The sequence below is a fragment of the Mycobacterium sp. 852013-50091_SCH5140682 genome (genome assembly GCF_001665685.1).
In the GTDB taxonomy this organism is placed as follows: domain Bacteria; phylum Actinomycetota; class Actinomycetes; order Mycobacteriales; family Mycobacteriaceae; genus Mycobacterium.
In genome coordinates this window covers 1-115343 of record NZ_LZTB01000119.1, presented here as the reverse complement: position 1 = coordinate 115343, position 115343 = coordinate 1, and the positions used below count along the sequence as shown (strand labels likewise).

Genomic DNA, 115343 nt, shown 5'->3' with positions numbered 1-115343 from the left:
ACATGATTGAGCGGCATGAAGTTCACGTTGACGACCGGGGCGCCAGGATCGCTCATGGTCGGCATCGTCCACAGCGAGGTGACCATGCGTTCGGTCTGCATGGCACCCTTGGGCAGCCCGGTGCTGCCCGAGGTGTACAGGATCATGGCCAGTCGCTGGTCGTCGGCACCGTCGAAACCGGGTGGCACAGGCAGGGCACGGCCTCGCGCGATGACATCGGCGATGATCTCGATCTGCACTTGCCTGTCGGCAAGCCGAACTCGTGCCTGTGCCAAGGCTTCTCGCTGCGTGTCAACCTGGGGGTTGTAGTCGAATACCGTCATCCTGCGCACCGAGGGGCTGTTCAGCACGCACTCCACGGCCAAATTCAGGTAGGCGGCGCTGACGGCCACTACTCGCGGCGCGGTCTCGGCGAAGATCGGGACCAGTCGCGCTGCGGTCGAGTTGTGTTGCAGCGGAACGGATACCAGCCCCAGGTAGTTCGATACCAAGTCGACCGTAAGGTACTCGGCACTGGAGAACCCGATGGTTGCCATGAAGTCGCCGGCTTGCACCGGATCACGGTCGCCGCTCCATGCCGCGGCGATCGCCATCACGTTCGACCACAGCTCGCGGTAAGTGATGGTGTCGAACGCGGGCAGCCACTGCAGCTCGGCGCGGCCCGTGCCCGGATCGCGCACCACCGAGCTGGCGCGGGTACCCAGGGCCGGCCGGTCTGCGTAGCCTTCCATAAAGGTGCGAAGCACCTCGGGAAGACGCAAACCCGGTTTCCGCGCGGCGGCAATGACCGACGCCGACGGGTTCAACGCTTGGAGCTGAGGATCGACGGCATACCGTGTCAGTCGTTCGGACCCGGCATCACCGGTGAACTCTTTTGCCATGTCAGTTGCCTTTCGCTGTGAGTTTCAGTGCCCACTGCAGCCGGGCGTTCAACGCCTTCGAAGACACGGGTGTTGAGCGGCACGGGCGGTCTTTCTCGCGAGCTGGACGGGCGGGCGTTTGACGTCGATGTCGCGACACCGAGTCGGATACAGGCATCAGCGCTGCGCGGCGGTTCCAAATTTCCGCTTCGCGGGCGTCAGCCTGACCCTGTCAGTCCCAGGGTTGGCGAGGTACATCGCGATCGATGGCTTTGCGATGCCTGCGGTGCCAGGATTGTTGTAGTCGTACGAGTCGCCCAGGACGGAAACGCTCCAACCGTCCGCTCAAGCGCCTTGAGGACCACGTCATCGGAGGATCCGGCGGTGGAGCTCGCTTCATTAGCCGCAGAGGTGTCGGCAATCAATCTTGTCGACGTTCACACGAGAGGTGCCGAATGACATATATGGGACGGCCGTACTACCCGCAGTGGTTGGACAACCTGGCCGACGACGTCACGTTGGAGGCGGCCGCCATGGACGGCGCCGCGCAAGGCGCCGACGCTGTTCGTACCATCCTCGTCAAGGCGCGTGAGCAGTATGAGCAGCAAACGTTCAACTATGCGGGTCCTGCTGGAGAGGGTCGTTTCGTTGAGGACTACTCCAGTTCGGTGCGTGGCATGCCAACTGATGTCGTGGTTCTGGTGACTTTCAACGCGGCCGGGCAGACCCAGCGCGTCGTCGTCAACCACCGGCCGCGCAGCGCGGTGCTGCAGTTTGCCCGCGTGATGCTGGAGAACTTCGCCGGCACCCCGCATGCGAAGCACTGGGAGGGCACGCCATGAGTTCGCCCTTGTATTTGGTCACCGGCGCCGGTGGTGGCAACGGCGGTGTCAGCACGCAGGTTGTCGAGATACTGCGGAAACGTGGGAACCGCGTGCGCGCGTTGGTGCATCATGACAACGAACGCGCCAAGCCACTGCGCGAACTAGGCGCAGAGCTCGTTGTCGGAGATTTGACGGATCCGCGAGTGGTTGTCGATGCGATGAGCGGATCGGATCGGATGTACTTCTCGATGGGTGTCTCGCCGGCCTATCTGACCGCCACAGCCGTGATCTCTGCTGCTGCAACGGAATACGGCCAGCTGGAAGTGATCGTGAACATGTCGCAGATGACGGTATCTCAGATGACGCTGACCAGTGAGGGAGAGTCGGACCAGCATCGGTTGCACTATCTGGCCGAGCACGTCTTGAACTGGTCAGGCGTGCCGGTCGTGCACATCAGGCCCACTGCGTTTCTGGACAATCCGATATTCACCTGGATGGCGGCGCCGCTGCTGCGAACCCAAAGCCTGTTGGGACTGCCCTTCGGAACCGGGCGAACCTCGCCCATCGCGGCCAGTGATGTCGCTCGAACTGTAGCGGCCGTACTCCTCGATCCCGGCGATCGCATAGGCGACGTCTACGAGCTGACTGGTCCGGCTGCCCTCGACGTGCATGGACTGGCTGCCGAGTACTCACTTGGATTGCAGCGCCACATACGGGGCACCGACATTGCCCACGACACCTGGGTCCAGGAGGTGCTCAAGCCGCTCAGTCTTCCTGGACACCTGGAGCAGCACCTGCTCAGGATGGCGCTGTTGCACCGCGCCGGACGTTACGACCGCGCCACCGACGACGTCGAAAAGGTCACCGGGAAGCCGCCTTTGGCGGTCGGTCAATATGTCTCCGAGCACCCCAACCTGTTCAGCTGAAGCGCGAGCCGGGTCGAGAACGACTGGCCCGTCGTTACGTTGTGAATCTGGAAGGCTGGTCGGCGTTCTCATCCTTCTGAAGGAGGACGCCGTGGCAGCGGGGCTCGGCGATCTGCGTGGACCGCCGTTACCGCCCGAGGATCTCGGCTAGGAGCTCAGGAGAGTTGGTGATAATCCCGCCGACACCCATCCGGACGAGACATTCCAGTTCGTCGCGATCGTCGAGGGTCCACGTCACAAGGTTGGTGATTGGTTGCCCTGCGTTCTGTGTCGCAGGGTCTGCGTTGACCTTGTTCCAGCGTTCGATGTCGTAGCCAATCGTTCGGCGATAAGTCGCCCACGGCAAGAGAGTCGCCTGCGTGGGACGACCCACACTCGCCACCGAATCGTGCACCGCGACCGCGTGGTCGATTGCACTGTAGCGCAGGGGATTCAGGACGATTCCGGGCGGGAATTCGATATCCCAGGTGAAGGCATATGGGTAACCTCGCTGGCGCGCATGGTCTTTCATCGCGGTTAGTACCGAGAATGCGGGCACCATGAACACGATTCCGACTTCCGAGTCGAGTCGCTGGAGCGCGTCGTGGACCGCATCAACCATCGTGCTCGCGCGGTCCGCGTCGGAATCCGGCATCTTGATGTCCAGGTAGATCTCGCGCACGTCACTGTCAAAAGCATCGATGAACTCTCGGAGCGTGGGAATCGTGGTCGACCGCGGGCCGTACTCGATGTCGTGTTTTACTCGGTCCACGGGGTCTTCGTCGTTGACGTAGTCGTAATGATTGCGGAAGTCGCTCAACGTCAACGTGTCGATCGAGCGTCGCCACTGGCTACCTAGTCGCGGCGCGGTGGGACGATATGCCAGACCCGGCGCTTTGCCCAGCTGCCGGAGGATCGAGACCACGTCGTCGGGATTCCAGTCGTGCCAAAGCACGACCTGCCCGTCGGCGGTGAAACATAGATCAATCTCGATGCAGTCGGCGCCTTTTCCTACCGCGAAATCGCAGGACTGGGCGGTGTTTTCGGGAAAGATATTCGAATACCCGTGGTGCGCGATGATCTGGATACCGGAGTTGCCTGTTTTGGCTATGGTATCGCTGCGTGACTTCGGGCACCCGGTGAACAGGGCGACGATCGTCCCGACCAGCTGTAGCGGATGCATCAGCGCCCAGAGCAGACCGTCTATCAGGCCGGCGATGATACTGCCGATTCCGCGGACGATCGCGTTGACGAGGGCGGCTAGTCCATCGAGGAATCGGAACACTCCCGGTGCCAGAACGCACAGCGGATATGTGACGACGGTCCAAACTAGGCAAACCGTCGCCGTGATCCAATTCCATGCGACGCAAACGATGTCCTTGACCCAGGTCCAGGCGACGCAGACGATATGCGAAATCCAGGTCCATGCCTTACATGCCCAACTGCATGGCCACCAGTCACAGCAGTCTCGGTACCCTTCGTCGCGTTGCTGAGCGCACTCGCTGTAGCCTTCGTCACGCGATTCGGTGCATTGCTTGGTCGATGTCTTCACCTCTGCCAGGCACTGTGGAATTCGTCGACCGCACTCGGCCGTGTTGCTCACGAGACTGCGCTCCGCGACTCGTAGGTTGCGGCCTGCTGGAGTTCGATGACGTAGTCCGCTGCTATTCGGCGTGCCTTGCGACGACCCCTGCGGTGCCCGATGACTTTGCCTGTCGCGGTCCCCGCTGCTGCAGCCGCACCGATCGTGAATGCAGCCACCCGAAACAGGCTGGGCCTTAGTGAGGGTTGCGCGATCCATGTCGCGAGGACTGCTCCGGTGGTGGCTACCAGGCCAATGGCGCCTTCAGAACACCCGCAGGCACTTAACTGTTCGTTGACCTGACGCTCGATCAGCGCAGCGCGATCGACATCGACGTCCGTCATTTCCAGCCGAATTCGGTTGTGGTGGTGCTCGTCGATCGCCATCAACAGTTCGGCGGGGGTGGTCACAGTGATCATGGTCAAGATCAGCTCCCTTCGGGCGCAGCGCCGATTCGATATCCATGAATCGTGACCGACTGTCCGCCCGGTCGCGCGAGTAGTCGACTACCCGAATCGAGGGAATGCCACTATACGCAAGTATCGTGCGGTAGTAGCCGGCCACACCGGGGCGTCGTCGCCAAAAAGGCAGTCCCACAACGCGTTCGGTATTGCGACCATCACCGCCGAGGACTGCTCCCGGCGAATCGGGAGGTAGGATATGGCGGCCTTCTTGACGTGATACGAAGACACCCAGCACGCGAGTGGGCGGCTGATCCAGCGACACCTGCTCTTGTTCATGCCACCGCTCGGATGAGTGCCCGGGGGTGTCTACCGGCGGCCGCCGCCGTGAGCTCCAGCAGCAGGACGCGCGCTGCCGTGAAAACCGATGCCGCCGCCATCGATGGCGCCACCGCCGAGCAGGAAGGCTTCCCCGCCATAGGGATAGAACTGAGCCGGGCTGGCATCGTCGTCGATCTGGACATTGCCCGGTGACTGGCACACGGTTCCTCCGCCGGTGGACCCGCAGGACTCGCCGGTATCGGCCGACGCAATCGGCGCGCCGAAAATCGCCGCTGCCGCGGCACCAGCCAGCAGGGCCGGTGCGAGACGAGCTGCTACCTTCATGATCATCTCCTCATTCGTTGACCTGTTGGCACGTCGGCTATTCGCTGCCTACAACAGGAACGCTTCACCGCCGTAGGGATAGAACTGCGCGGGTGGTGGAGCGTCGTTGATCTGCACATTGCCGGGCGACTGGCAGGTCGTCCCGCCTCCACTGGCGACGCACGACGGTTGGCTGTGCGCAGAGGGCTGCACATCGGGCGCAGCAGAGGCGACAGGGGCGGCGAGGATTGCGACCGCGATCGCCGCAGCGGCACCGACCGGGCTGAGATAGCCCATCTTGATTCCCATGGTTGGCTCCTTGGCTGGCTTGACTGTCTGTGAGTGAATTGTCGCCACTCAGAACCGCTGGAATCTTCCCCGCTGTCCCCCAAACTGGTTCCGGGTAACTGGAATTGAGCTGCTTCCGGCTGACCGGTAGCGCCGTTACCCGGTGGTGCAACCAGAGATGGGTGTTAGCCGCGATGACAGCGTCCTGGGGGAAGGCTGATTCTCGTACAGCGATGTCCGTCGACGATAAGGAGCGCATCATGCGAGCCACGCTGAAGTACTTCAATCCGCTGTTTGCCGTAGGTGCCACCGCCGCGATTGTCTTGGCCGCACCCGTGGCAGCCTCAGCGCAGGCCGCCTCTACACAGCAGTCCTGCGTGACACTTGGCAGTACGCAGAATCAGTGCCAGAGTCCTGGAAACGCCCAGATCTATGATGCACCACCGCAAGTCGATTACTTTCCTTACGCTGGCGGTGCCACATAGGCACTTTGGCACGCCGACCGCATTCGGCCGCGTTGCTTCCGCGACTGCGTTCCGCAATTCGCACGGCGCGGCTTGCCTGGAGTGCGATGCCGAAGTCCTCTGCTATTAGACGGCCTGGCGATTATCCCGGGGCCGGCGCGCAATTGAGCAGACGCCGACCTGTCAGTATCGAGGTGTGACGACACCGTGCGATAAGGGGTTGCCGCGGGCCAGTGATCGGATCTCGTGGCCCGTGATGATCCCGCTGCTCGTGGGGATACTCGCGCAGAGTCTCGCCGTGAGCATGATCAACACCGCCCTGCCGAAACTCGCTCACGATGTCGGGATCGCCCCGGCGGACCAGTCGTGGGTCGTCAACATCTACCCGCTCGCCGTGGCAGCTGCGATCGTGCCTGCCGCGCGGTGGGGGGATCGCTCCGGACGCCGCCGCGCCCTGGTGGCGGGCACGACTGTCTTCGCGCTGCTCAGCGCAGTGGCCCCGGTGCTGCCCGCCCCTGGACTGCTCGCGGCGCGACTCGGCCTCGGCATCGCCGGCGCGCTCATCCTGGCGAACGTGGTGTCCACGATCGGTGCCGTATTCACCGGCCATGCCCGGACGTTGGCAAACGGCCTCTGGGTCGCCGTGTTCGGTGCCGCGAATACCGTCGGCCCGCTCGTGGGCGGCTACCTCACCGATCACTGGGGCTGGCAGTGGGTGTTCTGGATCTGCGTACCGATCGCGGCGATCGGCGCGATCCTCGCCCGGGCTACGGTGCCGAACACCCGGGCCCCGATGCCGCCGCCGTGGCATCCGGGGTGGGTGATGGTGGCGGCGCTCGGGCTCGGCGCCACGGTGTACGGCGTGCAACGTCTGCCGTTCGTACCGGTGCTCGGCGCCGTCGTCGGGCTGGCCGGCGCGGGCGTCTTGGCGGTGTTCCTGCGGGCTCAGCGGCGGCTGCGGGATCCACTGCTGCGGGTGGACCTGTTCGGAGACCGGGGGTTCTCGGCAGCGGTGGCGACGATCATCGTCTCGGCCGGAGTCACTGTCGGGGCGATCTATCTGACCAGCCTGCATCTGCAGAACGATCGCGGGTGGTCGGCGTCCGCGACGGGGCTCGTGCTGCTCTGGCAGGCGATCGCCACCACGGTCGGCGGCATCGTGGCGCCCATCCTGGCCCGGATCGACCGCCGTGGCCTGGTTCTACCGGCGGCGCTCATGCTGCAGGCGGCTGGGCTGGCTTGGGCGGCAATGGATCCGGCGGCGATCGGGCCGGCCCTGCTGCTGATCGGCGCAGGCTTCGGCGTGATCGGAACGCTCGGCACCACGGCGCTGTTTGTGGCGGCTCCCGCCGACGCGGTATCCCAGGTAGGTGTGGTGCAGGAGGTGGCATTCGCACTCGGTGCCGGGCTCGGGATCGCGGTGCTGGCGGCGCTCGCGGCACCGGCGGGCTACTCCGGTTCGTTGGCAGCCGCGGCCGTGGGGGTGACGGTGACGGCCGCGGTCGTCACGTGGATCGGCAATCCTCTGGCTCCAGCCTCCGGCACATGATCTCCCCGGGTCCCGCCGGTCTCGGCTTTCGCGGAGTTCGACGGGGCCGGCGGCACCGCGATCCCCGTCGCGCCGACCGATCGTCTGGTCGTCTCCGGATTCAATCGCTACGTCCGTAACCCGATGTATGTCGGGTTGTTGCTTGCGATCGTCGGACAGGCGCTGCTGTTCGGAAACGCCCGGCTACTGATGTATGCGGTAGCGGCGCGGGTGGCTCCTGCGGCGCTAGTTCTCTGGTATGAAGAGTCAACTCTCGCAAGGCAATTCGCAGACGAATATAAGGCGTTCGGGCTTACGGTCCTGGCCTGGCTGCCGCGGTTACGCCCGTGGGAACCGCCACGTCGATGAGCCGGCTGGGTGTGCCGCCCTCGCCAGGGCGGGGCGCTGGTACATAGCCAGCAAACGACACCAATCGCTGACGGTGCCCGCACAAGCCGCTGGACGTCGAATGTGTACCGCGGTTTTGCGAGATCCCGAACGTTCTAATACAGTGCTCGGCTGACTGCTACAACCCCGTAGTACGAGGTGACGTGGCACAGGTCACACCATGGCAACCGGAGCGACGGTTGCGGCGGGTGTGATGTGTGGGCGGCGAACTCATTCCAGCGTCGCCGCAGCCGTAATGCGCGCAGCAAATTTCATCGGCGCGTCTGGTGTGGTCGGCGTTTGGTCGCCGCCTGCCGGTGCGCAACTCGGCCCTGTCTTTCGACGCCCAGAGGGCGGTCGGGAGGGCGTGTCTGTGTCGGCCCACGGATCCACAAGTTCAGAAAAGAGAGCACGACCTTGCCGAAAGCTGACCGACTGGCTGAGGCCCTCGGAAAACACAAACAAGTGAAGAAGATCATCACCGCAGTTCTCGTTGCCACTGGCGTCGGCGGTGCGACCACCTTGGTTTCTTCTCCCCCGATGCACCGGGATACCGCGGTCGCGGTTGAGCAACGGCCTGCTGCCGGTACAGTCACCAAAGTCGCCGCAGCCATCACCCGTCGACCGGTGGTCGTGACCAAAGACTCCAGCCCGCAGGACATCGTCAGCGCCATCGTGAGCCAGGGCCAGGCCGCCAGGCTGAGCGAAGAGCAGATCAAGGCCGTCATCGCCACGGCGAAAATCGAGTCCACGTTCCGCCCGACCGCGTCCGGCGGTGTGCAGGCCTACGGGAGCCAGGGGGCGGCGGCTGACGAGGTCGTAGGCCTGTTCCAAGAGAAAGCCAGTTTCGGCACCGTCGCTGAACGCCAGGACCCCAACAAGGCGATTGCCAGGTTCATCGCCCGGTTCACGGAGGCGTTCAAGAAATACGGCGTCGGCAGCGACAGCGTGTTGGCGGCCACGCTCGCGCAGAATCCGCAGCTGCTCAGATACCGGGGCGGCGTCGGAACCGACTACTACAACACGGTCAAGGCAGCGATGAGTGCGGCCTCGGACCTGTACAGCCAGGCCGTCGGCGCCACTCTGCAACCGGTCACGTAGCGAAGTCCCCAGCCTGGTTCGCACCGCTAACCGCGGTCCATGCGGCATTCTTGGCGGGTGACGGTCGACGCGATACTGGAATCCATCCCGCCGCTGGCGGTTTACCTGGTCATCGGCGTGGTCATCGGCCTGGAGAGCCTGGGCATCCCGTTGCCGGGCGAGATCGCGCTGGTGAGCGCGGCGCTGCTGGCCTCTCGGCACAATCTCGACATCAGCCCGGTGTGGGTGGGGGCGTCCGCCACCATCGGAGCGATCGTCGGTGACTCCATCGGTTATTCGATCGGCCGGCGCTACGGCATGGGACTGTTCGAGCGACTCGGCAAGCGCTTCCCAAAGCACTTCGGTCCGGGCCATGTCGCACTGGCCAAACACCTGTTCGCGCGATGGGGGGTGTGGGCGGTGTTCTTCGGCCGCTTCATCGCCTTGCTGCGGATTCTGGCCGGCCCGCTGGCCGGCGCACTGCGTATGCGCTACGGCCACTTCCTGGCTGCCAACGCATCCGGTGCCATCTGCTGGGCGGGCGGGACCACGGCGGTGGTCTACTACCTCGGCCTGGCCGCCGAGAAATGGCTGGCGCGATTCTCATGGGTGGCACTGGTTGTCGCGATCATCGTCGGCATCGGGTTGACCCTGCTCCTCAGAGAGCGCACCCGCGACCTGATCGCCCAGCTCGAGGACGGACACGACTGGGACACCCTGCGTCGGCACGACTGAATTCGCGGCGAAATATTTGCGAGCCCAATAACTTTGGCGCTGAATCTCCGCAACAAACTCTGCCTCGTATATCTCGACGGATTCAGGCAGCGACCCGAACGGCGCCTTGGCGGCGGGCCGACTGGTTTGACATGCCCGCCGCGACACGCACGCGTGGTGACTGATGAACAGCGGATGCGGGTGAAGAATGATACGGGCCGAGAGAGCGCATCGATGCCTCGCCTTGATCGCATCAATAATCGCATCAATAAAGGAGTGCCGTTATGGCAGCAAAAGAAACCTTGACAGAGGCGGGGACGTCAAAGCCGGCCCCCCGCCGCGCGCCTTCGAAGAGGGCTGCGACGCAGGACAACAAGCCGGCGAGGGCGAAGAAGTCGACCGCAGGCAGGGCGGTGAAGGCCACGTTGCCAGCCTTCACCCACGAGATGATTGCCGAACGCGCGTACCACATCTCGCTCTCGGAATCGCGTGGGACAGATGAAGAGAATTGGCACCGAGCCGAGGCGGAGCTGCGGCAGAGCTCATAGCGCGAACGCCGATGCCTCGCGCTACACCGCTCGGCCATCGGAAACCGTTGCGCACCACTGGATCGGCGGTCTGACGGCGCGACGTTTGGTGAGTCGCGCGCCGGGCAATCCCCAGCCATGAGCAGTCATCCGACCGTCGGGGTGGAGGAGGAGTTCCTCCTCGTCGACCGGCGAGACGGCTATCCAGCCGCCCGCAATAGAGCCGTCGCTGAATATGCGGCCAAGCATGGCGCCAAGTTGCAGCTCGAACTCACCAGCTGTCAGGTTGAGACGACGACTGACGTGGTCGACACCAGCGCCGAGTTGCGTGGCCAGCTCCGCCGGCTGCGTCGCATTGCCTCGGAAGCGGCGGAGGCCAATGACACGCGGCTGTTGGCCGTCGGGCTGCCGCCGACCGTGCCGCATAAATTCCCGATCACCAGTACCCCGCGCTATCACCGGATTGCCGATCAGTTCGGCATCATCGCGCACGAGCAGGGCGTCTGCGGCTGCCACGTGCACGTCGCGGTGCCCAACCGCGCGGCCGCCATCGACGTCAGTAACCGAATCCGACCTGTCCTGCACCTATTGCTGGCCCTGACCGCCAATTCGGCGATCTACCGCAACACTGACACGGGCTACGCGAGTTTTCGCAGCATGCTGTGGACCCACTGGCCGAGCGCGGGACCACCGCCGTACTTCGAGTCGGCCGAGCAGTACGACGCGACGGTCCATGCCCTGCTCGAGTCCGGTGCAGCGCTTGATTACGGCATGGTCTATTGGGATGTACGGCCGTCGGCCCGCTTCCCAACAGTCGAGGTGCGCGTGGCTGACGTGCCTGCCACGGTGGCCGAGACCGTGTTACTCGCAACGCTCATCCGAGCCTGTGTGATGACGGCGCTGCAAGCCCGCGAGAACGGGGATCGGGTGCCGCGGCCCACAGACTCGGCCTTGCGAGCCGCGCACTGGAGAGCGGGCCGCGATGGGCTCGACGGCCAGGCGTTCGATCTGATCGCCGGTCACGCACTGGCGTCGACGCAGCTGCTGGTGGCCGGACTCATCGAACACGTGCGGCCGGCCCTCGAAGCGGTGGGCGACTATGACATGGCCCGTGAGGAGTTGGCGCGCATCGCGCAGGTAGGCAATGGTGCGATGCGACAGCGCCGCGTGTGGCGTCGATGCGAACAGGTCGACGACGTCATCACCGAATTAGCCATGGCAACAACAACATTCGAATGATCAGCCAGGATCGTCTATGGAGAGGCTGAGTCGGTGAAGCAGTATGAGTCACTGGACGCATCGCCGCCTTGGAGTCGGGTCTGGTGGATGCGGTGGCCGCGAAAGTCGTCGCCGTGCGGGAAGAACCCGGCATCGGCAACCAGACCGCCCGCGGAGACGTCGGCGTCGAGCTTGGCCATCCACGCCCCGACGCCCTCGGGATAGAAGGTGCCATCCCAGGCTCCGTAGAGCGAATTCGTGACATAGACCCGCCTGCCGTCGCGGCTGATCTCCACCATCTGCGGCCCACCGCTGAGCGGCAGGTCCGGTGCCGCGGGATGCGGCTGGTGCCGCACCATCCCGCCCAGCCGCACCGATGCCGTCTCGCGGGGATGGAACGGGTCACTGACGTCGTACTGCTTGAGTTCGCCTGTGCCGAAGCAGGATACGCACAGCCAGTGATCGTCGACCGACAGGTCGATGTCGCTGACCAGCGGCGGTGCCGCACCGAAGGGCCTCAGTGCCGGCGGCAGGTCGTCGGGGTCAGCGGGCTCGGCCGGAATGGTGATCACCTTGTCGACCGACCACCGATCACCGTCCCGATGCCACAGCCACACCGACGCCGAAAGATCCTCGACGCTGATCACCACCCCGACGAAGCCGAACGCCATGGACGGGTCATGGGCCGGGCGCAGCTCGAGAACCATCTGGTGCTCGTCGCCGAGGTCGACCCGCTGGGTCAGCTTGCGCTCGGACATACTCCAAAAGTTCACGTGGTGACCGAATTTGCGGCCGAGGAGGTCTTCGGGGTTGAGCCCGTTTTCGATGATCGAGATCGGTCCCCACTCCGATGTCACGAGCGTGTCGTGTTTGAGGTGCCACCACACGTCGTAAGCCAAGCGCTGCGAGCCGCGGTCCAGCTCCCACTGTCCGATCACCTCGAACGTGTCGTGGTCGATCAGCGCGATACCACCGGGACCGTCATCGCCATTCGCTCCACCCAATGCGGACATGAAGATGCCGCCCGGGCCGCAGTGCACGGTATGCGGGCGCGAGTATCCGGCCTTGGCTGCCAGTTCACTGGCCTCGATCGTGCGCGTCACCACGGGCAGGCGGGGATCGGGCTTGGTGTCGAGGACATAGGTGGTCGACGACCGAATGCCGGGGACGAGCAGGTAGCGTCGCTCGAGCGATGCACCGTGATCGCCGTCATGGTGATCCCCATGGCCGTCATGGCACAGCGCACTCGAGCACGCGCTCCACCCGAAGTGGTGCAGCTCGTTGCCTGCCGTGGGCAACTCCGCCCAACCGACCACGCCACCGTAGGTCGACGATCCCGGGTCGCAATCCACCACCGCAAGCGCGTCCTTGGCCTGGCCTGCCGGGTCGAAAGCAACAACGTAGGCCAACTGCTCGGGCGCGGCGGTCACAGCGGCGCCCGGACTCCGGTAAAAGGTGGGATCTGTCGCAGCCATGATTCCTCCTCGGGAGGGTGCAGGGCGGTTCTCGTTTGATCCTCCACCGCTAATGCAGAGCTGTCTATCTCTGCAAGGGCACGTGCAGTGTGCAGCAGATCGGCCCCGACATAGACGGCTTCTTTACTGCCTGGCAGCACGACGACGTGCAGCAGCTGGCCTAGGCGAACCATCCCCACGCCGATTGGCGTGTTTAAGCCTCCCCAAACCGGCAAACACGTCAGACGAAGCGTTTCTGCGACGAGGGAGGAGAAGGCTATGGCTGGTTTGCGAACCGCTGCAGCTGCGGCAAGCGCAGTCGCCGCGGTGGCACTGTGGATGGGCACGCAGGCAACGGCCTCGGCCAGTCCCATCGGTAGCGAGCAGCAGCTGGTCGACCCGAACGGGTCGGTGGCCGCCTACACCGTCACTGATCTGCAGCCAACCGACAGCACCACGTTGAATGTGCCGGGGACCGGAGGTGTCCCCTTGGCGGGCCGGCTGTGGTACGCCACAACCACCGTGTCCGCCGTGCAGGGGCAGGTCATCCCGGCGATGCGGTCATTCAATGCCCGCACCGCAGACGGTCAGAACTATCGGGTGTTGGAACAGGCACTGGCACCTGATCTTGACGTGTCGCCGATGAGTCAGGGTCGGCGCGCCACGGGGCATATCTATTTCGACGTCACCGGGCCCGCTCCGACCGTCGTGGCCTACAACGACGGCGCACAGGACCGCATGGTCTGGAGTGGCCAGTGATGAGCACGCCGACTCGTCAGGTGGTTGCGGGGCTAGCGAAGAACTGCAGCCGGAAGTTGCCAATCTGAATTTCGTCGCCATCGGTCAGCGTCGCGCTGTCCACCGGTTGCCGGTTGAGGTAGGTGCCGTTGAGGCTGTTGGTGTCTATGATCTGGAATTTGCCACTGTCGCAGCGGAATTCGGCGTGTAGCCGGCTGACGGTGATGTCATCGAGATAGATGTCGCTGCGAGGATGACGCCCCGCAGTGGTGACGGGCTGCTGCAATACGAACCGTAGTCCGATGGTGGGTCCGCGTTTGACGACCAGCACGGCGGTACCGGGTGGCAACGTGTCGAGGTGTTCCAGGGCGGCTGCGGCGACCTCGCCGGTCTCGCGAAACGGGGCGAGCAATCCTGCGGTGTCCTCGATCTGGTATTCGGATGTCGGGTGGTTCTCTGTTGTGCTCACGGGTTGTCCTCTTCGGCCACATGCGCGGGATAGTTGACCAAAGTGCCGCTATTCCGATGGTGGGGTGGCGATGGCTCTCTTACATTGGTGCCCTTGGTTTTTGAATCCGCAACGACCGAGCCGCGTTCGCTTCTGCGAACTCATAATGCGCAGCGGCGGCGATGATGGTAATCGGAGCCCCGCACGTCGGGCACCGCATCACTTAGCAATACCACTCTTGGTTGGCAGGCACAACGAGGAGCACATCCTCAGCGGTGCGCTCTGCGCAGTTGACGGCCACGTTCCAGTTCGGCGTCCAGTTCCGCGCCGAACAGCAGGGCGAGGTTTGTCAGCCACAACCACAGGAGGAATACGATCACCCCGCCCAGCGCGCCGTAGGTCTTGTTGTAACTGGCGAAGTTGCTGACGTAGAACCCGAACCCAACCGACGCCAGCACCCACACCGCGATCGCCACGGCCGACCCGATGCTGAGCCATCGGAACTTCGGCTGCCGCACGTTGGGGGCCGTGTAGTAGAGGATGGCCACCGCCACGCTGACGAATACCAGCAATACCGGCCACTTGACGACTGCCCACAAAGTCTGTGCCACATCGCCGAGACCGAGGGTGCGGCCTATGGCTGCGGCGACGGGGCCGCTGACCGCGAGCATTATCGCCACCGCTGCCGCCAGGACCAGGGCCCCCAAGGTGAGGAGCAGCTGCATGGGGCGCAGCTTCCATGCCGGCCGGCCTTCAGTGATCTCGTAGATTCGGTTCATCGAACGCCCGAAGGCGCGGATATAGCTCGAAGCCGACCACAGCGCGCCGAGCACACCGAGGATCAGGGTCAATCCGGCCGACGGACTTTCGACCACCTGCTCCACGCTGGGACGCACTATGTCGAGCGCTGATGCCGGTGCGAGGCTGCCGGCTGCGTCCATCAGAGCGTCGACGGTGCGCTGTCCCTGGCCGAACACGCCGAGCAACGACACCATCACCAGCAGGGAGGGAAACAGGGACAGCATCGCGTAGTAGGTCAGCGCCGCGGCCAGGTCAGTGCACTGGTCTTCGCTGAATTCGCGGGCTGTCTTACGGAGCACGTACCGCCACGAGGCCCGGGTGAGGTCGTCGGGGGAGTCCGGCTTACGCGGGTCGACGGGATCTGGCGCTCGGTCCTTCTCCTTGCTGTGTTCCTCTTCGTTCTCGGTCCTCGTGCGGGTCATACCCCACCGGTTCCCACATCCACAGAACGCCACACCGGCTAATCCGGTTTTCTCAACCCGCCGCGCACCGTGCGACGTAGTCTGGGTCTCCGACTCCCAAGTCGGGCTACGACGAAAGGTGTTCGCACAGTGAAGGTCACAGTAGTGGGGGCCAGTGGCCTCATCGGGAGTCTGCTTGTCGAGCTGTTGACCCGCGAGGGTGAGGACGTGGTCGCCGCGTCCCGGCGTACGGGTGTCGACGTGCTCAGTGGCCTGGGCCTCCCCAAGGCGCTCGCGGGTGCCGACACTCTGGTCGACGTCACCAACTCTCCATCCTTCGACGATGAGGAAGTGTCGGAGTTCTTCGTCAGGTCGACCACCAATCTGGTGGCCGCGGCGCGGGCGGCCGGCGTGGGACATTACGTCGCACTGTCGATAGTGGGCGTCGATGAGCTACCGGACAGTGCCTATATGCGGGCCAAGGTCGCCCAGGAGCGGCTGATCGCGTCGTCGGGGCTGCCGTACACGATCGTCCGGGCCACCCAGTTCCGGGAGTTCGCGGACGCGATCGTCGAGTCGCTGGTTGTCGAGACCGACGCGGACGAGGAGGACGAGCATGACGTCCGGGTGCCGGATGCTCTGATCCAGCCGATCGCGGGCGACGAAGTGGCGGCCTTCTTGGCCGAGGTCGCGATATCGCCACCGCGCAACCGTGTGGTCAACATCGGTGGGCCCGAGAAGATCTCGTTCGCCCGGCTGGCGCGGGAGGTGCTGGCGCTGCACCACGACGATCAGCGAGTGGTGGTCGATCGCCAGGCGACCTACTTCGGTACGACGTTGGCCAAGGACAGCCTGGTGACCCGTGACGGAGCGATGATCGCCTCAATTCCGTTCGGCTGAGCCGCAGTTCAGCGCCGTAGGCGGGCTGCCCGCTCTGACCAGATCATCGCCCGCCGGGCCGACGTGGAGCGATGCCGTCATCGAGCATCTGTTGGAAGTGGTCGGTGACGGTCTCTTCGGCGGGCCGATACGTGAGCCCGAGTTCGTCTCTGCTGCGGCTGTTGTCGAAGGCCAATGGGTAACCGACGTTGGTATCCACGTACTTTCGCGTCAGCCCGGCAAGGGGTGCGATGAGTTTCACGACGGCCTTGGGCGCTGTGGTCCTGGGGAACGGATACAACGGGCCGTAGCCGCGGCGCAGAATCTTGCCGATCTGCAGCAGGCTCAGCGAGTCGGCGTTGACGATGTAGCGGCCGTGGGCCTCCGGGGTGAAGCCCGCGAGCACGTGCGCGTCGGCGACATCGCGGACGTCCACCACGCCCATCGTCAACGCCGGAGCCCCGGTCAGCAGGGTGCCGTCGATGAACTGCTTCATGGTGCTCAGGCTGGCCGAGTCACTGGCACTGGTCAGCGAAGGTCCGAGCACCAGGCCCGGATGAATGGTGACCATGTCCCAACGGTCCTGCGCCTTCTGATAGCGCCAGGCCTCCTGCTCGGCCACGGTCTTGGAATATGAATACGGTTGGTGCTCAACGCTACTGGTGGTATTCCAGTGCTCGTCGGTGAAGACGCCGCCGGGGACATCCCGTGATTCGCGGGCATCGCCGTAGATCGCGACCACGCTGCTGGTCAGCACCACGCGCTTGACGCTTTGCGTGCGGTTGACCGAGTCCAGCACGTTGCGGGTGCCCTCCAGCGCCGGGCGCACGAGCGCCTCCTGCGCATCGCTGAATCCGGAGAGGATGAACGGAGATGCGGTGTGCATGACGAGCTCGCACCCGGCCATGGCCTCGTCGAAGCTGCCGGGGTCGAGGAGATCCGCCTTGAAGAGCTGGAGGCGGTCGGGGTGGTCCGCGGAAAGCTTGTGCAGATGTTCCAGTCCGGTGGTCTTCTGCGGGTTGCGCACCGTGCCGTGGACGTTATGCCCTGCTTCGAGGAGGCGTCGGACGATCCAGCTGCCGATGTATCCGCTGGCGCCCGTGACGAGCACCGGTGCGGTCGCGTCGATCGTGGTCATGCGCTCATCCTTACCTGCTCACGCGACGGCGTCGAGGGGACGTCACAGTCGCTCAGCCTGGCTTGCTGTCGCGCAGTCGTTTTCTTCGGCCGCGACGGTGTCTTCGCGGCGCGACCGTGGCTTGAGTTCGCTGACGATCACACCCACGACGATGAAAACGGCGCCGACGATCGCCAGTCCGGGGAGCCGGTCTCCCGCGATGCGACCGAAGATGCCGCCCCAGACAGGCTCGCCGGCATAGATGATGGTGGCGCGCGTCGGCGAAACCGAACGCTGGGCCCAGTTCATGGTCGCCTGGATCAAACAACTGGAGACGCCCATCCCGACGGCGGCTCCGAACCACCACCAGGAAAACGCCGGAACGGTCTCGCCCGTGACGGGCATCGCGAGGAAGGCGAACGCCCCGGCGGCCAGCAGCTGTATGACGGTGATCCTGCCGAGGTCCACCTTGCCCGCAAAACCGCTGATCAGGAGAATCTCGGCAGCCATGGCCACCGCGCCAAGGAGCGTCGCCAACTCACCGCGCCCGAGGCTGACTCCTGCGGCGCTCGGACCGGCCAGCAAAACCAGGCCGATGAAGGCGAGCAACACTCCGACCAGTGCCGCGCGATCGGGGCGGCGGCGCATCACCGCCCACTGCAAGAGGGGCACCAGCGGCACATAGAGCGCAGTGATGAACGCGGAGACGCTCGAGCTGACGGACTGCAGGCCGTACGTTTGCAGCCCGTATCCGCATGCGATGGCCGCGCCGATCGCCACACCGGCACCCACCTCGGCGACGCTGATGCCTCGAAGGGTCTTGTAGAAGACGGCGGCACCGAGCACGCCGGCGATCAGAAACCGCAGGCCGACGAAGAACAACGGCCCGCTGTGGTTCATCGCCTGATGCACGATCGGAAACGTCGCCCCCCAGATGGCGGTGACGCCGATCAGGGCCAGTTCGGGCCCCGACGGCAACCGATCACGCATCGAGATGTGCAACATTCTGCACACTTTAGGGCTCGGTCGGCCGATGTGCAAAATAATGCGCATCGATTACAGTGGCAGCGATGACTGAAGGAACCGATGTCCTCGCGTGCGCCGGCGCGAATGTGCGACGCCTGCGGGCGGCGTCGGGACTGAGCCAGTCCGACCTGGCCGCCGCCGCCGGGGTCAGCCGACGCACCATCGTGAATTTGGAAGCAGGCTCAGCAAACGTCAGCCTGTCATCGCTTGACGCCATCGCCGACGCCCTCGGGGTGACGTTCGTCGACCTGGTGCTCGCGCCCGCGGCCACGCCGGAACGCATCGACGCATTGTTGTGGCGGGGCAACGGGGACGACAGTCGTGCCGTACTGCTGGGCAGCGCAGCGGCCCATCGGGAAGGGCAGCTCTGGGTCTGGAGCCTCGGCGTGGACGACCGGTACGACGCCGAACCCGACCCTGCCGGATGGCACGAGATGGTGCTGGTGATCGCCGGACGGCTGTGCATTGAGCGCGAAAGCGGTGATGTGACACTCGGATTGGGTGATCACGCGATCTACAGCAGCGCGCAGCGGTACGCCTACATCAACGCCGGTTCCGAGATCACCAGGTTCGTGCGCGTCGTCTTGTCGTGACTTCGGCGTTCGGCGGTTACGTGCCGTACAGATGCAGGATCCGCGCGGTCGTGGTGGCGATGTCGCCGCTGAGCTTCACGATCGGCGGTCCGCCAGGCTGGTGGATCACGTTCGCCAGGACGATCACGTAGGTATTCGAGCCGGGGTCGATCCACAGCGACACCCCGGTGAAGCCGGTATGGCCGAAGCTGCCGATCGGGAAGAGCATGCCCCGCGGGCGGGACTGCTCGGTGTCGATATCCCAGCCGAAGCCGCGGAGGTCTTGGCCTGCGATCGCCGGATAGCTCGGCGCGAGCAGGGGATCTGTTGTGTTGGGCGTGTTTTCGACGGCTCGCCGGGTCGCGTCGTTGGCGGCCTGCAGCTGGGCGGGGTTGTGCCCGGGTTGCTGTGGCGTCGTCATCGATTCCAGCGTGGATTGCTGCAGCGGGAACGGGCTGGGGCGTCCGGCAAGTCGGTCGAGTAGGGCCTGCGCGTACCGGCCGACGTCTTGCACCGTCGAGAACACCCCGGCGCTGCCGCTCACGCCGCCCATGCGGCGGGCCGTGGGGTCATGCACCGTGCCGCGCAGCAACTGGCCGAAGTCGGGGTTGAGGCCCGGGGTATCGCCGTCGTGCGCGGTGGGCGCGATCCGCGCCAAGAGATCAGTACTCCAGGTGCCGGCCGGGCACGTGCCTTCCTTCGGCGCGGTCTTGTCGAAAACGATTGCGGTACCGCGAATCTGGTGTGGACCGCACGCCTTATCCGCGGGAAGGTAGTGGGTGTCGGCCATGCCCAGCGGTCCAAAGACGTTGCGCGGCACGTACGTATCCAGTGTTTGCCCGGTGATCCTCTCGACCAGTGTCCCGAGGATGATGAAGTTGATGTCGGAGTAGTGGAAGCGCGTTCCCGGGTCGAACACCACCCACGCGGCGAGTGCCCGGTGAATGCCTTGGGCTTTGTCGGCGCGGTCCAGCCCCCAGGGGCCGTCCAGGCTCAGATCTCCTGCGATGCCTGAGGTGTGCGTCAGCAACATGCGCAGTGTCACCTGGGCGCGTCGTGGGTCATTCGCCGGGTTGAACTCGGGTAGGTATTTCTGGACGGGGTCGTCGATCTGAATGCGGCCCTGTTCGTAGAGCTGGAGGACCGCGACGGTGGTCGCGAGGCTCTTCGTCAGCGACGCCAGATCGAACAGAGTGTCCTCGGTCATCGGCTCAGCCGGTGCCGGCGCTCCGTCGAGCCCGGGTTCGTCCGGAAGCTTGCGCGAGCCGAACGCCTGGCGGAAGACGACGTTACCGCCGTGCCCGATCTGAACCACTGCGCCGGGCAGCCGGTGCGCCGCGATCGAATCGTCTACCAGCTCGGCGACGGGCGTGAAATCCCCTTCGGGAACGACGGGCACGGGCGCCGGCGCGGTCGTGGGTGTGGTTGTGATTGGCGCGGGGTGTGTCGAGGTGGTGGTAGCCGCCGGGGGTGACGGCGGCTGTCCACACGAAGTCGCCGCGCCAAGGGCCAGCAAGGCGGCCGCCGTGGCGCATACGCGGGGGACGCGCGATCTCGACACGGGACCAACGGTAGCCGGGCCCCGCGGGGGAAGTTCGGGCTGCCGGTTCCCGTTGAACGTGAACACGTCTGCCTGCCGGAACGAAAGGCCACAGCCATGGCGACCACTCGCATTGACGACCAGTATGCGACCGGCCTGTCCCGGCGCAACATCGAGCGCGCCCTCACCAGTGCGGGGCTCGACCTCGATCACCTGCGGCCCGCGGATCTGGGAGTGCTCGAGGATTTCCACACCATGGGCCGCATCGCCACCAGTCGACTGATCGAGCTCGCCGGGATCACCAGCAGCACCGCAGTGCTCGACGCGGGCAGTGGGGTAGGCGGCACTGCGCGCTACATCGTCGACCGGTACGGCTCTGAAGTGACGGCAGTCGATCTGACCGAGGAGTACTGCGATACCGCCCGCTGGCTCAATCAGCTTGTGGGACTGGATGACCGGATAACGGTTCAGGCGGGCGACGTCACCGCTCTGCCCTTCGCCGACAACACGTTTCACGCCGTGGTGAGCCAACATGTCCAGATGAACGTGGCCGACAAGGCCGCGCTGTACCGGGAAGCCCGCCGGGTGTTGCATGACGGGGGAGTCTTGGCGTTGTGGGACATCACGCGTGGGCAGGGTGATGAGCCGGAGTTTCCGTTGCCGTGGGCCGATGAAGCCGGCGTCAGTCACTTGGCCACACCCGATGATTTGCGCGTTGCGGTCGAATCGTCAGGGTTCGCCGTCGAACAATGGAATGACCTCACCGAGCAGGCAAGCGCGGTGATGCAGACGGTGCTGTCGCAGCCCGTCACGCCGCTCGGGCTGCACGCCTTCGTCCCCGACTTCGCGCGCAAGGCCCACAACCTCACTGCCGGGCTCACCGACGGCAGGCTGCGGGCCGTGCAGGGGATCGCGCGGGCGATCAGCTAGTCACCGTGCGGCAGCGCCATTTCCGACTGCCAGCAGAGCCCGCCCGTTGACGGGAGCGGTTCGCGGTGTCGGCGTGGTGCGCTTGGCCTTCATGTCGCGGCCCGTCGCGACCGACCACTGGTTGATGACGTCGAGCATGTCGCGGCGGAGCTGGTTCGGCGGACCCGAGGACGGGTCGGCATAGAGCGCGCTGACCGCGGTGATCGAGTTGTATCGCCCCTCCTCGATGTGCCGGAACAGCGGTGACATTCTTGGCGCGAGCCGGAAGAAGCTTTCCGATTGCGCGTGCGGTGCGAGTCCGACGCGCTCGCCGATCTTCCGGAGCCGCTCTTCGGGGCTCGCAGCGGTGGCCTTGAGATCGACGACGACGGAATTGTTCGATTCGAGCGTCAGGTCGAACCAGGACAGCATGCTGACGATCACGAACTCTTCGCGCGCCAGGTTGCCGAAGCGGCGACGCGTGGTCAGCATGTCCTGCATGTCCCGGGCATGCGTCGCGATGGCGGCGTCGTCTTTGCTGTTGACGCCACTGGTATTTCGGTAGTTCTCCGATGCCGTCCACACCTCGCGAAGGAAGTCCTCGAAGGTTCGGATGAGGCCGGTGTTGGCGGCTTGGGCTCGTACGTAGCTGTAGGGGGCTCCGTTGTTGGCTCCGTGATTGAGGTCGACGCCGAACAGTCGGTAGTAGGCGTTTCGCCGGGTGGCCTCCAGATCGGGCCGGACCGAGCTGGTGATCGCTCCGATCGACCGGGACGGGAGGTCGCGCATGAACAGTGCCTCGGTGGTTCTCAGCCACTGTTGGGTGGTCGGCGACGGTACTTCGAGACGCTCGCCGTGCAGGAACTCGGTGACCACCCGGAAGAAGATCGGGAGCAGACGCGTGTTCTCGATGAGATAGGCGTAGATGAGGTGGTCCCAGCGCGCTCCCGTTCCGGAGTCGGCCGGCGGTGCCGAGCCCCAGGTGGGCAGGGTGCCGTAGATGGTGCCGTTGACCGTGCTCAGCCGTTTGTGGAGACCGGATTCGAACCCGGGCACCTGGCCGTAGAGCAGTTCCGGCGGCAGCTGAAAGCCCGGCAGTGATTGACTTCCGTACGCCCATGATTCCTCGAGGAACCGGAGGATCTGCTCTGGGTGCAGTGCGAAGACATCGTTGGCGGCCTTGGTGGCCTGGTCTATGGGATCCGTTGTGCCATTGGCACGTTCGACAGCGGCGAACCAACGGGCCAGTGCGAGCATCATTGGACTGCTCCTCTTGTGGTGGGAATGTGCACATCGAACGTGGTGGTGAAGTATTCCTCGGCAGTCGTGCGAACGGTCACGGGTCCGGTCGTTGCGCCGTCTGGTATCACAGCCTTGTACCGTTGGCACCCGCCGGGTGAACTGGCGAAGCGGTCCGTCAACAGCGTCGGCACCGCGTTGAGCACGCGGCCGTCGACGCCGGTGGGGAATGCGACATCGTCTGCGGCAGCTGCAGATTGAAGTACGAACACAACGACCGGCGGTGTCTCGCACGCGTAGACGTGCAACGAGACCAGCCGCCCGGGGCCGATCAGGTCGTCATCGTCGGGGCCTGCCAGTTGTTGTCGCAGTGACGCATACGCGTTGACGATCTGTCGTTCCTCGGCGGTGTACTCGGTGCCGGGCAGGACGAACCGGGTGTCGAGGGCACGGATCAGCTGATCCAGGAGCGTCTGATTGCCCGCGTTGAGCTGGTTTCCGAATTCGCAGAGCGCTCTTGCGAGCGCTTCATTGTCCCTGCCCTGGTGGCCGTTGCCGGCAGAAGGTTGTCCGCCGCCGGCGCCACGTCCGGTCTCCGACGTTGATATTGCCATGGCCCAATCCCTTTCACGCTACTTGTGCCGCGTCGGTGAGGGTTCCCAGCCGGCGCATCCAGGTCTCGAAATCGCGTGCCGTCGTGGCGGCACTTTCCGGTTTGGCCGCCACGTTGTAGGACGCGAGTGCCAACAGTCGCAGTCCCTCGGACTGCAGGTAATGACTCGAGATGGTCAGCGCGGTTCCGGCAGTGCGCTCCAGCTCGGCGAGTGCGGCCGGTGACACCCGACCCGGGTCGACGACATCGCACAGGGCCTTCCCGGCGAAGGCCCGCATCGGTGTCCGCAGGCCGATTTCGACGATCCGCGGCAGCGACTCGATGCTGCGTTCGATCAACGGTCGAACCGCGGCTGGTGCGGCCGCGAGCGGGTAGGCGCCCTGCCATGCCTGTGCGAGCGTGTCCCAGGGGCCCGTGCCGTAGAAGCGTCTGCACATCTCGACACCCACCAGCACCCGCAGGTATGCGATCGGATGTGGATCTCCGAGCGGCAGCGAGAACACCCGCTGCACATCGTTGACGACATCGTGCAGAGCAGCCACCGCACCGAATCCGCTGTGCGCGAACGCGAGAAGGTCCGGGCCGAGTTCCGTCGCCCAGCCTGACCACATCTCGGCCACGATCGGATCGGCGATACCCCGCCGCAAAGCGGTGGTCAGTTCGTCGTTCCATCCGGTCAGGTGTGCGACCTGGTGGCCGGCTTCGTGCAGCATCGAGGTCGGACGCATCATGTTGAACCGGGTGAGTTTGATCGCTGCGGCCGGCGACGGTGATCCGCCTTCCCACGCCCGCCAGCCTGCGCGCAGAATCGACGCGCCCAATCCATTGTCGAGATAGACGAGTACCGGCGGTGTCTCGAGGCGGAGCGGACGTAACGCGGTCCGCATGCTCTGTGCCGCGAGAAAGTCGAAGGCCCGCAAGAGCTCGCCGAGTGCCGCACTCGTTCGGGAACGGACAGCGTTGCCGTAGAAACTCAGCACGGTCTCGAGTTGCAGAAAGCGACGACGGAAGCGCGTGACTCGGGCGTGGCAGCGGCGAAGGTCGTCAACTGTGGACGCTGCGCGCAGATCGGTTTGCAGAGCGTCGAGTTCGAGCTGGGTAGCCCCGATGAGGCTGGTCAGGTGGCGGCGCAGCGCCACGCCTACGTACCGTTCCAGGGCTTGCCAAGCGCTGGTGGCGGCGAAGTTCTCCAGGTCGCTGAGGCCGACCATCGCGGTCTGCCAATGTGCGATCTCGCCTCTGAGCTCAAAGACGATGGAGTCCTGCTGGCTGATCATGACTGGAAGCCCGCTACCGAACGCACGGTGACTTCGGGTGAACCCAGGATGGCCCGTGCCACCGCCGTGATAGATCCCAGGCCCTTGCCGCGCAGTGCATCGTCGAGCAGTTTCATCGCGCCCGCGTGGCGGATGGCGACGACGATGGTGACCCCTTGGGCCGGCTTGTCCGCCGCGGTGAGGAACTCTTGTCTGCGGCGCTGAAGGTACTCGGAGACGGCCGTACCGATCCACTCGATGACCTTGTCCGCCAGCTTCTCGAGGATCTTCGCCCCGATAGCACTGAGCGCACCACCGACGAACTGCTCCTCCGAAGCCACTTCGTGGACGATCTTGACGTGGCGGGAAGCATTTCCCGAAAGAACGCTCTTGACCCCGGCCACGTAGACACGCCTGAGCAGGATCAATGCCGGTGTCACCGATTCGCCGCGGCGGATCGAGGCGGCCACCGCCTGCGCGTCGCTCTCATCGAGGTGAATGCACAGGCGCGCAGTGGATGTCGGGAAGTCCAGCGTGATGTTCACCTGGCTCGCGTGACCACGCATCTGTACCGGATGCGCCGTTGTACCCGGGCTCGTCGGATGTGCCGTGGTGGGTGTCCGCTGGGGTACGAGCACGACGAACCGCTGCCGGACTGCGATGCGGCGGTGCGAATGCAGGTAGTGGTTGGGCACATCGCGACCGAGGCCGGGCTCGCCGAACAGCGCGGTCGCATTGTGCCGCGTCAGCGGTATGAACAGGCGCCAGCCCCGCGGGTGGGTGGGGCCGAGGCCGGGTACATGGGTCTCGAGGCGTGCGATCGTGGAGAGTTTCGTCCCGACCATCGCCTCGAACAGATACGCCTTGCACGCGACGGGCCCGGTGACGCCGTACCGCGATTTCAGGAAGGTGCCCAGGTGAATTCCGCCGAAGCCCGTCACCGATTTGGCCAGCTGGTGCGTCACCGTCACGTCCAGCGGCCGTGAATAGAAGCGGTAGCGCTTACGTCCGTTGCGTGGACGCAGAATCCACGTTCCGCGATGCCGCAGCCTCGTGGATACCTCTTGGTACTGCTCACGAATCACATTGGAGGGGAACGATTCTGACGCCGCCTCGGCGAATGCTTCTTGCACCACCGCTTCCAGCAGGTGCTGGTCCTCGAAAGTGTCGGATTCGAGTTCGGTGAGCCGCTGAACAGTGCCTTCCACCGCCGACGCGACGGCTTCAGCGGCCAATTGGGTTTGGTTGCCGGGAACTTCGAGCCCGATCATGCTCATGCCGGTCGAGACGATGGCCTGTGACAATTGGGTCGCGATCGTGGGGCCGATATACGGGCGTACCAGCGTGGCAAGGTATTTGGCGAGGAATCCGACGACGCGGTCGCGCCCGATGATCGAGATGCCGAGGCGCAGCGCCGCGATGATGGCCGGAATGAAGTTCTCCATGGCCGCGTTTATGGAAGCCTCGTTGGTGGCCTGGGAGATCTCGTTGATGAACCGCTCACGGGCGGCGTCGAGCTCGGCCAGCCGGTGGTCGGTTTCGGATTCTGCGGTAGCGGACTCGCCGGACATCCAGGCTTCTGAGTTCTCGCTGGATTCGGCGAAGAGTTCGCCGACCAGCTTGGCGTCGATCTCGTGTTGGATGGAGTCGACGTCGGTGTGTGCGAGTGCTTGGAGTTCGGTGCTGACGGCTTCCTGTTCGCCGGAGCCACCGAAGTAGCTCTCGAGTTCGCCCTCGGTCTCGCCGACGCCGAACAGTTTGGTCGCGACTTTCCTCGCGGCCGGGCGCAGCGATACGGGCAGTCGGCTCAGTGCGAGATCGAGTACTCGCTTCAGCAGGGGCCGGACGATCTTCTTGAGCCCCTTGAGGATGAAGCCGAGGGGGATGACCTTTCCGACGGCGGCAATTCCCTTCTTGGCCAATCGGATTGCTCCTCCGGCGACCGCCTTTGCCTTTTTCCAGAGTCCCCCGAGGAAGTTCTCGACACCGGGTGTGAGGTGTTCGAAGCTGGGCTGGATGGTCTCGAAGAGGCGATCCAGTTCTTGCTCGGTGATCTGTGAGATGTCGTGTTGGGCATACTGTTCGGCGTAGCGCTCCAAAAAGCTCTCTGCTTCGCGTGCCACCGGTGTCATGTAGTTCTCGAGGTAGCGTTCGGCTTCGTTCGCGGAGGCCTCGCCGATCTGCTCGGACATGCTCGACGATGCTTCGGCCGCGAGCTCGTAGAGCGCCTCTGAGAATTCGCTCTCGTACAGGCTCGAGACAGCCTCGTCGTATGCCTCCCGGTGGATATCGGAGCTCTCCGAACCGACTTCGTCGTAGGCGGAGCGGAACGGGCTTTCCAATTCAGTGAAGAACTCGAACCCACCTGCACTGCTTGATGATTCCGTATTCTCTGCGGCAGCACCGAACGCTTCGCTCTGCTCGGCGAAGTCGAACATCTCGGTGAACGGGGAGAGGGGAGCGTAGGACTCGCTCTCCATGGATGAGGTAGTCACGGGTGGTCTCCTCCCACGGCGGATCTGATCTGGGTGCCAAGGTAGCCATCGGCCCGACCGGATCGAATGCGTAGTCGACTACTCCAATTTCCAAGACGCGCAGGCGGTCTCGCGTCCGATTGTCGCGAACGAAAACACTTGAGGCGCCGACGGCGGCAGAGCCAGTTACAGCGCGATGTGTTGCTGCTGCCTGCCTTGTCAAATAGTCGGCGACGTTCGGTTCGGTCGACGCGCCGTCATCCTGGCGTCCGAGCCCGCGATGTGGTGGTCATTGTCTGTCGGCTCCGGCTCCGGGTTGCACCGACGGACGGGGTGCGGCCGTCACGGTCGGATACGCTGGCGTGCGTGACGCAAACTGCTTCACGGCGCGAAGTCCTCAAACGAGCGGCGCTGCTTGCGCCGGCGCTGGCCGTTCCCGGCGCCTTGGCCGCGACACTCGAAACACCGCGAGCATCCGCCGACGGCCTGCAACTGGTCGATTTCGCCGACCGGCTGGTCCAGCCTGAGCAGATCAAGTCCGCCGGCTTCGGCGGAGCCCTGGTCTATGTATCCGAATTGCGGCCGGGAGCCACGTTTGACTTCAAGCCCGTCACCCGCGACTATGCCGACCGCCTGCGTGCGGCGGGAATGCAGGTCGTCAGCTGCTACCAGTTCGGCAAGCCCGGGTGGCCGACGCCGTCGGACTTCACCCGCGGCTACAACGGAGGTGCGGCCGATGCCCAGACGGCGGTGGGGCTGCACACCGCAGCCGGCGGCCCGGCGTCGGCGCCCATCTTCTTCAGTGTCGACGAGGACATCGACGCTGCCACATGGAAATCCACAGCAGTGCAATGGTTTCGAGGTATCAACTCGGTTCTCGGCGTGTCACGCACCGGCATCTACGGTGGACGCCGCCAATGCGGCTGGGCCATCGCCGACGGTGTCATCGGATCCTCGAGCAGCCCAGGCTATCGGTGGGCCTGGCAGACGAAGGCGTGGTCGCAGGGCGAGCGTGAACCGGCTGCCGTGCTCTTCCAGAGGGAAGTCGTTACCGCATCCGACCCGGGTTTCGTCATCGACGGCATACACGTCGACGTGGACGATGTTCTGGCGCCCGATTTCGGCCAGTGGGATCTCGCGAGATGACGATCAGCGGAAGCGCACGTCCATCGTCGCCAGACCGAAGATCTTGCGGCCACCGGATTTCGCGGCGACGATGACCACGCCGGTGCGGGTCTGCGGGTCTAGTGACTTGATGCGGCCGCTGAACTCGATCTCGGCCCCTTCTTTGGCCGAGACGATCGCCGGCTGCGACAGCCGCACCGCGTAGCGGGTCACCGCGCCGGGGTCTCCCGACCAGGCGGAGACAAATCCGGCGCCCAGGCCCATGGTCAGCATTCCGTGGGCGATCACGTCGGGCAGGCCGGCGAGCTTGGCGATCTCCTCGTCCCAGTGGATCGGGTTGGCGTCGCCGGCGACGCCCGCGTAGTTCACCAGGTCGCCGCGGGAGAGCCGGTAGTGGTGCGCGCTCAACTCGTCGCCGACGTTCAGGTCATCGAAGGAGGGCGTCCCCGGTGGACGCGCGTCGGGCTTGGCGATGCGTACCTTGCCCTCAGGACGCACGGTCTTCTGATAGTCGGCGTCGGACGCGCCGATACCGGAGAAGTCCACGTCGTGCATCATCGCGTTCTGCACGGCCGCCATCGTCCCCGGATTGATGTCGTCGGCCGTGACACCGACCACCGTGGTGTGCAGCGTGTGCACCCGCTCGCCCGCGGTGTCTGTGAAGGTGTTGGTCACGGTGATCAAGTCCCGGCCGGCGACTCGCCTCACCGATGTCAGCTCGACGTCGACTTGCAGCTCATCTCCGGCGACGATCGGGCGGTGCTGTTCGAAGACCTCTTCGGTCTGCAGGTAGGTGTCGTAACCGACGACCACCGATTCGAACATGCGGCGGTTGGCCGCCATGGCGGGGGTCGAGGTGAACGTCAGCGGTGCGACCAGCCCGGAATAGCCCAGTTCAGCGGCAGCGGAGACGTTCCAATGTGCGGGGTGGTAGTCCTGCACGGCACGGGCGTACTCGCGTACCTTTTCGCGGCCGACTCGGTACGTGTCGTCCGCCTGGTAGTAGTGGCCAACCCGTGATTCGAGTGCCGACGTCTCTGCTGCGGTCATGAATGTGCTCAACTCTTCTATCGGCTTGTTCGCTGAGGCCGACCACAGCACATTAACGTGCCGACCGGGCCGAAAACACGCTGATGCCTCCCGCCGCTAGGTGGCCACGGCAAAACCGTCCCCCTGGAGCATGCTCTTGGAATCATGGATTCGGTGACCGATCGCGTGCTTGTCCTCGGATCCGGTTTCGCAGGTTTGTGGGCGGCTCTGGGTGCCGCCCGGCGCCTCGACGAGCTGGGAGTGTCTCCTGACGCCGTCGACGTTGTGGTGATCAGCTCGCAACCGTTTCACGACATCAGGGTCCGCAACTACGAAGCCGACATCAGTGCCTGCCGCATACCGCTGGGCGACGTGCTCGACCCGGCCGGAGTCCAGCACGTCGTGGGTGATGTGACGGGCATCGACGCGGCGGCACGTATCGTGTCCCTGGCCGACGGCACGACATACGGCTTCGAGCGGTTGGTGCTCGCGGTGGGCAGCGAGGTGATCCGCCCAGATATCCCCGGCTTGTCGGAGTTCGGGTTTGACGTCGACACCTACCACGCAGCCCAGCGGCTGCAGGATCATCTCCGAACCCTGGCCGGTCGCACCGCCGACCCAACGGCAACGACGGCGGTGGTCGTCGGGGCCGGTCTGACGGGAATCGAGACCGCCTGCGAACTGCCGGACATGATGAGGGGGGTCTTCGGCGATGCCGTCAGACCGCGTGTGGTGCTGATCGACCACAACCCCTACGTCGGATCGAACATGGGTGACTCTGCGCGACCGGTCATCGAGAAAGCGTTGGCGGACAATGGGATAGAGCCGATGACGGGGGTCCGGGTGGCTTCCGTCGACGGTTCGGGCATAACCCTGTCCTCAGGACACACGCTGCCCGCGGCTACCGTCGTGTGGTGCGCGGGCATGCGGGCCAACCCGTTGACCGCGCAACTCGGCGTCGAGCGCGACCGGTTGGGTCGGGTACCGGTCGACGACTGTCTGCGGGTGATCGGCGTGCCGGGGGTGTTTGCCGCAGGCGACGTCGCTGCGGCTCGCATGGATGACGAACACCTGTCGGTGATGTCGTGCCAACACTCGCGCCCGATGGGCCGGTACGCGGGCTATAACGTGATCAGCGACCTGTGCGGTGCGCCGCTGCTGTCCCTTCGAATCCCTTGGTACGTCACGGTTCTCGATCTCGGGCCGGCCGGTGCCGTCTATACCGAAGGGTGGGATCGGCACGTGGTGGCTGACGGTGAGCAGGCCAAGGCCACCAAGCGCGTCATCAACACCCAACGCATCTACCCGCCGCTGGATCGGGACCGCGCGGCTCTGCTGGCGGCGGCCGGCCCGACGCTGCAGACGGCGCCCGCTCGCGGAGAGTAGGGCACGAGCCGCAGGTCACGCGCTGATCCCTACTATCTGGGAATGGTGTGGCTCAACGAGTGGTGGCAGCACGAGATCGTCCATGGGTACAAAGGTCCGCTGCTGCTGAGCTTCGTGGCGTTTGTGGTCACCTTCGTGGCGACCCGCACCATCACCCGGCTGATCCGTGCGGGCAAGGGCCCCTTCCACAACGTCAGCACCGGTGGCGTGCACATGCATCATTCGACGCCGGGGGTGCTGTTGCTCATTCTCGGGGCGTTCATGGGCGTCGGCTCGCCGCCGCTATCGGTGTGGACGTATGTGGCGGGTGTGCTGATCGGCGTCGGAGCGTCCCTCGTGCTCGACGAATTCGCGATGATCTTCCGGCTGCAGGACGTGTACTGGTCGCAGGAAGGCCAGCTGTCGGTGAACATCGTCACCCTGGCGGCGGCATGCATCGGTCTGGCAGCGGTCGGGGTGTCGCCGGTCAAGGTGCACGACGTTCCCGGAGCGGTCACCGCGGTGCGGATCGCCGCGGTCGTGCTGCTCGCGGTTCATTTCCTGGTGGTCGCCGTCACCGCCTTGAAGGGCAAGTACCCGACCGCCCTGGTCGGCTTGTTCGTCTCACCGGTCGCCTGGGTGGCCGCCGTGCGCCTGGCCCGACCGACCTCACCGTGGGCGCGCTGGCGCTACGACTCGAAGAAGCTGGCACATGCCCAACGCCGCGCCGCTGCCTTCGACCGGCGTTGGGCGCCGGTTCGTCGGCACTGGGACGACTTCATCGGGGGCACCCCGACGTCCGATCCGTCGCCACCTGTGCCTGCGCCGCCCAGCGGAGGTGGCGGGCCCGTAGACCACGGCAGCTAAGTGGTTGCCTCGACGACTTTTTGCAGCTCGAGGTAGGCATCCGTATATTCCGCCCATCGCTACAGACGCGGTCAAAGAGCGCGTAACGCCCCGCCGTCGACCGCGATGGTGCAACCGGTGATGTAAGACGCCGCAGGTGATGCCAGAAACGCGACCGTGCGCCCGAACTCGGCGGGGCTCCCTATACGCCTGAGCGGGATATGGTCGAACTGCCGATGTGCCGCGCCGGCTCCTCGAGCGGTATTGAACAAGCCTGGGAGCACGCTCACAACGCGGATACCGCGTGGACCGATCTCATCGGCAATGTCCTTGGCTGCCATGGCGAGTCCGGGCCGCAGCCCGTTCGAGATTCCCAGATTGGGCAGGGGGGATTTGGCGGAGGTTGATAGGACGAGTACTACCGCACCGCCATTGGACATCGCGCTTATAGCGACGCGGATCAACCGAACCGTACCGAGAAATACTGAGCGGAAGGAACTTTCCCAATCCTCATCGCTCGCACCGAGCACCGTGGCATGTGGCGGACCGCCTACGCTGATCACCAGGCCGTCGAGCCGTCCCCATCGCGCTACGGCGGTGGCGACAATGTGCTCAGCCGAGCGCGGCTCAGAGTTGTCGGCGGCCAGGCCGTCGACCGCACCGGGTGAATCGGCGTTGAGTCGGCTTACCGCGTCCTCGACTTTGGCCTCTGAGCGCGAAGAGACGGTGACGACGGCACCTTCGCGAACGAGTTCACGCGCACTCGCGAAGCCCAAGCCTTCAGTTCCACCGGTCACCACGAATGCCTTGCCGGACAGTCCGAGATCCACCAGTTCTCCTCACTGGACCGCAGTGGCGTCGGCACCCGCTCTCAACGATAGCGCCGAGGGAGTACAGGCAGGTCTGACTGCTTCCGCCAGGCCTCCACCGGAATTGTCGGCGAGTCAGTTACGGAGGTGCGGTCAGCGGCGACCCAGAGTCCGGACCATCGAGTAGGGGAGTACCCCGGGGCGGTGCCGCTCGCTGGCCCAGTACGCCGGATCTGCTGTTCTGCTGATCCCCACCACGTTGAAAGAAAGGAAGGGCTCGTCGGGCACGCCCTGCATGATCTTCGCATCATCACCGAGCGTGGCAATTCCCAGCTTGACCATCTCCCACTCGGCGGGTTGGTTCCCGAGGACAGACGCGATCTCGAAAACGGGTCGGCGAGCATCGACTGTGCGTTTGGGCGCCGCCCCAGCACGTACCGGGATGACATCGCAGGCGACTACCACCGGCAGGCCGTCGGCCGACCACACTTTCTTCGTCCGCAAGACCTCCTGTTCGGGCACCAAGCCAAACTCCTCCGCCTCGTCGAGGTCGGCGACATCCCACTTGAATTCAAGAAGATCGACGTTGGCTTCCCGGCCGGTCGAAGCGATGATGTCGGCGATGTCGACCTTCTCGTCGATTCTGCCGCCCACATCGAGCAACGCCCGGTTCACCACAGTGTCGGCGCCTTGACGGCGGGTGATGTAGCCGCGCTCTTCGAGTCGAATCAGCGCTTCGCGTAACGCGGGCCGGCTCGCGGTGAGACTCTCGGCGAGGACGGGCTCGCCGGGCCACGCAGCACCGTTCTTCGCCGCGGAGCGCCACACTTGCTCCAAGCGCTGGATCAGCGACGTCGACGACGCACGTTCTGCCACGGACAGCATTCTACCGGGAACGCGTCGTGTGCCCCGTCGGGCCGGGCGCACTTGTATGACAACCCGCAGGACGTGAGACGCGACCGCTGGATCCACGAAGGATCCGATCAATCCGACCGAGCCAGGCGCGTGCAGTCGATCTGCCATGCGCGCGGCGCATCTGAACAAAATCTCGTAAGATGTCTGACATGTTGAGTTCGCGCCACGTGTGAACGTCGACACCGTCCACCTGAAAGGGCACCCGTCCATGGCGAGCACCGGACCCGACCGCGACGACTTCGAGGAGTCGGGGTCACTGCTGGGCCGGTTGGAGCGCGTCTGGGAGGCCGCGGCGGCGACCGACGGAAAGCTGCCTGCCGAACCGGTGCTCGCCTCAGCGCTGACCGCAAGCCGACCGGCGTTGCGCGAGGCCCTGGTCAGGCTGGAAGAACGCGGGTACATTACTCGCCGCCAGGGCACTGAGACGGCCGTCAACCGCGCCCTGCTGGACATTCCGGTCCGCATCGACGAAAAGGCTTCGAACGCGACGATCATCGACGCGTTGGGCATGACGTCACGGGTCGAACTGTTGACGATGCGGTGGGGTGATGCCACCGCCGATGAGCGGAAACGCTTCCACGTCAACGACTCTCACGGAGTGCTGCGGACGACTAAGGTGTGGTATGCCGATGACACCGCGATGATCCTCGCCGAAGACGTCATCCCGGTTCGAATCGACGGCCTGTCACGGACCCTCGTGGACGCAAGGACGTCGATCTTCGAGCTCTCAGAACAGTTGGGCAACAGACGTGCAGAATGGGAGACAGTCTGGCTGGCTGCGGCATCGCTGGATGAGGTCCGCGCACCGCTACTGCACGGCACCCCGGGGGAAGCGGTACTCGAGTTCGACGTGACAGGTGTGACCCGCGACGGCGCCACCGCATACTGGGGTAGCGAACTGCACCGCCCCGCGGCCGGAAAGTACGCGATGGTGCGGTCGCTGACGTCACGCTGAATCGGTCTGCCTCAGCCGTGTGCGATCACCGCGGGTTCATCACGTCGATGACAAGTGCTCATGGACGGCGATCCAGTCCGCACCGGATCGCATCAGCACAATGGTTTCGCGTTCGGTGCTCTGCGCTGTTGTGAGCTCACCGTCCCGAGTGGATCTCACCGTGGTGAGTACGACATGCGAGAAGACCGCCGTATCTCCGTAGAGGTCGACGCGACGGTCGGTCGAAAGACAGTCGAGCACATGGAACCCATCGTCGCGTTCCCAGGCGTGCCAGAGCTGCCGGTACTCCTCTGTTGATTCCAGGCGACGATCATGGTTGTGAAACACGAAACTGGCATTCTCGCTGAATAATTCGAAGTACGTGGCAGTGTCGTTGTTGCCGAACGCCCGCACGATACGGTCGACGGCATCCAGTACCGCCTTCTCATCCGGGCTGGTCCCCGCTGAAGCCGAAGATGGATCCACCGACGAATCAGAGTGGTTGTCAATGGGTGTCATGGTGCACATGTCCCTTCGTGACGGGGGCTTCTGGGTGGAGATCCTGCACGGCAGTTCGGCTGCTGACGCATGTTTCGGAAACCATCACAAGACCCGCAGGGAGATCGATGAGGTGGCCGAGCCGGTCACGCTTGGCGGCGAGATAGCCCGCGTTCGCAGCGGTTACCGTGGGCGGTATGGGCAGACGTCCGACAACCTCGACCCCGTACTGATCCAACGCGGCGGACTTGCGCGGATTGTTGGTCATCAGCCGGATCCGCTGAACACCAAGGTCTTTGAGGATCGCCGCGGCCACACCGTAGCTGCGCGCGTCTGCGGGAAGCCCGAGTTCGAGATTTGCCTCGACCGTGTCGTAGCCGTGTTCTTGGAGTCGATACGCCTGTAGTTTGGGTCCCAGGCCGATCCCCCGCCCCTCTTGGCCGCGTAGATAGACCACCACACCGGCGCCCTCGATGCAGACAGCCTGCAAAGCGTGCTTGAGCTGCGGGCCACAGTCGCATCGTTGCGATTCGAAGATGTCACCGGTGGCACATTCGCTGTGCACCCGAGCCAACGCGCCGCCATTGCCGTGTTTTTGTGCGGCCGTGAGGTCACCGGTGGTCAACGCAATGTGCTCTCGCCCGTCCGGCGTCGCATAGCAGTGTGCGTTGAATTCACCGTATGGTGTCGGAATTTTGGCGCTGCCCGTGCACACGACCCGTGGGGTGGCGGCAGCTTTATGGGCGATGAGGTCGCTGATGCGGACGAAAGGCAGGCGGTGTTCTTTGGCGAAACCACAAGACTCATCACCTGTCAGCGGCGAGCGGTGACGAATGTCGACGAGTTCGGTGATGGCCGCGACGCCGTTCAGCCCCGCCATCTCTACCAGTTCGTGAGCTGCCTCGGTGTGCCCGGCCCGTTCCAGTACTCCGCCGGGCCGCGCCCGCAGCGGAAAGACGTGACCCGGCCGCCGCAGTTGTTCGGCCAGAGTCGCGCGGCTTCCGAGCGCCCGCACAGTGATCGTGCGGTCCATCGCCGAAATGCCCGTTCCGACGTCACGATGGTCGACGCTCAGTGTGAATGCCGTCTGATGCGCGTCGCAGTTGCGGGGCACCATCGCAGGCAGACCGAGGTCATCGGCGCGCTGCCCGCTCATCGGTGTGCAAACGATGCCGCTGCCATGGCGCAGGATGAACTCCATCTGCGGTGGTGTCATCAATTCGGCGGCGCAGACCAGGTCGCCTTCGTTTTCTCTGTGGGAATCGTCGGCCACCACGATCATGCCGCCGTGAGCGAGCCGTTCAACTGCCGAGTGAATGGTGTCGCCGGCAGCCACGAGATCGGGATAGGTCATGACGAACCTCCTCGTTCATGAGTCGCAGTCGGCTCGATTCGTTCTGGTGCTTCCCACAATTCGAAACGCACACCTGAGCCTGGTGAGGTAGCCGAGACTGCTCGTTGCATGCCGCTGCCCAGGTCGGCGCGAGCAACCGGGCCGAACTGCGCGCTCGGCAGCTTCTCGCATGCCGCATCGAGGTCACCAACGCGGAATACGCTGGCGTGCAGGCCACCTCGGAGAGGCCAGTCTGGGCGTCGTCCCACCGATTCCTCCGGATAGCTCATCATCTCGATCTTGTGCCCGCCGATGCCTTCGGTCACGTGGACGCAGCGCAGCGGCGAGTTACCGGGTGTGAACATCAATCGCTGCATCTCGTCGACCTCGGGTATCTCGTCCAGTACGCAGTGCAACCCGGCCTCTTCCACCCAGAAGGCTTTGTCGAGTTCCATATCCGTGACCACCCAGCACGCCTGAAGGAGCTCGGAATGTGTGCGTCGCCGTTCGTCGTTCAGGGCTGTCGGCCAGGGCCGACTCGTGGAGTTGACATCGGTGAGGAAAATCGCCAGCTCGTCGGGCCCGATCAACAGCAGCTCGTGAGTGACGTGGCCGGTGATCTGCGGGCCTTCCGGAGATGGTGTCCCGGTGTAGCCGACAAGCGGTGAGAAGTGTTGTGCACCGATGGACTTGAGCATGCCGGTGCTGAGCTCGATGTCCCGCGTGTAGTAGTCGATCCCGTACGGTCCGGCCTGTAGGGGGGTGAACTTCGGTGCTGGGTGTGGGGTTTCGACGATCCGTATCGCGCCGTCGAAACCGGGTTCGTCGATGATGAATTGGCGCAACGGTTGCTCGACGCCATAGAGCGCATGTGCGGTGGCCGCAGGCAGCGATGGCACCCTACGCGGCTGGCCACCGAAGACGGACAGGAATGCGACAAGCCGTTCGGGGTCAGTCGACCCGATGACTGTGCACGACGGAGCGTTGAGAATTGGTTTCAGCATTGCCTTGACCTCATTGGTTAGCGGGATTCGTTGACAGGTCTGCGCGTTGCGGCGCCTCGGCCCGAGTGACCGCGTTAGGTACGTCGTCTTCCACCCACGCGGGTCTGCTCGCCATTACGCAGAACACCAGCAGCAGTAGGGCGAGGGCCATCATCACGATCAGTGGCACCGTCCAGACTCCGGTTGCGCCGTAGAGCATTCCGATCAAGATGGGCGCAGGTGAAGCCAGTAGGTAGCCGACCGGCTGGGCGAACCCCGACAGCGCGGCAGTTCCGGCGCTGGTACGCGCGCGCAGGGCGATGAGGGTGAGAATCATGGGGAAGGTGGCTTGGCCGGTACCGATGGCGACGGCCCACAGCCATGCCCCGCTGGTCGGGGCCACGGCGAGACCGAGGAAACCAACTAAATAACAGAAGACGAGAACGCACGCCAGGACCCCGTACCCGCGCAACCGGTCGGCCAGCCATGGGATGACGAACGAGACCGGAATACCCACGGCGGTGATGGCGCCGACGAGGAAACCGGCGACGGCGGGCGAGAAACCCACGTCCTGGTACACATGGGGGAACCAACCGAAGACCGAGTACGCAATCGCCGACTGCAGCGCGAACGCCGTTGCCAGCAGCCAGCCGACACGCGTCTTCGCGACGTCGCGCAGGCTGATATGCGGATTGCGAGCCCTGGCCTCGTCGTTCGTCCTGTCGCGGCGGGCCAGAAGCGCCCACGGCACGATCGTCGCTGCCATGGTGAGCGCCCACGTCGCCAGGCCCCAGCGCCAGGAACCGAGCGCCTCGGCAACTGGTACGGTCACACTTGTCGCCAGTGTCATCCCCAGGGCGAGCGCCGTGGTGTACACGGCGGTGACCAGAGCAATGTTCTCTGGGAAATGTGTTTTCACCAGCGACGGCATCACGACATTCGCGACCGCGATACCGGCCAGGGCGAGCGCTGTCAGCGCGAAAAAGACCACTGCTTCGGTCGCCAGCGGACGGCAGGCCAGCGCCGTGGCGGAGACCAGCACCGCGGCGAGGGTGGCTCGATGTAGGCCCAACGCAGCGCAGATCCGAGGCGCCATGGCGCCGAAGGCGGAAAAGGCGATCACCGGCAGGCTCGTCAGGATGCCGGCGGCGGTCGGGGTGAAGCCCAGATCCGCGGTGATGTCACCAAGAACTGGGCCGATCGATGTCACTGCGACACGCAAATTGCACGCGAGCAAGACGATTCCGAGCAGTACCGTTACGCGCGCTGTCTGAGTTTGTCGGCCCGTTGAGGCAAACGACACCATTACCTCCGCTGATCGGCGTCACCATCGGTGCCGCCAGGAATTGACCGCGGTTGCGGCGCACCGGGCCACAGTGGCCGGGGAGCGGCGCGCCGCACCGCGTCGAACTGACTGATCTAGTCGCCGGTTCGCCGGCTTCGGATTTCGAACCGGACACCCGTCGGGGACGCCGCGGATACCGCGGTGACGGGGCCGTCGTTGGGATCGGTGAAGGTGACGACCGTCCCGAATTCGGCGCTGGGCAGACGAGCCATCGACGCGGCGATGTCGTCGACCCAGAACAGAGATGCGAACAATCCACCGCGTAGCGGCCAATTCGGCGGCGTGCTGATCGTCTCATCGGGGTAGGACATGAATTCGATCCTGGTGTGCGCTTCATCGTCGGAGACGTTGATACAGCGAAGCAGGGTCGGATGCGGGTGGCGCATCAGCTTTACCATGCCCTCGTTCTCGGCGTAGCACTCGAAGACCACGTCGACACCGACTTCCTGCTCCCAGAAGTTGCGCTCACGCTCCAAATCAGCGACCACCCAGCAGATTTCGATGAGCTCAGAGGTCATGAGTTCGGGGTCGCGATCGAGCAGGCTCGGTCGCGGGTTGTCCGTGCGGGTGACATCGGTGATGTACATGCCGAGCTCGTCAGGCCCCTGCAGCAGGTTTTCACAGCTCGTCGGGGTCGTCGCCGCCTCCGGGTGCATGGAGGGCTCAAGCCCGAAATTGACGAACTCGGTGGCGTTGTGCCCACCGGCCGCGGTCACGAGCGCCATCGTGGTGTCGACGTCGTTGGAGAAGAAATCCAGCCCGTACGGGCCCCCGGTCAACGGCGTGAAAGGCAGTGCCTGGTGCGGAGTTTCGACGATCCGCACAGTGCGGTCCGAACCGGCAGTGATCATTTCGACCTGCCGGACCGGGTGATCGAGTCCGTACAGGGCGCTCGCAACGTCCGTCCCGATCGAGCCCATCGGGCGCGGCCGCATCCCCAAGGCACCGAAGAACAGCGCCATCTTGCCGATGTCCGTGGCGCCCACCACCGCAGACGTCGGGTAACTCAACGCCTGCGCCGAGGCCTTGTCGGTTGCAGTCTGCCGCTGTGTTGTCAGGCTCACGTCACGCTCCCTGAACGGCAGCGTCGAGGGCGCCACCCGCCATAGCTGTCCCGGCTTCCGGAAGTTGCGGGGCGACATCGCTGGCGAAGAGTCGGATGGACTCGCGAACCTCGGCCGGTGTCAGCTCGGGCATGTGAACCATCATGTCGAGGCGGTCGACGGCAACCAGCCGTTGGTACGAGCGGAGCTGCGCAGCAACACTTTCCGGACTTCCCACGACAAAGCTGCGTCGATACAGCGCGTCATCGAGCGAGGTGGGGGTCTCGGTTTCGAAGATGCCCTTCTGCACCGCCTCGAAGTAGTAGCGATCCTCGCCCTCCGCGTAGACGGCATGGCTGCGCGCCGCCCGGCTGACCGCTTGCTCATTGGTCGGAGCGATGATGATGATGCGCACGGCCCGAGTCTCGCCGGTACCGCCGGCGTCGCGGTAGGTCTTGATGTACGGTCCCTGCGCGGCCGGGACTTCCGCCTGGCCCATGACGAAGTTCAGGTCGTTCTGAGCGGCGAACCGAATGGTGGCTTCGTCGCGGGCGGCGACTAGTAAACGTGGCAGGAACGACCTCGAATCCACATCGGTGGGGCCGAGTTTGTTGCTGAATGCCGACAACCCCTGTGTCTTGAGCAGGGTGATCAGTTCGGCCATGGCTTCCCGGAAGCGCGCTCGCCGCTGTTCGGAGGTATAGACGTCGGGAAGGAAGATCTCGGGTTCGTCGCCACCGGCGCCCAGCCCGAAGAATGTCCGTCCTCCGGCCAACAGGTCCAGCGTCAGCATCGATTCGACGATGCGCCAGGCCTTGTCAACGGCGATCACCTTCACCCCGGTACCTAGTTTGATCTGCGAGGTTCGTGCTGCCGCGAACGCCATGACCAACTCGGGGAAGGCGATTCGACCGGGGAAGGTCCCCTTGGGAAAGTGGTGCTCGCCCAACATGAACGAGTCGAATCCGAGGCGATCGGCCAACTCGATGTCGGCGATGGTCTGTTCCATCGACTCGGCATCCGACATCGACGACGAGGCCCACTGCTGATGCATGATGCCGAACGAACTGATACTGGCCATGACTACTTCGTGCTCCTTCACTCAGTCACCGACAGACGACTTGTCTGACATGTGATGTCGACGACGCTAGACCCCAAACGCCGTCGATACAAGCCCGGAGTTCCGTGCCTCGCATTTCTGGCAGGGCCGCCGGTGCTCCGGAGAACGCCTGGAGTAGCACCGCAATTCGAGCCGCTATCTGGGCGGACTCAGCCTTTCGTCTGCCGGTTTCGACGGCTCAAAGGCGGCGATGAATACCGCTCACGCCACCCTTCGGTCATGGGAAGTGACGCAGGGCCCGTGCGAGAACCGAATGTAAGACTTGCCACATGTCTGACTTGTCGATAACATCGGCCAGTCCCTCGGATGTGTACCACGCCGATGTCACTGCATCGGCAGCTCGAAGGCTTCGACAAGCGGGCATCGCGACGCGCCGGGCTTTGTATCACGCCCGACGTCGCTGTGATACGAACTGCCACAACGTAATTCCACCATCATCTCCACGCCTGGCCGCGGAGATTCACCAAGGAGACATGATGTCCTTGCATACCTTCGCCAGGCGTATCGGCGCCGCAGCCGCAGTGATGGCACTCGGTGCCGGCATCGCCGCTTGTTCGGGAAGTTCGGCCGAGAACCAGGGATCGCATCTGGTGGTCGGCTTGGGCTTCGTCGGCACAGTCGAGAATTACGGGCCCTACTATGCGTCGAAGGAAGGCCTGTACCGCGCTGCCGGACTTGACGTCGACGTCCAGCCCGGCGGCAACACTCCGCCGTCAACGCTGCTGACGGCCCACCAGATCGACGTCGGGGTCATGGACGCCCCCGACGTCCTCCACGCGAACGAACAGGGCGCCAACCTCGTTGCGATAGCAACTCAGTTCCAAATGGCGCCGACGGCGATGACATGCCGCAAGGACGCAAATATCAACACTGTGGCCGACCTGAAGGGCCACACGCTCGGTCTGAAGAGCCAGGAGCAGTCCTACCTGAAAATGATCATGCAGACGGGCAAGCTTGAGCCTTCCGACTTCACAGTAGTGCCCGTCGGCAATGCCGATATCTCACCGATCATTGCCGGGAAGGTCGATTGCATCTTCGCGACCTACGCCATCTATGACGGTCAGGCCATCGAAGCTGCTGGTGTCCCGGTCAGTTTCATCTCTTTGGCCGACCTCGGCCTGCCCGCTCAAGGCAATGTCTACGTCACCACCCGGCAGACTCTGGAGAAGCGCCGCTCCGACCTCATCAAGTGGGTCAAGGCGACCGCCGATGCCTGGGCCACGTTCATCCAAGACCCCACGGCCGCAGCGCATTACATGGTGGACAACGCTTTTGCCGCCGGGCTCGACCTCAACCAGCAGATCTACCAGGCCGGCAAACAGGTCCCCTACCTGCGTACGGAATGGACCAAATCGCATGGACTGCTGGCCCTGAACCCCTCGGTCTGGACGCAAACCTCCGATGACATGGCCACTTTCGGGATGACCACCACCGTCGTGGACGTCGCACCGTTACTGAATGACCTGACCACCGATGCCGGCACCCCACGAATCTGACCGATCGATGCAGTTTGTTCGAGCCCAAGTGCAAGAGGAGAGTTTGATGAGCAGTGGAACCGACTCCGGCATCGTCGTCGACGACGTGTCGGTGGTGTACCGGCGGCGTGGGCAGACCACGGTGGCGATCCAGGACTGCAGTTTCGCGCTGCCGGCAGGAGCCTGGATGTCTCTGCTCGGTCCGTCGGGGTGCGGGAAATCCACACTGCTCCGGGTGCTGGCCGACATCGTCACTCCGACGAGTGGACACGCTGAGATCGCCGGGCGTACTCCCGCGCAGGCCCGCGCCGACCGCATCTTCGCGCTGGTCTCCCAGCACGCGGCGATGCTGCCGTGGCGGCGACTGCATGACAACATCGGGCTGGGTTTAGAGGTTGCCGGTGTGCCCAAAGAAGAACGTAGACAACGCGTCGACGAGGTCATCGAGCTTGTCGGTCTGCGCGGCTTCGAACGCGCCTACCCGCATGAACTCTCCGGTGGTATGAATCAGCGCGCGGCGATCGCTCGGGCGCTGACCCTTCGGCCGCGACTACTGCTGATGGACGAGCCGTTCGGCGCTCTGGATGAACTGACCCGCGACCGGCTCAATTTTGAAGTGCTTCGTCTTCTCGAGGAGACCGGCGCCAGTCTCGTCATGGTTACCCACTCCATCTCCGAAGCGATCATCCTGTCCGACACAGTGGCCGTGATGTCGTCGCGACCGGGCACTATCAGCCACGTCGAACAAATTCCTTTCGGCCGAGGCCGTGCCACCACCATTCGCGACGAGCCGCAGTTCTCCAAGATCGAGACGTTGCTGCGTCATCGCCTGATCGAAGGAACGTTGCAGTGACCACGTCAGGAATCGCCGCCACCTCGTCGCTGTCACCGCCAGATCCGCATCGTCGAAACTGGCTGACTCCGGCGGCCCGTCGGGTCGGATTGTTCGGCGCGACTCTGTTTGTCATCGTTGCACTGTGGCAGCTCGCCACCGCCTCGGGCCTTGTCAAGACCTACATCCTGCCTTCTCCGCAGGCCGTTTTCTCCACCATCGCGCGGCAGGCCCAGCTCATCACCCACGAGGCTGCCGCGACGTTGTCGGCGTCGTTGATCGGCCTGGTCATCGGCACCGCCGTCGGCGTCGGGACCGCCGTGGTATTGGCCTATCTGCCATTCGCAGACCGCGCGATCCTGCCGTTGGCGATCGTCCTGAGCACCGCCCCTCTCATCGCCGTGATCCCGGTCCTGGTCGTCGCATTGGGCAACGGCCCCACACCGCGGATCATCATCGCCGCGCTCGCAGCTACCGTCACGACGGTCATCTACGTCCGAAAGGGACTCGGTGAATCACATGCCGAGGGCGAGGAACTTCTGACCACGCTTGACGCCAGCCGCTGGCAGCGGATTCGTATCGTGCAGATCTACGCGATGCTGCCCTACCTGTTTGCTGCCCTGCGCGTATCGGTGTCGACGTGTGTCATTCAGACCATCGTGGCCGAATGGATCACCGGGACCAGTGGCCTGGGGTACCTCGTCCAGATCGCCGGCGCGAGCAATCGGCCCGAACTGATGTGGGCCGCAATCGTCGCCGCCGTTGTGCTCACGTCGACACTGCTCGGGATCCTGGTACTGATCGAGTCGGTCGCGACCCCGTGGTCGACGGCTACCAAAGAGGGAATGCGATGAAAGGCAGCGGAATCGTGCGACGTTTCAACAAGGCACTCGCGAGGTTGTGGCCACCAGTCCTGGCCGTATGTCTACTCATCGCAGGCTGGCACATCAGCATCGGTCTGTTCGGTCTGAACCCGTTCATCATTCCGGCACCGCTGGACGTCGTGCAGGCGATCGTCGACAACGGTGAGCTGATTCTGGACAACACCAAGACCACCTTGGCCGAGGCGGGGCTAGGCATGTTTGTCGGTACCCTGCTAGCCATTCTCGCCTCCGTTGCGTTTCTGTATTCCAAACGGCTGGAGGAGGTCTCGTACCCGATTCTGCTGGGAGTGCAGGCGGTCCCGCTGATAGCCATCGCCCCCATCTTGACACTGTGGCTTGGCTTCGGCATCGCGCCCAAAGTGGTGCTGGCAGCCTTCTTGACCTATCCGCTCACCCTGGTGAGCCTGATGGAAGGTTTCGACTCATGCCCACGCAATGTGCTTGAGCTGCTGTACACGTTGAAAGCCACCAAACGGCAGGAGATCTTCGCCGCGCTTGTTCCTTCGGCAATCCCAATGTTCATGACGTCGCTGAAACTCGGCGCCGCAGTCGCCATCGTGGGTGCCATCGCCACGGAATACGTCGGTTCGCTCAGTGGACTCGGTTTCCTCTTACAACACACCCAGGCTCAACTCCAGGTTCCTTTGATGTGGGGAGTGTGCCTTATCGCGGTCGTCATCGGCAGCACGCTCTACGCCATTTTCGCCGCACTTGAGCGTCTGATTCCCGCAGAGACCACGACACACGCCGTCAGCAGCACCGCGGCGGCATGACCACGAGCAGCCCAGGAGGCGCCTTGCCATGTCCACACCCCTGACCGATATCGATGATCGCGCACTGAGAGACGTGTTCGGACGCTTCCCCAGCGGAGTGGTCAGCGTGTGCGCCGTGGTCGACGAAAAGCTGACGGGTATTGCGATGAGCACCTTCGTGCCGGTGTCCCTGCGGCCTCCCTTGGTCGCCGTGTGCGTCGCCCACTCATCCCAGACGTGGCCGACACTGCGTACCGCACCGTCCCTCGGCGTGAGTGTTCTCGGCGAGAACCAGGCCGGCGTCGCGCGGGCGCTCGCCAGTCGGTCAGGTGACCGGTTCGCCGGATTGCCCATCACGACCGCCGTGAACGGGGCAGTGTTCATCGGCGGCTCCTCCACTTGGTTGGATACCAGCGTCGACGACGAGGTACCTGCAGGCGATCACGTCATCGTTACATTGCGGGTCAACTCGGTGACGTTGCATGAATCCGACCGGCCGCTGGTCTTTCACCACAGTGAGTTTCATGGCGTGGCATACGCGAACCCCTCGCCGACTCGAGCGCCCGAGGTGCGGACCTGTGACTCGAGCTAGCGCAAGCCCGCTTGTTCCCGGACGTAATCAGCGAGCAGTTCGTGCGCGTGGGTGGTGAAGTGCTCGCTGGCCGCGAAGCCGTAGGTACGGTCGGCTGTCGGCTCTTTCCATTGGCCCACGCCCATGGCAGAACCTCGACCTGTGGAGCTCTCACGGTAGAGCTGAGCGCACCTGTCAACCCCGTCTCGCGGTGGGCATCGCCGAGGATTTTTTCTGCACATGTTGTGGGTGTGATCGACGTCGCCCACCACGTAGGCTCTTGGGCGATGAGCTGAGCGACAGCACGAAGGGTGCATACGCTCTCGGACGACGGAAGGCCTGCAAGTGCGTGATGTGTTTGTCGTGCTCTTGCTCGCGCTCGCGGCGGCCGGACTGCAGGTGAGCATCGTGCTGTTGAACCGGATACAGCGCCGGGCACGTCAGCGCCGTTAGCCTCCTACCCGCACGCCGCGGCGTGGCCGAACCGTGATGAACTCTTGACCGAATCATCAACGCGCGCCGCAGCGTTCGGCCGCTGGACGGCCCATACCATGACGGGGTTCACAACCAGGCGGTCATCATCAAGGGGTCAGGCTGATGCGGGCGGTACTTCATTGTGTTCTCGCGTCGGTCGTCATAGCCCTGATGGTTTCCGGGGGATCCGCGCGCGTCGACACCGCGGCGGTTCGCCTGCCGCTCAGCTCTGACATCGAGTCGATTCTCCCGGCCGGGACCGCCGCCGTGGGTGTGGCGCACCCGGTGATGGTGACGTTCAAGAGGCCCGTCGCCAACCGGGATGCGGCCGAGCGAGCCATCGGGCTCACATCATCACCGGCCATGACGGGCAAGTACGAATGGCTGGACGACAAGGTCGTGCAGTGGGTGCCCGACCAGTACTGGCCGGCGCACAGCACTATCAGCCTGTCCGTCGGCGGTATGCCCCTGGAGTTCAAGACCGGGCCGAAAGTCGTTGGAGTGGCCAGCATCTCGGATCACACGTTCACCGTGACCATTGACGGGGAGACGCCGCTTGACATGCCGTCTCCGCACCACCTGCCGCACCTGGGCGAACCGGGCGTCCTGCTGGCCTCGATGGGCCGGCCGGAGTACGCCACCCCCGTCGGGAACTACACGGTGCTAGGGAAAGAGCGCTCTGTGACAATGGATTCCAGCAGCGTCGGCATACCCGTGGAATCTCCTGACGGATACCTCACCGACGTGGAGTACGCCGTGCGGTTCACCCGCCGGGGCCTGTTCGTGCATTCGGCCCCGTGGGCGGTGGAGTCTATGGGGTTCGAGAACACCAGCCACGGCTGCATCAGCCTGGCCCCGGCAGCCGCCGAGTGGTACTTCAACACGGTCAACGTCGGCGACCCGGTGATCGTGCAGGAGTAGTCTTCTGCGACAGCGGGTTTCCCGAGATACGACAACGGGCGGCGATCATCTGATCGCCGCCCGTTGTCGGGTACGCCCGTGACGTGAGCTGGGATCAGCCCTGGGGACCGGGCTGCACCGGGACGCCCGGTGCCGGTCCGCCGGCATCGGCCGGCCGGCTCGTAGGTGCTTCCTTCCCGGACCCCACGCCGACCATGTCCGCAAGCGGAGCACCTGCGGGTGCGGCCGCCGCGGCGATGGGTGCGCCTGCGGCCGCGGGCACGACAGGGACCGGTGGCGCAAGGGGTACCGGCGGTGCGCCCAGCGGGGGAACCACGGGCACCGGCGGGATCCCCGCCGGGGGTACGACCGGGACCGGTGCGATGGCTGCAGGAACCACCGGCACAGCCGCTCCTGCCGCTTCCACGGCCGGCGCGGCGCACGGGGCGCCTGCGGCTGCGGGCGCGGCACCAGGTGCGGCCGTTCCAGCGGCCGCGTCAAGGCACTTGTATCCACCCTCCTTCAGCGGAGCTGCCCCGGCATTCGGGCACACCGCCGCGGCGGCCACGCAAACTCCGGCGCTGGCAACAACTTTGACTGCGACTCGAGCAAAGCTGATCATCCCCGACGACTCCCTCGATGGTGCTACGAAATGACTGTCACGAAAATTTGTGCAGCTGAAATGTAGAGCCGCCCGCGCACGGCGTCCATACATCCGTGTAATTAGTTGCGGGGTCGACACGCGGTCGCGCTACGGGCGTGACCACACCGATGCAAAACTGTCATGTCCGGTCGGCGCCGCGATATGGTAAGTCGCGCCGATAATCAACGCGGGCAACGATTTAGTCAGCATGATGCGGTCTCGTCGGAGACCGGCCAACCGGTTCAGAATTGGGCTGGATCGGGCCGCACGATCGACCGTGACGCCAGCGCCAATCCCCGAACGTGCGTCGCGATCTCGTGCAGGGGCGCGAGCCACACATCGGAACACGAAGCCACGTACTCGACGAGTTCTTCCAACGCCGCCGCGCGCGATGGCCGCCCCGACAGGAACGGGTGGTTGGTCAACACAAAGCACCCACCGGCCGAACGCAGCCCTTCGAACTCCAGGCGCCAGATCTCCGCCGCCTTGCGAGGGCTTTCGATCAATCCCGACCCGGAGAAGTCCGGGATGTAGCAGTACTGCTCCCAGTCGTCGAGGGCCCACTGGATCGGGATTTCGACGAGCTGCCCGCCGCCGGCCACGGCCAACTCATACGGGTGGTCGGCATCCATCAAACTCGTGTCGTACAGAAACCCACGCTCGGCCAACAGCTTCGGGGTGTGCCAGTTGAGTTCCCACATGGGTGCCCGGAACCCGACGGGCGCCCTGCCGGTCACCGTGGCGAGAGCCTCGATGCCGCGGTCGATCACGACGCTCTCCTGCTCGGGCGTCATGCCTGTCAGCACCTCGTGCAGGTAACCGTGATGCGCGATCTCGTGGCCTGCGTCGGCGATCGCGCGCACGACGTCGGGGTAGCGCACTGCCGTGTATCCAGGCACGAAGAACGTCGACCTCACGTCGTGGCGTGCGAGGAGGGCCAAGATGCGCGGGACCCCGACGAGCGGTCCATAGGCCTGATGGGACATCACCGACATGCGGCCGGCCAACGCGGTATCCACCCCGAGCAGAGCCGATTCGGCGTCCACATCGAAGGTGAAGCATGCGGCCGCGCGGTGGCCGCGCGGCCACGCCACCGGCTCGGCGGGCTGCATGGTCATGCCTTCCTGGCCAGCAGCGAGACGAATTCGTACGCGAGGTTGGCCGCCGCGACACCGGTGATCTCCGCGTGGTCGTAGGCGGGTGACACTTCGACGATGTCGGCCGCCACGAGATTGAGGCCGTCGAATCCCCGGACTATCTCCAGCAATTCGCGGCTCGTCATACCCCCGGCTTCAGGCGTCCCGGTGCCTGGTGCGTGCGCGGGATCGAGGACGTCGATGTCGACCGATACGTACAACGGCAGATCGCCGATGCTGCTGCGCAGCCCGTCGATGATGTCGTCGATCGACCGGCGGTGAAGATCGCGACAGTGCACCACATGGAAACCCATGTCGGCATCTTCGGTCAGATCGTTCCGTGAGTACAGCGACCCGCGGATCCCGACATGCGCGCTGTGCCCCGAGACGAACAACCCTTCTTCGGCCGCCCGCCGAAACGGCGTGCCGTGCGTCAGCGGGGTGTTGAAATAGGTATCCCACGTGTCGAGATGGGCGTCGAAGTGCACAAGTGCCACCTGACCGTGAATCCTGTTGACGGCCTTGAGGAGTGGGTAGGCGATGGTGTGATCCCCGCCGAGCGAGACGAGGGTCTCCCCGGAGCGGATGAGTTCGACGGCACCCTGCTCGATCTGCGCTACCGCGGTCTCGATGTCGAACGGATTGAACGTCAGATCACCGGCGTCGACCACCTGTCGATGGGCGAACGGCTCGACGTCCAGCGCCGGGTTGTACGGGCGCAGCAGCCGCGAGGATTGACGGATGTGCGCAGGCCCGAAGCGGGCACCGGGCCGGTAGGTGACCCCGGTGTCGAACGGGATGCCGACGACCGCGATGTCGTGCCGCTGCACGTCCTCGATGCGCGGGAGCCGGGCGAAGGTGGTGTGCCCGGCGTAGCGCGGCACCTGCAGCCCGTCGATCGGACCGGTCGGGCCTGCAGCGGGGGCGGGCTGTCCGTTGGTCAAACTCTGCATCGGGTGGTCCCTCCGTTGATCTGGAATGTCTGCCCGATGAGCGATCCCAGCTGCGGCCGCACCAGCAGCGCGACTGCGGATGCGATCTCCTCGGGGTGGCCGATCCGGCCGAGCGGTATGCCTTCGGCATACCGCTGGTGCATCTCGGTCAGGCTGATACCTGCATCCGCGGCGTCGACCTGGAGTTGCGGGGTGTCGATCACGCCGGGTGCCACGGCGTTGACGACGATGTTCTCGCGGGCCAGTTCGCGACCCAAGGTCTTGGTGAGCGCGATCAGCCCGGCCTTCGACGCGGCGTACGCGGTGGCGTTGGGCCAGCCCGTGACGCCCCATTCGGACGTCACGATCACGATGCGGCCGTGGCCAATTCGGCGCATGCCGGGCAGAACGGCCGCAATGGTGTGGAATGTGCCGCCGAGGTTGGTGTCGACAACCTTCCACCAGTCGTCTTCATCGTGGTCGGTCAACGGTGCCATCGACATGTAGGCCGCATTGCACACCAGGACATCGATGCCGTCGTGCCGCTGGTCGATCTCGGCGATGGCTTCCTCGACTGCCGCACGGTCATAGATGTCGGCAGGCACGGCGAACCCGCGGACGGTTTCGACGACTTCCTTCATCTGAGGCGTCTCGCTGCGGCCGTTGACGCCGACGTAGAAGCCGTCACCGGCCAGTTGCTCGGCGATCGCGCGCCCGATGCCCTGCGTGGCACCGGTGACGACCGCTACCGGGATGCGACGTGAACTCATCAGATCACTGCTCCGCTGTTGGGCGACACGACTTCGCCGGTGCAGAAGGAAGATTCGTCGATCAGGAACTGCACCACCTGGGCCACTTCATCGGGCCTGCACAAGCGGCCTGCCGGCAGCGTCGCCAGGTATTCGGGAGCCCGCCATGGGGAATCCGCCGCGAGCAGCGGGGTGTCCGTCGGGCCGGGTGCGACCGCGTTGACCCGAATGCCGTCGGCCGCCACTTCGGTTGCCAGGCTCCGGACGAATCCGATGATGCCGCCTTTCGCGGCCGCGTAATGAGCGTCTCCGTCGCCACCGCCGATCGCCAGTTCCGATGCGATCGCGACGATGGCGCCGCGGTGCCGCTCACGCATCTCCGGCAGGACCGCGCAGGTGGTGTTGCGCAGACCTCCGAGGTGTACGCGCAGCATGCGTGTCCATGCCTGCGCCGAGATATCCGAGATCGGCACCATCTCGTAGTAACCGGCGGCGGTTACCAACGCGTCGATGGGGCCGAGCTCGGCGCGCACGACACCGATGGCTTCGCGGACTTGATCCGCATCGGAAATGTCTGCGGTCACCGACAATTCGGGGATGTCGCCGGGCCGCAGGTCCAGCCCCGCGACCGTCCATCCGTTGTCTGCCAACTCGGCACTGATGGCGGCGCCGATGCCCGACGCTGCGCCCGTCACCACCGCGACGCGCGGGCTCACAGTTGTCCCTGCTGTTCGAGCCGCAAGCGGTCGGCGACCGGCTCGGCGATGCGGCCGCGCAGGCTCGCGTAGATCACCGCGCCGATCGCTCCGAGCACCGCCGTGGTGATGACCATGCTCCAGTTGATGTACCACGGCTGGCCCGGCTGCACCCGGGGCCACACGACGTTGATCGTCTGGACCACGATCCATACCGCGGCGAAGTAGGTGATCGGCGCACCCCAGCGGCCGAGGGTGAACACCCCCGGCGTCCACCGGCCCGTCAACCGGGCCCATGCCGCACCCAGCACCGGAATACCGAAGGCGATGTAGAAGCCGATGACCGTGAAGTTGACCAGGATGTTGTAGAAGTCGGAGCCGGCGAGCAGCACGAGCGCGATGGCCACGGCAGCGGTGAGGCCGATGGCGTTGATCGGCATGCGCTCCGGCCCGGCCAGCTTGCTGAACAGCCTGGACGCCGGCAGCCCGCGGTCGCGCGCCGCTCCCCAGATGCACCGGGATACCGCCGCCTGCACCGCCAGGAAGCTGGAGATGAAGCCGATGACGAACATGATGAGCAGCGGTTTGGCGATCCCGGATCCCAGATGTGCCGTCAGGGTCCCTGCGACCGGGTCCCCGGTCTGCTCGGTGAGCACCTTGTCGAGGTCGGGAATGGCCAAAATCAATGCGGCACTGGAGAACATGACGATCAGACCGACACCGAACAGGCTGCCGACGATGGCCTTCGGCACGTTGCGCGCGGGGTCTTCGACCTCTTCGGCGATGGAACCCGCCGATTCGAACCCTACGAATGCCCAGCCGGCATAGGCGATGGCCAGCAGCATCGGCCCCGACATCCAGCCTCCTGAGCCGGGCAGCCCGTGCAGCAGTGCGGAGAAGGGGTTCTCGCGATAGAAGATCAGCAGCACGATGCCCAGCCCGACCGATCCGAGGATTTCGCACGTGATGCTCGCGATCACCATCACCTTGAGCACCCGCCGGCCGATCATGTTGGTCGCGGTGCCGATCGCGATGATCGCGATCGCCACCAGCGTCGTGGTCCACCGGCTGCGTTCCGCGATGCCGAGCACTTCGAGCAGGAATCCGGCGGCCGCGTACGCCAGTGTCGAGAGCGCGATGGTCAAGCCCCACATGTAGGCCCATGCGGCGGTCCACCCCGCGGTCGTGCCGCGAACGTGGCGCGCCCACTGATACACACTGCCGGCGTAGGGCCATCGGGAGGACAGCTCGCCGAACACGGCCGCCACCGCCAACTGGCCGACGAGCACGATCGGGAAGGCCCAGAAGAACCGGGGTCCGGCGGTGAACAGGCCCAGCGTGAAGATCGCGTAGAGCGCCACGATCGGTGACACGTCGGCGAAGGCGAGCGAGAACGCTGAGCGGAGCGTGAACCCGCGATTGAGTTTCTCGACCTCGTGGTTTGCGGGGCCGGCCGGGGTGTTGTGACTTCGGGTGTCCGGACGCATGGGGCGCTCCTCACAGAAGGTGTTGAGGGTTGACTATGCAGCGGTCCTGCACCCGGGTGAATACTCAACCAGTACGAATTTGTAGATGTCATTCAGCTCTGAGTATGGGAGGGGCCATGGGGCCGACGGTGCTCGATCTCATCGAGATGCCGCACCTGCGGCTCAAATTGCGTGCGGGCGGCAAGGGCGTCGACCGGCACGTGACCTGGGCCCAGGCGTCTGATCTGAACACTCCGTGGGAGTGGATGACCGGCGGCGAGCTGTTGATGAAGAACGGCCGCACCCTGCCCGCTGACGTCGAGTCCCAGATCGCGCTGCTGCGCGCGCTGTCCGACACAGGTACCGCAGGCCTGGTGCTCGGCATGGATCCCGACACCCCGGAACTGCAGCAGGACGCTGTCGATGTTGCCGACCAGTTGGGCCTGCCGATCCTCATTGCGCCGTTCTCGGCGGGGTTCACCACCATCGGGCGCGCCGTGGCCGAGGCCAACATGTCCGACGAGGGTCGGCGGCTTGCCATGACCGAACGTGTCTACACGCTGATCCAGCGGTCGGTGCTCAATCCTGGCAAGGGCGGGATTCTCGACCAGTTCTCCCGGGAATTGCGTTGTCGCCTGGCCCTTCTCGACGGTGAGACCGGTACGGCGGTGCTCGACGGCAGCGTGGAGCCGCCCGAGAGGCTGCGACGCGCGGTGGTCGATCTCATCGCGCAACGCGGCGGGATGCTCCCTGGAGTTCTGCACTTGGACGCCGACGGCTTCCGCGGCCAGATCGTGGAGGTCCCCGATCCGGATCCGACGGTGCTGGTGACCTACGACTTCCGCGGCGCACCGCCCGACCTCGTGGTCCTGCAACATGTGGCCACTGCTGCGGGGGTACTTCTGGTTCAACAGGGCATCCGCCGCGAGCACCGGCGCCGACTGGGTGCGGAGACCTTGGCCAATCTGATCGATCTGCGGATGGGCGAACGCGAGCTGTCGCGTCAGCTCGACGACGCGGGGTTGCCGGTCGCACGCTGTGTGCTCGTGGCGGTGCAGGGCGGCAGCAGCACCGGGGAACGTGATCTGCACCTGAGCCTTGATCGCCACCGGATCTCCCACCTGCTGCTGCGTCGGGCCGGATTGCTCTATGCGTTACTCCCGGCGGGACCCCAGGCGGTGGCGGTGCTGCGTCGCCGGCTGGGACCTGATGCGTTGATCGGGATCAGCGATCCGCTCGCTGCTGCGGGGCGGGCGCCTGCGGCCGTCCGGGAAGCCAACTGGGCGGTACGCGACGCCGCCAACATGGCGGAACGACAGTGCCATTACGCCGACGCGACACTGCTGTCGGTCCTACGGGACGCCGACGAGGCACAGCTGGTCGTTGACCGCGTCCTCGGCGACTTGCTGGCCTACGACGCCGAACACGGCACCACGCTGGTCGAGACGCTCGACACGTTTCTGCGGCTGGACAAGTCGTGGCAGCTCACCGCCAACGAGGTCGGGGTGCATCGGCAGACGGTCGCTTATCGGCTGCGGCGCATCGAACAGATCACCGGCCGCAACCTCGCCACCACCGCCCATACCGCCGAACTGTGGCTGGCACTGCGAGCCCGCGACCTCGTCGTCGCACCGGACGCGTGAGGGAGTTCTTCAGTTGCAGCAGGTTTCGCCGCGCCACGCCTCGCGGCCCTCGTTGACGGCGACCACGGCGAGTACCAACGCGGCGACTGGGTCGGCCCAGCTCCAGCCGAACAGGCTGTTGACAACCAGGCCGACAAGCACCACCGCAGAGAGGTAGGTGCACAGGAGGGTCTGTTTGGAATCGGCGACCGCGGAGCGGGAGTGGAGTTCGCGCCCGGCGAGCCGCTGTGCGAACGAGAGCAGCGGCATCACGACAAGGCTGGTGGCGGTCAGGGCGATGCCGATCACGGAATGGCGTGCCTCCGTGGCACCGGTGAGCGAGCGGATCGATTCCACGACGATGTAGCCCGCGAGGGCGAAGAACGACAGCGCGATCACCCGCAGCGCTGTCTTTTCGCGTGCTTCCGGGTCGGCTCCGGAGAACTGCCAGGCTACTGCGGCGGCCGACGAGACTTCGATGACCGAATCCAGACCGAACCCGATCAATGCGGTCGAGGAGACCCGGGCACCCTCACCGATCGCCACGACGGCTTCGACCACGTTGTAGGTGATGGTGGCGGCGACGAACCACCGGATCCGTCGTTGCAGGACGGCGCGTCGGTCCGATGTCGGCGCATGCGAACCGTGCGGCTGCGCCGACATCAGCAGCACCCGTCCACGGCGCTGGCGCAGTGTCGGGATTCGACAGTCAGGACCACCCGGAGCAGGTTGTCGAGAGCGTGCGCCAGATTCGGGTCCGCGAGTTCGTAGCGGCTGCGTCGCCCTTCGGGCACAGCCACCACCAAACCGCAACCGCGAAGGCAGGCAAGGTGATTGGACATGCTCTGGCGCGAAACGCCCACAGTGTCGGCCAGGTCGGTCGGATATGCCGCTCTGTCTTTGAGCGCCAACAGGATTCGGGATCGGGTTTGATCAGACAAGGCGTGGCCGAACCGGGCCAATACCGCACCGTGCGTCAGCGTCTCCACACTCGAACGATACATCACAGGATGTATTCATAAACAGATGAACTATCGGCACCAGATTGACAGCCACCGAGTAACGGCTGTTACATTTTGCGGCGTGACGGATCAACGCGATGCGGTGGTGCGCTGGCTCGTACTGGTGGTGCGGGTACCGGCGGAGCCCTCCCGTCATCGGGTTGCGATCTGGCGCGAGTTGCGCCGCGTCGGCGCACTGCAGATCGGTCAGGGTGTGTGGGTGGTGCCGAGTGTGCCCGTCTTCGCCGAGGGGGTCGAGCGCGTGATCGAGCTCGCCCGACGCGGCGAAGGCGAGGTGCTGATGCTCGACGCCGCAGGGCATCAGGAGTCCGATGCGGCTCGGCTCGAGGCCATGTTCACCGCCGAGCGTGCCGAGGAGTGGGCGGAATTCCTCTCTGACTGTGCGGGTTTCGACGCCGAGATCGACAAGGAGATCGCCAAGGGCAAGTTCACCATGGCCGAACTTGAGGAAGAGGAACAGAGTCTGGAGCGGTTGCGCCGTTGGCACCGCGACATCAATGCCCGTGACGTGTTCGGCGCTTTGGCTGCCGCGGAGGCCGACCAGCAACTCAAGCACTGCGCCGACCGCTTGGCCGACTACACAGAACGGGTCTTTGCGGCCCTGCACCAGATGTGAAACCGAAAGCTGCACCATGACCGCCGACACCCGAATCTTCTACGTCATCAACCACTTTGCCCGGGACACACCGTGGCTGCACCCGATCGTGTCCGGATATGCCGCCTACGGAGTCGTGTTGTTCGCGGCGCTGCTGTTGGCCGGATGGTGGACTGCCCGTAGAGACGCAGATCCCGCTCGTATGGTCGCGGCGGCGTGGGCCCCGTTGGGGATGCTTGTGGCGCTGGCGGTGAACCAGCCGGTTGCGGCGGCCGTGAACGAGACCCGGCCATGTCAGGCTCTTCACGACATCGTGGTGCTGCACTGCAACACCGATCCCGGATTCCCCAGCGACCACGCGGTCATGGCCGGTGCCGTCACGGCCGGATTATGGCTGGTGCGTGGGCGACTCGGTGTTCTCGCCGCGATCGCGGCAGCCGCGATGGCTTTCGCCCGGGTGTACAGCGGTGCACACTATCCGCAGGACGTCGTGGCCGGACTGGTGTTCGGTGCCGTGGTCAGCGTGGCCGGCTACCTCCTGCTACGGCCTGTCCTGCGTCGCATGCTGACGACGCTGGCCGGCACCCCGCTGAGCATTCTGTTCGTGCCACAGCGACCGAAAGCTGATGTGAGACAAAAGAAGCCGTCGTGATCACGCGCGCGCAGACACGTATTTCCCGGGCCCGATTGTTGCCGCTGTACGCCGCGGGTTTCGTCACCGCATTCGGGGCGCACAGCATTGCCGCCAGCCTCGCGGGTTATACCGAAGCAGAGCACACCAGCCTGCTCACGTTGGGCTTGCTGCTCGCGGTGTACGACGGCGCGGAAGTCCTGCTCAAACCGGTGTTCGGAACGCTCGCAGACCGGGTCGGCGCGCGCCCCGTATTGCTCGGTGGTCTGGTGGCGTTCGCACTGGCATCCGCCGCATTCGTGCTCGCGGGCAATCCCGGCCTGATCGGGTTGGCCCGGTTCGGCCAGGGCGCCGCGGCTGCCGCGTTCTCCCCGGCGGCCGGGGCGATGCTTGCCCGGCTGACCCCGGCCACCGCGCACGGTCGGGCCTTCGGCAGCTATGGCGCGTGGAAAGGCCTTGGCTACACCCTGGGCCCGGTCCTGGGTGGCGTACTGATCACGGTGGGCGGATACCGGCTGCTGTTCAGCACATTGGCGGTTCTCGCCGCCCTCGTGGCGGGTTGGGCGCTGGTGGTGGTGCCTGCGGTGCAGGTGCTCCCGAAGAAGCGTCAGACCGTCGTGGACCTGGCGCGTCGCCTGGCCAGCGGCAGTTTCTTGCGTCCCACCGCAGCGTTGGCCGGTGCCACTGCAGCCCTGGCTGTCGGCGTCGGATTTCTGCCCGCGATCGGTGCCCGCCACGGCCTCGGACCCTTGGCCACCGGTGCGGCCGTGTCGGTGCTGGCGGCCGCTGCCGCGCTGGTCCAGCCGAGGGTGGGTCGCGCGCGGGACAGTGGACGGCTGCGGGACCGAACAGGCATGACCGTCGGCCTGCTGCTGGCCGCCGCCGGAATCGGGCTCGCCACCGTGGTGCCGGGGCTGGCAGGCATCCTGCTGGCGTCGGTGACCATCGGGGCAGGCACCGGGCTGATCACCCCGCTGGGCTTCGCACACCTGGCTGCGAGCAGCCCACCCGAACGACTCGGCCAGACAATGGGATCCGCTGAGATCGGCCGGGAGCTCGGTGATGCCGGGGGACCGCTGCTCGTCGGTGCCGTCGCCACCGCGTTGACGCTGAATGCCGGAATGCTGGCGATCAGCTTGGTGTTGGCCGCGCTGGCAGTTCTCGTCGGGGCGACCCGCTCACGACGGACTGCCGAACCGTAGCGGCGCTCAGCCGACGTCGTTGGTGCGGTCGGTGAGGCCGAGTCGCAGGTGTTCGCTGTGGTAGACGGCTTCGTCGAGCAGTTGGGCGACGTGGTTGTCGTAGAGGCTGTAGACGATGCTGCGGCCGGAGCGGGTTCCGGTGACCAACCCCAGATTGCGTAGCAGCCGGAGTTGATGCGAAACCAGGGACTGTTCCAAGCCGATGGCGTCGGCCAGCTCCGACACCGAGCATGAGCCCTGGCGCAGCTCGGTCAGGATCATCAGTCGACTCGGTGTGGCGAGCGCTTGCAGTGTGGTGGCCACCTGCGCGGCAGCGTCCGCGTCGAGCCGCCCGGCAGGGCGATCGCGACCTTCGACACCGTGCCCCATCGTTGTAGTGTACTAATCGCAACGAATGAAGACATGTTCATGTGTTCTGATATTGTCCGGACCGTACCTGTTCATCTGTCTTTGGAGGTGGCGGCATGCCCGCGCTCACGGAGGCCACCCAGCGCGTCACGGTCGCTTCGTCAGCACTTCCTGGGCGACGCAGAGTCTTCGAGCTTCCCGAAACACGTTGGGCTGCAGCATCATTAGCGCTGTTCCTGGCGGGCCTCGCGGTCCAACTCATGGGCGGACCGGCGTGGTTCTGGTGGACGTTGTACTTGGCCTGCTACCTGACCGGCGGTTGGGAACCGGCGCTGGCCGGACTGCAGGCGTTGCGCGAGAAGACCTTGGATGTGGATCTGTTGATGGTCGCCGCAGCGATCGGAGCGGCCGCCATCGGCCAGATCACCGACGGGGCACTGTTGATCGTGATCTTTGCGACCTCTGGCGCGCTGGAGGCACTCGCCACCGCGCGTACCGAGGACGCGGTGCGCGGCCTACTCGACCTGGCCCCGGACAGCGCCACCCGGGTATCCGACGACGGGCGCGAGGAGTCCGTCAGGGCGGCCGACCTTGAGGTGGGCGACGTGGTGCTGGTGCGGCCCGGTGAGCGCGTCGGCGCTGACGCCACCGTGATCGCCGGTGCCAGTGATATCGACCAGGCAACCATCACCGGTGAACCGCTGCCGGTGGACAAAACCCCGGGAGACGAGGTCTTCGCAGGCACGCTCAACGGCACTGGGGCATTGCGCATCCGGGTGGACCGCCGAGCCGAGGACTCGGTGGTGGCCCGGATCGCCTCGCTGGTGCACGAGGCCAGCCAGACCAAGGCCCGCACGCAGTTGTTCATCGAGAAGATCGAGCAGCGCTACTCGATCGGCATGGTCGCCGTCACCATCGCCGTGTTCGCCCTCCCGCTGCTGTTGGGCGACACCTTGCAAGCATCGCTGCTGCGCGCGATGACGTTCATGATCGTGGCATCCCCGTGCGCCGTGGTGCTGGCGACCATGCCTCCTCTGCTCGCCGCCATCGCCAACGCAGGCAGGCACGGCGTGCTGGTCAAGTCTGCGGTCGTCATGGAACAACTCGGTACCACCACCAGGGTGGCGTTCGACAAGACCGGAACCCTGACCCGCGGCATCCCCGAACTCGCCGAAATCCACGTCGTTGTACCAGATATCACCGATGGCGATGCGCTGGCGCTGGCGGCCGCGGCCGAGCACCCCAGCGAGCATCCGCTCGGTGCGGCCATCGTGCACGCCGCGAAGGCCCGCGGCCTGCGATGGCCCGACGCCACTGACTTCATCGCGAAACCGGGGCTCGGCGTCAGCGCGACCGTCAACGGCGAGTGCGTCACCGTCGCATCGCCAACGGCGTTGCTGGGCGTCCTCGACCACGCGGAGGCGGAAGTCGTTGCGCTAGTGCAACAGCGGGGCCGCACAGCGGTCATCGTGAGTGTCGCGAACCGCCCGGTCGCGGTGCTGGCCCTGACTGATCAGCTGCGGCCCGAGGCGCCCGGCGCAGTGGCTGCCGCCGCCCGGCTGACCGGGCGCACGCCGGTGCTCTTGACCGGTGACAACGAGACTGCGGCCGCGATGTTGGCCGACCGGGTGGGCATCACGGATGTCCGTGCGGGTCTGCTTCCGCACGACAAGGTCTCCGCGGTCGCGGAACTACAAGCCGACGGAACGCGATTGGCGATGGTCGGCGACGGCATCAACGACGCACCCGCGCTGGCCGCGGCTCACGCGGGTCTCGCCATGGGCGGGGCCGGCTCGGATCTGACGTTGCAGACCGCCGATGCCGTGGTCATCGGTGACGACCTGAGCGCGGTCGCGACCGTGGTCGCGCTGTCTCGTCGTGCCCGCCGCGTGGTCGTCGCGAACCTGGTCATTGCCGCGACTTTCATTGCTGCCCTGGTGGTCTGGGATCTCGCAGCGACCTTGCCGTTGCCGCTGGGAGTGGCCGGACACGAGGGATCCACCATCATCGTGGGGTTGAACGGACTTCGGTTGTTGCGTAGCGCGGCGTGGCGGACCGCAGCGGACGCGACCTGACCAGCGTCGGCCACCAGAACCATGGCCCGAGCAACCGGACGATGCACGGCACGATGAACGACCGCACGATCAGGGTGTCGAGCAACAGTCCGATGCACACCGTCGACCCGACCTGGCCGATGGTGCGCAGATCGCTGGAGAGCATCGCCAGCATCGTGAAGGCGAACACTAAACCGGCGGAGGTCACCACACCGCCGGTACTGCCCAGCGCGCGGATCAGCCCGGTGTTCAATCCGGCGTGGACCTCCTCTTTGAGCCGAGCGATCAGCAGCAGGTTGTAGTCGGATCCGACCGCCACGAGAATGATGAACGTCAGCGGCAGGATCAGCCAGTGCAGATGCAGGCCGATCAGGTGCTGCCAGATCAGCACGGACAGCCCGAACGCCCCGGCGTAGGAGAACGCAACCGTACCGGGAATCACCAAGGCGGCCACCAGAGAACGCGTGATCACCATCATGATCAGAAAGATCAGCACGAACGCGGCGATGGCGGCGATGAGGAGATCGGACTTGGCGTACGCCTGGATGTCCCGGTTGTTGGAGCCAGATCCGCCGATGTAGATCTTCGAGCCCGCCAACGAGGTCTCTTTCAGCGCGATCTTGATCGCATCGGGAAACTGCTCGACGTGCTCGATGCCTTCGGGCCCCATGGCATTGCCCTCATGGGTGACGATGAACCGGGCAGCCTTGCCGTCGGGTGACATCATCAGTGCCATACCGGTTTTGATGTCCTCGTTGGCGAACGCCTCCCGCGGAATGTAGAAGAAGTCATCGCTGCGCGAGGTGTCGAAGTCGTTGCCGACGTTGATCATGTCGTCGAAGGTCTGGTCGGTGTTGTCGGCCTGAATATTCGACGGGCCATAGGTATTGACGATCAGCGCCTGCAGTCCCTGCATGTCGTCGGCCATGATCTTGAGCTGCGACACCATCTGCGGCAACAGCTTGTCGACCACCTCCAAGGAGCCCACCGCATCCTTGATGTCACCGGCCAGGCTGTCGACGCTGTCGAGCATGTCGAACAGCGACCGGAACGCCCAGCATGCCGGAATGTCGAAACAGTGCGGCTCCCAATAGAAATAGTTGCGCAGCGGCCTCATGAAGTCATCGAGGTTGGCGACCTGGTCCCGCATCTGCTCGGTGACCTGCTCCATGTCCTCCATGGTGACCACGGTGTCGTGCAGTTCGTCGGCGAGTTTCTGGGTCAGGTCGATCGTCTGGCGCAGCACCGTGATGGTGTGCGCCATGATCTGGGCTTGCTGATCGGTATTGCTGTTCATCTGCCGCGTGAAGGGCAACTGCTGGCCGTTGCCGCTACCTTGCGTGGTGAACAGATACGGCAGGCTGGCGTGCTCGAGCGCGCGCCCCATGGGCCGGGTGATGCTCTGCACCATGGCTACCCCGGGCAGCCGGATGAGTGCTTTGGCCGCGCGGTCCAGAGAGATGAAGTCGGCCGAATTGCGCATGTCGTGATCCGACTCGATCATCAGCATCTCGGAAAACAGCTTGCTCTTGGGGAAGTGGCGGTCCGCCGCCTGGAATCCCTGGTTGGCTGGCGCGTCGGCCGGCTGATATGTCCGATCGTCGAAACTCACCGGTAGGTGGGCACGAACACCGCTCCGAGCGCGACGAGCGTGACACTGGCGACCAGGATCGGCTTGGGCCAGCGCACCACGCCGGTGCCGATCCGCCGGTACAGCTGGGCCCCGGCCTTACGCTTCGGATCGAACAGACCGAAGAGGCTGCCCACGCTCAGCAGGGCCGGTCCGATGGTCAGCGCGCCCGCGACCGTCAACACCATGCTGATGGCCACGGCGGGCCCCATGGTGTGAAAGTAGTTGAGCCGGGCGAAGCTCAGGCAGAATGCGGCTCCCGCGATGGTGAGTCCGGAGCCGATGATGACGTGTGAGACGCCGCGGTACGCGGTGTAGTAGGCGTCCTCCCGGCTTTCGCCCGCCAGTCGGGCCTCGTGGTAGCGGCCGGTCAGGAAGATGCCGTAATCCGTTCCGGCGCCCAAGGTCAGCGAGACGACCATGTTGACGGCAAACGAGGACAGCTCGATGTAGCCGAAATGCCCGAGGGTGGCGATCACGCCTTTGGCCGCGAGCATCAGCACCAACACCCCGAACAACGGCACCAGCATCGTGGTGATGGAGCGGTACACCAGCAGGAGCATGAAGATGATCAGGAAGATCGTGACGATCGTAATGTTGTTCAGGCTCGAATTCGCGATGTTCACCGTGTCCGCGGCCAGCGGTGCCGCGCCGCTGACATAGACCGTGAGCCCCGGTGGCGGTGTGTCGTGGGCGATCATGTTGCGTACCGCCTGCACCGAGTCATTGGCCTGGATCTGACCGATGTCGCCGGCCAGTCGCAGCAGCACGTAGGCGGACTTGCCGTCGAGGCTCTGGGCTCCCGCCGCGGTGATCGGCTTGCCCCAGGTGTCCATCACGTACTGCACATGCGCGGTGTCGGCTTTCAGCCGACGCACCAGGTCGTCGTAGTACTGATGCTCGGGTTCGGCAAGCGGGTGGTCGGCTTCCAGCACGAGCATCGTCATGCTGGTGGAGGTCGACTCCTGAAACTTCTCGCCGATGCGGAGCATGGCTACCTGTGACGGCGCGTAGTGCGGGACCAACGGCCCGGCGAGTTCCTCGGCCACGCGTTCGACCTGCGGCACAAAGGTATTGGTCGTCACTGCCAGGAGGGCCCAGAAGACGATGATCGGAACCGCAAGGACGCGAACCGTTCTCGCAACCACCGGCCGGCCCGCACGATGCTCACTCACGCGGATTTCACCCGGCAGGTGACGTCGGCGTCCTGGTGGTCATCCGACTGTTCATCGCGCACAACGTCATTCACCAGTATCCGGCAGCCCACCTGGCCGCCGTGCACTTGCGCCGAGATGCTGCCGGATACCACGGTGAGCGTGGTCGTCTCGTCGTGCGACCACGGCAGCTCTGTGAGATCGGCCTGGTGCGGGTGTCCGTCGATGTCGACATAGGACACCATGGCACCGCTTCCGGCAGATCCGAACAGTTCATACGTGAGTTTTTTCGGCGTGAACTCCGGAGGGGCTTGCGGTTCGTTCACCGCCAGGACCGGCCCGGGTTCGGACATCTGGTGGACCTTCCACATGCACAGCGCGCCCACGCTCAGCGCGATCACCGCGACCAGGGGCATCCAGGCGCGCGCCAGGACGCTCCTTCCTGCTGAACGAGAGCTCACCCGACCACCTTTCGACACCCGACCTCGGCCTCGCGCCTGCCGACCCGCCATATATCAATCGGGTTGATATTAGACACGCTCGATACCGGTGTCCAACGCTGCGCCGCGGCCCAACTAGTCCCGTCCTGCAGCGGTGCATGTGCCGACCGGCCCCTGGATGTCCGCCACGACGACTGCGCCGGGTGCCCGCAGCGCAGCGTCAGCCGGCTTTCGGGAGGCGTTTCCTCAATTTTGCGACCCGCAATATCTGGGCAGTTATGTTGATGGAAGAAATCATGGGGATGACACCGAGGAATGTTCGTTCAGAGGGTGTCGCCCCGTGCAGCTGCTCGAGGCTGCCGAGTACATAGAAACAACCCAGGGCGAATATTGTGGCCGGGATGGAATAGGCCATCGGCGAACTCCGATTGGCAATGGCTTGGGCCGCGAAATCGATCTCCTGTTCTGACATCGCCTCACGTTTCCGTAGCTTGCGCAAAACTGCTTTCGTGCCGCCGACTTCCTCGGCCAAGGGCGATGACGGCCGATTTCGCAAACGTATCGTGTAGACAAACATGCAAGTGGCGAACGCCAACAATGCCACCAGGGCGATTATTGCGAGATTGCCGAATAGGGTCGAGCTCATCGGGTCATTCCTTTGCGCTTCCGTCAATTCGCGTCGTGCACTCTCGTGCCCGCAGCACGCTACCCCAGCCGCTCGGCTCCGGCCGGTCTGCGAAGGAACTTCACAGCCCGCGACTCACGCCGCAGACCTGGGGTTTCGGCACATCACCCGGCGTCGGACGGCCGGGTCGAAGCGAAAATCCGCAGGACCGGGCGGGTTCGGTGGCGCGGTCCGACGTAGGGCATGCTTGTGCGGACCCTGCGCCGGCGCCGGAGTTGGCCGAGGGGTTGCGATCCGGCCGTCCCCACCGCCCCGTCGCGGCCGGTTGCGGACAGCTGTGCGACGGGCAGGATCCCAGCAGGACGGTGTGGATTTCCCACGATCTTGCTGACTTGTCGTGATCCTGGCGTGATCCGATCGCCTGGTTGGCAGCGTCCGCCGGCGGCGTCGGAGCCGACGTTCGAGCCCCCGGGCCGGTTGTTCGCCAGCATGGGCGACATCCGGGATTCTGGCTGGATTTCGCGCATATCGGTATTAAATGGTCAATTTGCTATTTATCGCATGCGATGCGCGTTTTGCAACCGGCGAAGAAGTATTCAAGACTATGTGTAGAAAAGCAGGAGTGACGCACGCATGTAGTGTGCGTTCCGATCAGATATCGCGTGGGGAACGGACCTATATGCCTGTATCCGGCATGGTCTAGTCTTCAACGACTACGTTGCGCCCCGGTGGTGTCCCGGGATTGCGATCAAGCTGCACATGCCGCAGCATGGTGCCCGGGTGCGGGGATAGGCGAGGAGGGCTACGATTTTTGGGCTTCTGCGGCGGTTATGGATTCCGCTACTCGTGCTCGCGGTGATTAGTGCCGGAGGCTTTACCGTGTCCCGTCTGCACAGCATATTCGGCAATGAAAAGCGGCCATCTTATGCCGATACCCAATTGGCCGACACCAAGCCTTTCAACCCCAAGCGACTGACCTATGAAGTCTTCGGATCCCCGGGCACCGTGGCTTCCATCAGCTACTTCGACATCAATACCGATCCGCAGTTCATCAAGAACGTCAGCCTGCCGTGGACGCTGCAATTCGACATCACCAAGGCCACAGCGATCGGAAGCATCATGGCCCAGGGCGATAGCGACAACATCGGCTGCCGCATCACCGTGGACGATGAGGTCAAGGCCGAGAAGGTGTCCAACGAAGTGAACGCGTTTACTTCCTGCCTCCTGAAGGCAGCATGAGCCACGCACAAGTAGTCGCGGACCAAGCTGCTCGCTCACGGATTGCGACTTTCATCCGGAAGTTTTCGGTGCTCATCATTCTCGGATGGGTGGCCATCACGGTTCTGGTGACCGTCGCCATTCCTCCGCTCGAAGTCGTCGAGGCCAAACACTCGGTGTCGCTGAGCCCGCCGGATGCGCCGTCGGTCATGGCGATGAAGCGCATGGGCGAGGTGTTCCAGGAATCCAATTCGGAGAGTGTCGCGGTGATCGTCCTGGAGGGCGACGAACCTCTCGGAGACGAGGCACACAAGTACTACGACAGCGTTATTCGGCAGCTGAAGGCCGATCCGACGCACATCCAGCACGTCCAGGATTTCTGGGGGGATCCGCTCACCGCCGGTGCCGCCCAAAGCGCCGACGGCAAGGCCGCATACGTCCAGCTGAACCTCCACGGAAGCTTCGGGCAGGCCGCGGCGAACGAGTCGGTGAAGGCCGTTCAGGACGTCGTGAAGAACACCCCGCAGCCACCGGGGCTCCACACATATGTGACCGGTCCCGCCGCGATCGTCGCGGACATGGGCCAGAGCGGAAACCGGACCGTCATCCTGATCACGGTGGTCAGCATCGGGGTCATCTTCCTGATGCTGCTGTTGCTCTACCGCTCCTTCATCACCGTCATCATCCTGCTGCTGACCGTGGCCATCGAGCTGCAGGTGGCCCGCGGATTGGTGGCCTTCCTCGGATTGCACGGCATAGTCGGGCTCACGACGTACGTCGTCAATCTGCTGGTGTCCGTCGGCATCGCCGCCGGAACCGACTACGGGATCTTCTTCACCGGGCGATATCAAGAGGCGAGGCAGGCCGGCGAGGATCGGGAATCCGCGTACTACACCGCCTACCACGGCGTTGCGAAGGTCGTCCTGGCCTCCGGCGTGACGATCGCGGGAGCCATTGCCTGCCTGAGCTTTACCCGCCTGCCCTACTTCAAACCGCTGGGCATCCCCGGCGCCGTGGGCATCTTGGTGGCCGTCGCAGTGGCCCTCACGTTGGTGCCCGCAGCGATCGCCGCCGGCAGCAGATTCGGCTTCTTCGACCCCAAACGCCTTGTCACGACCCGCCGGTGGCGGCGGATCGGCACCGCGATCGTGCGCTGGCCCGCGCCCATCCTGGCCGCGACCATCGCCGTGGCGGCGATCGGTCTGCTGACGTTGCCCGGGTACAACCCGAGTTACAGCGACCAGAAGTTCATTCCGCAGGACATTCCTGCCAATCAGGGATTTACGGCCGCCGAGCGCCATTTCCCGCAATCGAAGATGACGACGCCGGACCTCCTGCTGATCGAGGCGGACCACGATATGCGCACGCCGGCGGATCTCCTGGTGCTCAACAAGCTGGCCAAAGCGGTGTTCGCGGTTCCCGGTATCGCCAACGTGCAGTCGATCACGCGGCCCGAGGGAACTCAGCTCGAGCACTCGTCGATCCCGTTCATGCTCAGCATGTCGAACGCCAGTCAACGTCTGAGCCTGCCGTTCCAGAAGGAGCGGATGGATGACATGCTCACTCAGGCCGACGAGATGTCGAAGACGATCGCGCTCATGCAGCGCATGTACGGCTTGATGCAGGAGATGGTGGCGACGACCCATCGGATGGTCGACACCACCCACGGTCTTCAGGAGGACATGGCGACACTGCGGGACCATGTCGCGGATTTCGATGACTTCTGGCGGCCGATCCGCAACTACCTGTACTGGGAACCGCATTGCTACGACATCCCACTGTGCTGGTCGATCCGGTCGATCTTCGACGCACTCGACGGCGTCGACCGTGTGACCGACAAGATGCAGATCATGGTCAAGGATCTCGACCACTTGGACACTCTCATGCCGCAGATGCTCGACCAGTTCCCGCCGATGATCGAGTCGATGCAGAGCACCCGTCAGATGATGCTGACGATGCACAGCACCATGTCCGGCATCTTCTCTCAGATGGATGACTCGACCGAGAACGCGACGGCGATGGGCAAGGCGTTCGACGCGTCGAAGAACGACGACTCCTTCTACCTGCCGCCAGATGTGCTGAACAACCAGGACTTCCAGCGCATCATGAAGATCTTCCTGTCACCCGACGGGAAGGCTGCGCGCATGCTCATCACTCAGCGGGGCGATCCCGCGACGCCCGAGGGCATTTCGCGCGTCGAACCGATCCAGATCGCGGCCGAGGAAGCGCTCAAGGGCACGCCGCTGGAGAACGCCAACCTATCGCTGGCGGGTACGGCTGCGGGCGTGAAGGACCTCGTCGACGGCTCCAAATACGATCTTCTGATCGCCGGTGTCGCGGCGCTGTGCCTGATCTTCGTCATCATGCTGATCATGACGCGGAGTCTGGTCGCCGCGTTGGTCATCGTCGGTACCGTCGCGATGTCGCTGGGCGCGTCGTTCGGCCTGTCCGTGCTTGTCTGGCAACACATTCTGGGCCTCCAGATCAACTGGGTGGTGCTGGCGATGTCGGTGATCGTGCTGTTGGCGGTCGGTTCCGACTACAACCTGCTGTTGGTGTCGCGTATGAAAGAGGAACTGAGCGCAGGCATCAACACCGGCATCATCCGGGCCATGGGCGGTACCGGCAAGGTTGTGACGGCCGCCGGCCTGGTGTTCGCAGCCACGATGGCGTCGATGATCGTCAGCGATCTGCTGACCATCGGACAGGTGGGTACGACAATCGGTCTCGGCCTGTTGTTCGACACGTTGATCGTGCGTGCCTTCATGACACCGTCCATAGCCGCGCTGTTGGGCCGGTGGTTCTGGTGGCCGCAGATGGTGCGCCCCCGCCCAGCCAGTTCGATGCTTCGGCCCGTAGGTCCGCGCCCGCTGGTGCGTTCCCTGCTGATGAGGGATTAGCGAGCACCGATGAGTACCGAGCACTCGCCGCCCTTCATTGCGCGCGCGATACGTAAGCTTTCGCCACTGGTCATCCTGGCGTGGCTGGCGCTGATCCTGTTCAGCACGTTGGCGTCCGTCGACTGGAAGTGGAAATCGGCGATCCCGGCTTTGGAGCACGTCGCCGAAGAGCGGTCTGTTGCGTTGATGCCACGGGATGCGCCGTCGGTGAAGGCCATCCTGCGCATGGGCCAGGACTTCAAAGAGTCCAATTCCGACAGCGCGGCAATGATCGTCCTGGAAGGGCAGCAGCCGCTCGGTGAGGATTCGCACAAGTATTACGACCAGCTGATCCGCGATCTGCGTGCCGATCCTCATCATGTCGAGCATGTCCAGGATCTGTGGGGAGACCGGCTCACGTCGTCGAGCGTGCAGAGCCCCGACGGCAAGGCGACGTATGTCCAGCTGAATCTCGTCGGCAATCAAGGCACTGCCGAGGGAGACGCATCGGTTGCCGCGGTCCGCGACATCGTCGCTCGGATACCGGCCCCCGACGGGGTCAAGACCTATGTCACCGGAGCGGCGCCGCTCGCCTCCGACATCCAGCACAGCGGTAACAATTCCATTCTGAAAATCACCGCAGTCACCGTCGTGATCATCTTCACGATGCTGCTGCTGGTGTACCGCTCGGCGATAACGGTGATCCTGCTGTTGACCATGGTCGGCCTCGAATTGGCCGCGGCGCGCGGCATCGTCGCATTTCTCGGGCACAACGACGTCTTCGTGTTGTCGACCTATGCGGTCAATATGCTGGTCTTCCTCAGCATCGCGGCCGGAACCGATTACGGGATCTTCTATTTCGGCCGATATCAGGAAGCGCGCCAAGCCGGCGAGAGCCCGGTGAAGGCCTACTACACCACGTATCGCAGCGTCACCCCGGTCGTTCTGGCTTCCGGGCTGACGATCTCGGGCGCGGTGTTCTGCCTGAACTTCGCGCGACTGCCCTATTTCCACACCATGGGAATCCCTTGCGCGATCGGCATGGTCGTCTCTGTCCTCGCCGCGATCACGCTGGTGCCCGCAGGTATCGCGCTGGCCACCGGGATCGGGCTGTTGGAGCCCAAGCGCAAGCTGCGGGTCCATCGCTGGCGCGGGATCGGTACAGCAGTGGTCCGCTGGCCCGGCCCCATCTTGGTCGCGTCGATGGCGGTAGCGCTGGTCGGCCTCGTGACACTGCCGGGTTACAAGACCAGTTACAACGATCGGCAGTACATCCCCGGCAGCATTCCGGCGAAGATGGGATTCGATGCGGCCGAACGGCATTTCTCCCAGTCGCGCGTAACGCCCGATGTGCTCATGGTGGAAACCGACCACGATCTCCGGAACCCCGCCGACTTCCTGGTGCTCAACAAACTTGCCAAGGCGATCTTCAAGGTGCGCGGTATCTCGCGGGTGCAGGGCATCACCCGACCCGAGGGCACCCCGATCGAACACACGTCGGTCCCGTTCCTGCTCAGTCTGCAGAACGCTGGTCAGTCGCAAGCCACGGAATTCCAGAAGGCCCGCATCGATGACATGCTCAAGCAGGCCGACGACATGTCCAAGATGATCGACGCCATGCAGCACACCTACGAGGTGATGAAAGAGCTTTCGGCGACGATGCAGAGCATGGTCGCGCACACGCATGACCTACAGGAACTCACCGATGAACTGCGGGCCAATCTGGCCCTTTTCGATGATTTCCTGCGGCCGATCCGCAGCTACTTCTATTGGGAGCCGCACTGCTTCGACATCCCGATCTGTTGGTCGTTGCGATCGGTGTTCGATGCACTGGATTCTGTTGACGCCCTTGATGACAAGCTCGCAGTCCTCGTCGACAACATGGACGATATGGCTTCGATCCTGCCGCAGCTGCTGATGCAGTACCCGCAGATGATCGCCGTCATGCAAACCATGCGCGACATGACGCTGACCATGCACAGCACCATGTCGGGGATGTTCTCCCAGATGGACGAATCGAGCAAAGACGCCAACGCCATGGGGCAGGCGTTCGATGCCGCCAAGAACGACGACACGTTCTTCCTGCCGCCAGAAGTGTTCGAGAACCCGGACTTTCAGCGGGCGATGAACTCGTTCCTGTCGCCCGACGGCAAGACGGTTCGATTCATCATCTCCCATAACGGGGATCCGGCATCGCCGGAGGGCATCAAGCGAATCGAGCAAATACGAACTGCGGCAGAGGAAGCGCTCAAGGGCACGCCGCTGGTGGGCGGCAAGATCTATCTCGCCGGCGCAGCATCGACGGCCAAGGACTGGAAGGACGGATCCGGATACGATCTGTTGATCGCCGGGATCGCGGCGCTCTGCCTCGTATTCGCGATCATGCTCATCATCACGCGCAGTTTCATCGCTGCCCTGGTGATCGTGGGGACGGTCGCACTGTCGCTGGGTGCGTCCTTCGGCATGTCCGTGCTGCTGTGGCAGTACATCCTTGGCATAAACCTGCACTGGATGGTGCTGGCCATGTCGGTGATCATCCTGCTTGCGGTCGGATCCGACTACAACCTGTTGCTGGTGTCCCGCATGAAGGAAGAGATCGGCGCGGGCATCAACACGGGCATCATCCGGGCCATGGGCGGTACCGGAAAGGTGGTCACGTCGGCCGGCCTGGTGTTCGCGGCCACCATGGCCTCCATGGTGGTGAGCGAGCTCCAGGTCATCGGTCAGATCGGTACCACCATCGGCTTGGGACTGTTGTTCGACACCTTGATCGTTCGTTCGTTCATGACGCCATCGATCGCGGCGCTGCTGGGACGGTGGTTCTGGTGGCCGCAGCGAGTGCGGCCGCGTCCCGCCAGCGCCTTGCTGCGGCCCTACGGTCCGCGTCCGGCAGTACGGTCACTGCTCGGCAGCCCGCTGAACCCGTACGAAGCTCCTACGGTGCAGTTCGCGAAGATCCGCGACTGACCGAGTATTGACGCTTGACAGTCGTTTTGGCGTGCGCACTGCATGCGCGAGAGCCCAGAACGCAGAGACGGGTGCGGCGCACATAGCGTGCACCGCACCCGTCTCGGGCTACCGCGCTCAGTACTTCACACAGCTGGTCAACATTTGCGTGAAGACCGGAAGAGCCTGCGCCGCTCCCTGATTGTTCTTGATCTGATTCAGCAGGTTGACGCGCTGGTCCCGCGGCGAGCTGAGGAACACCCGCAGGAACTGCTGGTTGGGCGGCGATTGGTCAAGGTACTGCGCGGCCATCGGATTCTCCGCATGTACCGCCGCCATCGCCTGCTCATACGTACACGGTGAATCGACCATGGGGCCGAGATCAGGCTGTGCGGATGCGAGACCCGCACCAGCCGACAGCGACAACGCCAGACCGCCCACCGCGACGGCGAGCGTATTCAGCGAGAATTTCTTCATTGTTCAGTCCCCTCCTCGTAACTGACAACATCAACTGTAGCCATGCAGCCAAGACCTGAAACCGGGCCAGCCGATCGGCTGAGCCAACACCAACTCATCAGCCGCAAACTCTTGCGCCGGGTGTAACACCCGTATCTGTTTATCTCTCAGAGTTTCCGGCGCGTTACCACGGTATCCGGTTACAGTGAGTGTCGGCTAGTTTCGATCCAACAATTCGAGCAGGTAACTGCCGTATCCCGATTTGAGCAGTTCGTTGGCCCGTGCCGCGAGCTGATCGTCGTCGATAAAGCCGGCCCGCCAGGCGATCTCTTCGGGAACACTGACTTTCAAACCTTGGCGGAGCTCGATGGTCCGCACGAAATCGCTGGCATCCAAGAGTGAATCGAACGTGCCGGTATCGAGCCAGGCGGTGCCGCGCGGCAGCACCTCGACGGAAAGCTGACCGCGGTTGAGGTAGGTCTGGTTCACCTCGGTGATCTCGTACTCGCCGCGGGCGGATTTCCGCAGCGACCGGGCGATCTCGATGACATTGTTGTCGTAGAAATACAGCCCCGGAATCGCGTAGTGGGACTTCGGTGTCGCCGGTTTCTCCTCCAACGACAGCGCCGTTCCGTCGGCCCCGAACTCGACGACGCCGTACGCGGACGGATTGGCCACCCAGTACGCGAAAACCGCGCCACCACTGACATTTTCAAACCGCTTCAGGCTCGTGCCCAAGCCGGGCCCATAGAAGATGTTGTCACCCAGAGCAAGCGCGACCGTGTTGTTGCCGATATGGTCTGCGCCGATCACAAATGCCTGCGCAAGGCCCTCCGGCTCGTTCTGCACGGCGTAGCGCAAATTGACGCCGAACGCGGAACCGTCACCGAGGAGTCGCTCGAACGCGGGGGCGTCGGCCGGGGTGGTGATCACCAGGATGTCGCGGATGCCCGCCATGATCAAAGTGGAAAGCGGGTAGTAGATGAGCGGCTTGTCGTACACCGGTAGCAGCTGCTTGCTGACACCCATCGTGATCGGGTGTAGCCGGGTGCCAGAGCCACCGGCGAGAATGATGCCGTGCATGTCTATTCCCTTATCAGATAAAGCATTCGTCGAACCGGGCGAACACAAAGTCCACCATATCGTGGCAAGATCCGCGGAATACGGCGATATGGCGCCGCATCCCGCGGTCTGGGCCGGCCGACGTCGTGTGGCCACACACCCGGCGCGGCCGCACAGTGAATTGCGAAGGCTGACAGGTCAAACGGCAGTCATCAGAACCGTCTCAGACCCAGGTCCCCTTCCGTCGGTGAGCAATCGCGCGGAGTTCGAGGATCGGTTTGGCGATGGAGGGACGGACGAGCTTGTTGAGCACGCCGTCCTGATACCCACGGGAACAGTCGAACGCTTTGCGGAAATCGCGTTCGGTCGCCTGATATGCCTCGAAAACCCTGTCGAGCGTCGCCAGGTCGAGGTCGCCGTCCACGGCCGCTGCCCGCATCGCTTCGTACACCTCCGACACCCAGTCGGTGCCGAAGCGATCCACCACTTCAGCGCTGTGCCGCTGGCGGTGCAGACCCTGTGCCAGGAACTCATCGATCGGGGCCTCGTCGGCGGGTGTGAGGTCGACGCCGAGCGCAGCGGAGATCCGGTTGATCTCGCGTCGCCAGTCGTCGAGCAGATTGGAGTATTCGACGAACGCACGGGGCACGTCGCGCGTATGTCGCTCTGCCAGCAGATTGCCCTTCAGCCACAACGCACTCGTTAGCTCAGGCGTGGCTTTGACAGCAGCCCCCAGAGACGCGACAACCTCTTCCGGGTGGCGCACCGATATCACTGCCGCGATGTCGTAACCGGCCTGGCGTGCCGCCTCGAACCACATGCTGTGGAGCACACCGATGGTGAGCTCTTTGATCACCACAAGCGGCGCGGGGGGCAGCTTGTCGAGGAACTGACCGATTTCAGCAACGTATGCGGACTTCTCGTCGGCGGTGAACTCTCCATTTTCGAGTAGCTTGAAAGACGGGTCCCACCAGGCGCTTCCGTGGCGGTCGAGGATCGCTCTGTTGAGGAGCAAGGCTGCGCGTGGCTCCCAATAGCCACGTGGGTTGCCGGTGTCGGCGCCCATCATGCCCGTCGGGAGAGCAGCACCGCACAGTGACAGGACGCGGGTGAGCGCCGAAGTTCCAGACCTTCCCATTCCCAAAACGAACAGAATCACGGGGCGGGCAGACACGCGGTGTTGCTGGCTCGGCACAGTCATGAATGGTCTCCTTCGGATAGACGGATTTCACTGCGGGCGCGCGCTGATAATCACCGGCCGCTCGGCGTGTGCAACTTCGCTGACTGAACTTGTGGTCATTTGCTATCTGTCGAAAATATTGCCGAAATCGGTGGTGATCTATCGATGCCGACGGCAAGACGTTTCACCGAAACAAGGCCCAACAGGCTTGTCGCAGAGATCATCGCACGCATTCCGCCATCGCATGACGGTGCTGCGTCGACTGCCCCGGCTTGGTAAGAATATGCTATGTGTTCGGCGAATAGTGTTACTGCATCGAAAATTTGCGTTCAATTCCGAAGGATCGGTGACTACAAGGGGTTGCGCGGAGACGGTCCGATGGCGAAGGAGTGGTCGGAGGAAAGTTCGCTGAATGCAGGTGCGCAAACCTCGCGTCGTATGTGTAAACAGCGCAGCGCGGGGATTGCGCATTTCGCGAAGCGGTCCGTCATCCGTTTCCTGCGAGGTGAATCTCGGTTAGCCATGCACTTCGGAAAAGGCCAATGGACTACGGCGACACGGTAGCGTGGCGTCGGTGTGGAGCTCGGTGCTGGGACTGGCGCTCATGGGCGCGCTCAACCCGGTGCGTCTCGGCGTGACCCTGTTGCTCATCTCGCGGCAGCGGCCGGCGCAGAACCTCGTGGCCTTCTGGTCGGGTTGTCTGGTGGCGAGCGTCTTTTCGATTCTTGCGCCGTTGATCGTCCTTCACTTCACGCCGGGTCTGGCTGAGTTCACCGCTGACTTATCCACTCCGGCAACCAATTCCAGCGTCGGCCACTTCCAGATCGGGTTCGGTGTGTTCGCGCTGACCGTCGCTGCACTGCTGATGGCGCGGTCCCGGGCGCGTCAGGGCGCGAACGTGCAGATACCGGGGACGAGCAAGCTGATCCTGGCACTCAACCCGGGCTCTTCCGCTGGAAGTGCGGGAGCAGGCGGCGACGGTGCGGACGTCCCGTCGCGGTTCGGGTCCGCGGTTCGGCGCCTGATCGCCCGCGCCCGCAACGCCTGGGAGAACGGATCGCTCTGGGTGGCCTTTGTGATCGGGCTGGCGATGGGACCGGCGCCCGAGATCGTCCTACTCGTACTCGCCACCATCCTGACGTCGGGAGCCGCGATCGGGACCCAGCTCAGCACCGGCATTGCTTACATCATCGGAGTTCTGGGTGTCGTCGAAATCGTTCTCGTCAGCCACCTGTTGGCACCGATGAGAACTGAGGCCGTATTGCGGCGGCTGCGCGGATGGGCGCTGGCTCACCGGCAGCAGATCCTGGCCGTCATCTTCACTGTGATCGGTGTATCGGCTGTGTTGCGGGGCATGGGTCTGCTCTGAGGTTCCACCCGCCTGGCGTCGGACACACTGACTCAATTGCTACGAGACATAACGGATCTGGACAGTCGACCCGCCGACGGCGGCCGACCTGTGTTGATTTGCCTGGATTCGTCGTCGGGGGAGGTGAGCGAGCCAAGGCACGCACTCTGCTCGGTCAACGAGTTTGCTCTGGCGAGCCTGAGCCGCAGTGAGCGCTCACGGCGGGACTGGTGGTGCTGATGTGTCGATAGGGTATCTCTGTGATCTGCAACGATTCTCGTGATACGAACCGTCGTCACGTCGGCTGTCCATAGGATCACGTGACTATGGCCATGTTCCGATTGACATTGCTGCCGAAACCGCCGTTCATATTTCGCCGCTATCCGTACAAGGGCCGCCGGCGGATGCTCGAAGCGTTGGGGCCCGATCTCGCGCGGCCCGTGGTGATGGGTGCGGATGACAGTCCCCCGGAGGAGACCGCCATCGGCCGGATCTTCAGCGAGACCGAAAACGTGCACAAGCTGCGTCATTATCTGCCGATCTATGAGTCTGTCCTGGACAGGACCGAGCGGATGCTCGAGATCGGCGTCGACAGAGGCGGGTCTTTGCGCATGTGGCGCGAGTACCTGCCCAAAGCCACGATCGTGGGGCTCGACTTCAACCCGAAGTCTGCTCAGTACGACGCACCGCAGGATGACATTCACGTGCGGATCGGCGATCAAACCGACACCGCATTCCTGGGCCGGGTGCTGGACGAGTTCGGGCCGTTCGACACGATTCTCGACGACGGCGGGCATCAACCCAGTCAGATGATCGGTTCGTTCCAGTATCTGTTCCCGCGACTGGCGCCCGGTGGGGTGTATGCGGTCGAGGACGTTTGCGCCAACTATTGGACGGGTTACCGCGATCGCTCCGAATCGTTCATCGATTTCACCCGATGGCTGATGGATGCGATGCACGCCCCGTACATGAAGATGTCGTCGGTGTTCGAGTTCCAGGAGGGCCACCCGAAGCGGGTCAGGGAGGTGGAGGTGCCGTTGGCGGCAACCATCATCGACCGGATCGAGGTGTTTGACTCGGTCGTGGTGGTCCATCGAGCCGCTGAGCCGAAGCACTTGTCCCGGGCGGCTTTCCGATGAATTTGCAGCACTGACAGTTTGTTGTCTTTGTTTGCCACGGTCGCACTGATCAGTGATAGCCCCATATCGTCGATGAAAGCGTCGAACCAAACTCGTTAGCCTGTTTTGCAACTCGATGCGAAGTTCTGACGATCTCGCCGAAAGTCTCTCGGCCGCAAGGTCTGCCGTCGCTTCGGAAAAGTTTTAGCGCCCTGTTCAGGGCGCTAGTCTTGTCACCGGAGTACCGAATTGAGGAGATAAGGGGCACTTTTTTGACCGTGACCGACCGTGGCACTCGATCCGCCTATCTGGACCTGCTTCGGCAGGATCTCACCAGGTACGGGGTCGACGAGTTGGTGCCTGTGGGATGGGCTCGCCTGCACCGTCCTGTCTTCAAGTTTGGGAACCTCATGCTCGTGCGCAAGCGGCCGTTCGACGCCCGCAAACGCGACTTGGGGCTGGATTGGCCGGCCGATGCGCTGACCATGATCGGTATGCAGCGCCTGACGAGTTTGCAGAACTGCATTGAGACGGTGCTCGCCGAGGAGATCCCCGGCGATCTCGTCGAGTGCGGGGTGTGGCGGGGCGGCGCCTCCATCCTGATGCGCGCGGTTCTGGCCGCATACGGAGACCAGACGCGGCAGGTCTGGCTGGCGGATTCGTTCGCGGGCGTGCCGGCGCCGGACGCCGACAACTACAAGGCCGACAAGGGCGACAAGCTGCACCTGGCCGCTCCTATCCTCGCGGTCCCCGAGAAGGACGTGCGCGCCAATTTCGAGCGCTACGGTCTGTTGGACGAGAGGGTCCGCTTCCTTCCCGGTTGGTTCAAGGACACGTTGGCCGACGCCCCCATTGAGCAGATCGCGGTGCTGCGGCTCGACGGCGACCTTTACGAGTCCACGATCCAGGCGCTCGACGGCCTGTATTCGCGTCTGTCGCCCGGCGGCTTCTGCATCATCGACGACTACCACGCGATCGACGGATGTAAGAAGGCCGTCACGGATTACCGCACGAAGCACGGGATCACCGCGGAGATCGTCGAAATCGACGGTACGGGCGTGCTCTGGCGTAAGGAGTGACGGAGAGTCCAACAATTCCGGCGTTGCCGCGCTTACCCGGTCACGGTCCGCGCCTGTGGACATGACCGAGGGATGGCGCGTGCAACGCCGGGCGACCGGCCGTCACGGGAAAGACTGAAAGGCTTCGAACTGCGATGAAATTTGTGTTGGCGAGCTACGGAACGCGGGGCGACATCGAGCCGTCCATCGTCGTCGCTCGCGAACTGGTGCGCAGGGGACACGAAGTGAGCATCGCGGTCGCGCCGGATTCGGTCGGATTCGTCGAGGCGGCCGGGCTTCCGGCAGTGGGTTTCGGGTTGGATACGCGCACCTGGCTCGACGTCTACCGCAACTTCTGGACGTCGTTCTTCCACGGGTTCTGGAAGGTTCGGGAGCTCAGGGAACTCTGGCGTGAAATGTGGACGCTCAGCGATCAGTGCTGGGCCCAGATCAATGAGACATTGACCTCGCTGGCCGACGGTGCCGACGTGTTGATCGCCGGGCAGGCTTACCAGGAACCGGCCGCCAATGTCGCTGAGTACTACGGGATTCCACTTGTCACGTTGCATCACGTGCCGGTCCGGGCCAACGGCAGGCTCGTGACCATCCTGCCCGCACCATTGGGACGCGCCGCGATGACGGCGTTCGACTGGCTGACGTGGCTGCTCAACAAGAAGGTCGAGGACACCCAGCGGCGCGAACTGGGATTGCCGAAGGCCACCGGCCCGACCTCGCAGCGCGTCGCCGGCCGGGGAGCGCTGGAGGTCCAGGCATACGACGAAGTCTGCTTTCCCGGACTCGCCGACGAATGGGCGAAATGGAACGGTCAGCGGCCGTTCGTCGGGACGCTCACGATGGAGCTGGCGACCAGCGTCGATGAAGAGGTCACCGACTGGATCGCGGCGGGAACCCCGCCGATCTGTTTCGGGTTCGGCAGCATGCCGGTGGAATCCCCGGCTGACACGATCAGAATGATCAGTGCCGCCAGCGCACAGTTGGGTCAGCGCGCGTTGGTATGCGCGGGATACAGCGACTTCAGCGACGTGCCCCAGTTCGATCACGTCAAGGTGGTCGGCGCGGTCAACTACGCGGCGATCTTCCCGGCCTGCCGCGCGGTGGTCCACCACGGCGGCTCGGGCACGACGGCGGCCAGCATGCGAGCCGGCGTCCCCACCCTGATCCTGTCGATGGACGCCAATCAGACACTGTGGGGCGCTCAGCTCAAGCGGCTGAAAATCGGTACCACGAGGCGCTTTTCGGCTACCACGCAAGAGTCGTTGGTTGCCGACCTGCGTCGGATCCTCGCCCCGGACTACGCCGTGCGGGCGCGTGAGATCGCGTCGCGAATGCGCACGCCGTCTGAAAGTAACTACCGTGCAGCAGATCTCGTAGAGGATTTCGCTCGATTGAAAAGTACTGCCTGACATGGGCAACCGCCTCTCACACGAGAGTTGAACCAGGAGGGGAAAATGAGCGAGGTCAACAAAGAGTGCCGGGTGTGCGGTTCGGCCGGTCCGCATCGGACGATAACGGTCCGTGAGATGTACTACGGAACTCGGGAGCTGTTCGACTACTACATCTGCAAGGACTGCGAAACCCTGCAGATCGTGGATGTGCTCGAGGGGGAGGAACTCGCGCGACACTATCCGCGCAAGTACTACTCGTACACGGTGGCCGAGCAGCCCGGGTTGTTCCAATGGATGACGACGCAGCGAGACCGCTATGAATTGAACGACAGGCGGCAGTTCGTGGGCGCCCTCGTCGCGGCGTTGCCGCCGGGTGTCCGGTCACTGATCGGCACGCGCGATGCCAGCGGAGATGTCATCAAGATGCTCGGCGATCTGAATCTGGCGCGTGATGCGCGGATCCTTGATGTCGGCTGTGGCGGCGGTACGCTGCTCGACCGGTTGGCACGGGCAGGCTTCACCAAACTCACCGGCGCTGACCCGTTCATCGAGGAGGACGGTGTCACGCCGCTGGGCGTCCCGCTGCTGAAGCGATTCATGAACGAAGTGCCCGGCGAATTCGATCTCATCATGTTCAACCATTCGTTGGAACACGTACCGGATCCCGTCGAAACCTTGAAGGCCGCCAACGAGCGGCTCGCCCCTGGCGGCGTGTGCCTGGCGAGGCTCCCAACGACGTCGTCGGAGGCATGGGCCACCTACGGGAAACACTGGTGCCTGATCGACGCTCCTCGCCACACCGTCATCCCGTCCCGGCGCGGCATGGAGCTCGCCGCGGAAAACGTCGGCCTGCGGGTGGAGAAGACCATCGACGACTCCAACTCGTCGCAGTTCTTCGGCAGTGAGGCGTACCGCCGCGGCATTGCCCTGCCCGAGTTGAACGGGCTGGGCGCCATTTTCCGCAATTTCGGGGTGCGGCAGATGCTGGGTTGGGAACGACGATCGGTCTCACTCAACCGGCAGGGCCGCGGCGACCAGGCGGGCTTCGTGATGCGGGCCGCGTCGGCCTGAGCCGACCGGCGCCCACCGCGAGCGCCAATTCACTTGGCACTGAGGACATCTCGACATGACCGAATATGCACACGAACGGAAGGCGTCAGCTCATGTCTAAATCCGTACTGATCAGCGGCGGAGCGGGATTCATCGGTACCGCGCTGTCGCGCCGGCTCGTCGAGGCCGGTTACGACGTAGCGGTCATGGATGTCCTGCTTGCTCAAGTACACGGCGACGGTAAGGCGCTCGACCTGCACCCGTCGGTGCGGTTCTTCACCGGGGACGTGACCCACGCACCGGACTGGGATGCCGTCCTGCGGCTGTGCCGGCCTGACCAGGTCATCCACTTGGCGGCCGAAACGGGCACGGCGCAGTCGCTGTCGCAGGCGACCCGCCACGGACTGGTGAACGTGGTGGGCACCACCCAGCTGCTCGATGCGCTGAGCCGCGCGGGTCTCGTGCCCGAGCAGATCGTGGTGGCCTCGTCGCGGGCCGTCTACGGCGAGGGCGCGTGGCAGTCCGGCGACGAGATCTTCTACCCGCGCCCGCGCAGCCACGCACAGCTGCAGGCAGGTATCTGGGATCCTCAAGGGCCGACGGGGGAACCCGCCGTGCCGCTTCCGAGCCGTGCAGGCGTGACAGAGACGCGCCCGACCAACGTCTACGGCGCGACAAAGCTCGCCCAGGAGAATCTGCTGACCGCATGGACTTCGGCGCACGACACAGGTCTGAGCATTCTGCGCCTGCAGAATGCCTACGGGCCCGGCCAGTCGTTGACCAACCCCTACACCGGAGTGGTGCCGTTCTTCGCGCGCCTGTCCAGGCAGCTGCGTGCGTCGGAAGTCTATGAAGACGGCCGCATCGTGCGTGACCTCGTCTACATCGACGATGTCATCGACGCACTGTTCACGTCCGTGGTCACTCCTGCCGTCCAGTCGCGCTGCTTGGACATCGGATCTGGCCAGGGCATCACCATCCATGAGTTGGCGAAGAAGATCGCTGCCGTCTTCGACGCGCCGGAGCCGGTCGTCGTAGGGAAATTCCGGGACGGTGACGTGCGGGCAGCCAGCTGTGACATCGAACCCACGCTGAGCGATCTGCAATGGCGCCCGAAATGGGCGCTGGACGATGGGCTGCGCTCGCTGCTCGAGTGGATAGGTACACAAACCGAGGCCGGGGCAGAGGACAACGCCGAGTATCTGGATCGCGTGGGGGTGGAACGCGCCCGGTGACGTCAGCGTCAAGGTGCGCGCGAAACCAGTTTTAACGCCGGTGTTTTCGCTGCGTGCAGCGCGGCAACCAAATTTTGCCAGGGTGCCGCGGGCGAACGCTAATCGCAGCTGAGCATGGCGGACATATTGCCCAGTTGATTTGCGATATTCGTCGCCAAATGCGATGTGTGAAGCGCATTTTCACATAGACCCGAACGAACGGTGTGCGCCCGAATCCGCGAAATGCGCTCAGTCAGGCTAGAATTCGGACCCATTCGGTGCGGCCCAAACGCTAACGGTCCCTGCCGAAGCAACATACGATTGCGACGCAGCGCCAGGTGGGGACGACAGGCGGGGATGATGAAGCTAGCTCAGGTATTCGATCCGCGGAACAATGCGTTGAACGCATTCCGGTTAGCCCTGGCCGCCGAGGTCATCCTGTGGCATTCCTTCCCGGTGACGGGGCGGATGCCACCCGAGGCGGTACTGCAGGTTCTCTTCTCCGTGGGGGTCGACGGCTTCTTCGCGATCTCGGGTTTCCTCATCACCCGGAGTTGGCTGACCAACCCGAACATTCGCGAATATCTCATGGCCCGGGCACTTCGCATTCTCCCCGGCTTCTATGTCTGCCTGGCGGTCACGGCGTTCGTCATCGCCCCCATCGCGTTGGCGGCGCAGGGCGGTTCGGTCTCCAAGCTGCTGACGTCGTCCGCACCGATCGAGTACATCGTCAAGAACATCGGTCTCATCCCGCTTCAACGAGTGATCGGCGAGACGCCACACGGAGTTCCCGATGCGGCCGCGGGATGGAACGCATCCCTGTGGTCACTCATCTGGGAGGTCGCGTGCTACCTCATCGTCGCGCTGCTCGGTGTCGTGGGGCTCGCCAGTAAGAAGTGGATCTCGCCCGTATTCCTCGTGCTCGCCACGGCAGGCGCGATGTTGTTCCCGCCGCTGACCTATCCGGGGGTGTGGACCATTCCCCAGTTGATCATGCGTACCGGAATCATGTTCGCGGCCGGCGCTCTCATGTATCACTGGCGGGACGTGATCCCTGCCCGCTGGTCGATCGTCGCGGTGTGCGTGGTCATCGTGTTCGCGGCCGGGCTGCTACCTGACTACCGGGTGGTTGCGGGACTGCCATTGGCATATGCCGTCATCGTGTCGGGCGCACTCATCCGCAACAAGCGCATGACATTGCGTACGGACCTGTCCTACGGCGTATATATCTATGCGTTCCCCGTCCAGCAGGTGCTCGCCACCTTCGGCCTCATCTTCCTGAGTCCGATTCTGTTCTTTGTGATTTCGACGGTGGTGACGCTGCCGTTCGCGGCCATGAGCTGGTTCGTGGTGGAGAAGCGCGCGATGGCGTTGAAGGCCCGTTTCAAGCGGAAGGCCCAGATGCGCGCACCGGAACCGAGCCGCGCCGGCGATGTGAACGTCACTGGCAGTCAATAAGTTTGCCACGATGACTGGCATCGGCCATCGGCGCATATCGCCGATGCGGTCCTGCTCTGTCGGCATTAACCTGTTCTGCAGCTCGGTGTAGAGTTGGCCGAGCAGCACCGAGGCCGAAAGTTGTGCTGCGGCAAGCCCATCGGATTGAACGGCGGTGGGTCGCGCGCCTATGTTATGGTCGCCGCCGTGGCAACCGGATTGTCGACCAAGGCCCGCCTGACGATGCGCTGGGTGCGTGCTGAGTACTGGCTCGCGCGAAAGCTCCTACCCGACGTCTATTCCAACGACGCGCTGATCACCTTCAACACCCATGGGTTCATGGATGACCCGGCCTTTCGTCGGGCCTATGAGCGTGGTGCGCGCGCACTTGGTGAGGACCAGGACTGGTACCAGTGGCATTGGCGGGTACACGTCGGTCTCTGGGCGGCAGCCAACGCGAGCCGGCTCGAGGGCGATTTCGTCGAATGCGGCGTCAGCTACGGGTTTTTGAGCAGTGCCATCATGGAGTACCTGGACTGGAATCGGCTGGGCAAGACGTTCTATCTGCTCGACACGTTCACCGGACTCGATCCTCGCTTCGTCACCGCAGGCGAACGCGAGTCAGGCGCGCTTGAGGCAAGCCAGGCGCACCTGCGCGACGGCCTCTATGTCGACTCGGTCGACAGCGTGCGAGCCAACTTCGCGCAATGGAACAACCACCGCATCATCGTCGGAGCGGTCCCCGAGACCCTCGACCAGGTCGACACCGACAAGGTCGCCTACCTGCACATCGACATGAACTGTGCGCCACCGGAAGTCGCCGCGCTGCGGCACTTCTGGCCCAAGCTGTCGCCGGGGGCTTACGTCCTGCTGGACGATTACGCGAACCGCGGACGCGAGGAGCAGCGGGATGCCATGGACGAGCTGTCCGTGGAACTGGGTGTGCCGATCTGTACCCTGCCCACCGGGCAGGGTCTGCTCATCAAGCCTGCTCGGTGATCAGACCGTGTGCACCTCGGGCACGTAGAGGATCCACCGGCCGCCGTTCTCTTGGAACATCCGTTCCTTGGCCATGATCTCTTCGGCATGGTTCCACGCGAACAGCAACGCGTAGTCGGGGTAGGGATCGGTGAAGGCACCAGGCGGGCACACCGGAATCTTCGAGCCAGGTGTGACCCGACCCTGCTTCTCCGGCGTGGAGTCACACACCAGCGGCAGCAGGTCGGGCCCGATACCGCAGTAGTTGAGCACTGTGGCGCTTCTGGACGTCGCACCGTAGCCGACGACGCGTCGACCTTGGGAACGGATGTCGTGCAGCAGCGACACGAGGTCGGTCTTGATGCGGTCGACGTCGCTGGAGAACCGGACGAAGGCGGCTTCTTCCTTCTCGGCAAGCCCATCGGCCTTCTCCTGCGCGACGAACTTCTCGACGGCGGGGCTCGGCTCGAGGGCGCCTCGGCGCGCGACGGTATAGCGGATCGAACCGCCGTGGAGAGGCAGGTGTTCAGCATCGACCAACTCGAAACCGAAATGGGCTGCCATGGCCTGCACCGAGCTCACCGAGAACAGATAGATGTGCTCGTCGTAGATCTGGTCGAAGTAGTTGTGCCTCAGGATGTCGGCAAGTGAGCGGTCTTCGAAGACGAACAGGCCGTCGGGAGCGAGCAGGGTGCCGACACCCTCGAATATCGAGCCGAGGTAGGAGATATGGCTGAACGTGTTCGCCGAGAAGATCAGGTTGGCATGACCGTGCTCGGCGTAGATGTCGGCGGCCGTCTCGGCGTTGAAGAAGTCGGTGCGCACGTTGACTCCATGGGACCGCGCGACTTCCCCTGCGCTGGCAGCCGGATCCACGCCGAGGTGCCGCATCCCGGCTGCACTGAGAGTCCTCAGCATGACGCCGTCATTGCTTCCGATCTCGACGACGAACCCGTCCCGGCCGCCGGGGCACGTTTCGATGATGTGACGGGCGACGTCTTCGAAGTGCCTGCGGATCAGCAGAGAGCCGGATGCGCGGTACGGATAGTCAGCGCGATACATCTCGTACGGCGGCACGGTGTCGAGCTGTTGGACCATGGTGCACGACGTGCAGGCGCCGACTGCCAGCCGGAAAAACGGCACCTTGTCGGCGTCCTCGGGTTTGGCGAAGGCATTCGAGACGGGTTGGCGGCCTAAGTCGAAAACTTCATGTAGCTCGCCACCGCATATCCGGCATCTGTGGTCGGTCAAAGTTTCCCCCTGTCTCGCACGCTGTGCTCGCCGATTGTGGTCGACATCGTGAGCCTAGACCCTCGCCGGTGTCGGAAACCCGTTTCGCCAATGGCATTTCAATATTGCGACGGCCTACCGACGTTCGAATCTCGACGCTGCGGGATATCGCCGCTAAGCGATTTGCCATGGCAAACGTCGGCCAAAAGCTGGAAAAACTGCGGTGATTCGACGGCAGAGCAACGACTTCTGCGAACGTTGGTCAATGAACTGTGGCGCGCACCTTGTTCTCGAACAGGTCCGCCGTTTTGGCGATGCTGGCGGCAGGCGTCGTCATTTGAGTGGCGAGTTCGCGAGCGCGGATCTGATATTCCGGGGCCAGGATTCGCCGCAGATCCGCCGTCAGTGATTCACGTGTGGTTTTCGAAATACGGCGGGCTGTACCGACTTTCAACCGCCCGAGCTGATTGCCCCAATACGGCTGATCCGCGGAGCTCCAGAGTATGAGCGTCGGGACACCGGCCCGCAGGCTCGCCGCTGTGGTTCCCGAACCGCCGTGATGCACCACTGCGCGGCTCGCGGCGAAAACCGTCGCGTAGTTCGCCACCCCGATCACCTTCACGTGATCCGGGATGGCCACGTGGCTGAAGTCGGTGCCTCCGGCACACACCAACGCACGTTCGCCCAACTCCGCGCACGCCGCACTGATCATTTCCAGTGTTTCCGAGGGCGATTCGACGGGGATACTGCCGGTGGCGAAACAGATCGGCGGTGTCCCGGCTGCGATCCACGAGGCCACCTCGTCATCGCTGTCAGTCGACAAGCCCATGGTCAACGCTCCGACAAAAGGCCGTTGGCCGTTCCATCTTCTCCACTCCGCTGCCAGCCCGGGCACGCTCACCGCGTCGTAGGCCTGTATCTCCAACGAACCCTGGTCAGCGATCCGGCGCGGTGACGGACGAGTTGCCTTTGGCAAACCCAATTCTCGTCGCTGCGCATTCTCGACGTCCTTGGTGGAGCGCCACATCAGCCATTCGGTCAAGGTGCCAGCGGAGCGAACGACCGGCGCAGGCAGCATCGGGACCAGCCGCCCGTTGGGACGCATCGGGAAGTGATGCAGCATGACCAGCGGAATGTTGTAGAACTCAGCGACATTGGCGGCGGGTTGCTCGTAGTTCAGGCCGGTCGAGAGGAGATCGGCTCCGTCGGCCAGCGTCATCAGGGTGTCACTCGTCTCGCCCCAGTACCGCGCGATCGGTTGCCAGAGCTCCTTCAGCGAACGCACGGGATGACTCATCAGCTCAGACCAGAAGTTCCGCAGGAACTCTTCGCGTAGAAACGCCTGCAGCGGTGGGCCGTACGCGGCGCTCGAGAGGCCCGCCCCCTCGGCGAAACCGACCAGATCAGGGGGTACGGCCAGCTGAACATCGTGACCTCTGCGCTGCAATTCGCACCCGACGCTGACCGAGGGTTCGACGTCGCCGCGAGTTCCATAGCATGCCAGCACGAACTTCATGCGGGTCCCAGCCTTCCGGTTGTGGTGCGCGTCGAGCGGCAGTGATACGGCCATTATTGCTGGCTCTCGAACTGCCGCAAGGCTGTTCGGGCTCTCAGGCCCTGCCCATGCCGTGGTCGCGGGTATGCGTTCGAGCCGAGGAAGCAGTTTACGCGGAAGGCGGAAATAGCGCTCAGCGATATTGACGGGTGAAAAAGCGCCACGTCGTGTGCGATTGTTCGGGCCGCCGAGAATTCACGCCGACCAGATTATTCTGGCTCGACAAGTCGGGTATTTCCGGGCGGCGCTATGTGAAAGGCCTTGTCCGTCAATAGATGTAGTGCCGTGACAGCGGCATCGGGTGTCGGCTTACCTCGTTTCTGCGCTGTTCACGCAGGTATAGTCGGGCGCATGAACCTGGTCGAGTCGATCGAACGTGGCCTGGATTGGCTTGCCGAACCCAAGCGCCTGCCGGGGCGGTTCGAGATGGAGACCCAGCGCGGGCGGCGCCTCGAACTGGAGGTTGTGTCGTTCGCACTCCGGATGCCGATCGCCGGTGGTGTCACGATGCGAATCCCGGTGTTCCTGATGGTGATGCCCGCCGGCTCGTCCCCGATCGAAGGGTCGCACGCTCGCGCTGAAGAGGTCGACGAGTAGCTGTATCCGCACGCAGGGCGTCACGGATCTCACCCGTTGGCGCCCGTTCTTGACCTGCGCGTACGCCGTTCCGTTACGGGCTGCAGCGCAGCCGTAAGCCCCCAACGCATCGCGGGGCGATGGCGCGGCCGATCGTCCTGTGCTTGCCGTACGTGACTTGTGCCACATCAACCAAAGCGGCGGTGTGCCAAGCGCATCGCATCCGTGCTCTTGTCGCCGAACCACGATTTCCTGGGACTTTCTTGGTAGCCCGGGCTGGCGCGCGCTGTTTTCACGATCCGATCACTGTGGCTTCGAATGTTGCTAGATCCGTTCCGGCGGTGACGATCTCGGGGCGTCGTGGATCTGAGCCGGTGCGCGCGCGAAGTTCTGTGCGTGAGCAAGCAGTACTCGCAATGACACGGAGCCGTCGACACAGACCCCGAGCTTGTAAAACCGCACAGCGGATGCTGCGCTGGCTATCTGCCTGGGCTACAGCGGCGAGATCCTGGCCAGACATCTTCTTTGCATTCATATTGCGGAGGCCCACATGCGTTCATTTGCCAGAATTGCAATCGCCTTGCAAATTTGCTGCGCAGAGGGTCGGGTAGCCGTGCGGAGCTCACAATGCATTCACAATCTTGCAAAACTCGCAATAACCTGACGCGCTCGTGGATTCCGCTGACCTCGCTAAATCCGCTGATCAGCGGTCTGTGGCTAATCCACGGGCCCGCATAATCGGCGTCAGCCGGCGTCGTGTACAGCGGGAGTTCGAGGAAACCTCAGACGCCGCGATGCGGCCCGCCGTATGTTTGCGATATGTTTGCGATGTCCGCCTGAGCAGCCATGGAGAAACGTGAGCATCAACCCATTCGATGACGACAAGGGAAGCTTTTTCGTCTTGATCAACGACGAGGAGCAGCACAGCCTGTGGCCGGCGTTTGCCGACGTGCCGGCTGGTTGGCGGGTGGTATTCGGCGAGGCGGACCGCGCTGCATGCCTTGACTACATCGAGCAAAACTGGACCGATATTCGGCCGAAGAGCCTGCGCGAGAGGTTGGCGCAGGGCGGGGCTCTTGAGCGCTGAACCGCCTGGGTGGGGAAGTCGAATAATGGAACAAGACGACGGCGCATTGCCGCTTTCGCGCGGTCAGTTGGATATCTGGCTCTCACATGAAAGCGGCCTCGCGGGTACGGAGTGGCAGCTCGGCCTTTTAGGGCGAATCGACGGATCGGTCGACCGCGAGCTTCTTGAGCGAGCGGTCCGGCAAGCCATGGACGAGGCAGAGCCCGCCAGGGCAGCCTTCTTCGAAGTCGACGGCCAGGTGGTCCAGAAGGCGCTCGATTATTCGGACCTCGATCTTCCGTTCTATGACGTCCGGGATTCCGACGATCCTGTGCAAAAGGTTCGTGAAATTGCGTCGTCGATTCAGCACACGCCCTTGCCTTTGACGGGTCGGCTGGTCAAATTCGCATTGTTCCGCACACAGCCGAATGAATATTATTTGTTCGGACTCGGGCACCATATTTCGGTCGACGGTTTGGGCATGGCGGTGGTCAGTCGCCGAATTGCCACCATTTACTCTGCACTGGTCGCGGGAGAGCCCATTCCCGCGGCCTACTTTGGTTCGCTGAAGGATTTGGTCGACTGCGAGGCGGCATACTCGTCGTCCAGCGAGTACCTGGACGACGAGGCGTACTGGAGCAACAACCTGCCTGCCGAAGGCGGACTCGAGTACGGGCTTCCCACCTCGGCCAGCGCGCACGATGCATACACGCCGTCGGCATCGGTGGAAGTGGATCAGGCAGTCGTCGGCCACATCAAGCAGCTCTCCAAGAACCTGCGGATCCGCCGCTATTCGGTGACGACCGCGGCTGTCGCGCTTTTGGTCCGCGCCTGGTCGACCAACAGTTCTGAGGTGGCCCTCGACTTCCCGGTCAGCCGGCGAGTGACCCCGGAGTCCAAGACGCTGCCCGCCATGCTCGCGGGCGTCGCGCCGCTGGTGCTGAACACTCCGCCGGACTGGACCGTCGGCGAGTTCTGCCGCCACGTCGACATCCGCATTCGGGAACTGTTGCAACACCAGCGCTATCCCGTGCACCTGCTGGAGGCGGGAGGCGGTGTCCGCGGCCCACGGCATGCGTCGAACCGCGTCGCGGTGAACTTCATCCCGGCTCGTCTCACGTTGGACCTCGCCGGCGCCCCCGTGACGGTGTCGTACACCAACCACGGTCCGATGGGCCACTTCGGGCTGTTCTTCATCGGCTCCAGCGACCAGCTGTTCCTCAGCACGGCAGGCGCGGGACAGCCGTTCGCGGATTTCGGAGTCGCCGATCTGGCGCAGCGCATCCAGCGGGTCGTGACGGCGATGGCCGCCGATCCGGACCGCCCGTTGTCCTCACTGGATCTGCTCGGGACCGATGAGCACGACCTGCTCGCGCAGATCGGCCATCAGGGGGCACTCAACGAGCATCTGCCCCACCTGTCGATTCCAGATCTGTTCGACCGCTACGTGAATCGCGCGCCCGACGCGCCTGCGCTGACCTTCGAAGGCCAGACGCTGACCTACCGCGAGCTGGACGAGGCCGCCAATCGGTTGGCGCATGTGCTCAAGACGCGCGGCGCCGGGCCGGGTGAACGGGTCGCGCTGTTGTCGGAGCGGTCGGCCAAGGCCGTGATCGCGATCCTGGCGGTGCTCAAGACCGGGGCGGCCTATGTGCCGATCGATCCCGTTGTCCCCGCGGCTCGCATCGATTTCATCCTCGCCGACGCGGCACCGATCGCCGTGATCACCAGTGCAGGCGCCAGGTCGCGGTTGCACGCGCACGATGTCACCGTCATCGACATCGACGACCCCGCGGCAGCCGACCAACCCGGCACCGCACCGGCCGGGCCTGCGCCCGATGACATCGCGTACATCATCTACACCTCGGGCACCACGGGAACCCCGAAGGGCGTGGCCGTCACCCATCACAACGTGACGCGGCTGATGGCGGCCCTGGAGTCCGGGTTGCCGCATCCGGGTGTCTGGCCGCTGTGCCACTCCCTGGCGTTCGACGCCTCGGTGTGGGAGATCGGCAACGCGCTGCTTCGCGGCGGACGACTCGTGGTCGTGCCGGAAGCGGTTGCCGGCGCGCCAGAAGACTTCCACGCCCTGCTGGTCGCCGAGAAGGTCGACGCGTTCACTCAGACTCCGTCCGCTGTGGCCATGCTGCCGACCGAGGGGCTGCAGTCCTCGGCGCTCGTGGTGGTCGGTGAGGCCTGCCCAGCATCGGTGGTTGAGCGGTGGTCACCGGCCACCCGCGTGATGGTCAACGGCTACGGCCCGACCGAGACCACGATCTGTGTGACGGTCAGCGATCCGTTGACGCCCGGCGCGGCCGTTCCCATCGGCAAGCCGCTCCCCGGGGCCGCACTGTTCGTGCTGGACACCTGGATGCGGCCAGTGCCCACCGGCGTCGTCGGCGAACTGTATGTCGCAGGCGACGGCGTGACGTGCGGCTACCTGGGCCGCTCGGGCCTTACCGCATCCCGCTTCGTGGCGTGCCCGTTCGGTGAGCCCGGCACGCGCATGTATCGGACCGGAGACCTGGTCCGGTGGGGCGGCGACGGACAGCTGGAATACCTGGGCCGCGCCGACGAACAGGTCAAGATCCGCGGCTACCGCATCGAACTCGGCGAGGTCCAAGCCGCGCTGGCCGGCGTCGACGGCGTCGAGAACGCAGTGGTCATCGCCCGCGAGGACCGGCCCGGCGACAAGCGTCTCGTCGGGTACATCACCGGGACAGCCGATCCGGTCGACGTCCGGACCCAACTGGCAGATCGACTGCCGCCATACATGGTGCCCGTCGCCGTCGTGGTGTTGGAGTCCCTGCCGCTGACGGCCAACAACAAGCTGGACACCCGCGCCTTGCCCGCACCGGAATACCAAGGTGCGGCAAGCGATTACCGCGAACCGACCACAGCGGTCGAAGAGGTTTTGGCCGACATCTACGCCCAGGTCCTCGGCCAGGACCGCGTCGGGGTCGACGACCCGTTCTTCGACCTGGGCGGCGACAGCATCCTGTCGATGCAGGTGGTCGCCCGGGCCAGAGCCGCAGGCCTGCAATGCCGGCCGCGGGACATCTTCGTCGAGCAGACCGTGGCCCGGCTGGCTTCGGTCGTGAAGGTCACCGGTGGCGAAGCAGCGGTGGTCGACGAGGGCATCGGTTCGGTGGTGGCCACCCCGATCATGCGATGGCTCAACACCATTGACGGCTCGGTCGACGAGTTCAACCAGACGTTGGTGCTGCAGGCGCCGGCCGGGGTGTCCGAACCGGACGTGGCCGTGGTGCTGCAGGCGCTGCTCGACAGGCATCCCACTCTCCGGATGGTCGCCGCGGACGCGAGGAGCGAATCAAGTACCGCGGACGTGAGGAGCGAATCGAGCACGGCGCGCAGCGAATCGAGCGCCGAGCACACCGGCGGGTGGTCACTGACCGTGCCGGAGACGGCGACGCTCGTCTTGCATTCGGTAGATGCGCTGACCGACGACGCGATCCGCGCCGCGAGGGCGCGGCTGAACCCGGCGACAGGACAGATGCTCAGCGCGCTGTGGATGCCTGACACCGGTCAGTTGGCGCTGGTTGTCCACCACCTGGCGGTCGACGGGGTGTCGTGGCGAATCCTGTTGGAAGACCTCAACATCGCTTGGGCCCAGCATCACAGCGGACAGGCCGTCGAGTTGCCGGCAGGCGGAACGTCCTTCGTCCGATGGTCGGCGCTGCTCGAGGAGTACGCGCGCACCGCGGAGGTGGAGAGCCAGGCCGACGTGTGGCAGCAGGTCCTGACGACGCCGCAGGCGCTGCCCGCGACCACAGACACCCACGCCGAGGCGGGCCGGCTCTCCGTAGAACTGGATCCCGAGACCACGCGGTTGCTGCTCGGCGAGGTTCCCGCGGCGTTTCATGCCGGCGTACAAGACATTCTGCTGATCGCATTCGGGCTGGCCTGGGCCGAGTTCCTCGGCACCGGCACGTCCCCTGTCGGTATCGACGTCGAGGGGCACGGCCGTATCGAAGAGCTGGGCGGCACGGTCGACCGAGACATCGATCTGTCGCGGACGGTCGGTTGGTTCACCACCAAATACCCGGTGTCCCTGGCGGTGGGCGGGGTGTCGTGGCCACAGGTCGCCGGGGGCGAATCAGCGCTCGGCCCGGTGATCAAGGACGGTAAGGAACAGCTGCGGGCACTGCCGGACGGGCTGACCTACGGACTGCTTCGCTACCTCAATCCCGATGTGGAGCTTGCCGGTTCGGATCCCACGATCGGTTTCAACTACCTCGGACGGCTGGGTGCAGGCGCCGGTGATCTCACCGGCGATCTGTGGCGTATCGATTCGGCGAGCCTGCCGATGACGGATGTCGCCGCCGCGGTGCCGATGCCGTTGGCGCACACCGTGGAACTCAACGCCGGAACACTGGACGGCGAGAGTGGGCCGCGCCTGCAGGCCAACTGGACGTGGGCACCGACGGCGATCGACGAAGAACAGGTCGGCCGGCTGAGCCGGTTGTGGTTCGAAGCCCTGGCGGGAATCTGCGCGCATGTACAACACGGTGGCGGCGGGCTCACGCCGTCCGATCTCGCGCCGGCCCGGTTGACGCAGCGGCAGATCGACGAACTGCAGCAGCAGTACCGAATCGCCGACGTGCTGCCGCTGACCCCGCTGCAGCAGGGGTTGCTGTTCCAGGCCAGCTTCCAGGCCGCAGCGGAGGACGCGGGAGCTCCGGGGGACTCCCGCGACGACGTCTATGCCGTTCAACTCGGCATCACGATGGCCGGTGCTCTCGACCCGCAACGCCTGCGCGACGCCGTGCACGCGGTGGTCGAGCGGCACCCGAACCTCGCGCCGCGGTTCTGCGAGGACTTCGGCGAACCCGTGCAGGTCCTTCCGGCTGATCCGGTGATCGCCTGGCAGTACGTCGAACTCGACTCCGACCAGCAGATCGACCGGTTGTGCGCTGCCGAGCGCACCGCTGTGTGCGACCTGGCCGGTCAACCGACGTTCCGGGCGGCGCTGATCCGGACCGGCGACGATGCCAACCGGCTCGTATTGACGCTGCACCACATCGTGATCGACGGATGGTCGCTTCCGGTGCTGCTGCAGGAGATCTTCGCGGCATACTTCGGGCAGCGGTTGCCCGCGCCGACGCCGTACCGCAACTTCGTCAGCTGGCTTGCCACCCAGGATCGCGATGTCGCCCAAGCGACCTGGCGAGAGGTGTTCGACGGCTTCGACACCCCGACCCTCGTCGCGCCGCCGACCCAGGCGGGGCCGCGCGGGGTCCAGTCGCACCGGGTGTCCGCCGAGATCACCCAGGCCCTCGGCGAACTCGCGCGGGCACATCGCACCACGGTCAACACGGTGCTGCAGGCCGCGTGGGCGCAGATGTTGGCATCGCTGACCGGTCAGCACGACGTGGCCTTCGGTGCCGCGGTGTCCGGCCGCCCGGCCGATCTCGCAGGTGCGGAATCGATTGTGGGCCTGCTGATCAACACGGTCCCCGTCCGCGCGACCATCACCGCCACCACCACGGTCGCCGAGCTGCTGGACCAACTGCAGCGCACGCACAACGACACCGTCGAGCACGAGCACCTCTCACTGGCCGAAATCCATCGCGCCGCGGGCCACGACCGGTTGTTCGACACGCTGTTCGTCTACGAGAACTACCCCATCGACACCGGTGCGCTGCTCGGTGTGCAGGACCTGACGGTCACGGATTTCACCAGTCGCGAGTACAACCACTACCCGCTGTCCATGGTGGCGATGCCGGGCCACGAACTCGGTCTGCGCGTCGAGTTCGACACCGAGGTGTTCGACGAGGCGGCTGTCGACATCCTCGTCAAGCGGATGCATCACGTGCTCGAGGCCATGGTCGCCGACCCTGCGCGCCGGGTGTCCTCGATCGACATGCTCGATTCCACCGAGCACGATCAGCTCGACCAGTGGGGCAACCGTGCGGTGCTCGCCCAACCGGTGACAGGTTCGCCGTCGATTCCGGCGCTGTTCACCGAGCAGGCGACGCGTGCGCCGGAAGCCGTCGCGCTGACTTCCACTGGACAGTCGTGGACCTACCGTGAGCTGGACGAGGCATCAAACCGGTTGGCGCACTTGCTGTCCGGTAGGGGAGCCGGCCCGGGCGAGCGGGTGGCACTGCTGCTGCCCCGCACGGCCGAGGCCGTCGTGGCCATCCTTGCGGTGCTCAAGACCGGTGCGGCCTATCTGCCGATCGACCCCGCGCACCCGGACGCCCGCATCGAGTTCACGCTCAACGACGCCGCACCGATCGCAGCCGTCACCACGGCGGACCTGCTCGGCCGGTTGACGGGGCCTGGGTTGCCCGAGATGTCGGTGATCGACGTCAACGACCCCGCAGTCGACGGACAGCCGGCGACGGCGCTGCCTGCTCCGACATCCGACAACATCGCCTACATCATCTACACCTCGGGGACCACCGGTAAACCCAAGGGCGTAGCGGTGACTCACCGCAACGTGACCCGGTTGCTGGAGTCGCTGGACGCCGAGCTGGCACTGGGACAGGTGTGGACGCAATGCCATTCGCTGGCATTCGACTACTCGGTGTGGGAACTCTGGGGCGCGCTGCTCTACGGCGGCCGGTTGCTGATCGTCCCGGACGCGGTCGTCCGCTCACCCGAGGACTTCCATGCCCTGTTGGTCACCGAACAGGTGAGCATGCTGAGTCAGACGCCTTCGGCGTTCTACGCGCTGCAGACCGCCGACAGCCTGCAGCCCGAGCTCGGGCAGCAGCTGAAACTGCAGACCGTGGTGTTCGGCGGGGAAGCGCTTGAGCCGCAACGACTCTCACCGTGGCTGCGCAATCACCCGGGACTGCCGCGGCTCATCAACATGTACGGCATCACCGAGACGACGGTGCACGCCTCGTTCCGCGAGATCGGTGACGGCGACCTCACGAACAGCGTCAGCCCCATCGGTGTTCCGTTGGAGCACTTGGCTTTCTTCGTCCTGGACGGATGGCTGCGTCAGGTCCCGGTCGGTGTGGTCGGCGAGTTGTACGTCGCCGGTACCGGTTTGGCGGCCGGCTACGTCGGCCGGGCGGACCTGTCGTCGACCCGGTTCGTCGCATGCCCGTTCGGGGCGCCCGGTGACCGGATGTACCGCACCGGGGACCTGGTGCAGTGGGGCGCCGACGGGCAACTGCGGTACGTGGGACGTGCCGACAAGCAGGTCAAGATCCGCGGCTATCGCATCGAACTGGGTGAAGTGCACGCTGCGCTGGCCGGTTTGGCCGGGGTCGGTCAGGCGGCCGTCATCGCCCGCGAGGACCGGCCCGGCGACAAGCGCCTAGTCGGTTACGTGACCGAGACGACGCCGGGAACCATCGATCCGGCCGCGGCTCGCGCGACGCTGTCCGACCGTCTCCCGACCTACATGGTGCCGTCCGCGGTGGTGGTGATGGACTCGCTGCCCCTGACCGTGAACGGCAAGCTCGATACCAAGGCGCTGCCCGCACCGGAGTATCAGGACGCCGAGCAGTACCGCGCACCGGTCAACGCCATCGAGGAGATCCTCAGCGGGATCTACGCCCAGGTGCTGGGGGTCGAGCGCGTCGGCGTCGACGACTCGTTCTTCGACCTTGGCGGGGACAGCATTTCGTCGATGCAGGTGGTCGCACGGGCCCGTGCGACAGGCCTGGTCTGCCGGCCACGCGACATCTTCGTCGAGCAGACTGTCAGCAGGCTGGCTCGGGTCGCGACATTCGCCGACAGTGAGACGACCGTCGTCGACGAGGGCACCGGAGCGGTGGTGGCCACCCCGATCATGCGGTGGCTGCACGAACTCGACGGCCCCACCGACCAGTTCAACCAGACCGTGGTGCTGCAGGCCCCGGCCGGCGTCACCGACGCCGACGTCGTCGTGGTGCTGCAGGCCCTGCTCGACCGGCACGGCATGCTGCGGCTGACGAGTGACACGACGGAAACGGGCGAGTGGTCGCTGACCGTCCCCGAAATCGGGTCGGTGGATGCGCGAGCCTGCCTGCACATCGTGGACGCATTGTCCGACGATGCCCTGCAGGCGGCGCGCTCGCGGCTGGACCCGGCCGCCGGGGCCATGCTCACCGCGCTGTGGGTGCCCGAGACCAGGCGCTTGGCGTTGATGGTCCACCATCTGGCCGTCGATGCGGTGTCGTGGCGAATCCTGTTGGAAGACTTGAACATCGCCTGGGCGCAGCACCGCAGCGGTCAGGATGTGGCACTGCCGGGCGGGGGAACCTCGTTCGCTCGCTGGGCGCGAGTCCTCGATGCCCACGCCCGCGCCGACGCGGTCGTGAGCACTGCCGACACCTGGCGACAGGTCACGGCTACCCCGGCCGCGTTGCCCGCCGTGCAGCCCGCGGTGGACACCTACGCGAACGCCGGGCAGTTGTCGCTGGAGTTGGATGACGCGACCACTCAGCAGCTGCTGACCGAGGTGCCCGCGGCGTTTCACGCGGGCGTGCAAGACATCCTGTTGATCGCGTTCGGGTTGGCGGTTACCGAGTTCCTCGGTACCGGTGACGCGCCGGTCGGTGTGGACGTCGAGGGACACGGCCGGGTCGAGGAGATCGGGCCGGGCGCCGACTCACACATCGACCTGTCGCGCACGGTCGGCTGGTTCACCACCAAGTACCCCGTCTCGTTGGCCGTCGGCGGAATGACCTGGGAGCAGGTCAGTTCCGGCGACACCGCGCTCGGGCCGGTCATCAAGGCCGCCAAGGAGCAACTGCGCGCGCTTCCGGACGGCCTGACCTACGGCCTGTTGCGGTACCTGAATCCGGACGTGGATCTCGGCGGATCCGATCCGGCCCTCGGATTCAACTACCTCGGGCGCCTCGGGGCCGGTGCCGCGGACCTTTCCGACGAGCTGTGGCAGATCGACCAGGATGCCGTGGCAGTGACCGCGGCAGCCACGGCGGTCCCGACGCCGCTGGGCCACACGGTCGAGCTCAACGCCGGAATTCTGGACGGCGGCAACGGCATCGACGAGGGCCCGCGCCTGCACGCGACCTGGACCTGGGCGTTGTCAGCGCTGGACCACGCGCAGGTCACCCGGTTGAGCCAGCTGTGGTTCGACGCGTTGGCCGGGATCTGCGCGCACGTGCGCCTCGGTGGTGGCGGGTTGACGCCCTCCGATGTCGCTCCCGCACGACTGGACCAGCAGCAGATCGACGAACTGCAGCAGCGCTTCGACATTGCCGATGTGCTGCCGCTGACACCGCTGCAGCAGGGACTGCTGTTCCACACGGGTGCCGCGCAAGGCCATGAGGATCTGTACTCGGTTCAGCTGGACATCAGCATGACGGGCTCCGTCGATCCCGACCGCATGCGCGATGCCGTGCATGACGTGCTGAGGCGCCGCCCGAACGTGGTCGCCCGGTTCTTCGAGGATTTCGGGGAGCCCGTCCAACTGCTGTCGGCTGAGCCCGAACTCGCCTGGCAATACGTCGAATTGGCCGAGACCGCCGACATCGACGGGCAGATCGCCCGGCTGTCCGCCGCGGAGCGCGCGGCGGTGTGCGATCTGGCGAACAAGCCACCGTTCCGGGCCGCGCTGATCCGCACCGCGGTCGACCGCTACCGGTTCGTGCTCACCAACCACCACATCGTGCTCGACGGTTGGTCGAAACCGATCCTGCTGCAGGAGATCTTCGCCGGCTACTTCGGCGCAAGGTTGCCTGCCCCGGTGCCGTACCGGAGGTTCGTCACCTGGCTGTCCGACCAGGACAACACGGCGGCCAGGGAGGCTTGGCGCCGCGTGTTCGCCGGGTTCGATACGCCGACGCTGATCGGTCCTCCCGGCCGGCTGTCACTCGGACGGCGCGGCGTCGAGTCCTTCCAGGTTGATGCCGAGACCACCAAGGCCCTCGGCGATCTGGCGCGGTCCTGCCACACCACTGTCAGCACCGTGCTGCAGGCTGCGTGGGCCCAGTTGCTGATGTGGCTGACAGGCCAGCACGATGTCGCTTTCGGCACAGCGGTTTCGGGGCGGCCGGCCGACCTGGCGGGTGCCGACTCGATGGTGGGCCTGCTGATCAACACGGTGCCCGTGCGGGCGACGATCACACCGGCGACCACCATCGCCAGCCTGCTCGACCAATTGCAGGGGGCGTACACCGACACCCTGGAACATCAGCACCTCGCCTTGGCCGAGGTGCACCGCGCGACTGGCCATGACCAGCTGTTCGACACGGTTTTCGTCTACGAGAACTACCCGATCGACACGGCTGCCTTGCTGGGCGTGCACGAATTGGCCATCACTGACTTCGCCAATCGCGAATACAACCACTACCCGCTTTCGGTGCAAGCCGTTCCGGGCCATGAATTGGGTCTTCGCGTCGAATTTGACACTGACGTCTTCGACGCGGCCCGCATCGGCAGGTTGGTGAACCGGTTACGACGGGTACTGGTGGCCATGACCGCAGAGACGAGGGAGCAGTCATGAGCATCGACTCCAGCCGCACGTTGTTGTCGTTCGATCTACTCGACGACGGTGAGCACGATCAACTCGACGAATGGGGCAACCGGGCCGTGCTCACCGGGCCCGCGCGCACACCGGTGTCGATTCCGACCCTGTTCTCCCGTCAGGCCGTTCGCGCGCCGCAGGCGGTTGCTCTGGTCAGCGGTGACCGGTCGTGGACCTATCGCGAGCTGAACGAGGCCACCAATCGGCTGGCGCACCTGCTGGCCGAGCACGGCGCAGGCCCAGGCGAATCCGTTGCGCTGCTGCTGCCGCGTTCGGGCCAGGCCATCGTGGCCATCCTTGCGGTGCTCAAGACGGGCGCCGCGTATCTGCCGATCGACCCCGCGCATCCCGATGCCCGCATCGAGTTCATGATGTCGGATGCGATGCCGGTGGCGGCGTTGACCACCGCGGATCTGCGGACGCGCCTGGACGGCACCGACGTGCCGGTGCTCGACATCGAGGATCCCGCCGTCGACAGCCGGCCGAGCACCGCGCTGCCCGGTCCGAAACCCGACGACCTGGCGTACATGACCTACACGTCGGGCACCACCGGTGTCCCGAAAGCGGTTGCGGTCACCCATAACAACGTGACGCAGCTGGTCGACGGACTGCACGCAGACCTGCCTTCGGGCCCCGGTCAGGTGTGGTCCCAATGGCATTCGCTGGTCTTCGATGTATCGGTCTGGGAAATCTGGGGCGCGCTGCTGCGCGGCGGCCGCCTGGTGGTGGTACCCGAATCGATCGCGAGCTCACCAGAGGATCTGCACAAGCTCCTGGTCTCCGAAAAGGTGACGGTGCTCTGCCAAACTCCTTCGGCGGCGGGCATGTTGTCGCCGGAGCACCTGGATTCGACGACCTTGGTGGTGGCCGGTGAGGCCTGCCCGACCGAACTGGTCGACCGGTGGGCGACACCCGGGCGGGTGATGATCAACGCCTACGGCCCGACCGAGGCGACGATCTACGCGGCGATGAGCAAACCGCTCAAGGCGGGATCGGGGGTGGCCCCGATCGGGTCGCCGGTGCCCGGCGCGGCGCTGTTCGTGCTCGACCAGTGGCTGCGCCCCGCGCCCGAGGGCGTGGTCGGCGAGCTGTACGTGGCGGGAACCGGTGTGGCGACGGGGTATTCGCGTCGTCCCGGGTTGACCGCGTCCCGATTCATGGCCTGCCCGTTCGGCAAGCCGGGCGACCGGATGTACCGCACCGGTGACCTGGTCCGCTGGGGCGACGACGGGCAATTGCAGTACCTGGGTCGCTCAGACGAACAGGTCAAGATCCGCGGGTACCGCATCGAACTCGGCGAGGTACAGGCCGCCCTGGCCCGGCTCGACGGTGTGGATCAGGCCGTCGTGATCGCGCGGGAAGACCGTCCCGGTGACAAGCGCCTCGTCGGATACATCACCGGCTCCGCCGATCCCACTGCGCTGCGGGCAGAACTGGCCCAACGCCTGCCGACCTACATGGTGCCTGCCGCCATCGTGACCATCGAGTCGATTCCGTTGACCGTCAATGGAAAACTCGACAAGCGGGCGCTGCCTGCCCCTGAGTACCGCAGCAACGGCAGCGACTACCGGGCCCCGTCGACCCCCGTCGAGGAGATTCTCGCCGAGATCTACGCCCAGGTGCTCGGACAGCAGCGCGTCGGCGTCGACGATTCGTTCTTCGACCTGGGCGGCGACAGCATCCTGTCGATGCAGGTGGTGGCCCGAGCCCGCGCAGCCGGTGTGTCGTGCCGCCCGCGGGACATCTTCGTCGAGCAGACCGTGAGCAGGTTGGCCCAGGTATCGGCCTTCACCGATGCCGAATCGGCCGTGGTCGACGACGGTCTCGGCCCGGTGGTCGCCACCCCGATCATGCGGTGGCTGCAGACCGTGCAGGGCCCGGTCGACCAGTTCAACCAGACCTTGGTGCTGCAGGCCCCGGACGGGGTCACCGAAGCCGACGTGCTCGTCGTGCTGCAGGCTCTACTGGACCGGCACGCCACGTTGCGCCTGAAGGCGCCGATCGTGGACGGCGACTGGTCACTGCTGGTTCCCGAACAAGGTGCGGTCGACGCGCGCTCGTGCCTGAGCACCCTCGACGCGCTGTCCGACGACGCATTGATCGCGGCGCGGTCCCGGTTGAACCCGGCGACCGGGGCGATGGTCAGCGCGGTGTGGGCCCCGCAGGAGCGGCAGCTGGTGCTGATGATCCATCACCTCGCTGTCGACGGGGTGTCGTGGCGAATTCTCTTGGAAGACCTGAACATTGCGTGGGCGCAGCATCACAGCGGCCAGCAGGTCGAATTGCCATCGGGCGGTACGTCGTTCGCGCGGTGGACGGCGCTGCTGGCCGACCATGCGCGGGAGCACGCTGTGGTGGAGCTCGCCGACAGGTGGCGTCGCGTGGCGCAGACACCAGCCGCGTTGCCCGCCGTCCAGCCGGACGTTGACACCTATGCCAACGCCGGGCAACTGTCGGTGTCGCTCGACCCCGACACCACGAAGCAGCTGCTCGCCGAGGTGCCCGCGGCGTTCCACGCAGGCGTGCAAGACATTCTGCTGATCGCGTTCGGGCTGGCCTGGGCGCAATACCTGGGGACGGGCGCCGCACCGATCGGTATCGACGTCGAGGGCCACGGCCGGGTTGAAGACCTCGCTTCCGATGTCGATCTGTCCCGCACCGTGGGCTGGTTCACCACCAAGTACCCGGTGGCGCTCGCGGTCGGCGAGCTGTCCTGGGAGCAGGTGACCGCGGGTGAGGCTGCGCTGGGCCCGATCATCAAGTCCGCCAAGGAACAATTGCGTGCGCTGCCCGACGGCGTCACCTATGGCCTGCTGCGGTACCTGAACCCCGACGTGGACCTCGACGGGCTGGACCCGACCATCGGGTTCAACTACCTCGGACGCCTCGGCGCAGGTGCGGGTGATCTGTCCGACGAGCTGTGGCGTATCGACCAGGACGCGTTGACGCTGACGGGCGCAGCCTCCTCGGTGGCGATGCCGTTGATGCACACCGTCGAACTCAACGCGGGCACTGTGGATTCCGATTCCGGGCCACAGCTGCAGGCGGGTTGGACCTGGGCGCCCTCGGCCATGGACCGGGCGCAGGCCGACCGACTGAGCCGGCTGTGGTTCGAAGCCCTGAAGGGCATCTGCGCGCATGTGCGAAACGGCGGCGGCGGGTTCACGCCGTCCGATCTCGCCCCGGCGCGGTTGAGCCAGGCGCAGATCGACGATCTGGCAGAACGACACACCATCGCCGATGTGCTGCCGCTGACCCCGGTGCAGGAAGGCCTGCTCTTCCACTCGACCATCGCGCGGGGCACCGAGAACGATGTCTACGCAGTGCAGTTGGACATCACCGTGACCGGCGTGCTCGATCAGCACCGGCTGCGAGACGCCGTGCATGCGGTCGTCGCGCGCCACCCGAACCTCGCGGCCCGGTTCTGCGAACTGGCCGACGAGGCGGTGCAGATCATCCCGGCCGACCCGGTGATCGCCTGGCGGTATCTGGACCTGCGGGGCGACGACCTCACCCCGGACGACGAGATCGACCGCTTGTGCACCGCCGAGCGCGCCGCGGTGTGCGATCTGGTGGAACGGCCGACGTTCCGCGCCACGTTGATCCGGACCTCGGGCAATCAGCACCGCTTCGTGCTGACCTTCCACCACATCGTGATCGACGGGTGGTCACTGCCGATCCTGCTGCAGGAGATCTTCGCCGGTTACTTCGGGCATCGGTTGCCCGCTGCGCCGTCGTACCGCAACTTCGTCAGCTGGCTGAGCCGGCAGGATCGGGATGCCGCCCGGGCGGCGTGGCGCGAGGTGTTGGACGGGTTCACCACGCCCACCCTGGTCGCACCGCCGAGCCACGGCGGGCCGCGCGGCGTCGAGTCGTACCGGCTGTCCGCCGAAACCACGAAATCCCTTGGCGAACTGGCGCGTTCATGCCACACGACCGTGAACACGGTGCTGCAGGCGGCGTGGGCTCAGCTGCTCATGGCCCTGACGGGCCAGCGCGACGTGGCCTTCGGCACCGCGGTATCCGGCCGGCCTGCGGAGTTGGCAGGCTCCGAGTCCATCGTGGGTCTGATGATCAACACCGTGCCGGTGCGGGCGCGTACCACCGCGACCACCACCGTCGCGGATCTGCTCGACCAGTTGCAGCGCCACCACAACGACACCATCGAGCACGAGCACTTGGCGCTCAACGAGATTCATCACGTCGCAGGCCACGAGCAACTGTTCGACACGCTGTTCCTGTATGAGAGCTATCCGATCGACACCAGTGCCTTCGCGGGTGTTCACGAGCTGGCGGTCACCGAGTTCAACAACCGCGAGTACAACCACTACCCGCTGTCGGTGATGGCCCTGCCGGGTCACGAACTCGGCCTGCGCGTCGAGTTCGACGCCGATGCGTTCGACGTGGCCACCATCGAAGCGCTCGTCGAGCGGTTCCAGCGGGTGCTGGAGACCATGACGGCCGATCCGACTCGGCGGCTGTCATCGATGGACGTGGTCGAACCGGGTGAACGCGACGTCATCGACACGTGGGGCAACCGGGCGCTGTTGTCGCAGCCGGTGACGGCGGCGAAGTCGATTCCGGAGCGGTTCTCCGAGCAGGTGGCCCGTGACCCGGGGGCCATCGCGGTGACGTTCGACGGTCGCTCTCTGAGCTACGGCGAACTCGACGAGGATGCCAACCGGTTGGCGAACCTGCTGGCGGTCTACGGCGCGGGCCCGGGGGAGTCGGTGGCCCTGTTGGTGCCGCGGTCCGACGAAGCGATCGTCGCGATCCTGGCGGTGCTCAAGACCGGCGCGGCGTATCTGCCGATCGACCCGTCGGTGCCGACCTCGCGGTTGGAGTTCATGCTCGCCGACGCCAAGCCGATCGCCGCGGTCACGACCGCGGATCTGCGTCCGCGGCTGGAGAATTCCGATGTGCTGGTCGTCGAGGTCGACGATCCCGATGATCCTGCGACCACGATCTACCCGAGCACCACGCTGCTGCCGCCTGCGCCCGACGACATCGCCTACACGATCTACACGTCGGGGACCACGGGCGTGCCCAAAGGCGTTGCCATCACGCACAGCAACGTCACCCAGGTGTTGGAGAAGTTGCACCCCGACATGCCCGCAGGCCCAGGGCAGGTCTGGTCGCAATGGCATTCGCTGGTCTTCGACGTCTCGGTGTGGGAGATCTGGGGTGCGCTGCTGCACGGTTCGCGGTTGGTGATCGTGCCCGAACACGTCGCGGGCGCGCCGGACGACCTGCACAAGCTGTTGATTGCAGAACAGGTCACGGTGCTCTACCAGACTCCTTCCGCGGTCGGCATGTTGTCGCCGGAAGGTCTGGAGAACACGGCGTTGGTCGTGGCCGGTGAAGCCTGCCCGACGGAGGTCGTGGACCGGTGGGCGACCGGGCGGGTGATGCTCAACGCTTATGGCCCGACCGAGGCGACGATCTACGCGGCGATCAGCGCTCCGCTCAAGAAATCCTCGGGACCGGTCGTACCGATCGGTTCACCGGTGCCGACCGGTGCCACGTTCGTGCTCGACGAGTGGCTGCGGCCCGTACCGGCCGGCGTGGTCGGCGAGCTGTATCTGGCAGGCCGGGGCTTGGGCCTCGGGTATGTGAACCGGGCCGGGTTGTCGGCGTCGCGGTTCGTGGCATGCCCGTTCGGCAGGCCCGGGGAGCGGATGTACCGCACCGGTGACCTCGTCCAATGGGGCCCCGACGGGCAGCTGCAGTACCTGGGCCGCGCCGACGAGCAGGTCAAGATTCGCGGGTACCGCATCGAACTCGGCGAGATCCAGGCTGCGCTCGCGGACCTGGACGGTGTCGAACAGGCGGCGGTGATCGCACGGGAAGACCGTCCCGGCGACAAGCGACTGGTCGGTTATGTCACCGGCTCCGCGGACCCGGTCGAGCTGCGTGGCGCGTTGGCTCAGCGCCTGCCCGCCTACATGATCCCGGCGGCCATCGTGGTGGTGCCTGCGCTGCCCTTGACCGTCAACGGCAAGCTCGATCGTCGTGCCCTGCCTGCCCCTGAATACCGCAGCGCCGCAGGCACCTACCGGGCGCCGGCGAACCCCGTCGAGGAAACCATCGCAGGCATCTACGCCCACGTGTTGGGGGTGGACCGGGTCGGCGTCGAAGACTCGTTCTTCGACCTCGGTGGCGACTCGATCTCCGCGATGCGGGTGACCGCGGCGATCAACACTGCCCTCGACGCGCAACTCGCGGTCCGAACCCTGTTCGAGGCACCGACGGTGCGGATGCTGAGCCACCAACTCGACAACGCCGTCGAATCGGATGCGTCGCCGGGTCTCGGCGGGGTCAGCTTCTCGTCCGTGCACGGCGGTACCGATATCGGTGAGGTCCACGCGCGGGATCTGACGCTGAACAAGTTCATCGACAGCACCACGTTGAGGACAGCTCCGACGCTGCCGCGGCCGGACGGGCACGTGCAGACCGTGCTGCTGACCGGGGCCACCGGATTCCTGGGACGGTATCTGCTGCTGGACTGGCTCAAGCGGCTGCGACGTGTCGATGACACCGTGATCTGCCTGGTGCGGGGCAAGTCCGACGAGGATGCGCGCCGCCGCCTCGAGGCGACCTTCGACACCGATCCCGTCCTGCGCAAGCACTTCCAGGAACTGGCGGCCGAGCGCCTGCTGGTCATCGCCGGAGACAAGGGCGAACCGAATCTCGGGCTGGACGAGCAGCGATGGCATGAGCTGGCCGAACGTGTCGACCTGATCGTCGACTCCGCAGCGTTCGTCAACAGCGTGCTCCCGTACTGGGAGTTGTTCGGGCCCAACGTCATCGGTACCGCCGAACTGATCAGATTCGCGCTCACCACCAAGCTCAAGCCGTACACCTTCGTGTCCACGTCGGATGTCGGACGTCAGATCGAACCCTCGATGTTCACCGAAGACGCCGACATCCGGCAGATCAGCGCCACTCGCACCGTCGACGCCAGCTACGCCAACGGCTACGGCAACAGCAAGTGGGCGGGCGAGGTGCTGCTGCGCGAAGCCCACGACCTGTGTGGACTTCCCGTTGCGGTGTTCCGTTCCGGCATGATCATGGCCGAGCCGGCCTACGCGGGCCAGCTCAACGTGTCGGACACGGTGACCCGGATGGTGCTGAGCATCGTGGCGACCGGTTTGGCGCCCGAGTCGTTCTATCAACTCGGCGACGGCGGCACGCGGCAGCGGGCCCACTTCGACGGTCTGCCCGTCGATTTCGTCGCGGAAGCGATCATCACGCTGGGCTGGCAGGTGGCCCGGTCGGCGTCCGCGCAGTTCGAGACGTACCACGTGATGAACCCACACGACGACGGCATCGGCATCGACACCTACGTCGACTGGCTCGTCGAGGCCGGGTATCCGATCGAGCGGGTCGCCGACTTCGGGGAGTGGTTGCAGCGGTTCGAAGACGGCCTGCGCGCGTTGCCGGAACAGCAGCGGCAGAGCTCGGTGCTGCAGATGCTGACGGTGCTGCGGCAGCACACCGACGATCTGCAGCCACCGGCGCCGACCCGCGGCTCGTATGCGCCGGCGGACCGCTTCCACGAAGCGGTGCGTGCGGCGAATATCGGTAAGGCAAACGACATTCCGCACGTCTCGGCACCGGTGATCGTCAAGTACGTCACCGATCTGCAGCGACTCGGATTGCTCTGACCGATGTGGGGACAAATTCTCGGCTGGGCGCTGTTGGTGGCACTGAACCCGATGCTGCTGGGCGGCATCGTGCTGGTGATCTCACGGCCCCGGCCTGAGCAGAATCTGTTCGCGTTCTGGGTAGCGTGTGTGGTCGTGAACGTGGTGGCACTGATGGGTGCGGTGATAGCGCTGCACAGCGTGCCGTCATTCGCCGCGTTCGCACACGGACTGTCCACGCGTGACCCTGAGTCGGGGATCCAGCCCCTGCAGTTGTGCACGGGAGTACTCGCGCTGGGCATCGCCACGTTCCTGGCGGTGCGCAGCCGGGTGCGGCCACGCGTCGCGGCGACGACGGCCGGCCGCGGCGAATCCGCGGTCATGGTCTTGGAATCCGACGAGCCGCAGACCGACTCGCGCCGGTCGGGGCCTGTCAGGAGCGTGCTGCACGCGGTCGCGTCGCCGGTCGTGCGGGTGATGGCGCGAGCGCGCGACGAGTGGGACAGCGGAGCGCTGTGGGTGTCGATGGCGCTGTCCCTGATCTATGTGCTGCCGCCCCCGTTCATCCTTGTGATGAGCACGGTCATCGTCGCGTCGGGAACGCCGATCGTCACGCAACTGATCGCGGTCCTGGTGTTCGTCGCGGTGATGCTCGTGGTCTTCGAGGTGGCCCTGCTCAGTTATGCCGTCGTCCCGGCCAAGACCCATGCGGTGCTGGAGCTGGTGCACGGATGGGCGTTGCTGCACCGCATACAGATCCTGATCGTCTTGTGCGGTCTGGTGGGGATCTGGCAGGTGCTGACGGGCGTCGGTATTGCGTAAGCCCGGGACCACCGCGTGGATCGCCTGCGCGGCGGTCCTCGTCGGGGTTGGCGCACCCGCGGCGCACGCCGATCCGGAAAGCCCGCTGTTCGGGCTGATCGACGCCGCGGCGCAGCGCCTTCAGACCGCAGACGCGGTCGCCGCGTACAAGTACCGCAGTGGTGGCGCCGTCGACGACCCGAAGCGTGAGCAACAGGTTATTGACGCGGTGACGGCGGCAGCTGCGGCTGCCCACATCGATCCGGGATACGTGGGCAACGTCTTTCGCAACCAGATCGACGCGACGAGCTCGGTCGAGTACACGCGGTTCGCGCAATGGAAGATCGACCCGGGTGCGGTGCCCGCCGAGGCGCCGGACCTGTCCGAGACCCGGACGACGATCGACCGGCTCAACCAGACCATGGTGCGGGAGATGGCCGCCCAGTGGGATGACCTGCACTCACCGTCTTGCGCCGCTGACCGGGATGCCGCGCTGAGCGCCGTGACCGCGTCCCGAGCGCTCGACCCGGTCTATCAGTCCGCGCTCGCGTACGCCACGCACGCCTACTGCCCGTGAGCGCGGCTCGCCGTCAATCGTCCTCCCACAACAGCAATTGACGCACGGCCGGTCGGGATCCGTAGGGCTGCAGCATCCGACTGGCCGGACGCGGGCGCACCCGTTGCGGCCACCAGAACCAGCGTCCGAGCAGCGCAGCGATGGACGGTGTCATGAACGAGCGCACGATCAGCGTGTCGAACAGCAGGCCCAGCGCGATCGTCGTGCCGATCTGACCGAGCACCCGCAGATCGCTGAACGCGAACGACGCCATGGTGAAGGCGAACACCAGGCCTGCCGCGGTGACGACGCCGCCGGTGCCTGCCATCGCGCGGATGATGCCGGTATTGAGCCCCGCCGCAACCTCTTCTCTGAATCGGGATATCAGCAGCAGGTTGTAGTCGGAGCCCACGGCCAGCAGCAGAATCACGGCCAACGCCAGCACCACCCAGTACAGCGGGATGCCGAGGATGTCCTGCCACACCAGCACCGAGAGCCCGAACGACGCGCCCAGTGACAGCGCCACCGTGCCGACGATGACCAGGGCGGCGACCAGGCTGCGGGTGATCAGCATCATGATGAGCAGGATCAGGCTCAGCGCCGAGATGCCTGCGATCATCAGGTCGTACTTCGCCATGTCCTGAATGTCTTTGTAGGTCGCGGCGGTTCCGCCGATGTAGATGTGCGACCCGGCCAGCGGCGTGCCTTTCACGGCTTCCGCCGCGGCGTGCCGTATCGCGGCGATATGCGAGATCCCTTGCGGCGTCGCGGGATCGACATCGTGGGTGATGATCATGCGGGCGGCCTTGCCGTCCGGCGAGAGGAACAGTTTCAGGCCGCGCTGGAATTCGGGGTTGGTGAAGGCCTCCGGCGGCAGATAGAAGGAGTCGTCGGTCTTCGCGGCGTCGAAGGCCTGGCCCAGCGCGGTGGCGTTCTGAAGCGCCGCAGCGGTCTGGTCATAGATCCCCGACTGCGTGGCGTAGTTCGTCATCGTCAGGTCGCGGTTGGTCTGCTGGCTGGCGATCTGCGGCGGGATCAGCGCCAGCAGCTTCGGTTGCAGCTGGTCCAGTTTGTCGAGGCTCGCCGTGACATTTCCCAATTGGTCGGTGAGCGCGTCTATCCCGTCGAGCGCGTCGAAGATCGACCGCAGTGCAGCGCAGATGGGGATGTCGAAACAGTGTGGTTCCCAATAGAAGTAATTGCGCAGCGGTCTGAAGAAGTCATCGAAGTTGGCGATCTTGTCGCGCAGGTCCTGCGTCACCTCGACGGTTCGGTGGAACGCTTCGACCTGGTCGTGGGTGGCGGCCGCGCTCTGTTGCTGCAGGGCGTACTGCTGGCGCAGGATGCCGATGGTCTTGTCGATCTCGCCGACCTGCTTGAGCAGGTCGCGGGCCCGGTCCTGCTGATACTTCAGATTCTGGATCTGCCCGGCGCTCTGGGCACTGATCTGGAACGGTATCGAGCTGTGGTCCAGCGGCGTGCCCAACGGGCGGGTGATGGACTGGACCTGCGCGACGCCGGGGGTGTGGAACACGGCCTTGGCGACGCGTTCCAGCAGGATCATGTTGGCCGGGTTCCGCAGGTCGTGGTCGGACTCGATCATCAGCAGTTCGGGATTGAGCCGGGCTTTCGAGAAGTGCCGTTCCGCCGCGGTGTAGCCGACGTTGGAGGGGGCGCTCGCGGGCATGTAGGAGCCGACGTCGTAGCTGGTCTTGTAGCCAGGCAGGGCCAGAAGTCCGATGAGGGCCACCCCGATGGTCACCACCAGAATCGGTCCGGGCCAGCGCACGATGGCCGTGCCGATCCGTCGCCATCCGCGGGTGCGGGTGCTGCGTTTGGGTTCAAGCAACCCGACCTGGCTGCTCAGGGTCAGCACCGCAGGCGCCAGGGTGAGGGCGGCGACAAGGGCAACGAGGACGCCGATCGCGGCCGGAATACCGAGGCTTTGAAAGTAGGGCAGGCGCGTGAAGCTCAGGCAGAAGACGGCGCCGGCGACCGTCAGACCCGAGCCGAGGACGACGTGGGCCGTGCCGCTGTACATGTTGAAATACGCGGTCTCGCGGTCCTCCCCGGCGCTGCGCCCCTCGTGGTATCGCCCGAGCAGGAAGATGGCGTAGTCCGTGCCAGCGGCGATCACCAGCAGCGTGAGCAGATTTGTGGAATATGTTGAGAGACCGATGATTCCGTTATTCGCCAGGAAGGACACGATGCCGCGGGCGGCGGCCATCTCGATGAGCACGGTGATCAGCACCAGGATCATGGTGACCACCGAGCGGTAGACCAGCAGCAGCATGATGGCGATCACCAGGATGGTCAGCAGGGTGACCTTGGTGGTGCCCTCGTTGCCCACTTCGAATTGGTCGGCGACCTGAGGCGCGGCACCAGTGACATACGCCTTGACGCCGGGGGGTGCCGGTGTGCGATTGACGATGTCGCGCACCGCGTTCACCGACTCAAGGGACAACGCCTCGCCTTGATTGCCTGCCAGGAACACCTGAACGTAAGCAGCCTTGCCGTCGGGGCTCTGTGAGCCCGCCGCTGTCAGCGGATCGCCCCAGAAGTCCTGGATGTGCTGGACGTGCTTGTGGTCCTGCGATATTCGTTGAACCAGGGTGTCGTAGTAGGCGTGGGCGTCGGCGCCGAGCGGCTGGTCGCCTTCCAGCACGATCATCGCGGCGCTGTCGGAATCGAACTCGCCGAAGACTTCGCCGATGTGTTTGATTGCCTGCAGTGACGGCGCGTCGGGCGAACTCAGCGCGACGTTGTGGGCCTCGCCGACCACTTCCAACTGCGGAACCAGCACATTGGTGATCGCCGCGACGGCCAGCCAGAACAACACGATCGGCACCGAGAGCCTGCGGATCGTCTTTGCCGCCCTCCCGCCGCTCATCCGGATTTGTCCAGGCAGTACGTGTAGGCGTTCACGGTGTTGGCCGCTCTCTCGTCTTTGACCACGTCGTCGATGGTGATGCGGCAGCCGATCGAGTCGCTGTCACCTTGGGCCTGGACGTTGACGAACACCGCGGGATCGGTCGTGGTGGTGTCGTAGGACCAGGGCAGTGGGGCATCGTCGACGCGCTGCGGTTGAGCGTGGACGTCCAGGTAATTGATCGACGCCACGGTTCCCGGCGGACCGAAGACCTCAAGGACCACATGCTTGGGGTTGAACGGAACGATCTCGCTCGAGAGGTCACTGGGAGTTCCCGTGTGCACACCACCGAAAGCGGAGTGCAATCGGTACACGGTGAACGCGGCTACGGCGATGACCCCGAGTGCGACTAACAGCATCCAACCCCGCCTGACCGAGCTGCCAATCGAAAGTGTCCGCACCCGTTCGCCTTTCGATAACCGGGACGCGATGGCTGGGGTTGGAGGGGTCCTTTCCGCGCGGTGGGAAACGACCGCTCTGAACGGTACGGTACGGTACAGGACTGCCGTGGGCAAGGGGTTTGAGCGGCGAATCCGTGCGGGCGCGGTCTTACTCGACCGGGCGGGTGAGGCTCGGGATCATGACGTTGTCCACGAGGGCCCGCACGGTTTCCGGGGTGGGGGGCCGGTTCGGGATGATCGACCGGAAGATGAGGTAACCCGGCATCAGATCCCACAGTTCGTCGCTGATGGCGGATTCGCTGATCTCACCGCGTGCGACAGCCGCTCGCAGGATCAGCTCGAGCATGGCTTTGCGCTGATCGAGGAACTGGTGCTGCATGGCCTCGCTCAGCGCGGGATCGCGGGACACCTCGGTGAGCACCGCCCGGATGGTGGTGCCGTGCTGGTGGGCCTGCTCGCAGATCACCTGACCTACACGCAGCAGATCCCCGCGCAACGAGCCGGTTTCGGGCGGGACGGCAACCTGCCGGATGCCCTCGATGAAGGCGGCCAGGACCAATTCGCCCTTGGAGGGCCAGCGCCGGTACACCGTCGCCTTGCTCGCGCGGGCCGTGGCAGCCACCGCGTCCACGGTCAGTCGGTCGTAGCCGTGCTCCTGCAGCAGCCGCAGCGTGATGGCGAGCAGCTCTGCTTCACGGGGCGACCACGGCGAGGATTCCGTGGTGCAGTCGACAGGCACAGCGCTCACCATAGATCGACCGGCACAGTACGGTCCAGGACCGTACTGTTCGGGAATGCATCAGTGGCCGAGATGGATCTGGACGCCCTGGGCGCGCAGCTGGCCGAAGCTGTAGCTGAACTCGCCACGGTGGCCGACCGAGACGACGTAACGGTCCTGGCCCTCGGTGACGGGAAAGCTGAATGAGAAGGTGCAGTTTGCGCTGTTGCCCTTACCCTGCCCCAGCGCCGTCGTGGCCAGGATTTCGCCCTTGCCGTTCTTCACGGTGACTTGCGTGTCCCGGCCGACGTCGGAGTAGCCGTTGGCCCCCTGGCACGACGCGCCGTCAGACGCGATCGCATCCACGCCCGCGCTGTCGGTGACGACGAAAATGCCTGCCACCGTGGCGGTATCAAGCGTGTGGAAGCCCTGGGTGAACTGTGGGCAGAACGAGTCGACGGCGATCTTGTCGGCGGGAAGGCCTTGCTGCGGGCCGCCGTCGTCGAGCTGACGACAGACCTGATGGCCGTGCGCGACGGCGTTGGCATCGGAATTGAACTGGTTGGACAAACCCGCTTCTTTCAGCGCCGAGAGGTACCCGGATTCCGGCGGGGGAGCAGGACGCCGAGCAGCCATCAACAGCACCCAGGCAACCACCGCCACCATGACGAGGATGACGGTCGCCGCACCCGTTCCCAGCCACGTCGACCGGATGCTCGACCGGGAGGCGGGCAACTCGACGTAATCCGGCAGCATCCGCCCGCCGTCGGGGTCCGACGATTGGGCCCGGCCGTCGCGGACGCGGTTCGTGGGATGGCCCGCGGCGTAATACCGGCCTTCGTGACGCGCCGTGGGATCCGGCCGCCACCCTGTCGGCGACGTGGACTCCTGCACTCGACCGCAGCGGTCGCACGTGCCGCTGCGGTCGACTTCAGCACCGCAAAACGGGCAGTTCATCGGATCCGCAATTCATCATCACTACTGTTATATGACGGTCGGATCCGATTCGAGTGCGGGCGGGGCAGATTCGCGCGGGAACCGTGACCCACATCGGCGAATCCCGCCCAGCCGGCGAAGAACACCCGGATCATTGTTGGGAACGGTAGCTGCGGCGACGCCGTGTACTGGAGGTACAGGCAAAGCCGCTGCGGCGGCGCCCGACGAAAGGATCCGACGATGATTCGAGTTGCACGGCTCGCGGCGACAGCAGCCGTGGCGGCCGCGATAACGGTCGCCGGCCTGGCGCTCGATGCAGGTACCGCCCAGGCCGACCCGTTTCCCGCTCAGCCGCACAGCTGGTGCCCGGGACAGGCGTTGCCGTTCAACAACATTCAGTGGGATATGGGCACCTGCCACACGTGGTACATCGTCCCGTTCGGCCAGGGCAACGTGCGGATGGTCGACCTGAACGGCAACCCGCTCGACAGCTTCATCTCCGCAGACGGACCGGCCCCGATGCTCACGCCTCCGCCACCGCCGCCTCCGCAGCCACCGCACCCGTTCTGCACCCCGCGCGGCTCGCTGATCATCATCCCGCCGATCTGCGACGAGATCGGCTACTGAGCCGTCGCGCGCACGTCGAAAACCAACTCCTGCGCGGTGGCGAGGCCGGTGGCGATCGCCCCGGTCAACACCGCATCCTCGCCGAGCTGACCGGCGATGATCTCGGGTATCACCGGACTGGTGGCGGCCAGTGCCGTGCGAATCGGTGCCACGAGCAGGTCCGCGTTGTTGCCGATCCCGCCGGCCAGGATGATCAGCGACGGGTCCACGATCGCAATGATCGCCGACACCACGAACGCGAGCCGGAACGTCTCTTGCGCAACCACTTCGAGGGCCGCGGGGTCACCTGCGCGGGCCAGCTCGAAGACGGCCTTGGCGCTTCGGACGTCGGTCAGGCCGGCGTCATGGGCGGCGGCGACCACGGCCTGCCCCGCAACGGCGGCCTCCGCCGACGCCGGTCCCGGCGTGCCGTTCACATTGAACGCCAGATCCGAGATCTCGCCGGCCGCGCCGCGGGTGCCGCGGTAGATCTGCCCGTCGAGTACGAACCCCATGCCCAGGCCGGTTCCGATGGTCAGGCAGGCGAACGTGTCCACGCCGACGGCAGCACCCGCTGCATGCTCGCCTGCTGCGCAGAGATTGGCGTCGTTCTCGACCATCACGATCGAACCGCTCTGATCCAGGCCCGCGATGAGCTCGTGCAGCAGGCCGCGCCGCTCCCAGCCGGGGAGGTTCGGGGCGCGGCGCACCGTCCCGTCTTCCAGGTCCGGTACGCCCGGGGTACCGACGACGGTGACGACGACGTCGTCGTCGGCGAGCCCGGCGGCGGCCACACTGCGTTTCGCGGTGGCAAGAACTGTGCGCAGCAGCGCCGAGCCCGAACGGCACCTGTTGGGTTCGTCGATGCGGGCGACGATGCGTCCGGCAAGGTCTGCGACCGCAACCCGAATCTGCTGTCTGCCGATGTCGATACCGACGACATGTCCTGCATCCGAGACGATTTCGTACACCACGGCCGCTCGTCCGGGTTTCGACGGGCTCATCCCCGCCGGCCGCACCAGGCCCTGCGCCTCGAGGTCCGCCAACGCCTGTCCGACGGTCGGCTTCGAGAGTCCGGTGGCGGCGGCCAACTGCGGCCGGCTCGCCTCGCCGTGCTCACTGAGGCGGCGGAGAATCAGACGCTGATTCAGTGCCCGCATGTGTGCGGGTGTGCCTATCTCACGTCCGCTGTTGATCGTCACGTGCAGATTCTCCATCTCGTGTGGCGACGGCCCAATCTGGGATCTTCCCCCGACAGATTCTATGTGTTAAGAAACTTTACTAACACTTAGTGCGGAGGTTGGCAGTGACTTCGAATCCCGGTTATCACGTGAATGCGCCGGCCGCCCCAGCGCCCGGTCTGGAACGCAAGATCGGCCCGCTTCAGGCGACGGCGATCAACATGACGCAGATGTGCGGCATCGGGCCGTTCGTCACCATCCCGGCCATGGTGGCGACGATGGGCGGCCCGCAAGCGATGTTCGGTTGGCTGATCGGCGCTGTGCTCGCCGTGGCCGACGGATTGATCTGGGCCGAGTTGGGCGCAGCGATGCCGGGAGCCGGTGGAACGTACATCTATCTACGTGAGGCTTTTCAATACCGGACTGGCCGACTCATGCCGTTCCTGTTCGTCTGGAGCGCCGTGCTGTTCATCCCGCTGATCATGTCGACCGGGGTGATCGGGCTCGTTCAATACCTTGGCTACCTGATCCCGGGAGTTGTCTCAGACGGAGGCCTCACCGTGCTCGGTCATGTTATCGGTGCGGTCATCACGCTTATCGTGGGTGCCGCGCTGTTCCGCCGCATCGGTGAGATCGGGAAGCTCACCACCGGACTGTTCATCGTCATGCTCCTCGCGGTGCTCGCCACGATCGTCGCGGCATTCAGTCATTTCGACCACACGCAGGCATTCGCATTCACCCCGGGGGCATTTCAGGCCGGCGGAGCGTTCTGGGCAGGACTCGGGGCAGGGCTCATCATCGCGATCTACGACTACCTCGGATACAACACGAGCGCATATCTGGGTGGGGAGGTCATCGATCCCGGCCGGACACTTCCGCGATCGATCATCGTCTCGATCCTGGGTATCGCGGGCCTGTACCTGCTGATGCAGATCGGTGTGCTCGGCGCGATTCCGCTCGAGGAATTGAAGAGCGCGACGTCCGTGGCATCGACGGTGCTCGAGAAAGCCTGGGGTACGACCGCGGCGGACGTCGTGACGGGCCTGATCGTCATCGCCGCTATCGGCTCGGTGTACGCCGGCCTACTCGGCGGATCCCGGGTACCGTTCGAAGCCGCCCGTGATCACGTGTTCCTGCCGGTGTTCGGGCGGGTGCATCCGAAACTGCGGCTGCCGACCGCCGGCGTCGTGGCCATGACTGCCATAACCCTTGTGGGAACGCTGTTCTCACTCACCGTGGTCATCAACGCCGCCGTCGCCACGCTGGTCATCATCCAGTCACTGGCCCAGGTCGCCGCGATCGTCGTACTGCGCCGCAGGCAGCCCGACCTGAATCGTCCCTACCGGCAATGGCTTTACCCGGTCCCGACCCTGGTCGCCTTCGCTGGTTGGGTGTACATCTACGTATCGTCGACGTGGCAGTCGATCAGTTTGTCGGTCGGCTGGATGATCCTCGGGGCCATCGGATTCCTGATCTATGCGCGCACCGAGAAAACCTGGCCGTTCGGCCCCAAGCTCATTCACGAAGGCTTCGCATCGACGACTGGCGAAGGGGGTCATTAGCGCACCCGCCGATCCAGGCCAGTTAGCACACTGACTCTGCGTCCACGGCGCAAAATCGCGAGAAACCAACGCCCCCACCGCAGGGTCAACGGTGAGTCGTGTCACTCGATCAGGTTGCGCACGAATGGTTTCGGGCCGAGGAAACTTGTCGGACCTGAGTGCAAGAATGGGTTCATGCCATCGGACGCAACACCTTTCGACGCTGACGCGGTGAGCCCTGTGCAGCGGTTGGAGGTGTTGCTCGAGGAGTTGTCGGAACTGTGCGGGCAGCGCAACGCGATCGACGGACGGATCGTCGACATCGTCGCCGAACTCGAACGCGATGAGTTGTGCGGTGCCACCGGCGCCCGGTCCATCGCCGAGTTGGTGGCCTGGAAAACCGGTGCCACGCCGCACAATGCCGGGGTCATGGTCACGGTCGCGCGTCGGGCCGAGGAGTTCTCGCTCTGTGTCGAGGGGTTGCGGGAAGGCCGGCTGTCGCTGGATCAGGTCGGGGTGATCGCCGAGCGAGCCGCCGATGGCTCCGATGCGCACTACGCCGAACTGGCCGCGGTGGCCACCGTCACCCAACTGCGCACCGCGGTGAAACTCGAACCCCGCCCCGAACCGGAGCCGCGCCCGGAACCCAAACGCGCGTTCCGCAAAGACGTGCACGAGGACCACACCACCTACCAGATCACCCTGCCCCACGACGAAGCCGCCACCGT

The 115343-nt window shown here is 64.8% G+C and carries 94 protein-coding genes and 1 pseudogene (1 of these 95 running past the window's edge); 47 read left to right on the top strand and 48 right to left on the bottom strand.

The genetic code is table 11. The features are described 5' to 3' along the window. A protein-coding gene (gene car, locus A5784_RS31035; protein ID WP_064948694.1) for a carboxylic acid reductase crosses the window boundary here: on the bottom strand, positions 1-881 show its beginning. Its footprint begins 2614 nt before the window's first position; the window shows 881 of its 3495 coding nt (coding positions 1-881); it begins with the start codon at positions 879-881; its stop codon lies off the left edge, out of view. Positions 882-1315: 434 nt separating this feature from the next. On the opposite strand from car, the gene A5784_RS31030 reads away from it, so the two are divergent. Further along, a complete protein-coding gene (locus A5784_RS31030) occupies positions 1316-1702 on the top strand; it encodes a hypothetical protein (protein ID WP_156750878.1) in 387 nt (128 codons plus the stop codon). Between the two features lie 14 nt (positions 1703-1716). After that, entirely contained in the window at positions 1717-2610 is an 894-nt protein-coding gene (locus A5784_RS31025) for an NAD(P)H-binding protein (RefSeq protein WP_232006315.1), read from the top strand. A gap of 127 nt (positions 2611-2737) precedes the next feature. Here A5784_RS31025 and A5784_RS38600 read toward each other — a convergent pair whose 3' ends face one another. The 4 genes from A5784_RS38600 to A5784_RS31000 all read right to left on the bottom strand — a co-directional run bounded on the left by A5784_RS38600 (position 2738) and on the right by A5784_RS31000 (position 5526). Beyond that, positions 2738-4192 carry a glycerophosphodiester phosphodiesterase gene (locus A5784_RS38600; RefSeq protein WP_197514936.1) on the bottom strand — a complete coding sequence of 485 codons (1455 nt, stop codon included), beginning with the start codon at positions 4190-4192 and terminating at the stop codon, positions 2738-2740. Continuing rightward, complete coding sequence (locus A5784_RS38910) at positions 4189-4581, bottom strand: hypothetical protein (RefSeq protein ID WP_197514935.1); 393 nt, start codon at positions 4579-4581, stop codon at positions 4189-4191. Before A5784_RS38910 ends, A5784_RS38600 begins: the two co-directional genes overlap by 4 nt. 360 nt (positions 4582-4941) lie before the next feature. Then, positions 4942-5238: a hypothetical protein gene (locus A5784_RS31005; protein ID WP_082945204.1), complete on the bottom strand. Its 297-nt coding sequence runs from the start codon at positions 5236-5238 to the stop codon at positions 4942-4944. Positions 5239-5286: 48 nt separating this feature from the next. Further along, the gene (locus A5784_RS31000; protein WP_064948687.1) at positions 5287-5526 is read right to left on the bottom strand and encodes a hypothetical protein; all 240 of its coding nucleotides are present in this window, start codon (positions 5524-5526) and stop codon (positions 5287-5289) included. A 212-nt stretch (positions 5527-5738) separates the two neighbouring features. Here A5784_RS31000 and A5784_RS37950 point away from each other — a divergent pair, with 212 nt between their 5' ends. From A5784_RS37950 to A5784_RS30985, 5 genes are all read left to right on the top strand, one after another. Further along, positions 5739-5990, top strand: a complete 252-nt coding sequence (locus tag A5784_RS37950; RefSeq protein ID WP_232006314.1) for a hypothetical protein — start codon at positions 5739-5741, stop codon at positions 5988-5990. Between the two features lie 175 nt (positions 5991-6165). After that, on the top strand, positions 6166-7518 hold the full coding sequence (locus A5784_RS30995; protein WP_064948686.1) for an MFS transporter: 1353 nt from the start codon (positions 6166-6168) through the stop codon (positions 7516-7518). Between the two features lie 60 nt (positions 7519-7578). Beyond that, the gene (locus A5784_RS37945) at positions 7579-7866 is read left to right on the top strand and encodes a methyltransferase family protein (protein WP_286159452.1); all 288 of its coding nucleotides are present in this window, start codon (positions 7579-7581) and stop codon (positions 7864-7866) included. Between the two features lie 483 nt (positions 7867-8349). After that, positions 8350-8985 (top strand): hypothetical protein, encoded by a 636-nt coding sequence (locus A5784_RS30990; RefSeq protein ID WP_232006313.1) that lies wholly within the window; start codon positions 8350-8352, stop codon positions 8983-8985. A 57-nt stretch (positions 8986-9042) separates the two neighbouring features. Then, complete coding sequence (locus A5784_RS30985; protein ID WP_064948684.1) at positions 9043-9699, top strand: DedA family protein; 657 nt, start codon at positions 9043-9045, stop codon at positions 9697-9699. A 244-nt stretch (positions 9700-9943) separates the two neighbouring features. Here A5784_RS30985 and A5784_RS39465 read toward each other — a convergent pair whose 3' ends face one another. Then, positions 9944-10117 carry a hypothetical protein gene (locus A5784_RS39465; protein ID WP_232006323.1) on the bottom strand — a complete coding sequence of 58 codons (174 nt, stop codon included), beginning with the start codon at positions 10115-10117 and terminating at the stop codon, positions 9944-9946. A gap of 226 nt (positions 10118-10343) precedes the next feature. On the opposite strand from A5784_RS39465, the gene A5784_RS30975 reads away from it, so the two are divergent. Next, a complete protein-coding gene (locus A5784_RS30975) occupies positions 10344-11444 on the top strand; it encodes a glutamate--cysteine ligase 2 (protein ID WP_064948682.1) in 1101 nt (366 codons plus the stop codon). Between the two features lie 14 nt (positions 11445-11458). On the opposite strand, the gene A5784_RS30970 is transcribed toward A5784_RS30975, so the two are convergent. Beyond that, positions 11459-12898 (bottom strand): selenium-binding protein SBP56-related protein, encoded by a 1440-nt coding sequence (locus A5784_RS30970; RefSeq protein ID WP_064948681.1) that lies wholly within the window; start codon positions 12896-12898, stop codon positions 11459-11461. Positions 12899-13156: 258 nt separating this feature from the next. Between A5784_RS30970 and A5784_RS30965 the strand changes: the two genes are divergently transcribed. Then, positions 13157-13636 carry a DUF1942 domain-containing protein gene (locus tag A5784_RS30965; protein WP_064948680.1) on the top strand — a complete coding sequence of 160 codons (480 nt, stop codon included), beginning with the start codon at positions 13157-13159 and terminating at the stop codon, positions 13634-13636. Positions 13637-13652: 16 nt separating this feature from the next. On the opposite strand, the gene A5784_RS30960 is transcribed toward A5784_RS30965, so the two are convergent. Next, positions 13653-14084, bottom strand: a complete 432-nt coding sequence (locus A5784_RS30960; RefSeq protein ID WP_064948679.1) for an FHA domain-containing protein — start codon at positions 14082-14084, stop codon at positions 13653-13655. A 248-nt stretch (positions 14085-14332) separates the two neighbouring features. After that, positions 14333-15286 (bottom strand): YihY/virulence factor BrkB family protein, encoded by a 954-nt coding sequence (locus A5784_RS30955; RefSeq protein ID WP_232006312.1) that lies wholly within the window; start codon positions 15284-15286, stop codon positions 14333-14335. Positions 15287-15415: 129 nt separating this feature from the next. Here A5784_RS30955 and A5784_RS30950 point away from each other — a divergent pair, with 129 nt between their 5' ends. Further along, positions 15416-16165 (top strand): SDR family oxidoreductase, encoded by a 750-nt coding sequence (locus A5784_RS30950; protein ID WP_064948678.1) that lies wholly within the window; start codon positions 15416-15418, stop codon positions 16163-16165. Positions 16166-16208: 43 nt separating this feature from the next. On the opposite strand, the gene A5784_RS30945 is transcribed toward A5784_RS30950, so the two are convergent. Further along, the gene (locus A5784_RS30945; RefSeq protein ID WP_064948677.1) at positions 16209-17282 is read right to left on the bottom strand and encodes an SDR family oxidoreductase; all 1074 of its coding nucleotides are present in this window, start codon (positions 17280-17282) and stop codon (positions 16209-16211) included. A 42-nt stretch (positions 17283-17324) separates the two neighbouring features. Then, the gene (locus A5784_RS30940) at positions 17325-18266 is read right to left on the bottom strand and encodes a DMT family transporter (RefSeq protein ID WP_082945187.1); all 942 of its coding nucleotides are present in this window, start codon (positions 18264-18266) and stop codon (positions 17325-17327) included. Positions 18267-18331: 65 nt separating this feature from the next. Between A5784_RS30940 and A5784_RS30935 the strand changes: the two genes are divergently transcribed. Continuing rightward, the gene (locus A5784_RS30935; RefSeq protein WP_064948676.1) at positions 18332-18880 is read left to right on the top strand and encodes a helix-turn-helix domain-containing protein; all 549 of its coding nucleotides are present in this window, start codon (positions 18332-18334) and stop codon (positions 18878-18880) included. 16 nt (positions 18881-18896) lie between these two features. Here the strand turns inward: A5784_RS30935 and A5784_RS30930 are convergent, their stop codons facing one another. After that, positions 18897-20420, bottom strand: a complete 1524-nt coding sequence (locus tag A5784_RS30930) for a serine hydrolase domain-containing protein (protein ID WP_197514934.1) — start codon at positions 20418-20420, stop codon at positions 18897-18899. A gap of 96 nt (positions 20421-20516) precedes the next feature. On the opposite strand from A5784_RS30930, the gene A5784_RS30925 reads away from it, so the two are divergent. Continuing rightward, on the top strand, positions 20517-21329 hold the full coding sequence (locus A5784_RS30925; RefSeq protein WP_064948675.1) for a class I SAM-dependent methyltransferase: 813 nt from the start codon (positions 20517-20519) through the stop codon (positions 21327-21329). Here the strand turns inward: A5784_RS30925 and A5784_RS30920 are convergent, their stop codons facing one another. From A5784_RS30920 to A5784_RS30905, 4 genes are read right to left on the bottom strand one after another with little or no spacing between them, the layout of a single operon-like run. Continuing rightward, positions 21330-22568: a hypothetical protein gene (locus A5784_RS30920; protein WP_064948674.1), complete on the bottom strand. Its 1239-nt coding sequence runs from the start codon at positions 22566-22568 to the stop codon at positions 21330-21332. Further along, entirely contained in the window at positions 22565-23161 is a 597-nt protein-coding gene (locus A5784_RS30915; RefSeq protein WP_064948673.1) for a hypothetical protein, read from the bottom strand. The genes A5784_RS30920 and A5784_RS30915 overlap by 4 nt, the downstream gene beginning before the upstream one ends. Before the next feature lie 13 nt (positions 23162-23174). After that, positions 23175-24437, bottom strand: coding sequence for a hypothetical protein (locus A5784_RS30910; RefSeq protein ID WP_064948672.1), 1263 nt, complete (start codon positions 24435-24437; stop codon positions 23175-23177). Then, a complete protein-coding gene (locus tag A5784_RS30905) occupies positions 24434-26911 on the bottom strand; it encodes a hypothetical protein (protein ID WP_156750876.1) in 2478 nt (825 codons plus the stop codon). The genes A5784_RS30910 and A5784_RS30905 overlap by 4 nt, the downstream gene beginning before the upstream one ends. A gap of 345 nt (positions 26912-27256) precedes the next feature. Between A5784_RS30905 and A5784_RS30900 the strand changes: the two genes are divergently transcribed. Further along, a complete protein-coding gene (locus A5784_RS30900; protein WP_082945201.1) occupies positions 27257-28036 on the top strand; it encodes a DUF1906 domain-containing protein in 780 nt (259 codons plus the stop codon). A gap of 3 nt (positions 28037-28039) precedes the next feature. On the opposite strand, the gene A5784_RS30895 is transcribed toward A5784_RS30900, so the two are convergent. After that, positions 28040-29065: a fused (3R)-hydroxyacyl-ACP dehydratase subunits HadA/HadB gene (locus tag A5784_RS30895; protein ID WP_064948744.1), complete on the bottom strand. Its 1026-nt coding sequence runs from the start codon at positions 29063-29065 to the stop codon at positions 28040-28042. Between the two features lie 144 nt (positions 29066-29209). Here A5784_RS30895 and A5784_RS30890 point away from each other — a divergent pair, with 144 nt between their 5' ends. Continuing rightward, entirely contained in the window at positions 29210-30430 is a 1221-nt protein-coding gene (locus A5784_RS30890) for an NAD(P)/FAD-dependent oxidoreductase (protein ID WP_064948670.1), read from the top strand. A gap of 42 nt (positions 30431-30472) precedes the next feature. Further along, complete coding sequence (locus tag A5784_RS30885) at positions 30473-31276, top strand: hypothetical protein (protein WP_064948669.1); 804 nt, start codon at positions 30473-30475, stop codon at positions 31274-31276. 71 nt (positions 31277-31347) lie between these two features. Here the strand turns inward: A5784_RS30885 and A5784_RS30880 are convergent, their stop codons facing one another. Further along, positions 31348-32085 carry an SDR family oxidoreductase gene (locus tag A5784_RS30880; protein WP_064948668.1) on the bottom strand — a complete coding sequence of 246 codons (738 nt, stop codon included), beginning with the start codon at positions 32083-32085 and terminating at the stop codon, positions 31348-31350. A 132-nt stretch (positions 32086-32217) separates the two neighbouring features. After that, entirely contained in the window at positions 32218-32940 is a 723-nt protein-coding gene (locus A5784_RS30875) for a GntR family transcriptional regulator (RefSeq protein ID WP_197514933.1), read from the bottom strand. Positions 32941-33187: 247 nt separating this feature from the next. Here A5784_RS30875 and A5784_RS30870 point away from each other — a divergent pair, with 247 nt between their 5' ends. Next, positions 33188-33934: a GntR family transcriptional regulator gene (locus tag A5784_RS30870; protein ID WP_082945185.1), complete on the top strand. Its 747-nt coding sequence runs from the start codon at positions 33188-33190 to the stop codon at positions 33932-33934. A gap of 39 nt (positions 33935-33973) precedes the next feature. Here A5784_RS30870 and A5784_RS30865 read toward each other — a convergent pair whose 3' ends face one another. The 6 genes from A5784_RS30865 to A5784_RS30840 form a co-directional block, all read right to left on the bottom strand. Beyond that, complete coding sequence (locus tag A5784_RS30865; RefSeq protein ID WP_082945184.1) at positions 33974-34432, bottom strand: YybH family protein; 459 nt, start codon at positions 34430-34432, stop codon at positions 33974-33976. Continuing rightward, a complete protein-coding gene (locus A5784_RS30860) occupies positions 34419-35765 on the bottom strand; it encodes a bifunctional 3,4-dihydroxy-2-butanone-4-phosphate synthase/GTP cyclohydrolase II (protein WP_064948664.1) in 1347 nt (448 codons plus the stop codon). The genes A5784_RS30865 and A5784_RS30860 overlap by 14 nt, the downstream gene beginning before the upstream one ends. Then, on the bottom strand, positions 35762-36748 hold the full coding sequence (locus A5784_RS30855) for a VOC family protein (RefSeq protein WP_064948663.1): 987 nt from the start codon (positions 36746-36748) through the stop codon (positions 35762-35764). Before A5784_RS30855 ends, A5784_RS30860 begins: the two co-directional genes overlap by 4 nt. A 10-nt stretch (positions 36749-36758) precedes the next feature. Next, on the bottom strand, positions 36759-37937 hold the full coding sequence (locus A5784_RS30850; protein WP_197514932.1) for an MFS transporter: 1179 nt from the start codon (positions 37935-37937) through the stop codon (positions 36759-36761). Between the two features lie 209 nt (positions 37938-38146). Next, positions 38147-39136, bottom strand: coding sequence for a VOC family protein (locus A5784_RS30845; protein WP_156750875.1), 990 nt, complete (start codon positions 39134-39136; stop codon positions 38147-38149). A gap of 1 nt (position 39137) precedes the next feature. After that, a complete protein-coding gene (locus A5784_RS30840) occupies positions 39138-40196 on the bottom strand; it encodes an LLM class flavin-dependent oxidoreductase (protein ID WP_064948660.1) in 1059 nt (352 codons plus the stop codon). A 521-nt stretch (positions 40197-40717) separates the two neighbouring features. On the opposite strand from A5784_RS30840, the gene A5784_RS30835 reads away from it, so the two are divergent. The 5 genes from A5784_RS30835 to A5784_RS30815 are packed head-to-tail and all read left to right on the top strand — an operon-like array spanning position 40718 to position 44770. Then, on the top strand, positions 40718-41731 hold the full coding sequence (locus tag A5784_RS30835) for an ABC transporter substrate-binding protein (RefSeq protein WP_197514931.1): 1014 nt from the start codon (positions 40718-40720) through the stop codon (positions 41729-41731). Between the two features lie 46 nt (positions 41732-41777). Then, positions 41778-42563 carry an ABC transporter ATP-binding protein gene (locus A5784_RS30830; protein WP_064948658.1) on the top strand — a complete coding sequence of 262 codons (786 nt, stop codon included), beginning with the start codon at positions 41778-41780 and terminating at the stop codon, positions 42561-42563. After that, the gene (locus A5784_RS30825; protein WP_064948657.1) at positions 42560-43396 is read left to right on the top strand and encodes an ABC transporter permease; all 837 of its coding nucleotides are present in this window, start codon (positions 42560-42562) and stop codon (positions 43394-43396) included. The genes A5784_RS30830 and A5784_RS30825 overlap by 4 nt, the downstream gene beginning before the upstream one ends. After that, complete coding sequence (locus tag A5784_RS30820; RefSeq protein WP_156750874.1) at positions 43363-44199, top strand: ABC transporter permease; 837 nt, start codon at positions 43363-43365, stop codon at positions 44197-44199. Before A5784_RS30825 ends, A5784_RS30820 begins: the two co-directional genes overlap by 34 nt. A gap of 28 nt (positions 44200-44227) precedes the next feature. Beyond that, positions 44228-44770 carry a flavin reductase family protein gene (locus tag A5784_RS30815; protein WP_064948655.1) on the top strand — a complete coding sequence of 181 codons (543 nt, stop codon included), beginning with the start codon at positions 44228-44230 and terminating at the stop codon, positions 44768-44770. On the opposite strand, the gene A5784_RS39740 is transcribed toward A5784_RS30815, so the two are convergent. Then, positions 44767-44895, bottom strand: coding sequence for a hypothetical protein (locus tag A5784_RS39740; protein ID WP_286159449.1), 129 nt, complete (start codon positions 44893-44895; stop codon positions 44767-44769). The genes A5784_RS30815 and A5784_RS39740 overlap by 4 nt on opposite strands. A 451-nt stretch (positions 44896-45346) precedes the next feature. Here A5784_RS39740 and A5784_RS30810 point away from each other — a divergent pair, with 451 nt between their 5' ends. Further along, complete coding sequence (locus tag A5784_RS30810; RefSeq protein WP_064948654.1) at positions 45347-46144, top strand: L,D-transpeptidase; 798 nt, start codon at positions 45347-45349, stop codon at positions 46142-46144. Positions 46145-46238: 94 nt separating this feature from the next. On the opposite strand, the gene A5784_RS37935 is transcribed toward A5784_RS30810, so the two are convergent. The 6 genes from A5784_RS37935 to A5784_RS30785 all read right to left on the bottom strand — a co-directional run bounded on the left by A5784_RS37935 (position 46239) and on the right by A5784_RS30785 (position 51765). Further along, a complete protein-coding gene (locus tag A5784_RS37935) occupies positions 46239-46691 on the bottom strand; it encodes a hypothetical protein (RefSeq protein WP_502687552.1) in 453 nt (150 codons plus the stop codon). 317 nt (positions 46692-47008) lie between these two features. After that, positions 47009-47884, bottom strand: coding sequence for a polysaccharide deacetylase family protein (locus A5784_RS30805; protein ID WP_064948653.1), 876 nt, complete (start codon positions 47882-47884; stop codon positions 47009-47011). Next, a complete protein-coding gene (speB, locus tag A5784_RS30800) occupies positions 47881-48855 on the bottom strand; it encodes an agmatinase (RefSeq protein ID WP_064948652.1) in 975 nt (324 codons plus the stop codon). Before speB ends, A5784_RS30805 begins: the two co-directional genes overlap by 4 nt. Continuing rightward, positions 48843-49604: an SDR family NAD(P)-dependent oxidoreductase gene (locus tag A5784_RS30795; protein ID WP_064948651.1), complete on the bottom strand. Its 762-nt coding sequence runs from the start codon at positions 49602-49604 to the stop codon at positions 48843-48845. Before A5784_RS30795 ends, speB begins: the two co-directional genes overlap by 13 nt. Beyond that, positions 49604-50299 carry an SDR family NAD(P)-dependent oxidoreductase gene (locus A5784_RS30790; RefSeq protein WP_064948650.1) on the bottom strand — a complete coding sequence of 232 codons (696 nt, stop codon included), beginning with the start codon at positions 50297-50299 and terminating at the stop codon, positions 49604-49606. Before A5784_RS30790 ends, A5784_RS30795 begins: the two co-directional genes overlap by 1 nt. After that, positions 50296-51765 carry an APC family permease gene (locus A5784_RS30785; protein ID WP_064948649.1) on the bottom strand — a complete coding sequence of 490 codons (1470 nt, stop codon included), beginning with the start codon at positions 51763-51765 and terminating at the stop codon, positions 50296-50298. Before A5784_RS30785 ends, A5784_RS30790 begins: the two co-directional genes overlap by 4 nt. A gap of 116 nt (positions 51766-51881) precedes the next feature. Here A5784_RS30785 and A5784_RS30780 point away from each other — a divergent pair, with 116 nt between their 5' ends. Next, positions 51882-53387, top strand: coding sequence for a PucR family transcriptional regulator (locus A5784_RS30780; protein WP_064948648.1), 1506 nt, complete (start codon positions 51882-51884; stop codon positions 53385-53387). A 9-nt stretch (positions 53388-53396) separates the two neighbouring features. On the opposite strand, the gene A5784_RS30775 is transcribed toward A5784_RS30780, so the two are convergent. Further along, on the bottom strand, positions 53397-54029 hold the full coding sequence (locus A5784_RS30775) for a cation efflux transmembrane domain-containing protein (RefSeq protein ID WP_064948743.1): 633 nt from the start codon (positions 54027-54029) through the stop codon (positions 53397-53399). Further along, positions 54029-54355: an ArsR/SmtB family transcription factor gene (locus tag A5784_RS30770; RefSeq protein ID WP_064948742.1), complete on the bottom strand. Its 327-nt coding sequence runs from the start codon at positions 54353-54355 to the stop codon at positions 54029-54031. The genes A5784_RS30775 and A5784_RS30770 overlap by 1 nt, the downstream gene beginning before the upstream one ends. Positions 54356-54449: 94 nt before the next feature. On the opposite strand from A5784_RS30770, the gene A5784_RS30765 reads away from it, so the two are divergent. The 3 genes from A5784_RS30765 to A5784_RS30755 are packed head-to-tail and all read left to right on the top strand — an operon-like array spanning position 54450 to position 56816. Continuing rightward, complete coding sequence (locus tag A5784_RS30765; protein ID WP_064948647.1) at positions 54450-55004, top strand: Chromate resistance protein ChrB; 555 nt, start codon at positions 54450-54452, stop codon at positions 55002-55004. A 16-nt stretch (positions 55005-55020) separates the two neighbouring features. After that, positions 55021-55635 (top strand): phosphatase PAP2 family protein, encoded by a 615-nt coding sequence (locus A5784_RS30760; protein WP_064948646.1) that lies wholly within the window; start codon positions 55021-55023, stop codon positions 55633-55635. Further along, positions 55632-56816 carry an MFS transporter gene (locus tag A5784_RS30755; RefSeq protein ID WP_064948645.1) on the top strand — a complete coding sequence of 395 codons (1185 nt, stop codon included), beginning with the start codon at positions 55632-55634 and terminating at the stop codon, positions 56814-56816. Before A5784_RS30760 ends, A5784_RS30755 begins: the two co-directional genes overlap by 4 nt. Positions 56817-56822: 6 nt before the next feature. Here the strand turns inward: A5784_RS30755 and A5784_RS30750 are convergent, their stop codons facing one another. Beyond that, positions 56823-57185 (bottom strand): ArsR/SmtB family transcription factor, encoded by a 363-nt coding sequence (locus A5784_RS30750; protein WP_064948644.1) that lies wholly within the window; start codon positions 57183-57185, stop codon positions 56823-56825. A gap of 95 nt (positions 57186-57280) precedes the next feature. Between A5784_RS30750 and A5784_RS30745 the strand changes: the two genes are divergently transcribed. Next, positions 57281-59239 carry a heavy metal translocating P-type ATPase gene (locus A5784_RS30745; RefSeq protein ID WP_064948643.1) on the top strand — a complete coding sequence of 653 codons (1959 nt, stop codon included), beginning with the start codon at positions 57281-57283 and terminating at the stop codon, positions 59237-59239. On the opposite strand, the pseudogene A5784_RS30740 reads toward A5784_RS30745, so the two are convergent. The 3 genes and pseudogenes from A5784_RS30740 to A5784_RS30730 all read right to left on the bottom strand — a co-directional run bounded on the left by A5784_RS30740 (position 59169) and on the right by A5784_RS30730 (position 63088). After that, a pseudogene (locus A5784_RS30740) lies at positions 59169-62041 on the bottom strand (MMPL/RND family transporter). The gene A5784_RS30745 and the pseudogene A5784_RS30740 sit on opposite strands and share 71 nt — an antisense overlap. Further along, positions 62020-62463 (bottom strand): MmpS family transport accessory protein, encoded by a 444-nt coding sequence (locus A5784_RS30735; protein ID WP_156750873.1) that lies wholly within the window; start codon positions 62461-62463, stop codon positions 62020-62022. The pseudogene A5784_RS30740 and the gene A5784_RS30735 overlap by 22 nt, the downstream one beginning before the upstream one ends. 199 nt (positions 62464-62662) lie before the next feature. Then, positions 62663-63088 (bottom strand): hypothetical protein, encoded by a 426-nt coding sequence (locus A5784_RS30730; protein WP_064948641.1) that lies wholly within the window; start codon positions 63086-63088, stop codon positions 62663-62665. 798 nt (positions 63089-63886) lie between these two features. Here A5784_RS30730 and A5784_RS30720 point away from each other — a divergent pair. Genes A5784_RS30720 through A5784_RS30710 form a run of 3 tightly spaced genes read left to right on the top strand, consistent with a single transcriptional unit; the run spans position 63887 to position 70131 of the window. Then, positions 63887-64306, top strand: a complete 420-nt coding sequence (locus A5784_RS30720) for an MmpS family transport accessory protein (RefSeq protein ID WP_064948639.1) — start codon at positions 63887-63889, stop codon at positions 64304-64306. Next, on the top strand, positions 64303-67185 hold the full coding sequence (locus tag A5784_RS30715) for an MMPL/RND family transporter (RefSeq protein WP_064948638.1): 2883 nt from the start codon (positions 64303-64305) through the stop codon (positions 67183-67185). The genes A5784_RS30720 and A5784_RS30715 overlap by 4 nt, the downstream gene beginning before the upstream one ends. A 9-nt stretch (positions 67186-67194) precedes the next feature. After that, positions 67195-70131: an MMPL/RND family transporter gene (locus A5784_RS30710; RefSeq protein ID WP_064948637.1), complete on the top strand. Its 2937-nt coding sequence runs from the start codon at positions 67195-67197 to the stop codon at positions 70129-70131. 117 nt (positions 70132-70248) lie between these two features. Here A5784_RS30710 and A5784_RS30705 read toward each other — a convergent pair whose 3' ends face one another. The 3 genes from A5784_RS30705 to A5784_RS30695 form a co-directional block, all read right to left on the bottom strand. Beyond that, positions 70249-70587, bottom strand: a complete 339-nt coding sequence (locus A5784_RS30705; protein ID WP_064948636.1) for a hemophore-related protein — start codon at positions 70585-70587, stop codon at positions 70249-70251. 195 nt (positions 70588-70782) lie between these two features. After that, a complete protein-coding gene (rfbA, locus tag A5784_RS30700) occupies positions 70783-71649 on the bottom strand; it encodes a glucose-1-phosphate thymidylyltransferase RfbA (protein WP_064948635.1) in 867 nt (288 codons plus the stop codon). A gap of 202 nt (positions 71650-71851) precedes the next feature. Further along, on the bottom strand, positions 71852-72766 hold the full coding sequence (locus A5784_RS30695) for a sulfotransferase family protein (protein WP_064948634.1): 915 nt from the start codon (positions 72764-72766) through the stop codon (positions 71852-71854). Positions 72767-73382: 616 nt separating this feature from the next. On the opposite strand from A5784_RS30695, the gene A5784_RS30690 reads away from it, so the two are divergent. From A5784_RS30690 to A5784_RS30655, 8 genes are all read left to right on the top strand, one after another. Further along, on the top strand, positions 73383-74177 hold the full coding sequence (locus A5784_RS30690) for a GAP family protein (RefSeq protein ID WP_064948741.1): 795 nt from the start codon (positions 73383-73385) through the stop codon (positions 74175-74177). Positions 74178-74560: 383 nt separating this feature from the next. Continuing rightward, a complete protein-coding gene (locus A5784_RS30685) occupies positions 74561-75295 on the top strand; it encodes a class I SAM-dependent methyltransferase (RefSeq protein WP_064948740.1) in 735 nt (244 codons plus the stop codon). Between the two features lie 257 nt (positions 75296-75552). Then, positions 75553-76353: a TylF/MycF family methyltransferase gene (locus tag A5784_RS30680; RefSeq protein ID WP_064948633.1), complete on the top strand. Its 801-nt coding sequence runs from the start codon at positions 75553-75555 to the stop codon at positions 76351-76353. Positions 76354-76487: 134 nt separating this feature from the next. Next, positions 76488-77756, top strand: coding sequence for a glycosyltransferase (locus A5784_RS30675; RefSeq protein ID WP_064948632.1), 1269 nt, complete (start codon positions 76488-76490; stop codon positions 77754-77756). A gap of 45 nt (positions 77757-77801) precedes the next feature. Beyond that, positions 77802-78809, top strand: coding sequence for a class I SAM-dependent methyltransferase (locus A5784_RS30670; RefSeq protein ID WP_064948631.1), 1008 nt, complete (start codon positions 77802-77804; stop codon positions 78807-78809). A gap of 92 nt (positions 78810-78901) precedes the next feature. Next, positions 78902-80023: an NAD-dependent epimerase/dehydratase family protein gene (locus tag A5784_RS30665; protein WP_064948630.1), complete on the top strand. Its 1122-nt coding sequence runs from the start codon at positions 78902-78904 to the stop codon at positions 80021-80023. 339 nt (positions 80024-80362) lie between these two features. Next, positions 80363-81460: an acyltransferase family protein gene (locus A5784_RS30660; protein WP_082945199.1), complete on the top strand. Its 1098-nt coding sequence runs from the start codon at positions 80363-80365 to the stop codon at positions 81458-81460. Between the two features lie 174 nt (positions 81461-81634). Continuing rightward, entirely contained in the window at positions 81635-82438 is an 804-nt protein-coding gene (locus A5784_RS30655; RefSeq protein ID WP_197514929.1) for a TylF/MycF/NovP-related O-methyltransferase, read from the top strand. Here the strand turns inward: A5784_RS30655 and A5784_RS30650 are convergent, their stop codons facing one another. Next, positions 82439-83668: a class I SAM-dependent methyltransferase gene (locus A5784_RS30650; protein WP_064948629.1), complete on the bottom strand. Its 1230-nt coding sequence runs from the start codon at positions 83666-83668 to the stop codon at positions 82439-82441. It abuts the gene before it with no gap. Between the two features lie 241 nt (positions 83669-83909). Next, entirely contained in the window at positions 83910-85163 is a 1254-nt protein-coding gene (locus A5784_RS30645; RefSeq protein WP_064948738.1) for a glycosyltransferase, read from the bottom strand. A gap of 390 nt (positions 85164-85553) precedes the next feature. Between A5784_RS30645 and A5784_RS30640 the strand changes: the two genes are divergently transcribed. From A5784_RS30640 to A5784_RS30615, 6 genes are all read left to right on the top strand, one after another. Then, a complete protein-coding gene (locus tag A5784_RS30640) occupies positions 85554-85799 on the top strand; it encodes a hypothetical protein (RefSeq protein ID WP_029370307.1) in 246 nt (81 codons plus the stop codon). Positions 85800-86634: 835 nt separating this feature from the next. Then, positions 86635-86865 (top strand): MbtH family protein, encoded by a 231-nt coding sequence (locus A5784_RS30635; protein WP_029370308.1) that lies wholly within the window; start codon positions 86635-86637, stop codon positions 86863-86865. A 25-nt stretch (positions 86866-86890) separates the two neighbouring features. After that, positions 86891-97279: a non-ribosomal peptide synthetase gene (locus A5784_RS30630; RefSeq protein ID WP_064948628.1), complete on the top strand. Its 10389-nt coding sequence runs from the start codon at positions 86891-86893 to the stop codon at positions 97277-97279. Next, the gene (locus tag A5784_RS30625; RefSeq protein ID WP_064948627.1) at positions 97276-104967 is read left to right on the top strand and encodes a non-ribosomal peptide synthetase; all 7692 of its coding nucleotides are present in this window, start codon (positions 97276-97278) and stop codon (positions 104965-104967) included. The genes A5784_RS30630 and A5784_RS30625 overlap by 4 nt, the downstream gene beginning before the upstream one ends. 3 nt (positions 104968-104970) lie before the next feature. Further along, positions 104971-105768, top strand: a complete 798-nt coding sequence (locus A5784_RS30620; RefSeq protein ID WP_064948626.1) for a GAP family protein — start codon at positions 104971-104973, stop codon at positions 105766-105768. Beyond that, positions 105761-106324 carry a chorismate mutase gene (locus tag A5784_RS30615; protein WP_064948625.1) on the top strand — a complete coding sequence of 188 codons (564 nt, stop codon included), beginning with the start codon at positions 105761-105763 and terminating at the stop codon, positions 106322-106324. Before A5784_RS30620 ends, A5784_RS30615 begins: the two co-directional genes overlap by 8 nt. Positions 106325-106337: 13 nt before the next feature. Here the strand turns inward: A5784_RS30615 and A5784_RS30610 are convergent, their stop codons facing one another. The 4 genes from A5784_RS30610 to A5784_RS30595 all read right to left on the bottom strand — a co-directional run bounded on the left by A5784_RS30610 (position 106338) and on the right by A5784_RS30595 (position 111308). Next, positions 106338-109193, bottom strand: coding sequence for an MMPL/RND family transporter (locus A5784_RS30610; RefSeq protein WP_064948624.1), 2856 nt, complete (start codon positions 109191-109193; stop codon positions 106338-106340). Then, on the bottom strand, positions 109190-109591 hold the full coding sequence (locus A5784_RS30605) for an MmpS family transport accessory protein (protein WP_064948623.1): 402 nt from the start codon (positions 109589-109591) through the stop codon (positions 109190-109192). Before A5784_RS30605 ends, A5784_RS30610 begins: the two co-directional genes overlap by 4 nt. Positions 109592-109781: 190 nt before the next feature. Beyond that, positions 109782-110384: a TetR/AcrR family transcriptional regulator gene (locus tag A5784_RS30600; protein ID WP_064948622.1), complete on the bottom strand. Its 603-nt coding sequence runs from the start codon at positions 110382-110384 to the stop codon at positions 109782-109784. 48 nt (positions 110385-110432) lie between these two features. Further along, complete coding sequence (locus A5784_RS30595; RefSeq protein ID WP_064948621.1) at positions 110433-111308, bottom strand: DUF732 domain-containing protein; 876 nt, start codon at positions 111306-111308, stop codon at positions 110433-110435. Positions 111309-111527: 219 nt separating this feature from the next. Here A5784_RS30595 and A5784_RS39455 point away from each other — a divergent pair, with 219 nt between their 5' ends. Further along, a complete protein-coding gene (locus tag A5784_RS39455; RefSeq protein ID WP_064948620.1) occupies positions 111528-111914 on the top strand; it encodes a hypothetical protein in 387 nt (128 codons plus the stop codon). Here A5784_RS39455 and A5784_RS30585 read toward each other — a convergent pair. Further along, positions 111908-113095: an ROK family transcriptional regulator gene (locus tag A5784_RS30585; RefSeq protein WP_232006310.1), complete on the bottom strand. Its 1188-nt coding sequence runs from the start codon at positions 113093-113095 to the stop codon at positions 111908-111910. The genes A5784_RS39455 and A5784_RS30585 overlap by 7 nt on opposite strands. Positions 113096-113199: 104 nt before the next feature. On the opposite strand from A5784_RS30585, the gene A5784_RS30580 reads away from it, so the two are divergent. Further along, complete coding sequence (locus A5784_RS30580; RefSeq protein WP_232006309.1) at positions 113200-114636, top strand: APC family permease; 1437 nt, start codon at positions 113200-113202, stop codon at positions 114634-114636. A 174-nt stretch (positions 114637-114810) separates the two neighbouring features. Further along, positions 114811-115343, top strand: a 533-nt coding sequence (locus A5784_RS30575) for a DUF222 domain-containing protein (RefSeq protein ID WP_156750870.1), incomplete at its 3' end; no start/stop codon positions are given.

Coding starts and splice junctions, on each gene's coding strand:
- A5784_RS30775 (WP_064948743.1), bottom strand. CDS start 54,029: ATGTCGGCGCAGCCGCACGGTTCGCATGCGCCGACATCGGACCGACGC.
- A5784_RS31005 (WP_082945204.1), bottom strand. CDS start 5,238: ATGAAGGTAGCAGCTCGTCTCGCACCGGCCCTGCTGGCTGGTGCCGCG.
- A5784_RS30760 (WP_064948646.1), top strand. CDS start 55,021: ATGACCGCCGACACCCGAATCTTCTACGTCATCAACCACTTTGCCCGG.
- A5784_RS30910 (WP_064948672.1), bottom strand. CDS start 24,437: ATGATCAGCCAGCAGGACTCCATCGTCTTTGAGCTCAGAGGCGAGATC.
- speB (WP_064948652.1), bottom strand. CDS start 48,855: ATGCAGAGTTTGACCAACGGACAGCCCGCCCCCGCTGCAGGCCCGACC.
- A5784_RS30645 (WP_064948738.1), bottom strand. CDS start 85,163: ATGAAGTTCGTGCTGGCATGCTATGGAACTCGCGGCGACGTCGAACCC.
- A5784_RS30965 (WP_064948680.1), top strand. CDS start 13,157: ATGGCTGGTTTGCGAACCGCTGCAGCTGCGGCAAGCGCAGTCGCCGCG.
- A5784_RS30620 (WP_064948626.1), top strand. CDS start 104,971: ATGTGGGGACAAATTCTCGGCTGGGCGCTGTTGGTGGCACTGAACCCG.
- A5784_RS30840 (WP_064948660.1), bottom strand. CDS start 40,196: ATGGCCAGTATCAGTTCGTTCGGCATCATGCATCAGCAGTGGGCCTCG.
- A5784_RS30865 (WP_082945184.1), bottom strand. CDS start 34,432: ATGACACCCATTGACAACCACTCTGATTCGTCGGTGGATCCATCTTCG.
- A5784_RS30925 (WP_064948675.1), top strand. CDS start 20,517: ATGGCGACCACTCGCATTGACGACCAGTATGCGACCGGCCTGTCCCGG.
- A5784_RS37950 (WP_232006314.1), top strand. CDS start 5,739: ATGTCCGTCGACGATAAGGAGCGCATCATGCGAGCCACGCTGAAGTAC.
- A5784_RS30655 (WP_197514929.1), top strand. CDS start 81,635: ATGGTCGCCGCCGTGGCAACCGGATTGTCGACCAAGGCCCGCCTGACG.
- A5784_RS30675 (WP_064948632.1), top strand. CDS start 76,488: ATGAAATTTGTGTTGGCGAGCTACGGAACGCGGGGCGACATCGAGCCG.
- A5784_RS30920 (WP_064948674.1), bottom strand. CDS start 22,568: ATGATGCTCGCACTGGCCCGTTGGTTCGCCGCTGTCGAACGTGCCAAT.
- A5784_RS30815 (WP_064948655.1), top strand. CDS start 44,228: ATGTCCACACCCCTGACCGATATCGATGATCGCGCACTGAGAGACGTG.
- A5784_RS31000 (WP_064948687.1), bottom strand. CDS start 5,526: ATGGGAATCAAGATGGGCTATCTCAGCCCGGTCGGTGCCGCTGCGGCG.
- A5784_RS30670 (WP_064948631.1), top strand. CDS start 77,802: ATGAGCGAGGTCAACAAAGAGTGCCGGGTGTGCGGTTCGGCCGGTCCG.
- A5784_RS30750 (WP_064948644.1), bottom strand. CDS start 57,185: ATGGGGCACGGTGTCGAAGGTCGCGATCGCCCTGCCGGGCGGCTCGAC.
- A5784_RS30975 (WP_064948682.1), top strand. CDS start 10,344: ATGAGCAGTCATCCGACCGTCGGGGTGGAGGAGGAGTTCCTCCTCGTC.
- A5784_RS30745 (WP_064948643.1), top strand. CDS start 57,281: ATGCCCGCGCTCACGGAGGCCACCCAGCGCGTCACGGTCGCTTCGTCA.
- A5784_RS30705 (WP_064948636.1), bottom strand. CDS start 70,587: ATGAAGAAATTCTCGCTGAATACGCTCGCCGTCGCGGTGGGCGGTCTG.
- A5784_RS30595 (WP_064948621.1), bottom strand. CDS start 111,308: ATGAACTGCCCGTTTTGCGGTGCTGAAGTCGACCGCAGCGGCACGTGC.
- A5784_RS30660 (WP_082945199.1), top strand. CDS start 80,363: ATGAAGCTAGCTCAGGTATTCGATCCGCGGAACAATGCGTTGAACGCA.
- A5784_RS30855 (WP_064948663.1), bottom strand. CDS start 36,748: ATGCTGAAACCAATTCTCAACGCTCCGTCGTGCACAGTCATCGGGTCG.
- A5784_RS30785 (WP_064948649.1), bottom strand. CDS start 51,765: ATGCGTCCGGACACCCGAAGTCACAACACCCCGGCCGGCCCCGCAAAC.
- A5784_RS30625 (WP_064948627.1), top strand. CDS start 97,276: ATGAGCATCGACTCCAGCCGCACGTTGTTGTCGTTCGATCTACTCGAC.
- A5784_RS30600 (WP_064948622.1), bottom strand. CDS start 110,384: ATGGTGAGCGCTGTGCCTGTCGACTGCACCACGGAATCCTCGCCGTGG.
- A5784_RS30795 (WP_064948651.1), bottom strand. CDS start 49,604: ATGAGTTCACGTCGCATCCCGGTAGCGGTCGTCACCGGTGCCACGCAG.
- A5784_RS30945 (WP_064948677.1), bottom strand. CDS start 17,282: ATGACCACGATCGACGCGACCGCACCGGTGCTCGTCACGGGCGCCAGC.
- A5784_RS30715 (WP_064948638.1), top strand. CDS start 64,303: ATGAGCCACGCACAAGTAGTCGCGGACCAAGCTGCTCGCTCACGGATT.
- A5784_RS30605 (WP_064948623.1), bottom strand. CDS start 109,591: ATGCTGTTAGTCGCACTCGGGGTCATCGCCGTAGCCGCGTTCACCGTG.
- A5784_RS30805 (WP_064948653.1), bottom strand. CDS start 47,884: ATGACCATGCAGCCCGCCGAGCCGGTGGCGTGGCCGCGCGGCCACCGC.
- A5784_RS30870 (WP_082945185.1), top strand. CDS start 33,188: ATGGCGAGCACCGGACCCGACCGCGACGACTTCGAGGAGTCGGGGTCA.
- A5784_RS30640 (WP_029370307.1), top strand. CDS start 85,554: ATGAACCTGGTCGAGTCGATCGAACGTGGCCTGGATTGGCTTGCCGAA.
- A5784_RS30710 (WP_064948637.1), top strand. CDS start 67,195: ATGAGTACCGAGCACTCGCCGCCCTTCATTGCGCGCGCGATACGTAAG.
- A5784_RS30695 (WP_064948634.1), bottom strand. CDS start 72,766: ATGGGAAGGTCTGGAACTTCGGCGCTCACCCGCGTCCTGTCACTGTGC.
- A5784_RS39455 (WP_064948620.1), top strand. CDS start 111,528: ATGATTCGAGTTGCACGGCTCGCGGCGACAGCAGCCGTGGCGGCCGCG.
- A5784_RS31030 (WP_156750878.1), top strand. CDS start 1,316: ATGACATATATGGGACGGCCGTACTACCCGCAGTGGTTGGACAACCTG.
- A5784_RS30940 (WP_082945187.1), bottom strand. CDS start 18,266: ATGTTGCACATCTCGATGCGTGATCGGTTGCCGTCGGGGCCCGAACTG.
- A5784_RS30810 (WP_064948654.1), top strand. CDS start 45,347: ATGCGGGCGGTACTTCATTGTGTTCTCGCGTCGGTCGTCATAGCCCTG.
- A5784_RS30860 (WP_064948664.1), bottom strand. CDS start 35,765: ATGACCTATCCCGATCTCGTGGCTGCCGGCGACACCATTCACTCGGCA.
- A5784_RS30890 (WP_064948670.1), top strand. CDS start 29,210: ATGGATTCGGTGACCGATCGCGTGCTTGTCCTCGGATCCGGTTTCGCA.
- A5784_RS30830 (WP_064948658.1), top strand. CDS start 41,778: ATGAGCAGTGGAACCGACTCCGGCATCGTCGTCGACGACGTGTCGGTG.
- A5784_RS30915 (WP_064948673.1), bottom strand. CDS start 23,161: ATGGCAATATCAACGTCGGAGACCGGACGTGGCGCCGGCGGCGGACAA.
- A5784_RS30780 (WP_064948648.1), top strand. CDS start 51,882: ATGGGGCCGACGGTGCTCGATCTCATCGAGATGCCGCACCTGCGGCTC.
- A5784_RS30935 (WP_064948676.1), top strand. CDS start 18,332: ATGACTGAAGGAACCGATGTCCTCGCGTGCGCCGGCGCGAATGTGCGA.
- A5784_RS30610 (WP_064948624.1), bottom strand. CDS start 109,193: ATGAGCGGCGGGAGGGCGGCAAAGACGATCCGCAGGCTCTCGGTGCCG.
- A5784_RS30885 (WP_064948669.1), top strand. CDS start 30,473: ATGGTGTGGCTCAACGAGTGGTGGCAGCACGAGATCGTCCATGGGTAC.
- A5784_RS30665 (WP_064948630.1), top strand. CDS start 78,902: ATGTCTAAATCCGTACTGATCAGCGGCGGAGCGGGATTCATCGGTACC.
- A5784_RS30955 (WP_232006312.1), bottom strand. CDS start 15,286: ATGACCCGCACGAGGACCGAGAACGAAGAGGAACACAGCAAGGAGAAG.
- A5784_RS30895 (WP_064948744.1), bottom strand. CDS start 29,065: ATGACCGCAGCAGAGACGTCGGCACTCGAATCACGGGTTGGCCACTAC.
- A5784_RS30685 (WP_064948740.1), top strand. CDS start 74,561: ATGCTCGAAGCGTTGGGGCCCGATCTCGCGCGGCCCGTGGTGATGGGT.
- rfbA (WP_064948635.1), bottom strand. CDS start 71,649: ATGCACGGCATCATTCTCGCCGGTGGCTCTGGCACCCGGCTACACCCG.
- A5784_RS30970 (WP_064948681.1), bottom strand. CDS start 12,898: ATGGCTGCGACAGATCCCACCTTTTACCGGAGTCCGGGCGCCGCTGTG.
- A5784_RS30630 (WP_064948628.1), top strand. CDS start 86,891: ATGGAACAAGACGACGGCGCATTGCCGCTTTCGCGCGGTCAGTTGGAT.
- A5784_RS39740 (WP_286159449.1), bottom strand. CDS start 44,895: ATGGGCGTGGGCCAATGGAAAGAGCCGACAGCCGACCGTACCTACGGC.
- A5784_RS30730 (WP_064948641.1), bottom strand. CDS start 63,088: ATGAGCTCGACCCTATTCGGCAATCTCGCAATAATCGCCCTGGTGGCA.